This window comes from Acidisoma sp. L85 (assembly GCF_009765865.1).
GTDB lineage: Bacteria > Pseudomonadota > Alphaproteobacteria > Acetobacterales > Acetobacteraceae > Acidisoma.
The window spans coordinates 396,022-510,616 of record NZ_LMUQ01000061.1; the positions used below are offsets into that span (position 1 = coordinate 396,022).

The following is a 114,595-nucleotide window of genomic DNA, read 5'->3' on the forward strand; positions in this document are numbered from 1 at the left end:
CTGCCAGGGCGTCGCGCCCAGACTATGCGCATTCGCGACCGCCAGCTCATCCACGATCTCGCGACCGTCCCGCAGGCGGATAACCACGCGACCACCGAAAGCCTTCACGGCCGGGTCCTCGGAATGGTAGCGCCGCGTCCAGTCCGGATCCTCGATCGTGCTAATCTTGTGCCATAGACGCACGGTATCCGGTCGCTGCGCCCGCTCCGGTGCATAGGAGTTGACGTGATGCCAAGCGCCATCCTGCAAAGCCACAGCCACGATATACATGATCGAATGATCGAGTGTTTCGCGTGAGGCGGTGGGATCAAACTTCTGCGGATCGTTCGAGCCTGTGCCGATGACGTAATGCGTGTGATGGCTGGTGTGGATGACGATGCTCTCCACGTGCTCCCAATCCGTCACCTGGCGCCCCATGCGGAAAGCCAGGTCGATCAGCGCCTGGCTCTGATACTCCGCCGAGTGTTCCTTCGTGTAGGTATCGAGGATCGCGCGCTTTGCCTCGCCCGGCGCCGGCAGCGGCACGGCATATTGCGCCTTCGGACCGTCGAGCATCCAGGCGATCACGCTGTCCTCGCCTTCATAGATCGGGCTCGGCGCGCCCTCGCCGCGCATGGCGCGGTCCACCGCCTCGATCGCCAGCTTCCCGGCATGTGATGGCGCATAGGCCTTCCACGAACTGATTTCACCCTTGCGGCTTTGCCGCGTCGCGGTCGTCACGTGCAGCGCCTGCTGAACCGACTGGTAGATTTCCTCCGCGGGCAAATTGAGCAATGTGCCGATGCCAGCCGCGGCCGACGGTCCCAGATGCGCGACATGGTCGATCTTGTGCTTATGCAGGCAAATGGCCCGCACCAAATCCACCTGAATTTCGTAGCCGGTGGCGAGGCCGCGGATCAGCGAGCGTCCGTCTTTGCCGCATTGCTGCGCCACCGCCAGGATCGGCGGGATATTGTCGCCGGGGTGGCTGTATTCCGCCGCCAGAAAAGTGTCGTGATAGTCCAGCTCACGCACGGCCGTGCCATTGGCCCAGGCGGCCCATTCCGCATGCACCCGCAGCCTCGTATCGCAGCCAAACACCGTCGCCCCCCCTTGGCGCAGATGCGCGAGCGCCTGGGCACGCGCGGTCACCACCGGGTGGCGATTGATCGCGGCGATCGCCACAGCGGCATTGTCGATGATCCGGTTCACGATCATCTCGGCGACGACGGGCTCCACCTCCACCGGATCGGCGGCGACGGCGGCGATCTTCCAGGCGAGCTGATCTTCTCGTGCCAGGCGGTCTTTTTCCGGATGAACCCGAACCTCGTGAGTGATCATGCTGCGATCCCGCTTTCCATCTGTGGCGTCCGTGTTTCAGCATCGAGGCTGCCGAGAATGCCGCGCAGCGCCGCGGCGACGTGCCGGCGCATCAATCGCTCGGCGAAATCGCCGTCCCTCTCGGCCAACGCCTCGACCAATTGCTGGTGTTCCTGTAGCGCGCGGCGGGCACGCCCCGCGACCCGGCTGTGACGGCGCCGGACCATGCGGATAAGGTTGTAGTATTCGTCGCAGAGAATCTGCACCAGGGTCGCATTGCCGCTGCGCTGGATGATGAAGAAGTGGAAATCCTCATCCGCCGTGCCCTGCCGATAGACGTCATCCTCAGTCGCATTCAGGGCGGCTTCGTGCTGCCGCAGCAGATCCCGCAGGTGAGCGATGTCATCCGGCTGCATCCGCAAGGCCGCCTGCCGTGCCGCCATGCCCTCCAGCACCTCACGAATTTCATAGAGCTCGGTGATGCGAACCGGCGTTAATTCTGTGACGCGCGCGCTGAGCCTCGGCGTGCGAATGAGCAGCTTGCGCTCCTCAAGCCGGCGGATGGCTTCCCGTAAAGGCGCGCGGCTAACACCGAAACGTGAGGAAAGCGCGGATTCCTTGATCTTCGCGCCGGGCGCGAGTTCCCCACTGATGATTGCTTCACTGAGCAAATCGAAGACGCGGTGGGCCGCCGTGGCCCCATCCGCCTCGGCAGCCGGATCAGCTGGCGCAGTTGACACGGCTCGCTCCCCCGAAGCGCTTATCGCGCGGCCATGGCGTCAGGTCAATATTGTCGACCAGCGTTCCACACGCCTCACCGTCGCGATCACGACAGGTGGTAATCGCGCTGCTTTTGTCGACAAATTAATGACACGCGACGGCTTCGGATTGCCTTCCGAAGCTTTCGGGGTCACTTACCCCTGAACAGCGAGCCCAGATGGATCAGAATGGATTGGAACCTAACCGCGAGATGACTTTCCTCAAGGAGCCTGAACCACCTCGCGGCCTCGCGCTCGATGTCTTGCCCGGCGTCAAACGTGTGGTGGCGGGTAATGCGGCAAGCATGACCTATCACGGCACCAACACCTATCTGATCGACGACCCCGATGGTGGCCTGATCGTACTCGATCCCGGGCCCGACCTGCCCGGACATGTCGCCGCCATCGTCAAAGCCGGAGGCGGCCGGATACGCCGCATCCTTCTCAGCCACACCCATAGCGACCATGTCGGCGCCACGGCTGAGCTAAAAGCCGCAACGGGCGCGCCAACCTATGGCTGGAAGCGCAGTGCGACACCGAGCTTCGAACCGGATTTCGCGCTTGACGATGGCGACACGATTTCCGGGCTTACCGCGACCTTCACGCCGGGCCATGCAGCGGATCACCTCTGTTTCGCATGGCGCGACGGCATATTGTTCAGTGGCGATCACGTCATGGGTTGGTCCAGCAGCGTGGTCAGCCCACCGCTTGGTGATATGAAAGCTTATCTGGCGAGCCTCGAACTACTTCTGGACCGCCCCGACACGCTCTATCTTTGCGGCCATGGTCCCGCCTTGCCGAACCCCCAAGCCTATGTCCGTCTTCTCATCGCGCATCGCAGACGGCGGGAAGAGGCGATCAGCCGCGCCATCGCCGCGCGGCCCCAGACGACAGCCGAATTGGTATCGCGTCTCTACGCCAAAACCGATCCCATGCTCCGGCGCGCAGCCGAGCGAAACGTTCTCGCGCATCTCATCAAGCTCGATGCCGAGGGGAGGGTGACCCGCCAGGGAAACACCTGGCGTATAAACGCGCAGCGTGCAGAAAAGCAAAACGTTGAAGTTTGAAGTTTCTCGTTGACCTGCCACAGTTCGATTGCCCAGGAGTTCAGCATGGCCCGTCGCATTATCGACATTTCGATTCCACTCGCGAACGACATCCCGGCCGATCCGCCGATGATGATCCCGTCAATCACCTATACCGCGCACAAGGAATCGCTGCCGCAGATACTGGGCTTCTTCCCGGGCCTGCGCGGGGAAGATCTGCCGGATGGCGAGGGCTGGGCCATGGAGCAGGTGACGATTTCAACGCATAACGGCACGCATCTGGATGCGCCGTGGCACTACCACTCGACCATGAACCATGGCGAGAGGGCGATCACGATCGACGAAGTGCCGCTGGACTGGTGCTTCCAGCCCGGCGTGAAGCTCGATTTTCGCCACTTCCCTTCCGGATATGTCGCGACCGCCGCCGATGTCGAGGCAGAACTCGCGCGTATCGGCCACACCCTGAGTCCGCTCGAAATTGTTGTGGTCAACACCGCGGCAGGCCTGCGTTTCGGCGAGCCGGACTATCTCGCGAGCGGTTGTGGCGTGGGGTATGAGGCGACGATGTACCTCCTCGATCGCGGGATCCGGCTCACCGGCACGGACGGTTGGAGCTGGGACGCGCCCTTCGTACACACCGCCCGGAAATATGCCGAGACGAAAGACGCTTCACTGATCTGGGAGGGTCACAAAGCCGGACGGCACACCGGCTATTGCCACATCGAGAAGCTACACAATCTGGAGCAGCTGCCATCAACCGGTTTCCTGGTGAGTTGTTTCCCGGTGAAAATCGAACGAGCTTCCGCTGGCTGGACGAGAGCCGTCGCGATCATCGAAGAACCGTAGGTATTTGAGCGCCCGCCGCGTAAAGCGGGCAAGCTGAGACTGAAACCTCAACTCACGCTGACCCCTCGTCCAGCCACAGCGAAGGCTTCAGCGCGGCGTTGGCGAAAAACTGAGCGACCTCACCGTCGCTCATTTCTTCCAAATGGGCGGGAACCCAGTGCGGCTTGCGATCCTTATCGACAATCGCAGCCCGCACGCCCTCGACGAAATCGTGGCCACTTGTCCGGACCAACGCCATCCCGAACTCACGGTCCAGACAGGCTCTCAAACCACCAAGCGCGGGCGCCGTTCGTAAGGCCTGCAACGTGATCTTGAGACTGCTCGGGGAACGCAGCGCGACAGTCGCGGCTGCCTTTCGTGCGGGCGGCTCCTCCCGTGTCGCAAGCGCCGCGACAATCGCCTCAACACTGGCTCCCGCGTAGCAGGCTTCAATCCAGCCTCGACCTTCCTCGAGAACGCCGGGCGGCGGCGCCTCGGAATGAGCCTGAATGCAGTCTTCTAGACCCACCGCACCGCAGTTCAGCAGTGCCTCCAACAAAGCGGGCAGCCGGACGGATGGCACGTAAACATCCGCAAGCCCGCACAACAAGGCGTCGGCCGCCCCGATCGCATCGCCTGTGAGTGCGATATGCATGCAGATTTCGCGCGGCGCGCGGCTCAGCAACCAGGTCGCGCCGATATCCGGGAAGAAGCCAATCCCCGTCTCCGGCATGGCAACACGCGAGCGCTCCGTGACAATGCGGTGGCTGCCGTGAGCGGACAGACCAATTCCGCCGCCCATGACAATGCCTTCCATCAGCGCCACATAAGGCTTCGGGTATTCCGCGATGCGCGCGTTGAGCTGGTACTCGTTGCGAAAGAAGCTCGCATTCGCGCCAAAATCCGCAGCGAGTGTTGCCTCATACACCTCGCGAATATCGCCACCCGCACATAAGCCACGCTCGCCCGCGCCATCGATCAGCACGAACTCCACGCCGGAATCCGTTTCCCATGCGTCGAGCGCCACACGAATATGCTCGACCATCTCCAAGGTCAGCGCATTCAAGCGGGCCGGCCGGTTGAGTGTGATCCGGCCGACACGTCCCTCGACACGGATCAGGACATCGGACACGAAGCTCAGAATCCGACCTTATCTCCGCCCTTGAGCGCCAACATGGCCCGCGCCTCGTCCGGGCTTGCAAGTTCCAATCCCAGACCTTCGAGAATCTGCCGCACATTGCGCACCTGCTGCGCATTGCTTTCAGCGAATTTCCCTGGCCCGATCCAAAGACTGTCCTCCAGGCCCACCCGCACATGGGACCCCATGGCCGCCGCCATTGCCGCGATCGGCATTTGGTTGCGTCCCGCGCCGAGCACCGACCACTGATACCCATCGCCAAACAGCCGATCGGCCGTGCGCCGCATATGCATCACATCCTCAGGATGCGGCCCAATGCCGCCGAGAATGCCGAATACTGTCTGCACGAATAGCGGCGGTGTCACCAGCTTGCGGTCAAGAAAATGCGCGAGGTTGTATAAGTGGCTGACGTCATAGCACTCGAACTCAAACCGCGTCCCGTTCCCGCTCATCGCGTTCAGCGCGTATTCGATGTCCTTGAAGGTATTGCGGAAAATCAGGTCCCGGCTGCCCTCCAGGAATTCCCGTTCCCAGGGATGCTTGAACTCCTTGAACCGATCGAGCATCGGAAACAATCCGAAATTCATCGAACCCATATTCAGCGACGCCACTTCCGGCTTGTAGGTCGTCGAGGGCCGGATGCGCTCGTCGATCTTCATGAAAGGGCTGCCGCCGCTGGTCAGGTTCAGCACGGCATTGGTCGACTGCTTGATGCGCGAGAGAAATGGCGCGAATGCCTCCGGCCGCTGATCCGGCCTGCCCGTCTCGGGGTCTCGCGCGTGCAAATGCAGCACGGCGGCGCCAGCCTCCGCCGCGCCGATGGCCGCTTCGGCAATCTCGTCAGCCGTCACCGGCAGATGCGGCGACATCGATGGCGTGTGGATCGCACCGGTAACCGCACAGGTGACGATGACTTTTCTGGCCTTGGCCATGGTGCTTGCTCCTTAAACGATCTTCTTCGCCGCGTCGCGTTTATGCGCCAGCAACGCCATCAACCGACGATCCCGCCAACCAGCATGCTCCGCCAGCCGTTCCTTCGGCAGGGCTGCCCGTCGTTCCGCATCCACACGCTCGCTCGCCTCCGCCCAGCTCGCAATATGCTGCTGGCCCTTCCACAGGTTTTCATAGAGGCCCTCGTAGCGCGCGATATAGTCGGCCGCACCACCGGGCGCGTTCAGGTCGATGGTCTCGAAAGGTCCCATGAAAGCCCAGCGCAGCCCCAGACCATCGCGAATGCCGATATCGACATCCTCGACCCCGGCATAGCCTTCGGCAACGAGCCGAAAAGCCTCCTGTAGTAAAGCACCTTGCAGGCGGTTCATCACGAAGCCGTCAATCTCCCGCTTCATCATGATGGGCGCGTGCCCGGCAGCCCGCATGAAATTGCCAGACCGCTCCACCACCTCCGGCGCCGTCCATGGCGCGGGAACCACCTCGACAGCCGGGATAAGGTAGGGCGGATTGATCGGATGGATCACCAGACAGCGATGCCGCCCCGGCAAACTCTCCGTAAAAGCCGACGGCAAAAGCGCCGAGGTCGAACTGGCGAGGATCGTGTCTGGTCCCGCCGCGGCATCAAGCTCGCGAAACACAGCGATCTTGGTCTCGATCCGCTCGGGAGTATTCTCCTGCGCATGCACCGCGCCCTCAAGGGCCGCGGCGAGATTGCGCGCAGGTCTGATGCGGTTGCGCACCTGCTCGGGCGTATGGCCGCTGAGCAAGTCGTTGCGCGCGAGATCCTCCAACACCGAATCGACGTAGGCAACGGCTGCCTGCGCCGCGCCATCTTGAGCATCATGCAATGCCACCTCGTAGCCGGCACGTGCGAAGCTGATGGACCAGGCGCGCCCGATGAGCCCGCTACCAATCACCGCGACCTTTTCGACCATCTCACCGTTTCCTTATCGTCTCAACACGGTCGCCGCCGTCAACGTGTCTGCCGTTCGCGCAAAGCAAGAACCGCGCCCAAAACAACCAAGCCGAAGATGATGTCCCGGACGGCATGCGGCAAGTTCGTGCCGTCGAGCAGAGTCTGCAGAGCCGTCAGAAGTAGCGCGCCTCCCAACATGCCGAGATAGTGGCCACGACCGCCGGTGATAAGCGTCCCGCCCACTACCACCACGGCAATCGAGGGCAAAAGGTAATCATCTCCCATGCCGAGACTGGCTTGGCCGCTAAAGCCGGTCAGCAGTACACCGACGAGCGCCGAACAAACACCGCTCAGCACATAGACCAGAACCAACGTGCGCGGCACATTGACGCCCGACAGCCGCGCGACAGTCACGCTATTTCCAATCGCATAGACGCGCCGCCCGAAGACCGTGCCACCCAGCAGAAAGACCGCCCCGACGATGAACAACACGACGAAGACCACGACGGGCGCAATGCCAGTGATCTTGCCGGTCAGGAACCAATGCAGTCCGGATGAGGAAAACCCATCCGGCGTGCCATTGCTGTAGACCAGCGCCGCACCCTGCAGAATGCCGTTCATTGCAAGCGTAATTACGATTGGTGGGAGCCCCAGCACCACGATTCCGAGACCATTGACCGTGCCAATCAGCGCACCCAGCACCAGAACCGCCGGCACAACCCAGAGCGATGCCTCGTTCGAGCCGCGGATCATTCCGGCCGCCAGGATGCCGCAAAAGCCGATCACCCAGGGAACCGAAAGATCCAACCCGCCAGTCAGGATCACCGTGCCCTGCCCGAGCGCCAGAATGATGAGAAAAGAACTTAGCACGATAAGCGAATTGTAATACGACCAGTGCTCGACTGTGTCCGGCCGCACGATCGCCGTCGCGACCAGTACTCCGGCGACACAGACATAGGCCGGAAGCGCAAAGCGCAGGCGCTCCCGGTTGCGTTGCATCCAACTGACGTTTGGTGCTCGCAACGCCGCTGCCGAGCGTGAAAGCTCAACATGAACGGGCGCCCCGCCCCACTGGATCTGCGACGGCAGCAAGCCCGCTCGCCACCCCCGAAACCAGCGGCGCATGGAGCCGACGCCTTGCGCAAGTGGCGCGTCCTTGTGCAGGGCCGAGACCAGCACGGCAAGGATCAGTACAACGCCTTCGGCAACCGAGCTGTAATAGGCGGATACATTCAGGGCCAATAGGATATTGACCATCAGCATCAGGGTATAGGCGCCAAAAATCGCCCCAATCAGGCCACCCCGTCCGCCACCGAGAACCGTGCCACCGAGCACCACGGCGGCAAAAGTCTCGAGCACCAGAGGGTCCCCGATCAGGGGATCGCCAGCTCCGGTCTGAGCACTGATGAAGATACCCGCCCCACCATAGAACATCCCGGCCACGACATAAGTGAGGAATTTCGTCCGACGCACAGGGATGCCGGTAGAACGCGCGGACTCCTCCTCGCTGCCTATAGCGTAAATGCTGATACCGAAGCGCGTGCCCTTGATCGCCAGCCAGACCACAACCGCAAAGGCGATCACCAGCAGCGCAGCGGGTAAGAAATTAGGGATCGCGGCGCCGGTGAAGAAGTTCTTGAAGCCATCGGGAATCGATCCGCCCGGTGAATCCAGCACCAGGACGGTGACGCCCCGCACGAGGAACATCGAGGACAACGTGACAACGATCGGTTGCAATCCCAGAAAAGCCACGAAAAAGCCGTTGAAAGCGCCGACGGCCCCACCCACGGCGAGGCCAAGAACGCCGACCCCAACTTCCGAGCCGATCCCCGTGCCCATATGCGTCGCCAGCACAACATTGACGAGCGACACGACCGAGCCGACCGAAAGATCAAAGCCGCCTACAAGAATGACGAGCGCCTGCCCCATCGCTGCGAGCGCTAGCGTGGCACCGCCGCTCGCCATGAAACTCGCTTCGAAATAGCCGAAGGAACCGCCGCTGAAAATCGTCGAGACAAGGAAGAGCGCGGTGAATACCGCGACGATGATCAGCACGCCGCGATTTCGGCGCAGGAAGAGGACAGCGCTGGAACTTCGCGGCGCGACACCCGATGGCGGAGCGGATCGCACCACGGCGGAGGTCATGACGCCAATTCCATCACGGCGCGGTTCGGCTCGATTTCACCCAGCGCCGGCCGCATGATGGCCTCTTCGTCAATTTCATCTCCGACCAGCTCGCACACAACCTGGCCGCCATACATAACGAGCACGCGGTCACACAGATTTACTAACTCAGGGACCTCGCTGGAACAGAACAACACCGCACCTCCAGCCTTGGCGAAATCGCGAATCAGAACATAGATTTCGTGTTTGGTGCCGACATCGACGCCGCGCGTCGGATCGTACATCAGCATGACCCGGCTTTCCGCAAGCAACCACTTGGCGATCGCGATCTTTTGCTGATTACCTCCGCTGAACGCCGAGACACGCGTATAAAGCGCTCTTTCCTGCACCTGAACGACATCCAGCACACGCGCGACCGCGCTGGCCTCCGCTTTCTTGTCGATGAGGCCAAAACGACTCCGCCGCTCCAGTGTCGGAAGTGAAACGTTGCTCTGCCCGTCTAGCTTGAGAAGAAGCGCCTCGGTCTTGCGGTCTTCGGGAACCATGCTGATCCCGATCTGCGCGCACACCGCGTCGCCCGGGGAGGACAGCATCACTGGCTTTCCGGCTACCTCGATAACGCCGCCGGTTGGCTGCGCCGCGCCGAAACACGCCTGGAAAAGCTCCAATTGCCCCATTCCTTGCAGACCGGCAATTCCAAGCACCTCACCGGGCGCAAGCGAGAATGACACGTCACGCACCTTGCCCTCTACGCTCAGGCTCTTGGCCGCGAGCGCTGGCGTCGCGCCCAAGACGGCGGTAGAAATGCGCGGCGGAAAAGTTGCCGCAAGCGAGCGGCCGATAATCATCTGGATGAGTTCATCTTCCTTGACCTCATCGACGCGCCCGGCTCCGACATCTTTGCCGTTCCGCAGAACCGTGAGATGCTCGCAGAACAGCCGCACCTCCGGCATGCGATGCGAGATGAAGATGATCGTGATGCTTTGCGCCTTCAGCCGTGCGATTAGATCGCCTAACCAATCGATATCACGTCCTGACAAAGTGGACGTCGGCTCATCCAACAGCAGAATCCTCGGCCGCCGAAAGACGGCCCGCGCAATCTCCACCTTCTGCCGCGAGGAAAGGCTCAGCTCCGACATCTCCCTGCGCGGATCGATATCCTCGAGGCCCAAACTGGCCAGATGCTCGTTAACTAACCGAAGACCTTCCCGCTTGCGCACCTGACCGAGGGTCGAAACGGGTTCGTATAGCAGCAGCATATTCTCCGCGATTGTGAGGTCGCGGATTTGGGTCATTTCCTGGAACGCGGTCTGGATGCCGAGCGCGTGGGACTGGCGCGGCGAACGAAGCGCGCAACTCTCGCCGAATACCTTGAGAACGCCGGCATCCGGCTGGACCAGCCCACTCAGCATCTTGACCGTGGTCGATTTTCCCGCGCCGTTCTCGCCGAGCAGCGCATGCACTGTTCCCGCGCGCACCGAGAAAGACATGCCGTCGAGAGCGACCGTCGCGCCATAGACCTTCCGGATGTTCTCGGCGGAAATGGCGATATCGACCGTCATGCCCGTAGCCCTCTCAAGCAATTCGGCGAGGCCGACGTCTCACTCCTCCGGTTTGCCGGTGAGCGCGCCTTGCACGCCTACCTCAGGAACGTCGGGAGAATAGACAGAAGCGAACCAGCCGGGATTGGGGATCAGCGACGGCTTGAAGACGTTGCAACCCGCCCTCATTTCCGCCCAGCTTCCGGTCTCACAGAGTTTGATGTTGTCGTTAGTGACCAAATTCTGTTCGATCACCGTCAGCTTCGGAATATCTTTTCCCTCAAGCTTCTCGACGACGCGCTTGAGCGCGAGCGCACCGGAGAAGTTTTGTGAACCAGAAGACATGCGGTGTGCCCCCATCGGGCGGTAACTGCCATTTGCCCCATCGACCTGAGTGCCGGCGGGCAGCATCTGCAAACGGCCACCATTGGAGGCTTCGCCGCCGCAAGGCCTAAGCTTGTCGTCGGCGATACCGGCTTCCTTCTGCATGGCATTCGCCGTGTAGCATCCAGCTTGCATCAGCACGCCGTCGATGCTGGTCCAGGGATGCGTGGCGATGATTTTCGAAAGCTCCGTGCGAGCCACCGCCTGGCTCCACATGCCATTCGCCTGAGCGACGATGTGAATATCCGGGTAGTTCTTCAGCACCTCCAACTCGCCCTGCTTGCGCAAGAGGTCCACGGAGGTTCCGGGCACACCATTGATCAGAACGATATTGCCCTTGCCATTCAGCTGTTTGACGAGCCAGTTGGCCTGGTTCTTCCCCCATAGAAGCTGGTCGATGTGAAAGTTATAGGCGCATGGCTCCGAGATCACGGAATCATAGGCAGCGACAATGACGCCGCGCTGACAGGCGTTCTTGACAACCGCGTTCAGCGCCGTGGGGGAGATCGGGTAGACCAGAATGGCATTGGCGCCAGCCTGCACCATGCTGTTGATCTGCTGGATCTGGCGCTGGGCATTTGGCCCGGCAACCTGAATGCGGAGGTCAACCTTGTCACGCAAAGATTTCGACGCCGCCATCGCCCGGATTTCGTTCTCGGCCTCCGCCTGCCAGTCGTTGCCGATGTAGCTCATGCTCAAAAAGATTTTGAGCTTCTTGTCGGCTGCGTGGCTCGGCGCGGCTAACCCGGCGGTGATTGCCGCACTCATTGCGAGAGGCAAAAGGCCCCGAGCGATCATCTTGTGAAGACGCATCGTCTTTTTCTCCCCTGTCCCGGCGCCCGGGCTCTTGCAATTTTTCACAGTCGTCCGAGCAACGTCCGAAATTGCTATTCTCGCTAAAACACCATACATGATGGTTGTCGTCAACGTGGATCGATCTGTGATCACACGCAGCGGCAGAGACGCTTCGGCGACAGGGAGCAGAAAAGCGTGACGACCAGCATTACCGCTGTCGATGTCACCACGGTGCAGGAGCGTGTTTACCGCGAGTTGCGTGGCGCACTGCAGCAAGGGCGGCTGGTCTCAGGGCAATCGATGACCGTTCGCGCCCTCGCGCGCGCTGTCGGCACCAGCGAAATGCCTGTCCGCGAAGCGCTTCGCCGGCTCATCGCCGAAGGTGCGCTGATCCAGGCACCGAACCGCTCGTTTCAGGTCATTCCGATGACTCCCGACCGGCTGGTGGAACTCACCCGCGTACGTGTGGCGCTTGAGGGCATGGCGGCCCGCCTCGCGACAACGAATGTGGATCAAGAACTTATCGAAACCCTCACGCGACTGAATGCCGAGATGCGCGAGGCGATCGAGCCCACCCGCGCCGACGATGTTTTGCGCGCGAACCAGGAGTTTCATTTCACGATCTACCGCGCGGCGAAGTCGCCGCAGCTTCTCGAATTGATTGACATGCTTTGGCTCCGCAGTGGCCCTTATCTCGCCGATATGTTGCGGGGGCGCATGGACGCGCGGGAGATCTTTCGTCGGGGAACGGTTGTGCATGGCCGGCTAATCCGGGCGATGGCGCGACAGGACGCGGATGGCGTCGCCCGCGCGCTCACGCTGGACATGGAGCGCACGGCAGAATTCTCGATGAAGCACCTCACCGCAACGGCGACGCGGCCACGAAGAGCCGCGATTGCCGCTTAGGCATTGCTTCTCAGTTTTCCGGCGGCGAGCGATAGGTTTCGAAGTTGCCGCAGACCCCGACCGACTGGCCGGAAACATGCGGCGCCCGATCGGAGGCGAGGAAGATTGCCATATCCGCGATCTCGACCATCTCGACCATGCTGTGCATCGAAACATTGTGCAGCACCATCGGGAGATATCGCTCGTAGCTCACACCACGAGCCTTGGCTTGTTCCTCGAACACTCGCCTTGAGCGTGGCCCGTTGACGACGCCCGGCAGAATCGCGTTGACGCGAATATTGAACGCCCCGAGTTCGATCGCGAGCACATCTGTGAACCCGCGGACGGCGTATTTGCTGGTCGAATAGGCCGATCGCAGTGGCATGCCCATTCGCCCGGCGGTCGAGGACAGATTGAGGATAACGCCGCTATTCTGTTTCTTCATTAATGGAATCGCGCGCCGGGCCATGTAGAATCCGCCGGTGACATTGACGTCGATCGTCTGCGCCCATTCCGTGTCCGTGACATCCTCCACCATCTTCGTCGGACCTGAGACACCCGCATTATTGACCAGAATGTCGATGCCGCCGAGTTCGGTCTCGATGCGGTCGAACATCGCGCCTACCTGTTCGGACTTGGAGACATCGGCGCGCATCGCGGTCAGCGAGGGGTGGTGACCGTCCAGCTTCGCGAGCGCGGCCTCATCTACGTCACAGACGAAAACGCGCGCGCCCTCGTCGAGAAACCGCTCGGCGATTACGCGGCCGATACCCGCGGCGCCCGCACTGATAACGACACGTTTGCCCGTCAACCCGAGATCCATGAGATCCTCCCCTGACTTATCCGCCTTGCTGCACCGCAGCGCGGATGACGCCCGATTTCAGCCGGGACTTCGTGAATGCCATGCCACGCGGTGGCGATGAGCGTCAATGCTGCGCAATGGGAGATAGGCGATGTGTGATCACAGGGCTTGGAAATGCCCGGCTCCGCCGGTATCCTCGCTCCCAAGAAAACGTATGCAAGCGGCCTAAATCCGTGCGACGAGAAATAGGGAGCAGCGTCATGGTCGATATCCGCCTCTTGGTGGACTCACGCAACCATCTCGGCGAGGGTCCCTTATGGGACGTTGAGGAGCAGCGTCTATACTGGATCGATAGTTCAGCGGCTGAAATCTGGAGCTGCAAATCGGATGGCAGTGATGTGAAGCTTTTCTACGTTCCCTCCCATATCGGCTCTATGGCATTGCGTGAAAAGGGCGGCGCCGTGCTCGCTCTCGCTAATGGCTTCAGCCTGTACGATTTTGAAACGCAACGACTCACTCATATTGGCGACCCGGAAGCCGATGAGCCCGAGAACCGGCTGAATGACGGCAAGGTCGATCGTCGTGGGCGTTTTCTCGCGGGCTACATGTCCTATGACCACGATCGGCAAGATGCGAACCGAGGTCAGCGGCCCGTCAGAAACTCCGCGTTGTATCGTTTGGATCCCGACCTCTCCATCCACCGGCTCGATGGCGGCATTAAATGCTCGAACGGTCCCTGCTGGAGCCCTGACAACCGTACCTTCTATTTCTGCGATTCCTACGACAACGTCATGTACGCTTATGACTATGACATCGAGAGCGGCGAAGTAAGCAACCGGCGAGTCTTCGCCGATACCTTGAACTATCCTGGCACCTTCGACGGCTCGACAGTGGACTCGGAGGGCTATATCTGGAATGCGCATGTCTTCGGCGGCCGCATCATTCGCTATGCGCCTGATGGAAGCATCGATCGCATGGTTCCCTTCCCGCTCCGCAACCTGACGAGCGTCATGTTCGGCGGCCCCAATCTCGACATTCTCTACGTCACCAGCATGGGCCGACCCATTAAGGGCATTCCACAGCGAGAGCCGCATGCCGGCGGTGTCTATGCCGTGCACGGCCTCGGTGTGAAGGGCTTGCCCGAACCCCGTTTCGCCGGCTGATTGCAGGAAGCAGGAGAACACGATGAAGGTCACGAAACTCGCGGACGGTCTCGGCTGGCCCGAAGGTCCGTCGGAGCTCTCAGATGGTCGAATCATTTTCGTCGAGACCTATCGCAGCCAGGTCTCGGTTTGGGAAGAAGGCCGCGGCGTCTCGCGTTTCGCCTATGTGGGTGGCGGCCCCAACGCTGTACTCGCGGCGAGCGACGGCTGTTGCTACGTCACCCAGAATGGTGGCGTCATTGGGCCGTGGCGAGCCGTCGATCGGCGGCCGCCTTGCATCCAGCGCGTGACGCCAGAGGGCAAGGTCGAGATTCTCGCGACCCAGATCGATGGTCATGAGCTACGCGCACCAAATGATTTGGCTTTTGGACCGGACGGCACATTGTATTTCACCGATCCCGGTGGCCCGTTCGACCCAGTAAACCGGCCGGATCGCTCGCGCCTTTTCGCGATGAAGCCGGATGGAACGGGCCGACTTCTGGAGGAGTTGGAACCCGTCTATTCCAACGGCATCGTGGTCGAAGCCGACGGCAGCATCGTTTGGGTGGAGAGCTATACCGGCGCGGTGAAACGGCGTGGTACGGATGGCCGCATCACGCAACTCTGCATCCTGCCGGAGAAGGGCAAGCCTGATGGGCTGAAGGTTGCGGCCAACGGCGACCTCTACGTCACGGCACTTATCGCTGAGGGCATTGATGTCGTGGCGCCAGATGGCAGCTATCGCTATCTCCTCCCCGTCGGGCGCGTTCCAACCAACTGCCTCTTCGTCGGCCGCAAACTATACGTGACCGATGGCGGCCATCTAGGTCTGTCGCCGGATCCCGAAATGGCGGGCGCGCTGTGGCAGGTGGACCTCGGCGATGTCGAGGGCATGCCGCTTTTCCCAGGCGGGATCGCGCGGCACGTCATCGCTGGCTGAACACGAAACACGCGCCGCCACAAGGAAGACCGAATGTCTTACACAATAGAACGCGTTCTCGACTGTGAAAATCATCTTGGCGAGGGTCCGATCTGGGATGTCGAGGAGGGCAAGCTCTATTGGGTGGACGGCACAGGGCGGCGCGTGGGGAAGCCCGCGATCTGGCGTTACGATCCGCGCGACGGCAAGATTGAGAACTGGCGCCTGGATCGGGACGTCGGCGCGATGGTGCTTGGCCGCGATCGAAACGCGGTTCTCGCCCTTGATGACGGTTTCTATTTCTTCGACTTCACCACCGGGAAAACCGAGCTGATCGGGCTCGTGGATGAGGAACAGCCACGCACGCGCCTGAACGACGGAAAATGCGACCGGCGCGGCCGGTTCTTCGCCGGCGGGATGGACGACAAGGAGGAGCTGAAGATCTGCGGTCTTTGGCGCCTCGACCCCGATCTCTCCATCACGAAAGTAGATGGCGGCATCATCTGCTCGAACGGTCCTTGCTGGAGTCCGGACGACAAAACCTTCTACTTCGCGGATACCTTCCAAGAAGAAATCTGGGCCTACGATTACGACCTCGCAACAGGCGTGCCCTCGTCCCGGCGGCTTTTCGCCAGTACGAAGGATGATGCGGGCGTCGCTGATGGCTCGACGGTGGATGCCGAAGGCTATCTCTGGAATGCGCAGTTGATTTCCGGAGATCTCGTTCGCTATGCGCCCGACGGAACGGTGGACCGCCGCATTTCGATGCCGGTCAAGAATATAACCAGCGTCAACTTCGGCGGTCCCAACCTCGATGAGATCTACGTCACCTCCATGGCGCGCGTTAAACACCCGGCGGTGCACGATCACTTCGCGGTCGAGGCGAAGCCGCAATTCGGGGCCGGAAGCCTGTTCCGCATACGCGGGCTTGGGATTCGAGGCGTGCCGGAGCCCCGCTTCGCGATCTAATCCGTCGGGCGCGCTAGCCCTTCTTGCGAAGCGCCCGCACGAAACGTGACCCCGTCTCGGCAAATCCGGTGGCGAGGCAGAATGCCGATAACGTCGGCTCCTCGCCAGCCACCGCGAGTTCCAGCACATCGCATCCCGCGACCCTTGCCGCTTGAGATGCGGCTTTCAGCAATAGCCGGCCGATTCCACGGCGTCGCTCATCCGGGCCGACCAACAACGTGGTGATCTGCGCTGTTGGCTGCTCCGCGCCCAGCGTCCGGTATCAATGCACCACCACCAACCCGCTCGGCGGTCCCCATTCCAGCGCGACCAAGGCTGCCCCGGGCCATTGATGAAGCGCATCCAGCCGATCCGCCAATACACGCGTTTCGACAGGATGACCGGCCACACTCAGAAGCTCCGCAAGCCCCGGCGCCTCGGCGCCTGTGGCGGCGCGGATTTCCAATCCGTATCGAGTGGTCACCTCAGCCCTCCGCCATCGCCCGCGGCCAGCCTAGCCGCGGGCGATGAGCGGCGCCAAGCTCGGCGAATGCTCAGCCCCGCCAAGCCGAACCGCGAATCACACTGCAGAAGTTGCCCCGCGTGAAACTGGGGTCCTTATCCGCGAGAACATCCGCCTTCACATTGCCGAAGGTGGTGTCCGGCTTGTGCTTGATACCATCATAGAAGGTCTGGATGATTTCCTCCTTGAACTTCGTCTCGCGCGGATGGGCATGCACCACCGCCTCACGTTCTTCCGCCCTGTATTCGGGATAAGTCAGCCCAAGCACATCCATTTCGACGCCGGCGGTGACCAGCGCAACAACTGGATGCATATGCTGCGGAATGCCGGGCGTGGTGTGCAAGGCAATCGCCGTCCAAACCGTGTCGAGATCCTGCTGCGCGATACCATGCCCGCGCAGGAAATCCCGCGCAGCATTGGCACCGTCGACCTCGAAACGCTCATGCGCGCTACTGTGCTGATGCGTCAGCCCCATGTCGTGGAACATCGCACCCGCATAGAGCAGTTCGGGGTCGAAACGCAGCCCGCGATGCTTTCCGGCAAGCGCGCCAAAGTAATAGACCCGGCTCGAATGATGAAACAGCAGCGGCGTCTCCGTATCCTTCACTAGCTCAGTGATCTCGCGTGCCAGTTTGCTATCGGGGATGGTCACCCCTTCGATCGACAGGCTCATTGGATCTCTCCTTGAAAGCTGCCGCTACAATTACGCCGCTACTGACACGTCCGCAATTGACGTAAACAGTCATTCTCTGCCAGATAGCGGCGAAACCGGCCATGGCGATCGATATGACGAAGACGGTCATCCTTCTTGCAGTCCCGGGGGTGCAACTCCTCGACGTCTCCGGCCCGCTTGACGTCTTTGCCGAGGCGAATGTCCAGGCCGGACGCGCGGCCTATCGGACGTTCGTCGTCGCGACCGAGCCCGGGCCGATCCGCAGCGCCTCGGGGGTGCGCCTGCTGCCCGACCATGTCGTGGGCGAGGCGGCCAGCCGAAGCGCTGACACCCTACTCGTCGCGGGGTCTCCTCACATGCACGAAGTTGCACCCGATCCAGCCGTGCTCGCCTGGCTGCGTGAGGCCACCGCCGAGGCCCGCCGCTATGGCTCCGTTTGTAGCGGCGCTTTCCTCCTCGCGGCGGCAGGACTGCTCGAGGGCCGGCGCATCACCACCCATTGGGCAGTCGCCGAGCAGCTCGCGCTGGCCTATCCCGGCGTTATTGTCGATACCGATGCCATCCACCTGCGCGACGGCCGCCTCCGCACCGCCGCTGGTGTCACCGCCGGGCTCGATCTCGCGCTGTCGCTCGTGGAGGAGGATCTCGGCCGCGCCATCGCCATGAAAGTCGCGGCGCAGCTCGTTATGTTCTTCAAGCGCCCCGGCGGCCAGTTGCAATTCAGCCGGCGTGGCGAGGCCGCGCCTGCCGGCCGCTCGGTCTTGCAGGAGGTGCAACGCTGGGTCGCGGCCAATCCCGCCGCCGATCACACGGTCGCGCATCTCGCTGCCCGAACCGGCCTTAGTCCGCGCCATTTCGCGCGTCTCTTCCGCCAGGAAGTCGGCATGACGCCCGCCGCCTGGACCGAAGCCGCCCGCGTCGCCGCCGCGCGACGGCGCCTGGAAGACGGGCACGAACCGCCGAAGCAGGTCGCGGCCCTCTGCGGCTTCGCCGATGCCGACACGCTCCGCCGCGCCTTTGTCCGGCAGGTGGGAGTGACGCCTGCCGAATATCGGAAGCGCCATGGCGGGACGATAGCAGCCACAAGCGCTGCGCCCGGCTTTGGCAACCCCACCGAGAGGGTCTAATCTGCGCCCCAAGCCGGAGGAACCACCATGGACGACGTCCGCCCCACCAAGCCCGTATTCGACTGGGCCGATCCCTTTCTTCTCGATGACCAGCTGACGGAAGAAGAGCGCATGGTCCGTGACACCGCGCGGGACTTCGCGCAGGAACGGCTTCAGCCCGGTATCCTCCAGGCCTATCGCGACGAGGCTTTCGACCGCAATCTAATGGCGGAAATGGGTGCGCTCGGCCTGCTCGGCCCCACCATCCCGGTCGAATATGGCGGCGCCGGCCTCGGCTATGTCTCCTACGGCCTGGTGGCGCGCGAAGTTGAGCGCGTCGACAGCGGTTATCGCTCGGCGATGAGCGTGCAGTCCTCGCTCGTCATGTATCCGATCCACGCTTATGGCTCCCCGGCCCAGCGCGAGCGCTACCTGCCCCGGCTGGCCACCGGCGAATTGGTCGGCTGCTTTGGCCTGACCGAGCCGGATGCGGGGTCCGACCCCTCCGGCATGCGCACCCGCGCCGAGAAGGTCGCGGATGGCTATCGGCTGACCGGATCGAAGACCTGGATCAGCAACAGCCCCTTCGCCGATATCATGATCGTCTGGGCGAAATCGGCGGCGCATGACGGCGCCATCCGCGGCTTCATTCTCGAACGCGGCATGGCTGGCCTCACCACCCCCAAGATCGAGAACAAGCTCAGCCTGCGCGCCTCGGTCACTGGTGAGATCGTGATGGACGGCGTCGTGGTGCCCGAGGAAAACCTGCTGCCCGGCGTCTCGGGCATCAAAGGCCCCTTCGGCTGCCTCAACCGCGCGCGTTACGGCATTTCCTGGGGCGTGATGGGCGCCGCCGAATTCTGCTTTGCCGCGGCCCGGCAGTATACGCTCGACCGCAAGCAATTCGGCCGCCCGCTGGCGGCAACTCAGCTCGTGCAGAAAAAGCTCGCGGATATGGAAACCGAGATCGCGCTGGGTCTGCAAGCAGCGCTCCGCCTCGGCCGCTTGTTCGAGGAAGGCAAGCTGGCGCCCGAGGTCATCTCGCTCGTCAAGCGCAACAACTGCGGCAAGGCGCTGGATATCGCGCGGGTGGCGCGGGACATGCACGGCGGCAACGGCATTTCCGCCGAGTTCCACGTCATGCGGCACGCCATCAATCTCGAAACCACCAATACCTATGAGGGCACGCATGACATTCACGCCCTGATACTTGGCCGCGCCATTACAGGGATTGCAGCGTTCTGATGCGCGCCCTTGCATCACTGACCGCTCGCGACTGGAATCAGCGGCCCCGACAAACGCGATGACCGCTAAACCTCTCGCCGGGGTTCGCGTTCTCGAACTCGCCCGCATTCTCGCTGGACCTTGGGCGGGACAATTGCTCGCCGACCTCGGCGCCGAGGTCCTCAAGGTTGAGCGGCCGGGTGTCGGCGATGATACGCGCCACTGGGGCCCACCCTTCGTCACGGCCGGGGATGGCAGCGCCCTTGGCGCCGCCTATTTCCATGGTACCAATCGCGGCAAGCAAGGCATCGCGATTGATTACGAGACCGAAGAGGGACGGGCCGAGGTGCGCCGTCTCGTCGCGGAGTCCGATGTGCTGATCGAGAACTTCAAGGTCGGCGGCCTCGCGAAATACGGCCTCGACTATGCGTCGCTCAGCGCCGTGTATCCGCGCCTGATCTATTGCTCCATCACCGGCTTCGGCCAAACCGGTCCCTACGCGCCGCGCGCCGGCTACGACTTCATGATCCAGGGCCTCGGCGGAATCATGGATCTAACTGGTGAGCCTGACGGCGAGCCGCAGAAGATGGGCGTCGCCTTCGCGGATATCTTCACCGGCGTCTACAGCGTCGTCGGCATTCTTGCGGCCCTGCGCCAGCGGGATGTCACCGGGCGCGGCGCGCATCTCGACATGGCCTTGATGGATTGCATGGTCGGCGTGCTCGCCAACCAGGGCATGAATTATCTCGTGAGCGGCACGGCACCGAAGCGCATGGGCAACGCCCATCCCAATATCGCACCGTATCAGACGCTGCCGGTCTCGGATGGACATATCATCGTCGCTGTCGGCAATGACAGCCAGTTCCAGGCCTTCTGCCGCGTACTGAACGCGCCGGAGATTGGCGCAGATCCCTATTACGCCACCAATCCCCTGCGCGTCGGCCACCGCTCCGCGCTGACGGCCGCGCTGACAGCGCATACGCTACGGTTCGACCGAGACACCTTGCTCACGGCGTTGAGCGCGGTCGGTGTACCGGGCGGTCCCATCAACACGGTCGCGGATGTCTTCGCCGATCCCCAAGTCATCGCGCGCGGCATGCTGTTGTCGCTGACCGACGGCATTCCCGGCATCGCGAGCCCCATCGTGATGGATGGCGAGCGGTTGGTGTCGGATAGAGCGAGCCCCAGACTCGCATGATACAAATATCGATGCTCATGGCGCGCTAAGCACTCGCGAGCCTCAATGGCTTCTCAGCCCTGGGAAAGCATCAAGATGAAAGCCGCCACATTGTCGGGATTGTGCACCTCGTACCCCGGTGGCACGGGGTTGGTAAGATACCGCAGACCACCGCCAGCATGGAAGTATGGCCAGTCTATATATCCATACTCCCCAAACCCTGCGTATTGGTGACATGCCTCATGCACGATGGTGCGCATCGCATCATGGGGGAAGTCCCTGAGATATTCGCGCGAGAGACACATAGCACTGGTATGTTCTAGTCGTCCGGTCATCGGATTGACGATTGAGCTGTTTCCGTAGTGCTGGGGCGCATAGCCTGCCAACCCCGCAATGTCGTGCGACCTCACAAGGTTAATGCGATGCGGGCCTGTGAGGCCAGCAGCGATTGATCCGACGACTCCTGAGATGTGCGCGTATTCCGAAGGCGTCATGCCCATCGGGTGGGTGCCGAAGCACTGATTCGCGATGGCGTTTAGTCGGGGATGGGGATATCTTTGAAGTCTTTGCGAGGCGATCCCGCACCGTGTCCAGGCTTCGGCATCAAGATGCGCAAGGTTCATCACTTCAGCCTGAGAAACTGGCTCACCGCTCAAATCTTCACCGATCGACAGGTGTCCGTAGTTCAGGACGCGCCAAGGCTTCTGCGCAAGATGGTGGGTCACCGCTGGATTGCCGTCGGGAGGAGGAGTGTGCGTTAACGGCTTCGCACGTGGCGGCTTAGGCGACGCAGAGCGAATAGAGGGCGAATGCCGAGCGATAGCCTCGGCGAATGACTTGCCGCCACCCTGCGCTTGATCATTCTGAGAATGAGGTCGCGTTACCGCTGTTCGTTCCGTCGCACTCAAGACAGTCATAGCTTTTTCCCGGGATCTCTTTTTCTCAGTCTCAAGATAGCAATCGGCATCCCGAAGCCACAATGCACCCTACCGTTTGATACAAGACATCGCCGTTAAGTCCCGCGCCGATGCGGTCGGCAATGAGGCATGCGATGTTCCGCACGCTACGCACGCGTCCGATACCGCAACTCGATAGCCTGAAATTTCTCTTTTGCCGCTGTGAAGCTCCCTCCGGTCCGAGACCCGACGTCTCGACGCCGGCTTCAATCATTGCGGAGTCATGGACCCTCGACGCGAGGTGTGGCTTCAATAGCCCGACGTTGAGCTTCGGCCGCGTCGCGACGCACCGCCGACAGGTCCTGGCGAGTGATCGGATCGTCTTTAAGATTGCAGCGAATCGAAAGAGATCCACCCCTTGGAAACGGCCTCGGTGCAGAAGTTTCCACGGTTTTCGGCTGAGTGTGGAGCCTACTGATATTTCACCATCCACCGGCAGCAACACAGGCGCCAGCTGGTTCGGCGTCCGGAGCCGCCGCCCGACCTGCGGTGACATAGAGCTGTCGGCCGCTGTAAACCCTCTCTGCGCCGCGTTCCATTGATCACGCGGCTTTGCCACAACACGCTTGCCGAACGTGTGCGCTGCGTCTCTAGCACTCCCCGTTGTCGAAACTTGCATCGGCGGCCTCTTGTCGTGATCCAAGCGACACTAGGCAACACTTTTCGTTCCCAGCCGAGCCCATCATCCCCATACGACGATCGCTAATATAGGCTCCAATGCACTACGCAAGAAGGACCGCATAGGCCGAGCTGATATAAAGACGAAATCGCGCTTCCTTGAGGAAAGATCCTCCTCACGTAGCTTGAGTGAGGCATCTTCCGGTCAGTCGGCGCGGCGAGGTTTCGTTGATCCACAAATCAACGCGCGCCGCATGTTGCTGTCGCCGAACGGCGGCGTTCGGACATCGCCAGCCTCCTCGTGATCCCTGGCAACCGAATGATGTCGAACATAGCGAATCACGCCTTACCCTGACCGCGAGATAAGCGCTCATTGCTCGCATCCTAAGCCGGCACGCACACAATTCAAAGCTATAGGCTGCGGCCGCTCTCTATCCAATACGATGGGCGAAGGCAGCGATGCTGTCTGCATTGTTCGTAAATTTTTTTGTCTTTCCGAGATATTTCACGATGTCATGTTCAAGAAACTGCCTTAGGTCAAGATACGCCTTGTCTTCCGTTCCTATACAATGAGACGCCTCGTGAAGCAGCGCGAAGACCACCTTTTCCACCGAGCATGGCTCGCCTAAAAGCTCTCGCGCCAAGTATATTTCGCCTCGCCGCGCCATACCGAGCGCGTCGTCGATCTGGCTACTACTACAGAGCTTCACCGTGAAAGGCCCAAGCATACCCTCGGCAATGCTGTCATACTTACTAGCCAGATGCACCTTGTCCATCGCCGATGGACCCTTGGGCCCAAAACCGAAAATCTCCATGCCAGACTCAATCATTTCTTTGTTCCAAGGACCCATGATTCGCCTCGCGGTCTTCTCCGCGCGCTTCTGGGCATCGACCGTGGCTTTGTACGCGACCGCGCCTTCCTTTGGTGCAATTGGTCTCTCATCGGAATCATGGACGATCACGAGGGGGCCATTCGGAAGCTCGCCTCCATAGAGAGCTCGCCACCGATTGTGGATGTATTTATGCGCCGACGCAGCAGATGCCGGTGGTTGCAGCGGCGCCCCGATCCGTTGTCGGCTCGGTCCGCTACCCCTTGGTTCAACTCGCGGCGATACGGGGTCGCGAACGGTCGCGGACTTCCTCTCCGCCGCGTTCCATTCTCCCTCATGGTCTGCCGCACAAAGCCTGCCGGATGGGGACGCGACGCTGTCCCCACGAGCCGCTGTCCCAATCTGCATCACCGCTCTCTTCGTCATGACCGGTGCTGCAATTATCACTTTCAGATCGTGGCCGATCCCATCAACCGCACCCGGCCGCCTCTGATTTCATCGATCCGATGAAGCAATAATGCAGACCCGCACTGGCTGGCGCGATACACATACAAATTCACTCTCCCCTGAGGAAAGGGTCCTCGTCACGTGGCCAAAACGCGCCCTGCCGCTTGGTGTAGGGAAGCGTCGCAAAATCCTGCGTCAGCGCGCCGGGCGAGGACGCATACAGCACCTCCCGCGCGATCGGCGCGAACCCCGCGTGAAAATGCTGGATCGACTTCACCACGATGATGCGGGAACCTGCAGTATCAAGACCCAAGGCGCTCATGCCCATCGGATGAAAAGTCTGAGTCCGCAGACTAATCAACACCAGATCGACACCCTGGCCACGCACCCAGGCGCAAGCACCCAGCGCTACCGGAGCATCGCCGAATAACTGCGTTCCGGAATCCGCCAAGCCCATCACAGTCACGCGCAAATCCACCGGATCGCCGGAAGCCTTCCCGCATTTACCACCGATCCGCAGATCGAGCGTCGCGCCCACCCCGGCTTCCATGCAAAACCGCACCGCCATCGGGTCCCAGAAATAGCCGAGCGCCACCTCCGACAAGCCACGCTCCAGCACGCGGCGCAGGAAGAAGGTGCTGTCGCCTGCCGCACCGCCGCCTGGATTATCCGCCACATCGGCAATCACCACCGGCCGCGACGGCAAACTTGGGGGAATGTCCAACGCCAGATCAAGCGCCGCATCGATGGTGAGGAAAGCCGGCGTGGTCTCCTTGCGCAGCGCGAACAACGCCTCGCCGTACTGCCGCGCTGTTGCCACCGCCAGCTCGGCATCGCCATCCGCGATCGCGAGCATCCTCACGCCAACATCGGCCACATCCCCCCAAGGGAAGCCATGCATGAGCGAAAGCGACAGCACCCCATCGCGGCCCTCGTGCGCGATCATGCGATCGACGAAACCGCGCATCGGCTGCGCGGTCGGCCGGAAGGTGCCGATCATGCGGCAATCGAAAACCGCCATCACCGGCTTCGTGCGCCCCTCCGCCGCATCCGCGATCAGCGTGAACAGGTGCTCCGCGCGCTCGGCGATATCGGTGTGCGGATACTCCTTGTAAGCGACTAGCACGGTCGCCGCCCGCAGCATCGCTTTGGTGAGATGGCAGTGGAGATCGAGCTCGGCGCCGACAGGCACGTCCTGCCCGACGATCGCTCGCACCTCCGCAAGCAGATCGCCCTCGCAATCATCATATCCGACCGCGACCATCGCGCCATGCAGCGCGAGCATCACCGCGTCAACCGGCACGGCCGCACGAAGATCCGCCAGAATCTCGTCGCGAAACGCCTCGTAAACCGCGCGCGTCGTGACGCCGCCAGGCTCGGCGTAGGCACAGAGGCTTTCGGCGACATCCCAACCAAGCGCCGCTGCCCTGTGCCGCCAGGCGTAAAGCTGCACGGAGCTATAATTCGCCGGCCGCCGCGTCGCATCGCCATGAGCAACGAAGCCCTCAGCGAAGCTGAGGGCACCGGTCGGAACCGCAACAAATGTGTTGGTTTCGGTATCCAGGCCGGCGATGAAAATCTTCATGCCGAGCCGTAGTGACAAAAACGCGCCGCCGTCAAAGGCGGCGAGACCTACTTGCCATAGGTTACGGTGAAAGAGGCTTTAGCGATCGTCGCGAAATGCAGGTAGTAGCCCACCTGCGCGCTGGGCGTGTCCCCATTCAGCGGAAGGCTTGGTTCCTTCAAGGCGTGAATCGTGAAGATGTAGTGATGCGGCGCGTCGCCCTCCGGCGGGCAGGGACCGCCATAGCCGGCACTACCGAAATCCGTCCGCGCCTCCACCGACCCCGCGGGCAAGCCGCTCTTTACCGGGTGGCTCGCGCCCTCGGGGATCGACGTCGCGCTGGCGGGAATATTGACCACCGTCCAATGCCACCAGCCGCTGCCGGTCGGCGCATCGGGATCATAAACCGTCAGGGCGAAGCTCTTGGTGCCTTCAGGCGCGCCGGACCAGTGCAACTCAGGAGAGACATTGCCGCCGGTACAGCCAAAGCTCGAGAAGACATGCTTCATCGGGCACTCGGCGCCGTCGGACAAGCTGTTGCTGGCCAGGGTAAATGTCATGCATGGGCTCCGGTAGGTCTGCCCCTACCCTCACGCGGCAGCGCCGAGCCCGTCAAGAGAGCGCGGCGTCAAGGCGCTCGGTGTCGCACCCTTTTCATGTTCGAGCAGCCAGACCTTTCGGACGATGCCGCCGCCATAGCCGGTTGGTGACGCATCAGCGCCGATAACGCGGTGGCAGGGCACCACAATCCCCACGGGATTGGCTCCGTTGGCCATGCCCACGGCACGATAGGCGGAAGGGCGGCCGAGCGTCGCGGCGAGGCGGCCGTAGCTCGTCGTAACACCTGGTGGAATCGTCCGCAGCGCAGTCCAGACCGCGCGCTGAAACGCGGTGCCCGCGGTTTCCACGGCAATGGCATCCAGCGCTGCCAGATCGCCCGCGAAGTAAGCAGCCAGCGGCTCACGAATCGCGGCGGGAGCAACGGCCGTCTCCAGCACTACGGCGCCGTAGTGCTGACGGAGCAGCCTGTGCATCCGCGGCGCATAGTCCTCGAAATCGAGTGCCCGTAGCCGGTTCTCCTCGAACACCAGGAGGATCGTGCCGAGTGGCGAGGCGAAGCGGTCAAGCGACAGCGTCTTCATGAGAAATCCTTTCGGGCGCCGGCGAAAGTCCCAGCGCCACCATCCAGAGGTGTGTTGCGGCATAGGCTCGCCACGGCCGCCATTGCTCCGCGCGCGCCGCCAGAGCCGTCGCGGGCAACCCAATCGCTCGCTGCAAGCCGACATCGCCGACCGGAAAAGCATCGGTCTCGCGCAGAGCGAAAAGCGCGATGCATTGTGCCGTCCACGGGCCGATGCCAGGCACCGCGCAAAGCCGCCGCTGGGCAATGTCCAGCCCGTCCCCGCGCATTAACAAACCGGGCGTCTCGACCACGGCGCGCGCCAGGTTGACGATCGCCGCTCCCCGCGCGCGCGGCATGTTCAGTGCCAGGCTGATGGCATCCGGCGCCACGGCCGCCAGAACGACCGCTGGCGGGAACAGCGCGGTCAAGCCAGCGACCCGCGTTTCGACCAAAGTGCCGAACTCCGTCGCGAGCCACCCCGCCATCCGGCTACCTGCCGCGACACTGACCTGCTGGCCGAGGATCACCCGCACCGCCAGCTCGAAGGGGTCCCAGGCGCCCGGCACCCGCATGCCGGGTCGCAGCACTACCAAGCCCGCCAGCGCCGGGTCCTGCCCAAGCCAGGCATCAATCGGCACGGGGTCGGCACCGAGGTCGAAAATCCGCCGCAGCCGAGCGACAATACGAGGCAGCATCCGCAGCGCGGGAAAGTTGATCCGGGCGCGCAGGCTGGTCGCGTCCTCCTGCCAGACCTCGACCGTGCCGTATTGCCCTTCCACGGCAATTACCCGGGCGTAGCAAGCAGGCGATACCTGCTCGACACCCGGAATCGCATGGGCCGCGAGGAGCGACATCACCCCCGCCCACTCATAGGGCGGACGCAGTGGCAGGCTGAGCACGAGACCCGGCTCCGCCTGCCGTCCCTTGGCGCGGCGCATCTCACTCGGCGGCCGGCCGTAGAGATCGCGGAAGACGGTATTGAACCGGCGCAGACTCCCGAAACCGGCGGCAAGCGCCACCTCGGTGAGCGGCAGATCAGTCTCGGCCACCAATTGCCGTGCCAGCAGGTTTCGCCGCGTTTGCGCCAGCGCCTTCGGGCTCGCCCCAAGGTGGCTTTGAAACAGCCGCCGCAATTGCCGCTCGCCAATGCCGAGCCTGGCGGCCAGACCGGCTTCGTCATTTCCCTCGCCCGTCTCGCCTTCGGCGATCAACACCATTGCTTGCTCGACGAGACGGGCGGAACCGGTCGATAGGGTGGTTTCCGGTGCGCGCTCCGGCCGGCAGCGCAAGCAGGAGCGAAATCCCGCCGCCTCGGCTGCGGCGGCACTACGATAGAAGGTGACATGCGCGGGCTTCGGGGTCGGCGCCGGGCAAATGGGTCGGCAATAGATGCCCGTCGTCCGCACGGCGGTGAAGAACCGGCCATCGAAACGCGCATCGCGCGTGATCAGGGCACGGTAGCAAACCTCGGGATCGAGATGGAGCGCGATTGACATGGCCGGATCATGCCAGCACCCGCCGCCTCACGCTCGCCGTTTTCGGACATGAACGTCTCCGCCCGGCGCCGAGCCTCCGCGTCCTTACACGCCCGGAACTAACGCCCAGCGAGCTGAGCCCGCAACGTCACGACCTCTTCCCGAAGCAAATCCAGGCTGACGCGCTGATAGGTCACCGCCGCATGCCGAGCGAAGCGCGCAAGGATAATGCGCTGATCGTGATTTAGCTCGTTGCCCGCCTGCTGGGGACCATACAAGGCGAGCGCCACCCCATGACCGTCGGCCGCCAGCGGAACCGCCAGTGTCGGTGCCGCAAGTCCCTTTGGCAGTCCCTCGCGCGTATATTCGTCACGGCCGAGGCGCAGCGGTCCTTTCGCGTGCAGACAATCGAGCAGCGGAGAATGCGCGGCCGGATCCAGCTCGCGCAACAGCCCGTCGCTCCAACCATGGGAAGAGGCACGCCGAAACCCCTTTCCCGCCTCGCGGAATACCGCCGCCGAGACCAGCCCGAAGGCTTCCACCGGCACCTCGCTCACCAGCCGGTCTACCTCCTCCAGCGTTATCGCGGCGAGCAACTCGTCATTCGCGCGGCGAAAGCGGCGCTCCGCGAGGAAATAAGCGCGATGCAGCAGATGGTCGGTAATATGGACGATGAGTTCATGCGCCTTGCTCATCACCAGCAAAATTCCCGGCGCGGCGATAAATGCCCATAAAAGCTCGGGAATTTCCAAAACATGCTCGTAGCGAATGAGCGTGTCGTGGACATAGACGATCGGCACGGCGACGACCACGGTGACAGCGGCAAGCGTGGTGCCGCGCCGGATCGGTGTCCAAACGCTTTCGACCCGGCGACGCCAGATGGCGATGCCGACGAACCAGGCGAGCATGCAGTTGAACAGGAACAGCAAACCGATGACCTGGTCACTCGGCTGAGCCTCGCCCCAGATCAGGGTGAGCAAAGTCGTGCTCTCGCTGACCTTGGCGAAAATGAAGGCCGGCAGTCCCAGGGCGCAGCCGGCGGTAACCCAGCGTAGCCGCTGATATTCCGCCGGCGGCATTTCCCACCGCCGCGCGATCAGAATGCCGAGCGCGCCGATATCGATGGCAAGCAGAACAACAAACAACCCATCCGTCAGCCGTTCGGTCTGCAAGCCAAGCACATTGCTGAAGCTGACGAGTTGCCCAAGGGCCAGCGCAATGGCGATGAAAGGCAAGGCGCGTTCCAGCCCCCGCCAGCGAGACGCCGTCTCGTCATGCGGGAAACACAGGATGAGTAGCACGAAGCCGACCACCCCGGCAGCCTGGATCAGCGCGAAGATCACTTCGACGACAAGAACCGCCGGCGGCCAGGCCAGTAGCACCGACAGCAGCCCTACCGCCTGTCCCGGCTGAGACCACAAGGCAAACAGGAAAAATCCCCAGGCGGTGCGGCTCGGCCGCCGCCACACCAGGAAGGCCGCGCCCAGAACGAAAATGAGCGCCAAGATTTGGTCGGCGGCGAGCACGACCATCGCACCAACACCCCAGGGCGGATCAGTCGCCGCCACGGTGACCTCGCGGCTGGCACCATTGACGCCCTGCACCTCCAGGCGGCTCGTCATGCCCGGGGGCACGAAACTCAGACCACCGAGACCTGCCAAGACCGCGAGCGTGTCCCGGCAACGCAACGATCCCGGGTTCCAGCAATTCATGACGTTGAGATCCAGCCGGTCACCCGGTCGCAGCCCGGCGCGCCAGGCCGGCGAATGCTCCTCAGCCGTGAAAGGCGCCACGACATCCAAAACGATGCCGTTATTGTCGGTCGAGAAACCGTAGGAGGCGAGTGGCCAAACCAGCCGGCCGAGATCCGGCAGCAGCGTCAACACGCCCCAAAGGGTGAGAAGAACCAGCAGCACCCGTCCGACACTGCCATGCAGCCAGTTCCGCGCTCTACTCCCCTCGCCTAGGTCCGTCATCGCCCCTCCTTGAAAGGGAGGGGCCGGGGGTGGGTTGGAGGCCGCGTCTCCGCGTTCAAGCGCGCTTACGCAGCAGCAACCGCCCCTCCGCCGCCTGCCAGGCCAGCAGCGCAGGCAGCCCGATCGCCAAATCCCGTGCCCGCCGGGTCAGCGACAGAGCGAGACCGATATCCGCCGGGATGCCGAACACTCCGCAAAGCATGATGTAGCCACCCTCCTGCACGCCTAGCGCATTGGGAATGAAGAAGGCGAAGCTGCGCAAGGCCGCCAAGAGGCTATCAATGATGATGCCGTCCGTGAGGGTTGCATCGGTGCCCATCAGCCGCAGCATGATCCAAGTCTCCAGCCCGGTCACCGCCCAGCAGCCAAGATGCACGATCGCCGCCAGGGCAAGCCTTCCCGGAGCGCTAAAGATAATCCGCAGCTCCACCAGAAGCTCGCCCGCACGATCCGCGCGTCCGCCAAGGAAGGGCAGCCGCTGCACCACGCGCAGCAGCCGCGCCTCGGCCCATGCAGGCGCAGTGCCGAGCACCGCGAGTGCTACGACAACGATCGTACCCATTAGCGCGGCGCCACCCGCCAGCGGCAGGATAAGCCCCTGCCCGCGGTGGGACGCCGCGAGCAGGCCAAGTCCGATCGCCGCGTAGGCGATCTGCATCATCGCCTCGATGGTCACATCGACAATGGTCGAGACGCCGGCGAAAATACCGTCCGCTCCCGCCATCATCAAAGCCCTGGCGCCCAGCACCTGACCGCCGACCTGCGACAGCGGCAGAGCCTCGGAAGCAGCGTCGCGGATCAGCCGCCCCCAGCAGAAGGCCAGGTAGCGCAGCCGTTGCCCCGCACGGTCGAGCAGCCACCAGGCGAGTGCGAGACCCTCGTTGAGCGCCAGGTGGATCGCGAGGATCAGCGCGAACCCCGCCACGCCCAGGCGTTCGAGCCCATGCAGGATGCCGCCGATGCCGACATGGGCCATCAGCAGAGTCAGCAGGACGAGACCCGCGATCAAAGCAGGCAGCAGGAGACGCTTCATGACCCTCGAAGGCGATGCGGATGCCGCCGTCTATCCGGAGAAACGACGCATACCGCAATGCCTGTCTTGCCGATCCATCCCTTTTCGGCGGTGTCTCCTCAACGCACCGCACCCACCAAAGGGCAGCATCATCAAGTCTTTGCCTGTCCTCCATCCAGGGGATTGAGGATGACGCGCCTCAGCCACTCACCTCGCTCGTGTCTTCTGTCCGGCGGCACTTCAGGGCAAATGATTGCCGCCCGTCACGCCATAAACCTCGCCAGTCACGAAGCTCGATTCCTGAGACGCCAGAAGCACATAGACAGAGGCAAGCTCGGCCGGCTGCCCCGGCCGGCCGAGCGGCACCGTCGCCCCAAATTGCGGGATCTTATCCTGCGGCTGGCCGCCCGAAGGCTGTAGCGGCGTCCAGACCGGTCCCGGCGCCACCGCATTCACCCGGATACCCTTCTTGGCCACCTGCTTCGCCAGGGCATGGGTGAAGGCAACGATGGCCGCCTTCGTCGAGGCATAGTCGAGCAGCGACGCTGACGGCTGGTAAGATTGGATTGAGGCCGTGTTGATGATGGTGGCCCCCGGCGGCAGCAGCGGCAGTGCCGCCTTGCATAGCCAAAACATGCTGTAGACGTTGGTCTTAAAGGTCTCGTCGAACTGCTGCGTGGTCAGTTCCTCGATGTTCTCGCAAGCCTGCTGATGGCCGCCGACCAGAGCCAGGATATCGAGCCCGCCCAGCGCCTCATGGGCCTTCGACACCAGCGCCTTGCAGAAAGCTTCATCGGCGATGCTGCCTGGTAGGCACACTGCCTTGCGCCCTGCCGCCTCGATGAGGCCCACGACTTCCCGCGCATCCTCTTCCTCGGATGGAAGGTAGTTCAATACGATGTCCGCACCCTCCCGCGCGAAGGCGATGGCGGCAGCGCGACCGATGCCGGAATCGGCGCCCGTGATCAGTGCCTTACGGCCCGCCAGACGCCCGAACCCCTTGTAGCTGTCCTCGCCGTGGTCTGGCTTGGGGTCCATTTTCTGAGCAAGGCCCGGCACAGGTTGTGGCTGCTTCGGGAAGGGCGGCTGCGGATACTGCTTGGTCGGATCCTGCATCGCATATTGATTCTCGGTCGCCATCATCATCTCCGGTCGCGGTTGGCTTCCGGAAATCGGGCGTGCGATAGGCGAGGCAAGAGTCAGGCGCGGCGCGCCGCAGACAACTCCCCGTGTTGGCGCAAGCCGCTCGCCACCCTACCCCGCGCGGTTCTGCACCAGGTCATCCACCACGGCTGGATCGGCCAGGGTCGAGGTATCGCCCAGCGTCTCGATCTCATTGGCCGCGATCTTGCGGAGAATGCGGCGCATGATCTTGCCGCTGCGGGTCTTCGGCAATCCCGGTGCCCATTGGATGACATCCGGCACCGCAATCGGCCCGATCTGCTTGCGCACCAGCGCGAACAAATCCTTCCGAACGGCATCAGTCGGTTCAATGCCGCGCTTGAGCGTGACATAGGCATAGATGCCCTGCCCCTTCACCTCATGCGGGAATCCAACCACGGCCGATTCCGCCACCCGCTCGTCATTGTCGAGCGCGCTTTCGACCTCGGCCGTTCCCATGCGATGGCCGGAGACATTGATGACGTCATCCACCCGGCCGGTAATCCAGTAATACCCATCCGCATCGCAGCGCGCGCCGTCGCCGGTGAAGTAGAGGCCCTTGTAGGTGCTGAAATAGGTCTGGATGAAGCGCTGGTGGTCGCCATACAGCGTGCGCGCCTGGCCGGGCCAGCTATCGGCGATGCAGAGATAGCCTTCCGCCACCCCTTCCAGCACCTTGCCCTCGCTATCGACGATCACAGGGACAACCCCGGGCAACGGCAGGGTCGCCGAACCGGGTTTGAGCGGCATGCCCGGCACCGGACTGATCAGAATGCCGCCCGTCTCGGTCTGCCACCAGCTATCGACAATCGGGCAACGTTCCTCTCCGACAACGGTGTTGTACCAATGCCAGGCCTCGGGATTGATCGGCTCCCCCACGCTTCCCAGCAGCCACAAACTGCTCCGCGCGCTGCGCTTCACCGGCTCGTCCCCGTCGCGCATCAGTGCGCGGATGGCGGTCGGCGCGGTGTAGAAGATCTCGACCTTGTGGCGATCCACCACCTCCCACATTCGCCCGCTATCCGGATAGGTCGGGACGCCCTCGAACATGACGGTGGTGCCGCCATTCGCGAGCGGGCCGTAGACAATGTACGTGTGGCCGGTGACCCAGCCGACATCCGCGGTGCACCAAAAAATCTCGCCGGGCTTGTAGTCGAAGACGAGTTCATGGGTGAAACTCGCCCAGACCATATAGCCGCCGGTCGTATGCAGCACGCCCTTCGGCTTGCCGGTGCTGCCCGACGTGTAGAGGATGAACAACGGATCCTCGGCGCCCATCTCGACAGGCGCGCAATCGGTCGATGCCTCGGCGAGTGCTGCGGCGTAATCATGGTCCCGTCCTTCCGTCATCGGTACCGAGGCGCCGGTCACCGGCACCACCAGCACCGTCGTGACATCGGAGCAACTGGCGAGCGCCTGATCGACGTTGGCCTTTAGCGGCACGCGCCGCCCGCCGCGCCGGCCCTCATCGGCCGTGATCAACACCGTCGACTTACAGTCCTGAATGCGGCCCGCAAGACTGTCCGGCGAGAAGCCGCCAAAGACCACGGAATGCGCGGCACCAATACGCGCGCATGCCAACATGGACACTGCAGCTTCCACCACCATCGGCAAATAGATCGTGACGCGGTCACCCCGCTTCACGCCATGACCCTTCAAAACATTGGCGAGGCGACACACGCGCTCGTGCAGGTCGCGATAGGTGACACTCTCGGACGTGCCAGGCTCATCGCCTTCCCAGATGATGGCAACTTGATCGCCGCGCGTTGCCAGATGCCGGTCGAGACAGGAAACACTGGCATTCAGCGTCCCATCCTCGAACCACTTGATCGAGACATCGCCGGTGAAACTCGTATTCTTGATCTTGGTGGGCGGCCGCATCCAGGCGATGCGGTCAGTCGCCTCGCGCTTCCAGAAAGCCTCGGGATCAGCCGTCGCCGCCGCGCGCAGCGCCTCGATGCGTTGCGCGCTTTCGGCCAGCCGCGGATGGAGCGGCGTTTTTGGGGCGGTCAGATCGTTGGGCATGCCGTCTCTCCCGAACTAGCGGCCGCAAGGCCGCCGCTGGCCGGATCTCGCGCCCGGCTCGGGCCGGAGCCTCCGAGTCCAAAGCTGCAATGTCAAACGCTTTCGCCGCCCGGAAAGCCGCGAAAGGCGCGGCTCAGACCCGCCCGCTGTGAGCCAGTCGTTGCAGCGATGAGACGATCTCGGAAAATGCCGTCGCGATGCGTTCGCTGTTCGCCCGGCCGCGCAGATAAGCATGCACAAGGCCCTCGCCGGAATGCAGCGTCACATGGATGCCAGCCTCGCGCAGCGCCGCCGCATACTCCGCCGCGTCGTCGCAAAGTGGATCGTGCTGAGCGGGAAATAGTGCCGCCGGCGGAAATCCCGCCACGTCGAGCGAAGCGAGCGGCGCCAGTTCCGGATCGCGCGTCACACTGACATCGCCGCCTGTGTAAAAACCCCGGAAGGAAGAGAGCGCCGCCGCCGTCAGCATTGGCGCATTCTCGTTCGGGCCGCCCTTCGCGCGGCCTGGATCAGGATGCAGCATCGGATAGATCAGCACCTGCGCCCAGGGCATCGGCTTGCCGAGACGCCGCAGCCGATGGCAGAGCGCAACCGCAAGCGTGGCGCCCGCGCTATCCCCAACCAGGATCACCGCCTGGCCGGAATCGATCAAATCATCGTAGGCGGCCTCGGCATCATCGAGCGCCGCCGGATAGACATGCTCAGGGGAGAGCCGGTAGTCGAGCGCCACCACCGCCACCTCGGCGCCCGCGGCCAGATCGGCGCAGACGCTGTCATGGCTGTCGAGGCCGCCAAGCACGAAACCGCCGCCATGAAAGAACAGCGCGACCCGGCCGGGGATCGCATCGGGGGTCGCGTAGCACCGCACGCGCAACTCCCGCGCGGGATTTTGCGCGTGTAAGACCCCGTCCTTGGCTTGCAGCCCGGGCGGATAGGGCCGCGCGAAAGCCTCGGCCGTCCGATCATACCGCGCGCGGATCGTCTCCAGCGAATCGTCGGGCCGCGCATCTTTCGAGAAGCTTTCGCTGCGCTTGATGAAGGCTTGCATCTCCTGGTCCACATCGAATCCGCTCACCCTGCCTGTCCCCCCGCCTCAACTCGCGTCCGTGCTGCCAACCTGGATCTTATAGGCCATTCCCTTCTCAACCTCATCGATGGCTTGCTGGACCAGCTTGAGTGCGGCCTGGATATGGCCTGCCTTGTCCGGCGTCGCGAGGCCAAGCTGCTGGGCCGCGACATTGAGGGCGGTCAGCGCCTTGTCCATATGACCCTGATGGTGCAGCGCACAGCCGGCGAGCAAGGCCCCGGCAAGGCAGGCGCCCGCAAGTCCCGCCAAGCGACCATCAAACCCGGCCGTCCAAACGCGGCTCACTGGCTTACCGCCGAAAGCTCGGCCTTGGCGCTGGCAATTAGCGCGATCGCGGCAGCGGGGTGGCCGCCCTTATTGTCCCTCGTGGCCGCGAGAGCGTCATGGGCGTCATCCAGCGCCTCAAGCGCCTGGGCGACGTGGCTCTCCTCGGCAACCGCTGTCACCCCGAGGCCACCCAAGGTGAACGCCACGAGCATCGCCCCCGCCAGTCTCCACCCGCCCGCTGCCGCCATGCTCTCGACCCCGCCCGATTCCCGAAGCCCGCAGCATAGCGCGACGAACCAATGGCGCCAGCGTCGGATGGCAACGGGATCGAGCCGTTTCTTTACAACTCGGTCGTAATGTTTGTGCGATCTCGCAATGAGTTAAGCGTCTTTAGCCCTTGGAAGAAGCCCAGCCGCCATCATCGGCCGAAATCCTTTGGAACAAGCAACGCATATGACTATCTCAACGACGACAGGCGCTCCTCCGATTGCGAAGGCATCGCACCCGACGGCCGAGACCAAGGACTACAAGGCGGCCTTCTCGGAGATTCTGAAGAAGCACTCCCGCACGCTTTGCAAAGTGGGAGGCGAGCATAAGACGCTTGTTGAGAAGGAAGCCAAAGGCGGCATCTCGCGCTCCGATGCGATCGATGCGCAGTACGTGGTAATGAATGAGGAGCTTGCGCTCACCGACCGGCGTTAGAATCAGGTTAGAAAGCTTGGCAAGACCTACAACTTCTCGCTCGGCGAGCTGGGTCACCTGTTCTAAGGCATTCAACCACACGACACAGAAGATCTTGGACGAGCGCGGGAAGAACATGGCCGACGATTCAAATGCTTAAAAAATTGGCCGGCGGAACAGCGTATCGGGAACCGGCGGCTTAATGACCTCGAGGCCAAATACCTCGGGAGCGCGGGCACCAATGGTGGGGTCGGGCTGGCCAGCATAGCCGACATCGGCGATTTTCGGAGGAAACCCGAGCCGCGCTTCGATGATCCTGATAGCCCGCCACGCATACTTTGAGGCGAAGGGTTGCACTTCTCGGGCACCCGTAGACATGGAGATCTCGGCACGCTGTCGCGGCCGGATTAAACCGCCGCGGCGCGCTCCCGGATCGCCCGGGCCATAGCCGCGATGCCGTTGCCACGGTTGGTCGAAAGTGCCTCGATCAAACCGAGTTCTTTGAGGAACGCAGGATCCGTCGCCAGGATCTCGTCGCGCGGCCGTCCCGAGTAAACCCGCAGCAGCAGCGCGACGAGACCCGACACGATCGCCGCATCCGAAACGCCCGCGAGGAAGAGCGCGCCATCACGCTCCTCGGCTTCCATCCATACGCGGCTCTGGCAGCCTGGTACGCGATGCGCGTCGTTCAGCCATTCGGCAGGGAACGGCGCGAGCTTTTTCCCCAATCCGATGATGTAGCCGTAGCGATCCTCCCAATCGTCGAACAACGCCAACTCCTCGCCGATTTCGGCTATGGCTGCCGCCGCTGTCGGTTCGGAGGCTACGAAGAAAGGGGCATTCGTCATCAGCGAAGTCCCATCCCGTCATGGCACGCGAAGGCGGGGCGGCCACCCACGTGCCATCCACGCCTTGCCTTCGTGGAGTACGGAAGGCGTAGATGCTCGGCCTTCGCCGAGCATGACGGTGTCGTGTCAGCGATCCTCGCCACTACAGAATGAACCGGCTGAGGTCGCCCTTCGCGGCCAGCGGCGCCACGCGGTCGCGCACGTCGGAAGCATCTACCTTCACCGTCTCGCCGCCACGATCCGAGGCCGTGAAGCTGATCTCCTCGAACAGTTTCTCCAGCACAGTGGAAAGCCGGCGTGCGCCGATATTCTCCACCCGGTCGTTGATGTCCGCCGCCAAATCCGCCACCGCGTCAATCGCCGCTTCAGTAATGTCGAGCGTCAGCCGCTCGGTCTGCATCAGCGCGACGTACTGCTTCAGCAGCGAATGCTCCGGCTCGGTCAGGATACGCCGCAAATCACTCCGCGACAGCGGCGCCAGTTCCACGCGGATCGGCAAACGCCCCTGCAATTCCGGCAACAGGTCGGAGGGTTTCGCGACATGAAAGGCACCCGAGGCGATGAACAGGATGTGGTCGGTCTTCACCGGCCCGTATTTCGTCGCGACCGTCGTGCCCTCGATCAGCGGCAGCAGGTCGCGCTGCACACCCTCGCGGCTGACATCGGCCCCCCGGAAGCCGCCTTCCGATCGCGCGCAAATCTTGTCGATCTCGTCGAGGAAGACGATGCCGTTCTGCTCGGCATGGTTCACCGCATCCTTGGTGAGCTGCTCGCTATCCAGCAGCTTATCCGCTTCCTCACGCTCCAGCGCGCGGCGAGCCGCCTCCACCGTCATCTTCTTGGCCTGAGCCTGACGGCCGAACATGCCTTTCATCATCTCGCCGAGATTGATCACCTGGCCAGGTGGCATGCCGGGCATATCCATCTGCCCGATTGGCGCGCCGCCGGTATCGGTCACCGAAACCTCGACTTCCTTCTGCTCGAACTCACCGTTCCGCAGCATGCGGCGGAACTTCGAGCGGGTATCGGCCGCGGCACCCTCGCCGACCAGCGCCGTCACCAGCCGCTCCTCGGCGGCAAGCTCGGCCTTGGCCTGCACGCCCTTGCGGCTGGATTCGCGCAGCATCGTGATGCTGGCTTCCACTAGGTCACGCACGATGCTCTCCACGTCGCGGCCGACATAGCCGACCTCGGTGAATTTCGTGGCCTCGACCTTCAGGAAGGGCGCCTGGGCCAGCTTGGCCAGGCGGCGCGCGATCTCGGTCTTGCCGCAGCCGGTGGGGCCGATCATCAGGATATTCTTCGGCACCACCTCCTCGCGCATGCCCTCCGGCACCTGCTGGCGGCGCCAGCGGTTGCGCAGAGCAATGGCGACGGCGCGTTTCGCGTCATCCTGGCCGACGATATAGCGGTCGAGTTCCGAGACAATCTCCCGGGGAGAATAGGTCGGGGCTTCCATAGGCTAACTCCTAGCGCCGAGGCTGGTCCCGCTCAGCGGCGACCGGCGACGGCCCGAATGGCTTGGTTACTTAGATGGTCTCAACGACGAGGCTATGATTGGTATAGACGCAAATGTCGCCGGCGATCTTCATAGCTCTACGGGCGATCTCCTCGGCCGTAAGATCGGGCACGTCGATCAGTGCACGCGCCGCCGCCAGGGCGTAGTTGCCGCCCGAGCCGATGGCGATGATGCCGTCCTCCGGCTCCAGTACGTCGCCATTGCCGGTGAGGGTATAGGAATGATCGGCATCAGCCACTGTCATCATCGCCTCAAGCCGGCGCAGGTATCGGTCGGTCCGCCAATCCTTGGCAAGCTCCACGCAGGCGCGCTCAAGCTGGTTAGGGAAGCGTTCGAGCTTGGCCTCCAGCCGTTCGAGGAGGGTGAAGGCATCCGCCGTGGCACCGGCAAAGCCGGCAATCACGCTGCCGCCACCGATGCGGCGGACCTTGCGGGCATTGCCCTTGATAACGGTCTGGCCGAGCGTGACCTGGCCATCTCCGGCCATGGCCACCTGGGGGCCTTTCCGGACGCAGAGGATCGTCGTGCCATGCCAGCCGACGGGGTCGTAGGGGTTTTGCAGGGTCTGGGACATGCGAGGCAGATGGGGCCACTCACGTTTCCGTGCAAGACAGCGAGCGGGCAGCGGCCATGCAGCAGGCTGCGGTCGACAGTGCGCGACCGCGGGGACTCCACCTAGCCGCGACGGCCGAACAGCGTCTCGATCTCTCCGCGACTCAGCTTCAGAAAAGTCGGCCTTCCATGGCTACAGGTGGCGGCACGGGGGACCCGCTCCATCTCGCGGAGCAATGCATTCATCTCGGCCTGGTTCATCCGCCGGCCGGCACGGATGCTGCCATGGCAGGCCATACGCGCGATCACCGCATCCAGCCGCTGGTCCAGCGCCGTGCTCTCTTCGGTTTCCGCGAGCTCGTCGGCAATGTCGCGCAGCAGTGGCGTCGGATCGGCGGTGCCCAGAACGGCGGGCAAAGCCCGGACCATGATCGCGCCGGGACCAAACCCCTCGATCTCCAGGCCCAGCCGGGCGAGTGCCGTGGCTTCCGCCAGCAGCCGCGAGACATCGGGAGGCGGCAGATCGACCACGGCGGGAAGCAGCAGCGGCTGGGACGACGGACCGCCGCCCTCCATCACCGAGGCGCGCAACGCCTCATGCGTCAGCCGTTCATGCGCCGCGTGCTGATCTACCAGGATCAGCGTCCCATCCGTCGCAACGGCGATGACATAGGTATCGAGCACCTGAGCCACTGCCGCACCCAAGGGGTGCTCCGCGACAAAGCTCGGTTCCGTCGATGGCACTGCCCGGGCGTATGGCGCGGCTGCGAGCGGCAACTGCGCCTCGGCCAAGAACGAATCGAATGGGCGCGACGCAACTTGGGTCTCAGCCTGAACCGAAGCGGGGCCAAAATATGCCGGCGCTGGCACCACATTCGACCGGCGATAGGCCATGTGGATTCCGGCCCGCCGGGGCTGGGAAAAGACCGAGGCCGGCCGCGCCAGGGACTGTCGCAGCGCCGAGATCATCAGCCCGCGCACCGCCGCGCCATCCCGAAAGCGCAGTTCGGTCTTTGCCGGATGAACATTCACATCCACAGCCGCTGCCGGTAGATCGAGCCACAGCCCCGCCACCGGAAAGCGCCCGCGCGGAATCACTTCCTGATAGGCGACTCGCAAAGCCGTGCGGAGTAGCGGATCCGTCACAGGGCGCCCATTGACGACGAGGAACTGCGCTCCGCCTGTAGCCCGATGTGTCGCCGCAGCTCCGGCGAAACCCACCAGCGTTACCACGTCCCGTTCGCCATCGACGCTGACCAGCGTCTCGGCCTCCTCCTTCGCCAGCAGAGCCGCCAGCCGCCCGCGTCGATCGGATGCCGGCAAATCCAGCACCACCCGGCCTTCATTCTCCAACCGGAAAGCCACCGCGGGCGCCGCCAGCGCCAGCCGGCTGACCGCCGCCTGGACATGATCCATCTCGATTCGCGCCGAGCGCAGGAAGGCCCGCCGCGCCGGGGTGGCGAAGAACAGGTCGCTCACCACCACCCGCGTTCCCTGCGTGCCCGCCGCCGGCGCTACCTCCGCCACGGCACCGCCCTCGACCCGGATAGTGAAGGCGCTCTCCGCCCCCGCCACGCGGCTGGTGACGGCAAGCCGCGCCGCCGCCCCAATCGAGGGCAGCGCCTCGCCGCGAAAACCGAGCGTCGCGATATGCACCAGGTCACCTGCCTCAGTGAGCTTGCTCGTGGCGTGGCGCTGGATGGCGAGGGCCAGATCTCCCGCCGTCATGCCATGGCCGTCATCCGAAACCTCGATCCGCCGGATGCCGCCTTCCTCCAGCGCCACGGCGATCCGAGTCGCCCCGGCATCGAGCGCGTTTTCCACCAGCTCCTTCACCGCTGCGGCCGGCCGCTCAACCACCTCGCCAGCAGCGATGCGGTCGATGACGTGGTCAGGCAGAAGGCGAATCATGGCCATGAGCGCCTGAGTGGCGCTTTCACCGAGGCACCGCAAGCGTCACGATGCTCATTGCGTGGGGATGCGTTCTGCTAGGCGACGCGTCGTGACCGCCAAGACAAGATCTAGGGCGAGTCCAAGCCCAACAGCGATCGCGCCCAAGGCGAATAGCAGGCGGTAGTCCCCGCCGGTACGTGAGAAAAGAAACGAAAACCCATAGGCGGCCGCTGCCTGGCAGATCGCATAGCTCGTGGTAACCGTGCTCCAGGCGTGCTGTTGCCGGGCGAGCTCGTGCGGGAACAGCTCATGGACCCTTCCGAACACCAGCGGCACGATGCCCGGCGTCAAGGCGCCCATGGCGATGCAGGAGACGGCCAGGGGGATGGTGCCGCTGGTAAAGGCCGGCACGGCAATTGCTGCGCACTGAACAAAATAGGCGAGACGCAAAGCGGGGCCAAACCCTGTTCGATCCGCCAGATGACCGGTCAGGAGCGGTCCCGCCATTGCGCCGATGCCATATAGAACCCAGTAGCGCGCCCCGGAATCCAATCCCCGATGCAGGCCGCGCACGATGAAATCCACCAGGAAGATCATCGGCGGCACGAGCGCCACGGCGTTCAGCCCGTATTCGACCACCAGACCACGGATTAGTAACGGCGAAACCGCACGCCCTTCACGGCTAACGAGATGAAGCGCCCGCGTCGTCCCCGTCGGCGGCCAGCTATGCCAACTCATGAGGGTAAGCAGGCCCGACAACACTCCAAGCCCGCACCACGTCTCCGTCAGCCCGCCTCTCAGCAATAGCGGCACAAGCGTGCCGGACGCCGCGATGCCGAGCCCGACACCTGTGAATATCGTTCCACTCACGAGCCCCCGCTTCCCCGGGGGCGTATGAGGAAGAATGGCCGAGGCGGCCAGAACCATGATCACGCCGCCAGTCAATCCCGCGACCAATCGCCAGCAGAAATACCAGGCGAGCGACAGCGGCAACGCGCAGGCGAAGAAAGCGAGAGTCGCGAAGACCATCGCCGCGCGCAGCAGCATTGTCACGGGAAGCCGCGCGGCCAATCGCCTCGCCAGCAGGGCACCGGCCAAATAGCCAGCGAGATTTGCCGCGCCGAGATAGAGAACGTCGGAAGGCGCGAACCAGTGTGCCTCGATCAACGGCGGGATTAGCGGGGTATAAGCGAAGCGACCCAGACCGATGCCAACAAGGCATGCGCAAAGCCCCGCCATTGTCGCACGCCAGGCGCTCACGCTGGATCCGGACACCGCGCGATTCACCACGAGGCGCGGCAGATCACCCGGCCCCAAGCCGCCATCGCGCAAATCACCTTCGGCTGCGGATCACCAATGCCCCGCATTCTGCCCGCCATCGACATGGATGGTCTCACCTGTCACGAAAAGCGCGGATTCGAGGTAAAGCACGGCATCGACCACCTCGCTGATCTCGGCCATCCTGTGCATCGGATGCAGCTTCGCCAGCGCCTCATAGGTTTCAGCGGAATGCATAGGCGTCTTGGTGATCCCCGGTGCAACCGCATTCACACGCACACCGCGATCCGCAAATTCGATCGCGAGTCCACGCGTGACAGTCGCGAGCCCGCCTTTCGTCAGAGACGCCAGCGCCCCCGGCACCTCCTTGAGCGGCTGGCCGACCATGCTGGCCGTAATCTGTACGATATGCCCGGACTTCTGCTTCAGCATCTGCGCCGCCGCGCGCTGCGTGATATGAAAGAACCCGGCGACATTCACCGCGATCGCCGCGACAAAATCGGTTTCCGTATATTCAATGAATGGTTTGCTGAGGAAGATGCCAGCATTGTTGATCAAGCTATCGATGCGTCCGAATCGCTCCAAAGCCGCCGCGGCAACACGATCCGCCGTCGCGGAACTCCCGATATCGCCGTCAACGGTCACGATGCCCGCATCACCTGCGGCAAATGCGGGCGTAATCGCACGCGAATTCGCGACAACGCCATACCCTCGCGCTCGATAAGCCGCCACTAAACCAGCGCCAATACCCTGCGACGCACCCGTAACGATGACAACCTTCTGTTCTGCTTGCATGACGCCACTTCCACCAATATGATTTCGGAAAGACTCGAAGTTCCTAGAGAGACCAGAGGAGGCGGAAAGCTGGCCCGCTTATACCGGCTAGCTCAGCCATGTTCAATCTCACCACGCGCTGCGATATTGTAACGACTGAGTTGCGGTCCCCCTGTCTCATGGCAAATCACCATGTTTGATTTCGGACGGCGAAGCGCGCTCGCCGCGGGAGCGAGCATGATGCTCCTACTCTCAACCAAGGCTCGGAGCGAAATGAAATCCGCCGCTGCCGCGTTCACCGGCATCACATACAAAAGCCGGATCATCGACGGCCACTCGATCTTCTATCGAGAGGCAGGAAACCCCGGCGCACCGGCGATCATTCTCCTGCACGGCTTCCCATCGTCTTCCCGTATGTGGGAGCGGCTCATGCCATCCCTCGCCCAGCGTTACCACGTGATCGCGCCCGACTATATCGGCTTCGGCTGGAGCGACGCACCAGCGCCGGTGAAGTTCGACTATACCTTCGATAATCTTGCCAAGATCGTTGGTGGACTCACGGAGGAACTCAACCTCGGCCGCTACGTGCTTGTGTTGCAAGACTATGGCGGTCCGGTTGGTTTCCGCTTGGCACTTGCCCATCCGGAGCGGGTGAGAGCGCTCATCGTGCAGAATGCCGCCTCCTATGACGAGGCGCTCGGCCCGCTTTGGGACGCGCGCAAAGCTTATTGGGCCGATCCCGCGGCGCATGTCGAGAAGCTGAAGGCCAATTTCCTCTCCCTCGACGCAACGCGATTTAGGCATATTGGAAAGTCGCCTCATCCGGAGCGTTATGATCCGGACACCTGGGCGGATGAATTCGCCTTTCTTTCCCGGCCGGGCCAGGCGGATATCCAGGTGGCCTTGTTCTACGATTACAGAACGAACGTGGCAGCCTATCCGGCTTGGCAAGCGTGGCTGCGCGAATATAAGCCGCCTCTGCTGGTCACCTGGGGCCGCTACGATCCGTCATTCGAACTTGCGGGCGCCGGTGCCTTCAAACGCGATGTTCCGGAGGCTGAGATAAACATTCTCGAAGCCGGCCATTTCCCCATGGATGAAGCACCCGCCGAAGTAACAAGGCTCACAGGCGCGTTCCTGGATAAGCTTAAAACCGATTAGCGTCTCAAGCGCGTTTTGAGGTGCGGCGCGCGCGAAGTTCAGGAACGTCCCGCGCAATACCCATCTCGGAAACCTGCAACCAGTCGCGGGCCAGGTGTTCGCCCTCCGATTTCCAGAAGTCCCGGTCGGCCTTCAGCAATCGCTGCGCCGCACCCTCCAGATGCACCTTCACCGCAGCGCGCGCTTCGTCCGGCGACGCCGCCTCGATCGCCTCGTAGATTTGCCGGTGCTCCTTCACCACTGACGCAGCGAAATCCTCACGCCGAGCCTCATTCGCGCGTGTCACCCGAATAGCTGACCGCATAGGCCCGGCGAACATCTGCACAAATTGTCCCCAATAGGCATTCGACGTTGCACGGCCGATGGCGAGGTGAAATTCCAGATCCTCCTGCACCCCATCGCCCCCTTCGCGCATCCGGTCCTCGATCGCGAACAACGCTTTCCTGATCGCGCGGCACTGCGAGGCAGTACGGCGCTCCGCCGCGAGTCCCGCCATCTCGGCCTCTATCGCGCGCCGCACCTCGAGGAAACCGAGCAGCCCCTTGATTGACTGCGGCACCGAAAGCGACCGGTCGCTGCCCAATGTAACCGCGAGCACGGTAGCGGCGCGGCCCTGGCTCGTACGAAGCAAACCCTCCGACTTCAACCGGGCCACCGCCTCCCGCACAACCGTGCGGCTGACCTGGTATTGCGTCGCGATCATCTGCTCCGAGGGCAGCTGTGCGCCGACCTGCAGTTCGCCCCCCAGGATCCGCGCCCGCAGCGCCTCGGCCAGCTGATCGGAGCGACTTTGGTGCAACATGCGGCAACTCCGCCCTGCCGGTGAGTGTAACCTGAAAGGGCTTGCATCGCCCTGTGGAGGCGGTAGCTTATCATACAACTTAAGGCCGATCCGGTACAAAAACCAGCCCCGGCAGCGCTCGCCTGGCTTAATTCCGGCGGATGCAGCGAAGGTGCCGGCGGCGACGATGAATGCTAATGACATTGCCAAAGGGAGAAACAAAAAATGTCCAAGATCACTGACCTCACCATGAACCGTCGCGGTCTGCTCAAGCTCACCGCACCCGCCATGCTCGCCGCTATGGCGCCTGCCGCCTGGGCCGCCGGAGGAAAGCGTTTCGCCTATCTGACGCCTGGCCTCGATCTCCCTTTCTGGCGCTATCTCGCCAAAGGCGTTGACGACACCGTAAAGGCGGCGGGCGGCACGAACACGACCTATGACAGCCATAACAGCGCGCAGACGCAGTTGCAGAACGCCCAGGATGTCATCTCGCGCGGCGTGGACGGCATCATCATCTCGCCCACCGACAGCTCCACCGCCCCCGCCGTTATCGCCGCCGCCGAGCGCGCGAAGATCCCGGTTGTGATCGCCGATATCGGCACAACCAGCGGCGACTATGTTTCCTTCGTCACCTCCAATAACGGGCAAGGCGCTTACGAAACGGGCCAGGCGCTCGCCAAGGCGATCAAGGCGAAGGGCTGGCAAAACGGCACCTTCGGGCTGGTCACCATCTCGCTCGCCCGCAAGAACGGCCAGCTCCGCACCGCAGGCTTCCGCCGCGCCATGGCGGAGATCGGCATGAAGGAAGCGCAGCTTTCGCAAATGCAGACCTACACCGCGGACGAGACCTTCCGTTTCACGCAGGATATGCTGACAGCCCATCCCGACATGCGCGCGCTTTTTGTCGAAACGGATGACCCCGCGCTCGGCGCCGCGCGCGCAATCAAGGCTGGCCGCCGTGAAGGCGAAATCCTGCTCGCCGCTTTCGATGGTGTGCCCGCCTTCGTGCCAATGTTGGAGAGTGGTGAGATCACTGTCGCCGGAATGCAGCAGCCTTATCTGATAGGCGTTACCTGTTGCCAGGCGATGCTCGACCATCTCGCCGGCAAGACGCCCGAGAAGAATGTTCTTTTGCCGGTGGAAATCGTGACCTCGCAAAACGTCAAGCAACTGCTGCCGGAAATCACCCGCACCGTCTTCGCGAACAACATGGGTTGAGCGAGCGACGCGGAGAAACCAATGGCGCTTCTTGAATTGTCTGGCGTCAGCAAGCGCTTTGGCTCGACCCAAGCGCTATCGGATGCGAGCTTCAGCCTGGCGGCAGGAGAAGTGCATGGCTTGTGCGGCGCCAATGGCGCCGGCAAGTCAACTTTGTCGCGCGTCATCTCAGGTCACGTCCAGCCCGATCAGAGCCGGTTCGTGCTGGATGGTCAGGAGCGTCACTTCACCAGTTCGCGCGATGCGCTGCGTGCTGGCATCTGCATGGTCACGCAGGAAACCACGCTGGCGCCCGATCTTTCGGTTCTCGAGAACATCATGCTACCACGCCTCGGCATGCCCGGGGCGCTCAACTGGCGTCGTCTGCGAGAAGAAGCGGCGCAGCTTGTCGCCGGGCTCGGCGGCGACATTCAACTAACCCTGGATGAAACCGTCGGCACGCTCAGCATCGGCCAGCGGCAGATGGTCGAGATCCTGAAGGCTTTGGCGCTCGATAGCCGCATCATCATCTTCGACGAGCCCACCGCCTCGCTCTCGCCATTCGAAAGCGAAATCCTGTTCGGCATCATGCGTGACCTTACCGCGCGCGGACATGGCCTCATCTTCGTCTCCCATCGGCTGGAGGAGATCTTCGGCGTCTGTGATCGCATCACCGTGTTGCGCGAGGGACGGCTCGTCGCCTCCGGCGCTACCACCGCCAGCATGACCGGCGGCGAATTGGTTCGCTTGATGATCGGCCGCGAACTGGCTGATGTCTTCGCGCGTGGCGATGATCCGCCCGCTGAGCCGTTGCGAACCGGCAAACCCGTGTTGCGCGTCCGCAATCTCGCATCTTCGCCGCTCGTGCGCGATGTTTCCTTTGAACTCCATGCGGGCGAAATCCTCGGTCTTGCCGGGCTCATCGGCGCCGGCCGGTCGGAAACACTCGAAACCATCTTCGGCCTCCGCAAAGCGACGGGTGGAAAAGTCGAACTCGAGGGCGACGCGTTCTCTCCCCGTCGTCCAGTGGACGCGATCCGCGCGGGTGTCGCTCTGGTGCCGGAAGATCGTCGCCACCAAAGCATCGTTCCCGATCTTTCGGTGCGTGAGAATCTGCTGCTGGCCCATCTCGGTGACCATCGCGGTTTCGGCCGCGGCTATGCGGCGCGCAAAACGGAGGCGGAGCGGCTGCTGGATCTTCTCGGGCTGCCGCCTGATCGCCTTTGGGATCCGGATCTGCTGAATTTCAGCGGCGGCATGCAGCAGAAAATCATTCTCGCGCGCTGGCTGCTTCTCAAGCCGCGCGTTCTCATGCTGGACGAGCCGACGCGCGGCGTGGATATCGGCACGCGCAGCAGCATCTACGCGCTGCTGCGGCGGATCGCGGCGGAAGGCGTCGCCGTTCTCGTCGTGTCGTCGGATTTTGAGGAAGTGATCGGCATTTCGGATCGCATCGTGGTGATGAGCGACGGCGTGTCTGTGGCCGAATTCCCGAGCCGTCTCGTCAGCATCGAGAGTCTGGCGATGTTCGCCGCCCCGCGCAGCTCTGCAAAACGAACCCACGCGGTTCTGGAAGAACTCGTTGCGGCTCATGGCGGTGTCGCCTGCTGGGTCGGCATAGAGCAGGACCGCCTGTTTTGTTTCGATCGTGCCGGAAGCGAGACCCGCGCCGACCCCGGCATCGCCGCCGGGCAGATCCATGACGTCTCCACTCTCGCCATGGCGCTGGCCCTCACGGCGCGCGCCCCAGGCTTCGTCACCGACACGGACGCCAAGCAGACGCTGGCAATCGCGATCATGGGCCGCCGCGGCCACGAACTTGGTCTCGTTAGCCTGACGCTGCCCGCCGGAAACCCTTTGCCGGACGCCGAAACCCTGACGCGGCAGGTACAGGATAGGCTTGCCGCCAAGGGCTCGCTCGCTTTGGGGAAGGCTGCATGACGGAGGAGATCGTGCCTGCCGCCCCGCCACGCCACGGAGTGCTGAAACTCTTCGCGACCCAGATCGAGCTTCGCATGCTGCTGCTGACCCTCGCGGTCATGCTCGTTCTGGCCATAAGCTCGCCCTACTTCCGCACGCTCAACAATCTCCTCAACGCGATGGACCAATCCGTCGTCGTCGGGCTCGTAGCGCTGGGGCAGACCCTGGTGATTCTGATCGGCGGCATCGATCTCGCGGTCGGCTCGCTGGTTGGCGTGACCGGTATCGTTCTCGGCCTCTGCTTCCCGAGCCTGGGCCTCTATGGCGCTGTGGCCGCCTGCCTCGTGACCGGCGCGGTGGCCGGCACGATCAGCGGCGCCATCACAACCTTCGGCCGCGTCGCACCTTTCGTCGTCACGCTAGGGATGATGTCGATCGGCCGCAGCCTCGCTTACGTCCTCAGTGGCGCCACCTCGATCAGCGCCATCCCGCCTGCGCTGGGCGACCTGTCGAGCCTCACCATCTTCGGTGTGCCGCTTAACTTCACCCTGCTCATCATCGTCTATCTGCTGGCCTGGTGGTTCCTCAGCCGCGCCAAGGGCGGCCGAACACTCTATGCCATCGGTTCAAACAACGCCGCCGCGCGGGTCGCCGGCCTCTCCATCTCGATCTGGAGTGTGCTGGCCTATACGATATCGGGCCTGATGGCGGCGGTCTCGGCGATCTTTCTGACCTCGCGTGTGCTGTCGATCGACCCGCTCGCCGGAACCGGCCTCGAACTCGATTCCATCGCTGCCGTGGTGATCGGCGGCGCCAGCCTGTTCGGCGGGCGCGGCTCCATCATCGGCACGCTGTTCGGCGTGTTCATCATGGTGTTCATCCGTAACGGCCTCAACCTCCTTGGCGTCTCGCCCTATTGGCAGGGCACCGCGATCGGCTCGATCATCATCGCCGCCGTGCTGCTAGAGCGGATCGTAAGCAGCCGTGCGCGCCGTTGAGCTTTGCACGTCGGAGCAATCGGCATTCATCCAAGGTCGCGGTTGCGGCTGTTGGAGCCTTGCCACAATACTGCCACCCCAAACGTCAGATGGGATTGCAGAACTAGCCTGGACCGGCTGACGGACGACCGAGGCCGTTACGCTTCGGAAAACAACAGGAGGAACGACACGTGAAGACCATCATGACGACGACCGCCATCGCCCTGGTCCTGGCTTTCGCAGCGGGCTCCGCTTTAGCCGATACCTCAGGCAAGAAAGTGGCGCTCTCGAACAACTACGCGGGCAATTCCTGGCGGCAGGCCATGCTCCATAGCTGGGACAAGGTCGCCAAGGCCGCCGTGGCCGACCACATGGTCGCTTCCGCCGATTCCTTCACCACAGCCGACAAGGAAGTGCCGACCCAGGCGGCCCAGCTCCAGAACCTCATCCTGCAAGGTTACGACGCCATCGTCATCGACGCCGCCTCGCCCGAGGCGCTCAATGGCGCGGTCAAGGCCGCCTGCGATGCCGGCATCACCGTCGTTTCCTATGACGGCACGGTCAGCGAGCCCTGCGCCTATCGCGTCGGCATCGATTACGTGGGCATGGGCAAGGAGCAGGTCGACTACCTCGCGAAGCGCCTCCCGGATGGCGGCAACCTCCTGGAAATTCGCGGTCTTGCCGGAACCTCAATCGACGACCTGATCCACCAGGGCATCGCGGCGGGGGTCAAGGCGCATCCGAACTTCAAGATCGTCGGATCGGTCACCGGCAACTGGGACGAAGCCACGGCGCAAAAAGCGGTCGCGACCGTCTTGCCGTCGATGCCCGATATCGTCGGCGTGGTCGACCAGGGCGGAGACGGCTACGGCGCCGCGCAGGCTTTCACCGCGGCGGGCAAGAAAGAGCCGATCATCATCATGGGCAACCGCCAGGACGAACTCGCCTGGTGGAAGCAGCAGCATGACGCGAACGGCTACACCACCTGGTCCGCCACCATCCCGCCGGGCGGCGTAACGCTGGCCTTCTGGGTCGCGCAGCAGATCCTCGACGGCAAGAAGGTGCCGCATGATGTCGTCTTCCCGGCGCTCGAGGTCGATCAGGCCGGTCTCGACGCCGCTCTGAAAGCCGCACCGGTCGGTGGCGTCTACAACACCGAATACAGTCAGGCCGATGCCATCAAGGCGATTGCCGCGAGCGCGAAATAAGCTCATTGCGATGACAAGCGTGACCGCCGCGAATCCCGAAGTCGTCCGTCTAGCGGCGGTCACTAAAAACTTTGGCGCCGTCCGCGCCCTCGCCGGCGTCGATCTCATGGTCGATTCCGGCGCCTGCCTGGGCCTCGTCGGCCATAACGGCGCCGGCAAATCGACGCTCATGCATGTCCTCGCCGGCACGCTTCTCCCCTCGAGCGGCGAGATCGCGATCGGCGGCGCGCGCCAGGACAGCTACTCGGTGACGCTCGCGCAGCAACTCGGCATCCGCTGCGTGTTTCAGGAGCTGTCGCTCTGTCCCAACCTGACGGTCGCCGAGAATACCCGCATCCTCCACCCGTCGATCCGTGGCATAGGCTGGCGCCGCCGGGCCGGGCGCCTCATCATTGACCGCCTCGACGCGATCTTCCCCGGCCACGGCATCGCGGCCGAGACCATCGTCGCGGATCTCTCCATCAGCCGCCGCCAGATGGTCGAGATCGCCCGCGCCTTCAGCGTCACCGACGCGCCGCTGAAACTGGTGATCCTCGACGAACCCACCTCCTCGCTGGATGCGGACACCGCTGGCCAGCTCCTCAGTTTCGTCCGCCGCTTCGTCGCTGAGGGCGGCAGCGTCATCCTCATCTCCCACATCCTCGGCGAGATCCTCGGCAATTCGGACCGCATCGTCGTCATGCGGGACGGCCAGGTGGTCGCCAGCGAGCAGGCCAAAGCCTTCGACCGCGCCCGCCTGGTCGAGACCATGGGCAGCACCCACGCCACCGACCAGCCGCCGCCCGCCACCCTCGCCCAGAACCGGGGCCAGACGCCGATCATGGTCCGCGCCCGCCCGAAATCCCAGGCCGACAGGACCGATCTCGTCGCGCATCAGGGCGAGATCATCGGACTCGCCGGCTTCTCGGGCCATGGCCAGACCGAGCTTCTCATCGAGGTCTTCGACGCCGCGTCCCGCAACACCACCCGCACCACCGTCGCCGCCCCGGTCGCCCTGGTGGCCGGGGACCGCCAGACCGACGGCGTCTTTCCCCTGTGGTCGATCGCCGAGAACATCACCATCCGCTCGCTCGCCGCACTACGGCGCGGCATGCTCATTTCGCCCACGCGCGAGGCCGCAATGGCGGAGGACTGGAAGCAGCGTATCGGCATCCGCAGCCCCAACCTGGGCAACCCCATCCTCTCGCTCTCCGGAGGCAACCAGCAGAAGGCGCTCTTCGCTCGCGCGCTCGGCTCGGATGCGCGCATCGTGGTGATGGACGACCCGATGCGCGGCGTCGATATCGGCACGAAGCTCGATGTCTATGACCTCATCCGTGGCGAGGCAGCGGCCGGCCGCACCTTCCTCTGGTACACCACCGAGCTGGAGGAGCTGCAGAATTGCGACCACGTCTATGTCTTCCGCCACGGCCGCATCGTCGCCGATCTCGGCCGCGCTGATCTCACCGAGCAACAGCTCATCCGTGCCTCCTTCCAGGACGTCGCATGACCACGAACGCTGCCGCGTCCACCCGCCGCCCCATCTTGTTCGGCACGACGCCAGGCCGGCTTCTGCGCGGCCTGCTGCCGGCGATTTCCTTCGCGCTGGTGGTTCTCGCGATCTCGTACTTCAACCCGCGGGCGATCAGCTATTTCGGCTTCACGCTGATGCTGAACCTCGCGGTGCCAGTCGCCCTCGCGACCATCGCGCAAATGTTGATCATCACCGTCAATGACCTCGATCTTTCGATCGGCGCCTTCGTCGGCTTCACGGGCTGCGTCGTCGCGACCTGGCTGCCGACCAACCCGCTGCTCGGCTGGGCCATCCTCGCCGCATCCGTCGCCGTCTACGCGGCACTCGGCGCGCTGGTCTATCTGCGTCAACTGCCCTCGATCGTCGTCACGCTTGGCATGAGCTTCGTCTGGCTCGGCCTAGCCATCCTCATCCGCCCGACCCCCGGCGGCACCGCGCCCGGCTGGCTGCATGCCTTCGTCAGCCAGCGCATCCCGGGCATCCCCTTCCCGATCGTCGCGGCGGTGGTGATCGCCGTCGTCGTCCATATCGGCCTGATGCGAACCTCCTACGGCGCCATCCTGCGCGGCGTGGGCGGCAATCCGAGCGCCATCGAGCGGGCCGGATGGTCGCTCCTCAAGGCGAAGATGGCTGTCTATGCCTTGGCTGGCGTCTTCGGCGTGCTAGCGGGCCTGTCGCTGGTCGGTGTCTCGACCTCCGCCGATGCCAATATGGCGAATGGCTATACGCTGCTCTCCATCGCCGGCGCGATCCTGGGCGGCGCGGAGTTCGTCGGCGGCCGTGTGTCACCCATCGGCGCGGTGATCGGAGCGCTCACCTTGCAGCTCGCGGCGGTGGCGCTGAACTTCTTCCACCTGCCCGCCTTCCCGTCCTTCCGCATTCCGCAGGAGTGGCAGGTCGGCGCGCAGGGCATCATCCTCATCATCATCCTGGCGGCCCGCACGCTGATCAACCGGAGCGACCGATGAGCGACGCCGCCGCCCCCGCTTTCATCAAGCGCCTCGGCGCTCGGCCCTGGATCTGGTCCTTCCTGGCCGCCGCCGTCGTCTGGGTGCTGGCGATCGCCGTTGCCCATGGCGAGGGCGCCTCGGGCATGCTCTCGACCGCGCTCTCCTTCTCGGTCTTCACCGTGGTGGTGGGTATGGGCCAGATGTTCGTCATCACCCTTGGTCCCGGCAATATCGACCTGTCGCTGCCGGCCAATATCGGCCTGTCCGGCGCGGTCGCGATGCAGGTCATGAATGGTTCGGACGACCGCATCGCGCTCGGCATCCTCGCCGCCCTCGTGACCGGACTGCTGATCGGCCTGTTCAATTACCTGCTGATCCGGCTGCTGCGAATCCCACCGATCATCGCGACGCTCGCGGCGAGTTTCGTATTGGTCTCGGTCGGCATCAGCTATGGCCGCGGCCTGCAGATCAAACCGCCGCCTGCCTTCGCCGATTTCACCTTCTGGCGCATCGCCACGATTCCCGCGCTCGCCTTGGCGGCGCTGTTGCTCACGATCCTCGCCGCCATCCTCCTCCATCGCACGATCTTTGGCCGGTCCGTGCTCGCGATCGGCCAGAACATGCGCGCGGCGCGCCTCTCCGGCATCCGCGTGGAGCGCGTGCGGCTACTCACCTACGTCCTCTGCGCGGCGCTCGCGAGCCTCTGCGGCGCGCTCCTCGCCGGCTTCACCGGCGGCTCCTCACTCGACATGGGCGCCGAGTATTTGTTGAGTTCGATCGCCGTCGTCGTCATCGGCGGCACCTCAGTTGCCGGAGGCTCGGCGAACCTGCCGGGCATCTGGGGCGCCTCGCTCTTCCTGTTCATGGTGGTGACGCTGCTGAACACGTCGGGATTCGGCGCGGGTGTGCGTGACGTCATGACCGGCGTGATTATCATCGCGGTCATCACGATCGCGGGGGGTAAGCGCAAGCTGCGATAGTGTTTCTGCCCGCCACGAGCTTCCGCCAATGTATCGACGACACCATCGTCCGATAGCGATCAGCCGGGTCTCCGCCTAAACTATGATGGCGATACCGGCCCGCGGCATTACGCGGGCAATGTCCGATGGGGAGAGGCAATGCCCGGAGAAATCGACCAATATCGCCGCCGTTTCCTGGGCGCCGCGGCCGTGACCATCGCCGCCTCTCAACTCGGTACCGCAGGCTCCGCGTCGGCGCAATCCGGCAGCGCAAAACCGGACGTGCCCAAGATCAAGCCCGGAACGAACACGGCCTTCGCTCCATTGAAGCAGATCGATGCCGGCGAGCTGAGCATCGGCTACGCCGAAGCCGGTCCCGCCGATGGTCCCGTCGTCATCCTCCTGCACGGCTGGCCCTATGACATTTACAGCTACGTTGATGTCGCGCCTTTGCTGGCGGCAACGGGTTACCGGGTAATCGTGCCGTATTTGCGCGGCTACGGCACGACGCGCTTTCTGTCGGACACCACCTTCCGGAATGGCCAGCAGGCGGTGGTCGCCGTCGATACCATCGCCTTGATGGACACCCTCAAGATCAAAACCGCGATCCTCGCAGGCTATGACTGGGGTGCGCGAACGGCCGACGTCATCGCGGCACTCTGGCCGGAGCGCTGCAAGGCCCTGGTCTCCGTCAGCGGCTATCTGATCGGCAGCCAAAAGGCCAACGAGAAGCCGCTGCCGCCAAAGGCCGAGCTGCAATGGTGGTATCAATACTATTTCGCCACGGAACGCGGAGAGGCGGGCTACGGCGAATACCGGCACGATTTCGCGAAGCTGATCTGGCAGATCGCCTCGCCGAAATGGAACTTCGATGATGCCACATTCGACCGCACCGCAACGGCGTTCGACAACCCGGATCACGTTGCAATTGTGATTCACAACTACAGGTGGCGGCTTAGCTTGGCTAAAGGCGATCCAAAATATGACGGTCTCGAGCGGCGTCTCGCCGCGAGTCCCGTCATCACCGTGCCCACAATTACCCTGGAAGGTGATGCGAATGGCGCGCCGCACCCGCCTGCCGCAGCATATCGCACGAGATTCTCGGGCAGATATCAACACCGGATCATCGACGGCGGCATCGGTCACAACCTGCCTCAGGAGGCACCGCAAGCCTTTGCTCAAGCTGTGGTCGACGTCGCTAACTGATTTTTCGAGCATCGCACACCAGGGGAAGGCGTTCCCGATGAAAGCAAACCGACTCTTGTTGGCCGCGATACTCGCTAGCGTAATCGGCGCACCGCTTGAAGCCTCAGCCGAGGACAAAGCCGTGACGCAGCAGACGACACCCGCGACGGTTCAACTGCGTGTGGAAGGTGAGATGCCTTCTCTCCACGGCGCTGTGACGTGGCTCAACTCGCCACCTTTGACAGCAGCGGAACTGCGCGGAAAGGTCGTCCTTATCGACTTCTGGACCTACACCTGCATCAACTGGCTGCGCACGCTCCCCCATATCCAAGCCTGGGCCACGAAATATAGGGATCAAGGACTGGTGGTCATCGGCGTGCACACGCCCGAATTTGGCTTCGAGAAAAACATCGACAATGTTCGTCGGGCCATTAAAGAGATGGGGATCGACTATCCGGTCGCGGTCGATAGCAACTACGTGCTGTGGCAGGACTTTAACAACGAATATTGGCCGGCGCTTTATATTGTCGATGCACAGGGGCGCATCCGGCACCATGAGTTCGGCGAAGGCGGATACAAAAAGTCCGAAATGACTATCCAACAGCTCCTGACCGAGGCAGGGGCGAGCAACGTCAGCCACGATCTTGTCTCAGTCGATGCTCAGGGCAGGGAAAAACCCGCCGACTGGAGCAATCTGCAATCTTCAGAGAGTTATGTCGGCTACGGAAAAACCGAGAAGTTCGTGTCGCCTAGTGGTGAGATCCGAGATAAGCTGCATATCTACACGGCACCCGCGCGATTGAGGCTCAATCACTGGGCGCTCGAGGGTGACTGGACGATGGAGAAACACTTCGTCGCACTGAACCAGCCCGAGGGGCGGATCGTGTATCGCTTCCACGCGCGAGACCTTCATCTCGTAATGGGACCGGCGACGCCAGGAACATCGGTGCGGTTCCGTGTGCTCATCGATGGGCAGGAACCGGGGGCCGCTCATGGAATCGACGCGGACAGCCAAGGCAACGGCACGGTCACCGAACAGCGGCTCTATCAGCTTATCCGTCAACCGGAGCCCATCAGTGATCGGACGTTTGAGATCGAGTTTCTCGATCCGGGGGTCCAGGCTTTCGTGTTCACGTTTGGCTAAGCCAAAGCAACGCCTTCCAGCACAGCACGCAACCGAGCCTTCACTTTCGTCCTGTCGCGCGACGGCAGCCGCCCGATGCGCTGCGCCCGGGCAATCTCGATCGTCGCGACCTTCGCAGTTCGGACAACGGAGGGCGCGAAGAGCCCGGCCGCCATCAAGTCGGATAGCGCGACATCACCCTGCCACGGCCGATTGGCGGCACTGGTGATCATCAACACCCAGATCATGAAGGGCGTGTCGTCCGGCAGTCCGCCAGAGATAACGAGCGCCGGACGAAATTGCTGCACGGGATGGCTCGTGTATGGAAACGGCACCTTCACGATATCCCAGATACCGACGCGGGAATCAGAGTCCGGCATAAGCGCGTGTATCTTCCTCGCCACTCCATTCGCCGAAAGCCGCGAATGGATCTTCCTTCGCCTCGAGGGTGCGCCGCGTCAGGATAACGCGGCCATCCTCGATCACGTAGGCAAGCTCGTCACCCTCCCGCAGATGCAGCGCAACCCGCACGGCTTGCGGAATGGTGGTCTGAGCCTTGGAGGTGAGACGGCTGGTGATCATGAGAGCGCGGTAAGGAATTTCCTTTCCGGCGTCAAGAACACCGGAAAGGATGCATCAGAAAGATTACCCCTCCCCCCGCAACGCCTTAAACCGCGCCATCAGCGCCGCCGTCGAGCCGTCATGCTTGCCCACCTTCGCCCCAGGCTCCAGCTGCGGAATAATCGACTGCGCGAGCTTCTTGCCCAGTTCCACACCCCACTGGTCGAAACTATTGATCCCCCAGATGGCGCCCTGCACTGCCACGCAATGCTCGTACAGCACGATCAGACGGCCCAGGCTGTAGGGGTCGAGCTTTTTGTAGAGGATCGTCGTGCTTGGGCGCTCGCCGGTGAAGACGCGGTGGGGGGCGACGCGCTCGATAGTTCTGACGTCAGAACCGGCGGCCTTCATCTCCTCGGTGACCTCGGCGAGGGTCTTGCCGGCCAGCAGCGCCTCGGCCTGGGCGAAGACGTTGGCGGCGAGGATGCGATGCGCCTCGGGCCGGTTGTGGTCGGGCTCGGCGGCGAGGATGAAGTCGACCGGGACGTGCGCCGGCCCCTGATGCACTAGCTGCATGAAGCTGTGCTGCGCATCGGTGCCGGGCTCGCCGAAGACCACCGGGCAGGTCTGATGCGCCACCTGGTCGCCCGCGAGACGGACGGACTTGCCGTTGCTCTCCATCTCCAACTGCTGGAGATACGCCGGGAAGCGGGCCAGCCGCGCGTCATAGGCCAGGATGCAGAGCGTCGCCGAGCCCAGCACGTCGGTATTCCAAATCCCAGTCAGCGCCATCAACGCCGGCAGATTGGACTCGAGCGGCGTGTCGCGGAAATGGAAGTCCATTGCCCGCGCGCCGTCGAGAAAGGATTGGAACGCGTCCCACCCCGCCGCCAGCGCCACCGACAGGCCAATCGCCGACCACACCGAATAGCGGCCGCCAACCCAATCGCGAAAGCCGAAAACGCGGTCCTCGGAAATTCCGAACTTCCCGGTTTCCTTCAGATTCGTCGAGAGCGCGACGAGATGTTTGCCGACTCCCTCCTCACCTACCGCCGCCACCAGCCAATCGCGCGCGGCATGGCCATTGGTCATGGTCTCGAGCGTCGTGAAAGTCTTGCTCGCGACGAGAACGAGCGTGCGCCTGGGATCGAGGATGCGGGCGAATTGCGCGAAGGCATGGCCATCGACGTTCGAGAGGAAATGCGCCTCGACCTTGGCGCCATGCACGAAGGTCAGCGCCTGACTGACCATGCGCGGACCGAGATCCGAACCGCCTATGCCGATATTGAGCACATCGGTGAAGGGCTTGCCGTCCGCCGCGACAATCGAGCCGTCATGCACGGCGCGGACGAATTTCTCCATCCGGTCGCGGTCACTCGCCGCGACCTTCGAGGCATCTTCCCAGCCGCCATCCGGCGTCACCGCACGCATCCCGGCATCAGGCTTGCTGCGCAGCGCCATGTGCATCGCGGAACGATGTTCGGTCATATTCACCGGCTCGCCGGCAAACAACCGGCCGATGAATTCCTCGACCTTTGCGGCGCGGGCGAGTTCCAGCAGGAGCGTGCGCGCCTCCGGGCTCATCGAGGTCTTCGAATAGTCGAGCGACAGATCCTCGAAGGTAGCGGAAAAGGATTCGGCACGCTTGGGATCGGCTTTGAAGAGCGGCGAAATCAGCTTCCCGCCGGGCTTGGCGGCGAGGGCCGCGAGCTTGTCCCAGACGGGCTTGGTGGCGCTGGCGGGCAGGGCTTCATCGGACATGGGAGTTCTCCTCGGAAACGCGTTCAGCCGGCCATGAGGCCTTGAACATGGGCGGCGGCCGAAGCCGCCAAGGCGTCGAGATCATAGCCGCCTTCGAGCAGCGAGACGATGCGCCCCCCGGTATGGCGACGGGCGGACTCGACAATGCGGGCGGTGATCCAGGCGAAGTCGGCCTCGTCCAGCTCCAGGCCGCCGAGTGGATCGTCCCGATGCGCGTCGAAGCCGGCCGAGATGATGAGGCAGTCGGGCGCGAAGGCGTCCAGCGCGGGCAGGATGCGGTCGGACCAGGCGGCGCGGAAGGCGGCGGAGCCGGAGCCGGCGGCGAGGGCCGCGTTGACGATCTGGCCATGAGCACCGGTTTCCCCAATGCTGCCGGTGCCGGGGTAGAAGGGGAATTGGTGGCTCGAACCGAAGAAGAAGTCGGCGTCGTCCCAGGCGACGGCTTGCGTGCCGTTGCCGTGATGGACGTCGAAATCCACCACCGCCACGCGCTGCTTGCCCCAGGCGGCCCGCGCATGATGCGCGGCGATCGCGGCGTTGGAGAAGAGGCAAAAGCCCATGGCGCGTTCGGGCTCCGCATGATGCCCAGGCGGCCGGGTGGCGACGAAGGCGGCGCGCGCACGGTCGGTCATCACTGCATCCACCGCCGCCACCGCGCCACCAGCCGCCCGCAGCGCCGCCTCGGCACTGCCCGCGCTCATCACCGTGTCCGGGTCGAGCCGCTCCAGCTTTCCCGGCCCAGGGTGGGTGCTGAGGATGTGGTCGATGTATCGCGCGGAATGGACGCGGCCGAGTTGGTCAGGCGTCGCTTGCGGCGCTTCCTCATGCATCAGGTCGCCGAATTCGGGCTCGCCGAGCGCCCGCCAGACTGCGCGCAGGCGACCCACACGTTCGGGGTGGCCGGGGCCGGTGTCGTGGTCGAGGCCGGCCGGATGGGTGATGAGCAGGACGTCGCCGGCGGAGGAGCTCATATGCACATATCTTTATGTGTCTTTGGTGGCATCGGGCAAAGCGGGGCGGCGTTTAAGCGTGAAGCTGTAGATACCGGCATCCTCGCTCCAGGCGACCAGAGTATGGCCGGTCTCCTGGCAGTAGCTTTTGAAGTCGGCGACGGCGGCCGCGTCGGTGGCGAGTACGCGCAGGCGCTCACCCGGCGCCATGCCGCGCAGCTCGCGGTTGGCGCGCAGCACGGGAAGCGGACAGGCGAGGTCCCGCAGGTCGAGCAGCGTTTCGCTCATGGCGCTTATCCTGGCTCCGGCATGATCGCGCCGCAAGCCGCGCCGAGGGATCTCGGGCAAGTGCCGCAGGACCGTCACTTTACCGGAGCCGCTGAGGGCAAGGTCGCGTCTAGTCACCCCAGGTCGCGAACATGCCGACCGCCGCGAGGGCCATGACCGCCGTTGCAAGCCAGCCCATGGTGGCGAGACCGCGGCCGAGCACGAAACGGCCCATGACGTCGCTCCGCACCGCCATGAGCAGCATCATGACCATGACCGGGACGGCGACGATGCCGTTCAGCACCGCGCTCCAGAACAGAGCCTTGACCGGATCGAGCGGGCTGAAGTTGAGCAGCGCGCCGATCACGGTGGCCGCCGCGATGGTGCCGTAGAAGGCGCGCGCCTTCAGCGGCTTGCGAGCGAGACCGACGGGCCATTGTAGCGCCTCCCCAAGCGCGAAGGCGGCCGAGCCCGCCAGAACCGGCAGCGCCAATAGTCCCGTGCCGATGATGCCGAGCGCGAAGAGGGTGAACGCGAAAGGCCCCGCGAGCGGCCGCAGCGCCTCCGCCGCTTGAGATGAGGTCTGGATATTCGTCATGCCATGCGCGTTCAGCGTCGCAGCGGCGGTCAGCATGATGAACAGAGCCACAATGTTCGAAATGCCCATGCCGACATAGGTATCGATGCGAATACGCCGCATCTCCCGCGGAGCCTGGCCCGGCGCATCCAACAGCGAGCGCGAGTCGTTGCGCTCCGAGAGATCCTCGACCTCCTCACCAGCCTGCCAGAAGAACAGATAAGGGCTGATCGTGGTGCCAAAGACAGCGACAACGGCGGTGAGGTAGGCGCCGCTCATGCTGATATGCGGCCAGACGAGGTTGAGGAGGACCTTGCCCCAGGGAACCCCGACCACGAAGACCGTCGCGACATAAGCAAATAGCGACAGAGTAAGCCACTTCAGAACCGAGACGTAGCGCGCATAGCGCAGAAACACCTCCAGGCCGACCGAGAGCAGCGCGAAGCCGGCGACATAGACCAGCAGAGGGCCTTTCACGAGGAGCTTCAGTGCCGCCGCCATGGCACCGAGATCAGCGCCGATATTGATGGTATTGGCGATGATCAGCAGGCCGACGATGCCGTGCAGTAACCAAGTGGGATAATACCGTCGCAAGTTGCCCGCGAGACCACGGCCGGTGACGCGACCGATCTCCGCGCTGATCTGTTGGATGGCGCACATCAGCGGATAGGTCAGCAGCAGGGTCCAGCCGAGCGAATAGCCGAATTGGGCGCCGACCTGTGAATAGGTCGCGATACCGCTGGGGTCATCGTCCGAGGCACCCGTGATAAGGCCGGGCCCCATGATCGCCATGAGAGGCGGCCGCTCGGGCTGCTTGGGCAATTCGTCTGGCGGCAGAATGGCGGGGTTAGCGTCGCTCATCGCGGCGGGCGCCGGTGGGTCATGGTGGTCTCCTCGCCCGGCGTTTGTCTGGAAGCGACGCTGGCTACGCCTCATTGCACAGTTTGATTGATGTTGTGATTTGATTTTGAACTCGCGCGGACAAGGGCCGCCCATGATTTGGGCAAGAACTTTCACGGCGGAGCGCAGGGGCGTTTGGCAAGGTCGTGGAGAATGATCTAGAAACTGATCTGCTCTCTCATCCTATGGAACCTGTTATGGCCGAAAACCTCAGCGCCCTCAGCACCTTGCCATCCGGCATCCGCTATCGCGACGAGGTGGTCGGCGACGGCCCCAGCCCGGTTAAGGGCCAAACCGTTTCCGTGCATTACACGGGATGGCTGGATGATGACGGCAAGCCTGGGCGCAAGTTCGATAGCTCACGCGATCGCGGTGCGCCGTTCCAATTCACGCTCGGCGTTCAGCAGGTGATTTCCGGCTGGGATATCGGCGTCGCTTCGATGCAGGTTGGCGGCCGCCGGACCCTCGTTCTGCCGCCCGAACATGGTTACGGAGCTCGTGGCGCGGGCGGTGTGATTCCGCCCAATGCCACGCTGATCTTCGATGTCGAACTGCTCGGCATTGGCTGACCGCGGCTCAGGGCGCGACGGATCGAGGCTCGTTCAGGTATAAAGGCGCTCCACGGAGCGACGATTTCAATGACTGAGCGCCTGTTTCTTGCTGAATCGAATCTCGCATCGGCCCCGGCAACGGTTCAGGCGGCCGGTGCTGAGGGCATCGCTCTCGACCGCAGTATCTTCTACGCGCGTTCCGGCGGGCAGCCGGGCGATGTCGGCACGCTGCGCTGGGAAGGCGGCGAGGTCGCGATCGTCGATACGCTGAAGGGTGACGGCGAGACCATCCTGCTTGTCCCCGCGACGGATGGCGCATTACCGGCCGTGGGCGCCGCGGTCGAGATGGTGCTCGATTGGCCGCGGCGACATGCCCTGATGCGGATGCACACGACGTTGCATTTGCTCTGCGCGGCGCTTCCAGGTGCAGCCGTTACAGGCGGCCAGATCGGCGCCGATCGCTCGCGATTAGATTTCGACTTGCCGGAAGCTCCCGATCGCGTGGCATTGGAGGCGCGGCTGAATGCCCTCATCGCTGAGGATCATGCGTTGAAGGCTCATTGGGTGGACGAATCTGTGCTCGACGAAAATCCCGCGCTGGTGCGGACGCTTTCGGTAAAGCCGCCGCGCGGCACCGGACGGCTGCGATTGGTGCAGATCGGTGCCGACGACGCCATCGTGGATCTGCAGCCCTGCGGCGGCACGCATGTATCGCGAACGAGCGAGATTGGCGCGGTAAAGATCGCGAAAGTAGAAAACAAGGGACGACAGAACCGGCGCATCGTCGTCGTTCTGGCGTGAGTTCCTCATTGCAATCCCCAGCGCAGCTTCCCGATCGAGCGGCTATCCGGATCCGCACGTTGTCGGGCGCGGAGGCCATGCAGCGGATCTCTTCACTCTCCGACATACTGATCGATTGTGTGGAGAGCGGTGCCTCGGTCAGCTTCATGGCGCCTCTGGCTCGCGCGAAAGCTGACGCGTTTTGGTCCCAGGCAGCGGCGGCGGTGGCGGAAGGCGAGCGCATTTTGCTCGTGGCCGAGAGCGAGGGGCGGCTCCTCGGGACAGTGCAAATTGTCTCGGCGCAGTCAGAAAACCAGCCGCATCGCGCGGATATCTCGAAGATGCTTGTCCTCCGCGCGGCTCGCAGGAATGGAGTTGGCCAAGCCCTCATGCAGGCGGCCGAGGAGGCCGCGCGCGCGGCGGGCAAGACACTTCTGGTTCTGGACACCGGGGCGGATGACGCCGAGCGGCTCTATGCGCGGCTGAATTGGATCGCCATCGGGGAAATCCCCGGCTACGCGCTGTATCCCGATGGCCGACCCTGCGCTACGCGGATTTTCTATAAGGTGCTGTGAGCGCGGCGCCACGCAGCGCGGCGCTCCGCCAGAATCCCTGCTGAAAGCACCCTGCCATGCCTTCGATCAGCATTAGGATTGACCTCGATCCGAAAGGCCGGATCGGACCGGGGAAAATCGAACTCCTCGAAAAGATCGCCAGCCTCGGGTCAATCTCGGCCGCCGGGCGCGCGATGAGCATGTCGTATCGGCGAGCCTGGGAACTGGTCGAGGAAACCAACACAATATTCGGCAGTCCGGTTGCCTCGGCTCAGGTTGGCGGCAGACAAGGCGGCGGCGCGACCCTCACGCCGCTCGGTGTCGAACTCGTCACCCGCTTTCGCGCGATCGAGCGGGCGCTTTCCGAGGTGGCGCGGGAGCACGTCGCCGCCTTGCAGGCCGAAGTCACTGTCAGCCAAAGGTGAAGGCGAAAGCCTGGGCGCCGGGATCGAGGAATTCGATCTCGAAGTTCCGGTCAGCCACCGGTCCTGATTGGCGGACCAGCTGGTAGAGGCGCTGGCCGTCAATCGTGCCATTGCCCTGAGCATCCACATCGGCGCCGTGATCAGCAAGCGGCGGCTTGCCGTCGATCAGCACCCTGAACCGCACGGGCTTGCCATCGCTGCTCGGCCCCAAAACGAGATGGAGGTCGCGGGCATGGAAGCGATAGGCGATGCGGCCCTCGCCGGCGTTGGAGGTGGCGTTCTCGCCTTTGACGGTCCAGTCACCGCCCAGCGCCCATTGGTTCAGGGTGAGTTGCGGCGCGGTGGCGTAGACGTGGCTCGCATCCGGCACGGCTCCGCCGGGTGAGGCGAAGTTTTCGGCGCGCTGGTAGCCGATATAGGTCTCGGGTGAAGCGATGTCGCTGACGTCGGCGGCGGCTTCAGCACCGCTGCCATCGACCGCCACGATGTCATGCGGCACGGCACCCTTCCCCGCCTCGGCGAGGAGCTGCTGGATGACTTTTTCCGACTGGTCGTATTCGCCTTCGCCGAAGTGGTGGTAGCGAATCTGGCCCTTCGCATCGATGAAGTAGTGGGCGGGCCAGTATTGATTATTGAAGGCGCGCCAGATCGCGTAGTTGTTGTCGATGGCGATCGGGTAGTCGAGCTTGAGGTCCTTCACGGCCTGGCGGACATTGTCGATGTTCCGCTCGAAGGCGAATTCCGGCGCGTGCACGCCAATGACCACCAGGCCCTGGCTGCGATATTTCTGCGCCCAGGCCTCGATATAGGGGAGGCTACGCAAGCAGTTGATACAGGAATAGGTCCAGAAATCGACCAGGACGACTTTGCCGCGCAGACCCTCGGCGGTGAGCGGCGGCGAGTTGAGCCACTGGACGGCGCCTGCCAGGGAGGGGATCTGGCCCTCAACGGGTAGCGTGCCCGCGGCGGCGACTGTCGCCGACTTCGGATGCACTTTGTCGAGCAGCGTTTGCTCGACGCCGGCAGTGCTGGCGAGCGACACACGGGTCAGGAGGCCGGTGTCGAGGCCTAGGCTGATCGCGACGACACCGGCAAGAACGGCGACGCCGAGGCCGCGCCTGATCCATTCGCCCGCGCCGAGCGAGCGCTTCATCGCGACGAAGACCCGCCCGCCGATCAGCAGGGCGACGGCGAGCGAGGTCGCGGCGCCGGCGGCATAGGCCAGGAGGAGAAAGGAAGTCTGGACATTGGCGCCTTGCAGCGCGGCGCCGGTGAGGAGCAGTCCCAGGATCGGGCCGGCGCAGGGCGCCCAGAGCAGGCCCGTCGCGATGCCGAGCAGGAAGGATGGACCGAAGGAGGAACCGGCGCGCGTGCCATCCGATGCCGATTGGGAGAGGCGAGAGCCCAGGGCGACAAGCGGCCGCGTCAGCCGGTCCGCCATCGAGGGGAACAGCAGCGTGACGCCGAAGAAGGCCAGCAGGAGGATCGCGGCGAGACGGCCCCAGTGGTTCGCCTGCACCGCCCAGCCGCCGCCGACTGCCGCGAGGGTCGCAACGGCGGCGAAGGTGATCGCCATGCCGAGCAACAGTGGCAGGCCACTTTTGACGAAGGGCTGGTCGGCTCGGGCGAAGACGAAGGGGAGCACTGGCAATATGCACGGACTCAGGATCGTCAGAACGCCGCCGAGATAGGCAACAACGAAGAGCAACATTGGTTTGACCTGGCGCTTTCAATGTTCAGGCAATGGTGCCGGGACTGAATGTCGTCGCCCGGCTTCACTCTAGATGCGTTACGTGGCGGCCCGCTATATAGTTACGGGAATAGCGTGGGATGACGGGGATTTAATGGCGTGCCGAGACGACGACCCGGCTGGTCAACCCGCCCCTCCCCGGCCGAGAATTCCGCAAACGATCCTAGGAGAGCCCCAGTGCTGCGACGATATCTGATTGCGGCGGCTGCCATTCTTGCCGCGACGCCTGGCTTTGCCATGGCTCAGGACAAGGTCGGCACCGTCAATGTGCTCTATGCCGGCTCCCTGGTGAACCTGATGGAGCGCGGGATCAGCCCGGCTTTCGAGAAGGTCGATGGTGGGCGGTTCCGGGGATATGCCGGCGGCTCGAACAAGCTCGCCAATGAGATCAAGGGCAAGCTGCGGCAAGGGGATGTGTTCATCAGCGCGAATCCCAAGGTCAATAACGACCTGGAGGGCACCGCGAATGGCGGTTGGGTGAGTTGGTATGTGTCCTTCGCGCAGTCGCCTCTCGTGCTGGGCTATAACCCATCGAGCAAATTTGCGGCCGAGCTGAAGACCAAGCCGTGGTACAAGGTGCTCGAGGAGCCGGGCATCCGGATTGGACGGACGGATCCAAAACTCGATCCCAAGGGTAAGCTGACCGTCGATCTGCTGAAGAAAGCCTCGGAGGTCTACAAGTTGCCGGATCTGTCGGCAAAGGTTCTTGGTGCGCCCGAAAATCCGAGCCAGGTTTTGCCGGAGGAGAATTTGGTCGGGCGGCTGCAATCCGGGCAGTTGGACGTCGGGTTTTTCTATTCGACGGAAACGACGGATCTGAAGATCGCGGCGATTCCCTTCCCCGCGAATATCTCGCTCAGCGCGCACTACACGATCACGGTGCTCAACCACTCGCCGAATTCGGCGGGGGCGGAGCATTTCGTCGCGTTTCTTCTGGGGCCGCAGGGACACGACATCATGGGTGAGCACGGGCTTGACCTCGTGAAGCCGAAGATCAGCGGTGACGCGCGGTTGGTGCCGGTTGCGGTGAGCGCGGTGATCAACGCCGCGCAGTGAGGCGTTCCTCCTGGCCGCTGCTGCCGTGGCTGGGCGGCCTGCTTGCTGTCTATCTCGTCGCGCCGCTGGTCGCGGGTCTCGCGCATCTCGGTGGCGCGGATTGGCGCGGCGCCGACTGGGCGACGCTTGGCGATGCCTGTGCGGTCTCGCTGCTCAGCGCGACCGTGGCGACGTTGCTGGTGGCGGCGGGCGGGATTCCGCTGGGCTACCTGCTGGCGCGAAGGCCGGGACGGTGGTTGGCAATGCTTGGTTTCTTGGTGCAACTTCCGCTCGCTTTGCCGCCTTTGGCGAGCGGCATTCTGCTGCTGTTTCTACTCGGTTATGCGAGCCCGCTTGGTGCGCTCACGGGTGGCGCCCTGACGGATTCCTTTGTCGGCATCGTGCTGGCGGAGGCCTTTGTCGCGGCGCCGTTCCTGATCATCGCAGCGCGATCGGCTTTCGCGGGACTGGATCCGGTGCTGGAGGATGTCGCGGCCACGCTCGGCCACCGACCTTGGAGCATTTTCCTTCGCGCTAGCCTGCCGCTTGCCTGGCGCGCGATTCTTGCCGGCATGCTGCTGGCCTGGCTGCGGGCTTTCGGCGAGTTCGGGGCGACGATGATGGTGGCGTATCACCCCTATTCGCTGCCGGTTTACACGTATGTCGCGTTTGGCGGCCAGGGTTTGCCAGCCATGCTACCGGTGCTGGCACCTACGTTAGTGGCTGCGGTTGGCGTTATGGCCTTCGCCGCGATTTTCGGTGCGGATCGCGTGAGGCGCGTGGGGTTCGCGGATGGTCACACGGGGGTTGTGCCATTGCCGGTAGCACCGCTGCTCGATGAGCCGCGGCCCAGCTCCGCGATGTCGCCGCAGCCGCTGAGCTTTGCTTTCCGCCGCAAGCTGAGTGGTTTCGATCTCGACGTCGCGTGGCGGACGAGCGCACGTAGGCTCGCGATCCTGGGTTCATCGGGTTCGGGAAAGTCGATGACATTGCGCGCCATTGCGGGTCTCGATGGCGATGTTGCGGGGTCGTTGATGTTGGGCGCGAGAGATCTCAGCGAAACGCCGACCGAGCGGCGCGGCATTGCTTTCGTGCCGCAGAATTACGGCTTGTTCCCTCATCTGACCGTGGCGCGGCAGATAGCCTTTGCGGTCGGCGCGGATCGCGATTTGGCGGAGCATTGGTCGAAGCGTCTTGGACTTGCCAGTCTGAAACAGCGGCTTCCGGATGCGCTTTCCTTGGGTCAGCAGCAGCGGGTTGCCGTGGCACGCGCGTTTAGCCGGCCGGCTGGCTTGTTGTTACTCGACGAGCCGTTTTCAGCGCTCGATACGCCTTTACGCGCGCAATTGCGGCGGGAATTGCTGGCGCTGCAGGCGGAGATCGATGCGACGACGATCCTCGTCACGCATGATCCGGAGGAGGCTTTTCTGCTCGCCGATGAGCTTCTTATTCTTGATGCGGGCCGGGTATTGCAGGTCGGCACTGTCAACGAAGTATTCGCGCGTCCCGTTAGTGAGGCGGTTGCGCGGTTGCTCGGGGCGGAGAACATCGCGTTCGGCCGTGCTGTCGGGGCGAATGCAATTGATGTCGGAGGGGGCGTTCAGATTAAGGTGGTCGGGCCGCCGATGCAGACGAGCGCGCGCGTTGGCTGGTCGGTTCGGTCGGAGAGCATCACGATCACGGCGGCAGGTGACTATCCCGGATTTGTCGTCGATGTTGGAGCGCCTGTCGCGGGGCGATTCGAGGTCGTGCTACGGATTGGCGATGCGCTGCTTCGGGCGAACCAGGAGATCGGCGCACCGGCCAATCTTGGTCCATGTCGACTGTTTTTGCGGCCGGCGGCGGTGCAGGTTTGGGTCATGTCTGCGGAGGGCGGCGCGGCGGCCGACACGGATTGCGAATTCCGAAGCACACGGGATGAGTCGCAGATCAGCCCGCGTCTGAGTTAACCGACCTGGCGGCGACTCGTCATGCTCGGCGAAGGCCGAGCATCCACGCCTTCGACTTCGCCGGCGCAAGCAAGGCGTGGGTGCTCGGCCTTCGCCGAGCATGACGTGCGAGAACTGTCGCCAACATTCGTTGAGGTCACTCCAGAGACTCGAAAATCGGTGCCATGCGTCGCTGTGAAAACAAGACGTGTCGCTCCATGGCGACATGCGCGGCATCCGGGTCGCCAGCATTCAACGCCACGATGATATCGGCATGCTCCCGAATGGCCTCCTCCGTCACCCGCGAGTGGAAGAGAAGGCGGAACAGATGCATGTGCGTGTGCAGGCGGTTGAGCGCCTCGGCGATCAGGTCGCTGCCGCCGGCCATGGCGATCCGCGTGTGAAAAGCCGCGTCCCAGGTGGCGAATTTGCCATAGGCGAGGCGTACATCCTCCGACGAGGGCGCGGCCATGGCGGCGTGCAGTTCGCCCAAAGCGGCACGATCCCGTCCCCCGAGATTGCGCGCCGCCTTGGCCGCCGCCAGCGGCTCCAGCACCAGGCGCAACTCATAGATTTGCTCAAACCGGCGGCGGCTCGGAAGCGGGGCGGCGCTGTAGCCCACCAGATGGGTCTTGACCACCAGCCCCTCCGCCTCGAGGCGCACCAAAGCGGCGCGGATCGGAGTTTGGGAGACGCCGAGATCCTTGACCAAGCCATCTACAGTAATCCGCGCGCCCGGCGCGATCTTCAGCGAGATCAGCCGCGTGAGCAGCGCATCATAAACATCGTCGCCTAAGGAGGCACGGCGCAAGGGCGGCTCCGGCGTGATCGCCGTGCCGTCACCGATCGCCTCTTTCCCGGGGTCTGGGCTCTGCGCCGTCATCACCATAACCTAGCAGGAGATCACGCTTGACCGTGTTAGCAGCGCCTCCCTATGGTGGGCAAGATCGGATCTGATATCAGATTGGATTCCAATGGCGGTTAACGTCACCTATGCAGAAGCCTGCGAAACGGCCATGCGCGCCCTCACCCTTGCGGGTGTGCCTTCCGACAACGCGCGGACTCAAAGCGACCTGCTGGTGGAAGCAGAGCTTTTCGATCGCCCCTCCCACGGGCTGTTGCGATTACCGCGCATCGTCGCGCGCATCCGCAATGGCGTGGCTGATCCTGTGACAACAGGTGTGGCCGCCTGGCGCTCGGCGGCGTTTCTGCAGGTTGATGGGCTTGGCGGCCTGGGGCCGGTGGTCGCCGGGGCCGCGGTGAAAGAGGTCTGCGCGAGGGCAAGAGAAGCCGGGATCGCGGTCGCCGCCATCGCCAACAACAATCACCTCGGTATGCTGAGTTGGTATGTGGAGCGCGTGGCGCGTGGTGGGCAGACGGCTATCGCGCTATCGACGAGCGAGGCGCTGGTGCATCCCTGGGGCGGTCGCCGCGCCATGCTGGGCACCAATCCCATCGCGATCGGCGTGCCGGCCGAGCCGGATCCTTTCGTGCTCGACATGGCGACAAGCATTGTCTCGATGGGCAAGATTCACGACCACGCCCATCGCCGTGAGCCGATACCGGCGGATTGGGCGCTCGATGCTGCGGGCGAACCCACGACCGATCCGGACGCCGCGAAACTCGGCGCGATCGCACCATTCGGCGGCGCCAAGGGCTACGCGCTGGGGCTGGCGATCGAGGTTTTGGTCAGCAGCCTGACAAGTGCAGCGCTCGGCACCGATGTTGTGGGCACATTGGATGCGGAAAAGCCCTGCAATAAGGGCGACGTCTTCATCATCATCGATCCGGTGTCGGATGCGGTGACCGGCAGCATTTCCGCCTATCTCGATGCGATTCGCGCCTGCGCGCCGAGCGATCCAGACAGGCCCGTCATGGTGCCGGGCGACGGTTCACGCAGTCGCCGAGCCGAGCGAATGGCGAAGGGCATCCCGATCGCGGAGGATGTCTGGGTGGCGATCCGCGCGCTGGCCGGCGACGAAATTTCCACGACGCAGGAGCACAGCGGTGGCCGATGATTTCGGCGTGATGCGCGCGCCGCGCGCAATTCTGTTCGGCGTAGGCGAAAGGCGCAGTGTTGGGCGGGTGGCTCGGCCGTTGGGGAAACGTGCCCTCATCTGCACCGATCTTCGTTTCGGCGCGGATGCCGAGATGGCAACGCTTCGCGCCGCCCTGGACGAGGAAGGTGTGACAATCGAGATTTTCGACGGCACCGAGGCTGAGCTTCCGCTTGCGGGCGTTCTCGCTTGCCTTGAGGTCGCGCGGGATTTCGCGCCGGACATGGTGATCGGCGTCGGTGGCGGAAGCTGCCTCGACATGGCGAAGGTGGTCAGCTTGATGCTGAGCCATGGAGGGCCCGCCGAGAGTTTCTACGGCGAAAACCGAGTGCCCGGGCCGGTGCTTCCGGTCATCGCGATTCCGACTACCTCCGGCACCGGATCCGAGGTAACGCCGGTGGCCGTGTTGGGGGATTCCAGCCGCGCGCTGAAGGTTGGGATTTCGAGTCCATATCTTATTCCGCATACCGCGATTTGCGATCCCGAGTTGACTCTGTCGTGTCCGCCTGGACTGACGGCCATTGCCGGGGCGGATGCGATGACGCATGCCATCGAGTCATTCACGGCTATCCGACGGGAGTTTGAGCCGGGCCTTGCTATGGCGCGAGTGTTCGTCGGCAAGAATAGGTTGAGCGATCTGCACGCGCTGGCGGCGATTTCGGCGCTGTCGATCCATCTGCCTCGTGCGGTGGCGAATGGCGCTGATCTCGAGGCTCGGTCGGCGGTGATGTATGCGGCGATGCTGGCAGGGCTTGCCTTTGGAAATGCCGGAACGGCGGCAGCGCATGCGATTCAATATCCAGTGGGCGCTTTGACCCATACCGCGCATGGGCTCGGTGTCGCTACTCTGATGCCCTATGTGATGGTCTTCAACCGGTCGGAGTGTGTGGCGGATTATGCCGAGATCGCCCGGGCGATGGGCGTTGTCGGCGATGATCCGGACACGCTCGCGGATGCCGCCGTGGTTGCGGTTTCGGATCTGTTCGACGGGATCCGCATTCCTAAGACGCTCGCGGAGCTTGGCGTGAAAACTGATCAACTCGATTGGATCGCGAGCCAATCGCTGCTCGCCGCGCGGCTTGTCACCAACAATCCGCGCCCGCTCGATCTAGAGGGTGTGCAATCCATCGTGCAAGCGTCCTTCGCCGGTGATCGGCCTTGGGCGAGTGCGTAGTTAAACTAGCTGAAACAGGGAGGGACACATGAAGAAGACCGAAGTTTTCCAGTCCGCGGAGACAGTGCCGAATAGCGATGGCCGCAGGGCATTCTTGCAGAAGGGCGGACTGGCTAGCCTGGCTGTGGGCGGCTCAATGCTGGGATTGCTCGACGTGCCCCGGGCCTTTGCGGATACCGCCGATGCCACTTCGGTGGTTCCAAGCCTGCCGCCCGAGGTGCAGAAATATTACGAGATGGTCACCACCACGCCGCTCGGGCCGAGCATTTACCGTGACTTCAAACCGAAGAAGTCGGCGCCCTGGCTGATTGGCTATGCGAGTTCCTTTGGCGGCAATACCTGGCGCATCGGGGCGAGAACGGAACTGCAGGAGGTTCTGCTCCCCAAATACAAGGCGGCCGGGCTGGTCAAGGATGTCATCACGACGGAGGCCAATCTGGATCTGTCGAAACAGATCCAACAGATCCGGCAGCTCGTCGACCAAGGCTGCGACGCTATCATCACGATCGGTGCAGCCCATACCGCGCTGAATGGCGCCATCAAATATGCCTATGACCATGGCGTGCTCTTTGTGGCTCTCCAGGGTGGCGTGTCATCGCCTTACGCGCTGCAGGTCAGCGGCAATTATGCGCTCTGCGGAAAGTTGCAGGCTCAGGCGCTGGGTAAGCGGATGGGTGGCAAGGGCAAGGTGCTGATCGTTCAGGGCATTCCGCAGGCACAGGCGAGCAACGATTTCCAAAAGGGTCACGAGGCAGGCTTGAAGGAATATCCGGACATCAAAATCGCCGGAACAGTTGCGGGCAACTGGGTGGACTCGGTGGCCAAGACCGCGGTGTTGCAGTTCCTCGCGACGCATCCGGCGGCGATCGGCGGGATCGCCGCGCAATCTCCGGGCGATCTCGGCGCGATGAGCGCATTGCAGCAGGCGGGACGGCCGATCGTGCCGATTACGGCCGGCGGAGAAATGGGTCCGCTCGCTTATTGGCGTGACAATCCTGAATGGATCGACCTGACCTATCAGGGCTGGCCGCCCGGCAACGAAATGCAGGAGGGATGGGAGGTGATGCTGCGAACGCTGCAAGGCCAGGGGCCGAAGATCGCAAGCATCATGATCGGGCCGGGACCGATCACGCATGGCGACCTCGCCACTTTCCTGCCCCCCGGCACGACCACTTCCTCCAATGAATGGGTCTCGCCGCCGTACCAATCCTGGTTCCCGACCAAGACGATGGATATGTATTTCGAGCGGCCGGCTGATCCGTTGCAGGGAAAGGGCTGATCCTGAGCGAGGATGTGACCACAATTGCCAAGCCGGGCGTCTCCCAGACGCCCGGTGCCGAGGTTGTGACGGTGCGTGCGGTCAGCAAGTCTTTCGGTGAGGCGCGCGCGCTGCGATCCTGCTCCTTCTCCGCCCGGGCCGGCGAGGTTCATGCGCTTGTCGGCGAGAATGGCAGCGGCAAGAGCACCATGGCGAAGCTTCTCGCGGGGGTACTGCATCCGGACACGGGCAGCGTGACGGTGAATGGCGAACAGCCGATTAGTCCACACGTGGCGAAGGCCATGGGAATTGCCGTGGTTTTCCAGGAGATCCTTGTCGCCGAGGGCAGCACTGTGCTGGATAACCTGTTTCTCGGCGATGACGGGTTTTTCCGCGCGCGGCTGCCGCAGCGGGAGAAGCGCAAGCGGGCGCAGGATTTGCTGAACCGGCTCGTCGGGTCGGAAGTCGATCTCGACGCGAATGTGGATGAGCTGTCGCTCAATACGCGACAATGGATCGTCATCGCGCGGGCATTGCTTGGCACGCCGCGCGTAGTCGTCTTTGACGAATCCACCGCGGCGCTAGATCATTCGAGTGTGGAGCGGTTTTTCGAGGTAGTGCGGGGTTTGAAGGACTCTGGCGTTTGCGTGCTGATCGTCACTCATCGCATCCATGAACTGACCGCCATTTGTGACCGTGCCACGGTGCTGAGCGACGGGGCCGATGTTGGCACGCTGGTGGGAGGGGAGATCACGGAGGCGAAGCTGTTGGAGATGATGCGCGGTAGGACGCAATCCGACGCGCCTTTGCGGCCCTCGCATCAGCTTGCGGCGCGCGGCACAAAGGTACACAAAGAAGAAGCGCTGGTGGCTGTCGGGGTTAGACTGACGCCCGACGCCGCTCCGATCGATTTTGCCATTCGCGCAGGCGAGATCGTTGGCTTGGCTGGGCTTGAGGGCCATGGACAGGTCGAGTTTATTCAGGTCCTCACCGGCTTCAAGCGGCCTGTCGCGGGACAGATCCATGCCATTGCCGGTGGCGAAAGACACCCGATTGACTCCGCCAAATCAGCCGATCGCGCGAGGGTTGCCTATATTCCGGGGGACCGGAAGGCGGAGGGCTTGTTCCCCAATCTGTCGGTGTTCGAGAATTTTGGAATTTCCCGTTACCGCCCGACAGCACGGGCGGGTTTCATCGACCGAGGCAAGGTCCAACGGATGTTTCTCGAGCAGGTCAAGGACCTCTCGATCCGCCTAGGCCGGTCCAATGCACCGATCAATTCGCTCAGCGGCGGCAACCAGCAGAAAGTCGTTATCGGCCGGTCATTGGCGGCGGCGCCCTTGGTGATCGCGCTGAACGATCCGACTCGCGGAGTCGATATCGGCGCGAAAAACGACCTCTACGTTCTGCTGCGCAGTCTCGCAGAGGAGGGCAAAGCCGTATTGTTTCTCTCCAACGAAATCGAGGAGTTCGTAGGACTCTGCGACAGGGTGGTGGTGTTCCGGCTGCAGAGCGTTTTCGGCACGCTCGAGGACGGGGCGGTCACGAGTGATGGAGTGCTGGCGGCGATGTTCGGGTATAGCGATACTGAAGGACTAGATGGTGGCCGACGCTAAATGGTCTGCCGGGCGACTTATCCGGCAAAGGTCGCTGAGAACGCCGGTTATACTTCTTGTCATTCTGCTGGTCATCGCGGCATTTCACGGGCCGCACCTCTTCACATCGGATGGACTTGCAGGCGGCCTTGTCGGCGCCGCCCCGCTGATGCTCGCAACCCTGGCGATGACCCCTATTGCCATCGCCGGACCAGCGGGTGTGGATCTCTCGATCGGCCCGGCGATGACGCTGATAAATATCGCGATCGTGATGGGCCTGCCGGAAATCGGATTGTCGAGCCCGCTGGCCGTTTTTGCCTGCGCGATCGGGCTCGGCGTTCTGCTGCAAGTGGTGATGGGAACGCTGATCGCGGTGCTTCGGGTGAGCACGGTGGTCGTGACGCTCGCAGTCTATCTTGTGCTCGACGGCATGAACAGCGTGATCCTGCCACAGTCCGGCGGAACGGCTCCCGACTGGTTGGCGAGCTGGGGCTCGGCATCCACGATATTCTCGCTCGTTCTCTACGTGCCGCTCGCCGCTTTTGTCTTGTGGGCGCTGGTGTCTCGGACGACGTTTTTCCGCAATATTCGGCTGATGGGTGCAAATGACCGCACCGCCTTCGTCAGCGGTATCCCGCTGATCCCGACGCGGATCGGCGCGCATGTCGTCGCCGGTGTTTTCGTCGGCATCGCCAGCGTTATGTACACGGGGCTCATCGGCTCCGCCGATCCCACCGCCGGCACGCCTTATACTTTGAGCGCAGTTACGGCGCTTATCATTGGTGGCGCGAGCCTCGGCGGCGGCCATGCGAAGGGTTTGGGTTCCGTGCTTGGCGCGATCGACATCTGGCTTATTTCCTATGTGCTTTCGACGTTTAATTTCGGGCTCGATGCAAGCTACTGGGTTCAGTTCACGACGGGAGCCGTGCTGGTCGCGTCTTTGATCGCGGGCGGACTCCTGACCGGCAGCTCCCGACCGCGGTTGGCTAGGTGGAGAAAGCGTCGGGGCGGCCAGGCCGAGCCAGGAGTTTCGTGATGAGAGCGATAGTGGGGCAGCACGGTAGTAGTGTGATGGCGAGTGTCGTTCTCCTGGCACTCGTGGTGTTCGGTGCGGTTTCGATCGATGGATTCTGGTCGCTCATCAATCTGCGCTCCAGCCTGGTCTTCGCCTCGTTTCTTGGCGTGGCGACGGTCGGCCAGACACTTTGCGCATTGATCGGCGGCCTCGACTTGTCCATCCCGTTTGTTGTCGGCGCCGCGAATGTCGGCTTGGTGAAGTTACTGAATGATGGCCTACCCTCCCCTGTCGGGATTGTGGTGGTCTTTGTTCTTGGGGCGTTGATCGGTGCCTTTAACGGCGTCCTGAGCCATCGTCTGCGCGGGCAATCGTTGGTGGTGACCTTGGGCGTCGGCAATGCGGTGTTGGGTCTGATACAGATTCTCGTGAGCAGCGGCGGAAATTCCGGCATCTCGGGTGGTACGATTCAGGGCGCGGTGCCTCAATGGCTGCAGAGTTTCGCGACGGCCAATCACACAGTCGGCATCGCGCCTGCGGTTATCCTTTGGGCAGCGCTTGCGGCGCTGAACATTGTTCTGCTGCGTCGCACCTGGCTTGGTAGAAGCCTGTATGCTCTAGGTGGCAATCGAGTGGCAGCTGATCGCGTGCAGATATCGGGTCCATGGACCTGGACACTTGTTTTCGCCGCAAGTGGCGTGACCGCGGCGATGACCGGAGTTTTGCTGCTTGGTTATACCGGGAGCGGCTACGCGGGAGTTGGCGATCCTTATCTGTTCACCACCATCGCGGCCGTGCTGATCGGCGGAACCTCGCTGGTGGGTGGCCGCGGCGGCTACGGTCTGACTGTTCTCGGCGTGCTTATCCTGACGGTTCTGCAAACGATCCTGTCGGGCTACAGTCTCTCGTCATCTGCGCAAGAGGCGATCCTCGGGCTGCTGATCATTCCGGCTGTCGCGCTCTACGCCCGAAGCCCACATCCGCGCATGCAGATTTAGCACGGCGTCTCGTGCGTTGCGGCTGACGTTAAGCCGAACCCACTCGCAATTTCACCAGTCTTAGTCTGGAACTCCTGCTTTGTGGCTTGGATAGTCTTGACAATCTTCGAGCGTTGTCCCATAAGAGTTCGCTGCATTTGTTGCGAGAAAACATCAAAAATAAGTTCGGGGAGAATGGGAAGGTGACCGCCATCACGAACAGCGAGCGCTTTTACGAACTTGTGCCAAAAGGCGCGAAGGTCGAGCGTCTCGGCACAGGATTCACTTTCACCGAGGGGCCGGTCTGGAACCGCGCCGGCAAATTCCTCTTATTCAGCGATATGCCGGGCGACACTCGGCGGCGCTGGGATGCCGCGAAGGGGGTGACTGAGGTGGCGCGGCCCTCGAATAAGGGTAACGGCATGACCTATGAAGTCAGCGGTGATCTGCTGATTTGCGAGCATGCGACCAGTAGCCTGATCAGACAGCGGACCGATGGGAGCCGTCAAACGGTCGCTTCCCATTTCGAGGGTAAGGAACTGAACAGCCCGAACGACGTTGTGGTCGCGTCGGATAAGAGTGTCTATTTCAGCGATCCGACATACGGGCGGATGCCGGTCTTCGGTGTTGAGCGCAAACAGGATCTTTCGTTCCAGGGTGTCTATCGCGTGCAACCCTCCGGCGAGAAACTCCAGCTGCTTGTCAATGACTTCAGCCAGCCGAATGGGCTTTGCTTCTCGCCGGACGAATCGCTTTTGTATATCAATGACAGCACACACGCGCATATTCGGGTCTTCAAGGTCGCTGCTGACGGAACCATTGATAGTGGCGCGATCTTTGTGGACAAGGTTGGATCTGGAGCACTCGACGAGGGTATTCCCGACGGGATGAAGTGTGACGCCAACGGGAACGTCTACGTCACAGGGCCGGGTGGCGTTTGGGTTATTAGTCCGCAAGCAGAAGTGCTCGGCCGGATCGAGGTTCCGGAGAATGTCGGAAACCTCAACTGGGGCGGCGATGAATGGAATACACTGTTCATTTGCGCATCGACGTCTCTCTACAAGATCGATCTGAACGTGAGCGGCAACCGCCTTCCCTATATGACCTAGGAGGAAGTGACGATGGCGACAGAAGAAGCACTCCGGATCAAACCATCTTCCGCGGCCCTGATCATCCAGGACATGCAGAATGACGTGATCGGCGAAGGAGGCGCATTCGCGGGCTCCGGCTCGCCAGCGCATGCGAAGAGCCAGAATGCGGTGGCCAATGTCGCGCGACTTGCGAAAGAGGCTCGCGCGCTCAACATCCCCGTCTTCCATATCCACTATATTGTCGAGGCCGGGGCGAAGGGGCTCAAACTCAATGCTCCGCTCTACAAGGGGATCAAAGAGGCGAATGCCGTCGTGCGCGGTAGCTGGGGTGCAGCGGCTGTTCCCGGGCTCGAACCCCAGGAAGGCGACTTCATTGTCGAAAAAATGCGGATGAACGGCTTCTGCGGAACGAAGCTGGAAAGCCTGCTGCAAGGCTTCGGCGTTGAGACCGTCATCATCACAGGCGCTTGGACCAATATGTCGATCGAGCACACCGCGAGGCATGCCGCGGATCTCGGCTACGAGGTCGTTGTCGCGAGCGACGGCACCTCGACGGTCAATGACGAATGGCAGCGTGCCGGGCTCAACTACGCCCTGACGAATGTCGGCCGGACGCCGACTTGTGCGGAGATCATCTCGGCGCTACGGGGATAAGGACGAGGCGGAAGCAGAGTCTTGGCCTGAGCCGGAGCGCAGAGCATGACAACGACTACACCGGATCTCCTCCGGCTCTATGCGGAAAGCGATGCGCTCCGGCTAGCTGAACTGGTCAAGACACGACAAGTTTCCTCGTCGGAACTTGTCGAGGCCGCCATCAGCACGATCGATTCACTCAATCCGAAATTGAATGCGGTGGTGATCGAGACTTTCGATCTCGCGCGTCAGATGGCGACGCAAGCCAGCGGCGGACCCTTCGCCGGTGTGCCGTTTCTGCTGAAAGATATCGGTTCGATGTGGGAGGGCACGCGGCTCACCGCCGGGCTCGCTTATCGCAAGGATTTTGTTTGCGGCTTCGACTCCGAAATGGTGCGGCGCATAAAAGCAGCTGGGTTTATTCTCCTCGGCCGAACCAACGTTCCCGAGAATGGCTGGTGCATCGCTACCGAGCCAAGGCTCTATGGGCCAACGCTCAATCCTTGGAACACTGCGGTGACGCCCGGCGGGTCCAGCGGCGGCTCTGCGGCAGCCGTTGCGTCGCGCATGGTTCCCATTGCCGAGGGGACGGATGGCGGCGGGTCGATCCGCGTTCCCGCGTCCTGTTGCGGTCTGGTGGGCCTCAAGCCGTCGCGCGGGCGGATCACCTATGGACCGGCCGATGTCGAGATTTGGTTTGGCAGTGTGTTTTTCTTCGCGCTCACCCGCACCGTTCGCGACACCGCCGCGTATCTCGATGCGACTGCCGGTACGCTGCCGGGCGATCCCTATACCCCTCCACTGCCGGCCAAATCCTGGCTCGACGGTATCGGAGACCGCCCAAGGCGCCTCCGAATCGGGTTTACGCTGACGACGCCTTGGGGTCCCGAATTCGCACCGGAAGTGGCACGCGCGGTCAAGGAGACCGCCGTGCTGCTCGAAAGTTTAGGGCATAACGTCGAGGAATATGATCTTACGACCGATCTCGGATCGGCTTGGCTCGACTACAACCGGATGAATTCGGTGCAAACCGTACTGGAATTCGACGAACTCGCGAAAACCACCGGACGGCAGGTCGAAGAGTCGGATCTCGTGCCCTTGAATTGGTCAATGCTGGAGCGAGGGCGATCACTCTCCGCATCGGAATACGCGGCCAGCGTATCGGCCATTCGTAAGGCCAATCAGCGGATTCAGATGGAACTCCACCCCTATGACGTCTTCCTGACGCCGACGCTCACGCAGCTTCCGCGCCCCGTCGGCTATTGGGACATGAACGAAGCCGATTTCGATCGTTATAATGCCAAATGGACTGATGCCGCCTTCATGTTCGCCTTCAACCTGTCGGGCCTACCGGCAATGTCGGTGCCCGCGACCTGGACGGAGGAGCAAATTCCCGTCGGGGTGCAGTTTGTCGGCCGCTATGGCGATGAGGCCACGATCCTTGGCCTTGCCGCACAGGTCGAGGAGGCGCGGCCCTGGCTGACACGGCGCCCCAGGGTCTGCGCCAACTTCTAGGAGGCTTCGCCCCCGTCAGCAGATAGGCTATAGCGGTGCTCCGCGACGGGCGCGCCAGGGACAGAGCCACTTGTCTCCCGGCTTGAACCCTGCCGCCAGAACCAAGGAGGATGGTGATGATATCCCGTCGGACTCATTTGACACTCGCAGCAGCACTTGCAGCCTCGATGATTCTAGCGGCCGATCCGGCGGCCCGCGCGGCCAGTGATGAGCAGTCGACCGTTAACCACGCGCTGGGCACGTTGCAGGATCTCGAGGGCGACAAAGAATTCGGAAACGCGAAGCAGCTGCTGCGCCGGGCGCGCGCCGTGCTTATCGCTCCACGGATATTCAAGGCCGGTTTCTTCTTCGGCGGCGAGGGCGGACAGGCGGTGCTGATGACGCGCGGCGCGCACGGCTGGAGCGACCCCGCCTTCTATACTGTCGCCTCCGCGAGCTTCGGCTTGCAGATCGGGGCCCAGCAATCCGAGATGATTATGTTCATCATGAGCGAGAAGGCATTGCGGGCGCTCATGCGGGACAAATTCAAGATCGGCGCGAATGCGGGAATTGCAGTGGCAACGCTCGGTTCGACCGTTGAGGGCGCGACCACCGCCAATGTCGGCGCCGATATTGTTGTGTGGGCGTCTTCGTCCGGCGCCTATGCCGGTGTCAGCCTGAACGGCACGCTGGTGAAGCCAAACCGGGATGACAATGCCAGTTACTATGGCCGGCCCGTGACCGTAACCGACATCGTTGTCTCGCGCAGGGTGCGCAACCCCGCGGCCGCCCCGCTAGTGCGGACGCTGAACGCGCTGTAAGGCGCTCCGCGCGACGTTATCGGTGCGGCTTGGCGATCGGTTCCAGGCCGCACCAATTGGCGATGGCTAGTGCCAGGGTGCGGGTGACGCGGTGCAGAGAGGCTAGGCTCACACTCTCGTCGATACCGTGCGCGCCGTCGCCGTCCGGCCCGTAGCAGGTCACCTGCGTGTCGCTGTAAAGCGCGTAGAAGCGTGCGTCGGTCAAGGCGAGAGCGCAGTAAGGGCGAACCGGCTCGTCGTTGAGGCTGAGGTGAACCTCCTGCACCAGACGGGCGATCGGCTGTTCGGGCGGCAGCAGGCAGGCATCCGCCGTGAAGCCACGGAACACAAGATCCAAGGTGATTCCGGTAAGTCTTGGATCCGCGCCAGCCGAGGCTACGACCTCGCGGATATCCTGCTGCACCTGACGGCAGGACCGTCCGAGCATAACTCCGACACGCAGGCCGATCTTCGCGCGTGTCGGCACGGAGCTGTTCCACTCGCCGCCCTCGATCGTGCCGAAATTGACGTTGACGGGATGCGCCTCGCCGGCGAAGGCCGGATGGATCATGCCCTTCTCGTTCATGCGCGCTTCGTAGCGGCGGAAATGCTCGACCACGACATAGGCGGCGTCGATCGCGTTGATGCCGCGCTGCATCTGGCGGACATGGACCGGGCGGCCGGTGACCGTGACCCAAGCCCAAACCACTCCGACTTCCGATACCCACAGCGCGTCCCAGCCGGGCCCTGGCTCCGGGATGATGCAGCCCTCAGGCTTCGGCAACGCCAGCATGGTGGCGAGGGCGCCGTTGCCGGTGCATTCCTCCTCGATCACGGCGGCAAGTTGCAGTTCGGCGGCCGGCTGCATCCCGGCTCGACGGAGCGCTGCCACGGCGGTGAGAATTGCGGCGTGGCCGGCCTTCATGTCTCCCGACCCACGGCCATAGAGCCTACCGTCGCGGATTGCGGGGTCGTAGGGCGGGCTTGCCCAAAGATCGGCCGCACCCTCATGCACGACATCGAGATGGCCTTGCAGCAGCAGGCTGCGGCCGGTCACGTTACGCGGGCGATGAACCGCCGCGACATTGGTGCGACCGGCGTACGACATCATGGGCGGCGAGAAGCCCGGATGATCGGTGAGTTTTTCTTCCTCAATCGGGATGAAATGCGGCGCGAGGCCGAGCGCCTCGTACATCGACGCCATTTCCTCGATGCAGGGCTGCTCGTTTCCGAGAATGCTGCGATGCCTCACAAGCCGTTTCAGCAGATCGGCCGAATGGTCCTGAAGAGAATCGACGGCGTCGAGGATATCTTTCTGTACGACGGTGTCGATCGGTGCTGCGGTGCTCAAGGTGATGCGGTTCTCCAGTGTCTCGGGGCTCGGCGCGTTGTTCAATGCATCCGTGGCGTCTTTAGAAGTGAACGCCGATCTATCGTCGCGACGGGCACATTCAGCCTTCGCTCGCCCCGCTGGACCGTGAGCGTCACCCGCGCGCCTGCTGGGCCGCAGGCCCATACGCCGCGCCATAGGGCGGCCAGGTCGGTGATCTCCTTGCCCTCAACCGCCAGAACGCGGTCGCCGGTATGGAGCCCGGCACGATCGCCCGGTCCGCCGTCGGCGAGGCCCCCGATCATCACCGTGTCGTCATCCTCCATGGCGTAAATGCCGAGCCAAGGGCGCGCGGGCCGGAGGACCTGACCGTAGCGGCGCAAATCATCGAGGATCGGGTGCAATTCGCCGATCGGCACGATCATATTCATGTCAAGGCGGCGACCCTCGGCGTCACCCTGCTGGAGAATGAGCGAGCCGACGCCCAAGAGTTCGGCATCCTTGCCGATCAGCGCGCCGCCTCCCCAGAAGGGATGCGCGGGCGCGGTGAAGATCGCGTCATCCAGCAGGTATTCCCAGTAGCCCGCGAATTCCTGGCGGCCAACGACTCTGGTCTCGATCGCCCGGCGCCGGCCGCCTGCTGAGGCGAAGAGGACGGCCTCGCCCAGGGCGGCTTCGCCGCTGTCGCCGAGTTCGAGCTTGGGTAGCCCCAGCTTGCCCAACGGCTGCACGAGGCCGAACCCGGTCTCCCCGTCGAAGGCCAAGGCATGCCCCGGCACCGCGCGGCCATCCGCGGAGGTGATCCAGATCGTTTCCGCCTCCATGATGAGGTAGCCCATGGTGAGCAACAGACCATCATCGCCGATGACGATGCCCGAGCCCTCTCGCTCGGTTCCCAGGGCCGAGGCGGTAAAGGCGTCCGAGGGCGCGGTGGAGCGTAGCCCGACCACGGCGCTCAATACGCCATCGAGGTCGAAGGCATAGTCCGCCGGGTTCGGTTGAAGGTCTGTGGGGATATCCCTGTTCTTGGCCATGAGCGGGTTTTGGCATACCGCCGGTCCCCTCGACCAGGGGCTTTGGACATAGGAGCAGGTGCCATTCGCGAGAGCACCTAGCGCCAAAGTTCGGGACGAGCGTTTGGTCGCCTCGATGGGCGGCTAAGACATCAGCCGTCGATCGGCTCGCCACTGCCAGGTAGCTGAGACTTAGACCTTCAGTTTGCCGTGGCGGGGCCAGGGACGGCTCCCGCGCCCGCCGTGACCGTGCCATTGGATTGAGGGATCGCGACAGGTGCGACGACGACAGGCACTATTCCCTGCCGCTTGGTGATTCCAAGCTGCCGGGCGGTCGCGCTTGTCACATCGACGGCCCGGCCGTTGACGTATGGCCCGTGGTCTTCGACCGTCACCACGGCTGTGCGGCCGTTCTGGAGGTTGGTCACCTTGGCAACCGTTCCGAGCGGGAGGGATTTGCTGGCCGCCGCGTGGCCCTTCTGGTCGAACGCTCGTCCGTTCGCCATTTTGTGGCCCTGAAAGCGTGGTGCATAGACTGAGGCTTTGCCTAGTTGCTTGCGACCGGAATGGTCCTCGACGATGCGATGGCCGCCCGGCGGTCGTACCGCGGGCTCTCGCGCGAGTTTGCGCGCCTTCCGCTGCACTTCCGGGTTGCTGGTATCGAGAGCTGCCGTATTTGCGAGCGTCGTCGTCACTGATTTTGAACTACCACTGGTTGTATTCGAGTTTCGAGCACAAGCAGCGGAAGCTGCCAATCCACAAACGATCACCGTGATGCCGATATAAATAGACGATCTGTGCAAAAACCTCGTGACCTTCGGGTGATCTTCCATCGGCGAGTCCTCATCGTTTGCAGCGATCCCACGGATCCCGACTTGCCAACAACACGAACATCTATGGGGAGACGATCTTACTATTCAACCGATTACACTGAAGGATTTCGATGCCGCGGTGCTATGGTGCTCGCCCTTACATCGAGGCAGCCGTGGCTGACACCACATCGATCATCGCCTTGCTCGAGGGCGTCTGCGACGCTTTCAACGCGCACGACCTCGACCAAGTAATGAAGTTTTTCGCCGAAGACTGCATTCTGCTGATGCCTCGCGGCCCCGACCCTCATGGGCGCCGCTATGAGGGCAAAGCCGCCGTCCGCGAGGGGCTTGCCACGCGCTTCGCCGGCCTGCCCGATGTCCACTTCGGCCAGGCTACCCACTATGCCTGCGGCGACACCGGTATCTCAAAATGGACCATCACTGGCACCACGCCCTCCGGTGAGCAGATCGAGGCACTCGGTTGCGACTTCTACACATTTCGTGAAGGTGCTGTGATCGCAAAGGACTCCTACTGGAAACGCGTCGAACCAGCGTAACAATCTGACTGCGTCGCCGCCACGACGTGCAGCAAGCGATCTTGAGCCTTATTCGGGTCGTGGTCGTCGGGCCCGCAAGTAGCGACCAAATACTGCGTCGTGACTGCCGTCCGGCGATATCGACGCCTTCAACAACAAGATGGAGGGGCCGGTGTGCTCGGCGAACGAACACAGCCGGGTTAGGCAATCTGAGCGCGCCAGTGATCCCGATGGGCGCGCAATACTTTAGCCATCGAAAGAGGCGGCAGGGCCGCGGCTGGCGCTTCGGGCGGCACCGGTTCTCCCGCAAGCCACAGCACCGCCGCTCCGATGCCGTGTCGGGTACCGCCAAGCGAGACAAGATCAGCCGGCCGCAGGGCCTGAAGAAGGCGGCCAAAAAGCGGGTTCTCCGCGAAGGGGCCGTCCACCAGGATCGCGCCGGTGGTGCACAGACGGTCGAGGATGAGGTCGGCCATAAGCGCGCAGTAGAGGGTAGCCAGCGCCGCGCGGGCCGGTGCCTCCAGCGCTTCCGCAGCCTCGAGCTGCCCGGTGCGGCCCTGGAATGGGCCGCCCAAGGCAAAGCTCGGCAGCGCCTCGGCGCCGGCCGCCACTACCGCCGCCAAGCCGGCCTCGGTCGGTGGCACGCCACGCGCAGCCTCTCCGGCAATCACCGCGTATTCGCGGCCGCCCATGAAGCGCGCGGTGGCGGTGGGTTCGCCCAGTGCATCGACATTGGCAAGCATGTCGTCGCTTTCGCGCAGCCGGGAAAGATCGGCGCCCTTGGCCAGCACGATGCACCAGGTTCCGCTGGAGACGACCGTGAAGGCGTCGCCATCCGGCCGCGCCACGCGATGCGCGAGATAGGAGGCATTCGAGTCATGAATGCCGCAGATCACGGCGCAATCCTTCGGCAGCCCGGTCGCCTCCGCGATCTCCTGCCGCAGCGGGCCGAGCGCGGCGCGCGCGGGGCGCAGCGGCGGCATCAGCGCCGCCCAGCCCTGGCGGAGCACGAGATCCGAGAAGGTCGCGGCAGTCGGGTTCCATAGATCGCTGTGACAGCCGAGTGATGTCACCTCGCTCGCCGTGACGCCCGAAAGGCGCCACGACCAGTATTGCGGATAGGTGAGCACGTAGCGGGCGCGCAGGAACAGCGCGGAAGCCTCGTTCTGCAGATGGTAGAGCTGCGTTCCGAGGTTGAGGCCGGCGGGTAGTGCCGGCGACAGCGTTTGGGCGAAGGGATCGCGCAGGCGGGTGTATTCGCCGCGCAGACGGTCGAAGCTGGTATCCTCGTAATCCGGCGCCGCAAGCACCTCGCCCTCGCCGTCCACCAAGACCAGTGCCGCGCCATGGGCGATGGGGAGGATCGCGGAGACGCGCCCCCGTTCCGGCAAGTCGCGGAGTTGGGCGAGCAGCCAGTTCTCGATCCCGAAAATATCGAGTTCCGTCTTCAGCACCGGCGCATTACGGCTCAGAATGGCGGCCGAGGCGCGTTCCGCCGACCAGACCGTGCGGCCGGACGGCGCCTCCACCAGCATGAGCTTAGTGTTGGTCTTGCCGATATCCAGAACCGCGACGAGCGACGTCATGAACTCAATCGAGATGGAACATGGGATCGAGCGGCGTCGCGACCGGCGAGCCGTCCTCGTTGGTCTCCATGATATCGCGCATATGCGCCCACCAGCGCCGCATCACGGGATGCGCCGGCAAAGCCTCCATGTGGTGATCGGGCGTGTGCCGCAGCACGGCGAAAAGCGCGTTGCTCTCCTCGTCGAGAAAGATGCTGTAGTCGCGGATGCCGCTTTCGTGCAGCAGCGCCGCGAGTTCGGGCCAAATCTCCTCGTGGCGGCGGCGATATTCCTCGGCATTGCCGGGAAGGAGTCGCATGCGGAAAGCGATCTGGTTCATGGAACCTCTCAGCGCGAGCGTCTTCGGCCGGAATAGCCGAGCACCGAGGAGAGAGCCACCACCGCGATGAGCAGCCCGCCAGTGACGATGGACAGCACGATGCCCGGCACATTGAGCAGCGACAAGCCGAAGGTCACCAGCCCGATCAGCAGCGCCGCCAGCACGACGCCCATGATCGAGCCCTGGCCGCCGTCGATCGAGATGCCGCCGAGGATCACCATCGTAATGATGTCAAGTTCCCAGCCCATCGCGATCGAGGGCCGCGTGGAGCCGAGGCGCGAGGTCAGCAGGACGGAGGCGAGACCGGCGAAGAGGCCGAGTGTCGCGAAGATCCAGAACTTGTATTGATCCACGCGAATGCCGGCGACGCGGGAGGCGATGGGATTGGCGCCAATCGCGAAGATTCGCCGGCCGATGATGGTGCCATGCAGCAGCACCGCGAACAGGATCGCGAGCCCGCCGAACAGCACCAGCTCAAAGGAGATCGGCCCCACGACATAGCCTTGGCCGAAATAGGCGAAGTTCGGTTTGTAGGCCTTCAGCACGCCGTCCCCTACGATGGCATAGGCAATGCCGCGATAGAGGCTGAGCGTGCCGATGGTCGCGACAATGGATGGCACGCGGAAGAACGTGACGAGCACCGCGTTGAAGCAGCCTGCCAGAAAGCCGATCACGATGCCGGTCAGTACAACGAGAGGTGTGCCGTGGCCTGCCGCCGCGACCTCGCCCATCACCACCGAACACAGCGCCATGGTGCTGCCGACGGAGATGTCGATTTCGCCGGCGATGATGAGCAACGCCATGGGGAGTGCCACGATCGCGCGCTCGGTGAAGTTGAAGCTGGCGTCGGAGAGCGTCCAGGGATCGAGGAAGTATTTCGAGATCCGCGCGTTGAACAAGAAATCCGCCAGCACGACGAGCGCCAGCAGCACTTCCCAGCGCAGCAGCTTGCGCCAGGCGGGATTGCGGCGCGGCGCCGTCTCCGTGGCCACGGGCAGGACGCTGCTCATGCCCCGGCCTCCGACTCTTCGAGAATTCGGCGGCCCTCATGCCGCCGGGCACCGGCATTGAGAACGACGGCGACAGTGATGACGAGGCCGCTCACCGCCATCTGCCAGAAGGGCGAAATGCCGACCACGGGCAGCGCGTTCTTGATGATGCCGAGGAACAAACCGCCAAGCACCACGCCAACCACGCCGCCGACCCCACCGGTGATCGAGACGCCGCCGATGACGCAGGCGGCGATGACCTGAAGCTCGAAGCCCGAGGCGACATCGGTATAGGCCACCGCGAAACGCGCGACCCAGAGATAGCCGGCGAGGCCCGCGATGGCACCGGAGAGGACGAAGGCGAGGAATTGCATGCGGCCGACATCGATGCCGGCATAGGCGGCAGCATTCGGGTTGTTGCCGGCGGCGTAGAGGTTGCGGCCGGACACGCTGAAACGGAGGAACAGAAAAGCCGCGACCGCGACCAGAAAGCCGATCCAGCTCAGCACGCTGACGCCCAGGATCGGCACGCGCACCAGCCCGAGGAACATCGGCGACATCTGGCCGCTATTCACCCAGGCGCCGCCCGAAACGATATAGACGAGGCCGCGATAGGCCGAGAGCGTGCCGAGCGTCACCACGATCGATGGGATGCGCAGCTTCCACACAAGAATGCCATTGAAGGCGCCCAGCACTGCGCCCATCACGATGGCGATCACGATCACCGGCAGCATGCCCGCGCCGGGATGCGCCGCATTGAACAGCGCCACCACCATGCCGGTAAGCGCCGCATTGGCGGCCACGGAGAGATCGACGCTGCGGGTGAGCAGCACGAACATCTCGCCGACCGCCAGCATGATGAGCAGCGCCGTGTCGTCCAGCAGGGACTTCACGTTATCGACTTCGAGGAAGGGCGGAAAGGCGAAGGACACGGCGGCGAGCAGCAGCAGCGTCAGCAGGCCGAGACCAACGACATGCGGCAGGCGGCCGATCCTCGTGCCAAGTCCTACGCGGGCGCTGTGGGTCTCACGCATCGGTCGCGGCCCGGACGATGGCCTCGGCGGTGGCTTCCACGCGATCGAAGAGTGCGGCGACACGACCGCGACGCATGACCAGCACGCGATCCGCCATGCCCAGCGCCTCCGGCAATTCCGATGTGACCATGATGATGCCGAGACCCTGCGCCACCATTTCCCCCATTAGCCGATAGACGGCGGTCTTGGCGCCGACATCGATGCCCTTGGTCGGCTCGTCCATGATGAGCACGCGGGGATGCGTCGCCAGCCATTTGGCGATCACGACCTTCTGCTGATTGCCGCCGGACAATTCTTCCAACCGCTGCGCGATGCCGGAGGTTTTGATCTGCAACTGCGAGACATATTCGTCCGCGAGTTTGCGTTCCTCGCCGCGTCGCGTGAAGCCGAAACCGGCGAGACGGGAGAGGCTGGGCAGCGCGATGTTGTCGTTGATCGAGAAACGCAGAATGCCACCGGAAATCTGCCGATCCTCCGGCACGAAACCGAGACCTTGGTCGATCGCGTCCTCGGGCGAACGGATGACGAGCTTGCGGCCCTCCAGCGTAACAGTGCCCGCATCGGCGCGGTTGAGGCCGAAGATGGTTTGCATGACCTCGCTGCGGCCAGCGCCGACGAGGCCGTAGACGCCGAGGATTTCGCCCCGTCTCAGCCCGAAGCTGACATCGGCGAATTCACGGCCGCGCGACAAACCTTCGACGCGGAAAAGCTCCTCGCCGATCGGCACGACGGCTTTGGGGAAAACCTGGTCAACCGAACGCCCGACCATCAGTGTGATAAGCTCGTCACGCCCGACATCGCTGACGAGGCCCTGCCCCACTGCCGCGCCGTCGCGGAAGACGGCGTAGCGGTCGGCGATTTCGAAGACCTCATCGAATTTGTGGCTGATGAAGAGGATCGCGCGGCCCTCCGCCTTCAGCCGGTGCACGATGGTGAAGAGTTCCGCGACCTCGCGATGCGAGAGCGCTGCCGTGGGCTCGTCCATGATCACAACACGCGCTTCGTGGGACAGCGCGCGGGCGATCTGCACGAGGTGTTTCTGCGCGACGCTGAGCTGGCGCATCGGCATGGCGGGATCGATGCGCGGGTCCAGCTCGGCGAGCAGTTTGCTCGTCTGCCGCCGCATCTCCGCCCAATCGACCATGCCGTGGCGGCGCGGGCGTTCGGTGATGAAGATATTCTCGGCGACCGAGAGATCGTCGAAGACCACCGCTTCCTGGTGGATGGCGCTGATGCCGAGTCGATTGGCGGCATCGGCGGAGGGGATGCGCACCACCTCGCCGCCGAGGGTGATGCTGCCCTCGTCGGCGTGATGCACACCGGTGAGGATTTTCACCAGCGTCGATTTGCCCGCACCGTTCTCGCCGATGAGCGCCGTCACCTCACCCGGATAGAGCGTGAGTTCGCCCTTCACCAGCGCACGCACGCCAGCGAAATGCTTGGTCACACCCGTCATGGTGAGGATCGGAGCGGTCATCGTTGTGGCACCCCGTCATGCTCGGCGAAGGCCGGGCATCCATGCCTTTGTTGTGACGAAGAAGGCGTGGATGGCACGCCTTCGCGTGCCATGACGATTTGCATTGGCGAGGCTAAATTCACGAACGCGACTTCCTCAAAAAACCTTCGCGAACTGCTCGACGTTGGACTTGTCGTAGGTGAAGGGGACGGCCATCGCGCCGACACCCTTATCGTCGAAAGCGATGCTGCCCATGCGGCCGGCAGGCAGGCTGGAGCCCGGACCCTTGGCGCCGCGCACCAAATCCACGGCGACCTCGATCGTCGCGTAGCCCAGATCGATCGGGTTCCAAATCGCGAAGCTTTTGATGGAACCCGCCATCACATGGCCCGCGCATTCGGACGGCAGCCCAAGGCCAGTGACATAGACCTGGCCAACTTTCTTCGCATCCTCGACCGCCTTGGCGCTGGCGACGATGCCGACGGAGCTCGGCGAGACGATGACCTTGAGATCGGGGTATTTCTGCAGCAGCGCGGTGGCCTCGCGATAAGAATCATCGGCGAGGTCGTTGCCATAGGTGATGGAGACGAGATCGAGGCCGGGGTAATTCGGCAAATCGCCCTTCATTACCGCGATCCAGGCATTCTGGTTGGTCGAAGTGGGCGTCGCGGAAACCAGCGCGATCTTGCCCTTGCCATCCGGCAGCGCCGCCGCCGCGAGCTTGTTGAGCGCCTTGCCGATCAGCTCATCCGAGGACGGCGCGAGATGGACAATGCGACCCTCGGGGCTCACCGCGGAATCATAGGAGATCACCTTGATCCCCCGTGCGAGCGCGCGCTTGCACACCGGCACCAGCGCATCGGGGTCATTGGCGGAAATGGCGATCGCATCGACATGCTGCGCGATGAGCGCCTGAATGACCTCGATCTGGCCCTCTGCCGTGGTCGTGGTGGGACCGGTGAAGATCACCTGCACGTCGCCCAGCGCCTTGGCGGCTTCGTTGGCACCCTTGTCGACGGCGACAAAAAAGCCATTGCCGAGCGATTTCGCGACGAGGCCGACACGGATTGTGCCGGCGGCGCGGGCGCGGCTCGATATCGCGGCAGGTAGCGTCGCGGCGGCCGCCATCATGGCACCAGTCTTCAAAAGCGTTCTGCGATCCATGTCGTTTCCCCTGAGTTTCTTGAAGTCACGCGGTTCTTGCAGGCACGTTCTCTCAGATGCACGCGCCGTCAGGCAACATGCAGCAACTCTCCGCCCGCTGCGCCCTCGGCCGAGACGGTGATGACCGTCACGCCGGCATCGCGCAGCATCTGCAATTCCTCCTCGGCGGCGCCGGCATCGGTGATGACCGTCGCGATACGCGCCAGCGGCACCACGACCATGGCGGAACGCTGCCGCAATTTGCGGCTATCCGCCATGATCACCAGCCGCTCGGCGCATTCCAGCAGCTTCATCTCCGCCTGAACAATGAGCGGATCGGTTTCCATCATCCCGAAACTATTGAGGCCGAAGCAGCCGGTGAACAGCATGCTGCCCCAAAAATGCTTGGTGGTGTCATTGGCGAAAGGGCTCAGCACAACGCCCTGCTCGGGATAGATCGTGCCGCCGGGAATGGTGATGCGGTTGCGGCTCCGGCGCATGAGTTCGGTGGCGATCGGAAAGGAATTGGTCAGGATGTCCAGCGTGCGGTCCGCGAGAAACTCCACCATGCGATAGGTGGTGGTGCCGCCATTGATCACCACGCTGTCGCCATCACCGATCAGCGCCGCCGCCGCGCGGGCAATGGCGCGCTTTTCAGCGAAGCAGACCGCCTCCTCCACCGCAAAGTGCCGGGCGCCTAAGTGAGTCTGGTGGCGCGGGTGGATCGCCTCGGCGCCACCGCGCACGCGCCGCACCTCGCCGCGATCGGCCATGGCGGCGATATCGCGGCGGATCGTGGCTTCCGAGGCCTCAAGCAAATCCACCAGCTCGGCGATCGCTACCACGGAGCGATCCTCGACCAGCCCACGGATTATACGATGGCGCTCAGTTTCGAGCATCCCAGACGTGTTCCCTCTCGAATTACTCCCAGGAAGCGGGAAGTCCTTCCGAAGGTCAAGCGAAAATGACGGAAAATGACGGAAAATGATTGAAGCCTGTTACGGGCGGGGGTAGGAATGGCGCGCCGTAGGGAGCAATCCTGGCGGCCACATGCGGGAGGATACAAGAATGGACGTCGCGGAGCGCGGCTTGCTGCTCGAGAATCGCTGGGACGATGCCGTCGCGGCCTCGCTGAGCCCGGAGGCGCTTCTGGTCTATCGCTCGAACCTGCTCGGCTCGGATAAGCGCATCACCAATTACGGCGGCGGCAATACCTCGTCCAAGCTCGACGAGCGTGATCCGCTGACCGGCGAGACGGTCAAAGTGCTCTGGGTCAAGGGCTCGGGCGGCGATATCGGCAGCATGAGGCTGGATGGTTTCGCGACGCTCTACATGGACAAGCTTATCTCCCTGCAAGCAATTTATAAGAGCGACGCGCAGGAAGACGAGATGGTGGGGCTTTATAACCACTGCACCTTCAATCTCAATCCACGCGCCACCAGCATCGACACGGCGCTGCACGGCTTCATCGATCGCCCGCATGTCGATCACGTGCATCCAGACGCTATCATCGCCATTGCCGCTTCCGCCGATAGCCGCAAGCTCACGCAAGAAATCTACGGCGATACCGTGGGCTGGGTGCCCTGGCGCCGGCCGGGTTTCGAGCTTGGGCTTTGGCTGAAGAAGTTCACCGAGGAAAATCCCAAGGCGCGCGGCCTCGTTCTCGAAGCGCATGGGCTTTTCACTTGGGGCGATACGCAGAAGGAATGCTACGAGACCACGCTCGACGTCATCAATCGCGCGACCGAATTTCTGACGAAACACAGCGCCGGCAAATCAGCCTTCGGCGGCGAGCGGATCAAATCCGCCATGCCGGAGAAGCGGCGTGCGGTGGCGGCGGGGCTGATGCCGGTGATCCGTGGCCTTATCAGCAAGAACGGTCCATTCAAGCTCGGCCATTTCGACGACTCGCCGGAGGTTCTGGAATTCGTCGGCAGCCGGGATCTGGCTACACTGGCGCCGCTCGGTACTTCCTGCCCCGACCATTTCCTGCGCACCAAGATCGCACCGCTTGTGCTCGATTTCGACCCCGGGACGCAGGAGGTCGCCGATCTGCTGCCGGGCCTGCCCGAGGCGCTGGAAACCTATCGCGAGGGCTATGCCGCTTATTACAATCGCTGCAAGCGGGCCAATAGCCCGGCCATGCGTGACCCCAATGCGGTGGTCTACCTCATTCCCGGCATCGGCATGCTGACCTTTGCCGCCGACAAGGCGACGGCGCGGATCGCCGGCGAGTTCTACCGCAACGCCATCAATGTGATGCGTGGCGCCACCACGGTCTCCGTCTATCGCGGCCTGCCGGAGCAGGAGGCTTTCGACATCGAATATTGGCTGCTGGAGGAAGCGAAGCTTCAGCGCATGCCGAAACCCCGAGCCCTGGCCGGCAAGGTCGCCTTCATTACCGGCGGCGCCGGTGGCATCGGCATGGCTTCGGCGCGGCGGCTGATGCAGGATGGCGCCTGCGTCGTGCTCTGCGATATCGATCGCGGGGTATTGGAAACCTCGCGCGGCGAATTGGCGAAAAGCTTTGGCGCCGATGCGGTCAGCACCGTTTGGGCCGATGTCACGAAGGAGGATGCGCTGGTCGCCGCCTTCCATGAAGCGGCGGCGGCTTTCGGCGGCCTCGATATTTGCGTCTGCAATGCCGGCATCGCATCGGCCTCGCCTTTGGAGGACACAACGCTCGCGATCTGGCAGAAGAATATCGACATCCTCGCGACCGGCTATTTCCTGACCTCGCGCGAGGCCTTCCGCACGATGAAGGAGCAGGGTCTCGGCGGCTCCATCATCATGATCGCCAGTAAGAACGCGCTCGTCGCGTCGCCCGGCGCCGCCGCCTATTGCACCGCCAAGGCCTCGGAACTGCATCTCTCCCGCTGCGTCGCGCTGGAAGGCGCGCCCTTCGGCATCCGCTCCAATGTCGTCAATCCGGACGCCGTGCTGCGTGGGTCGCGCATTTGGAAAGGCGAATGGGGCGAGCAGCGGGCGGCCAGCTACAAGACGGAATCCTTCGACGATCTGGAAGCGGTGTATCGCGAGCGGTCCCTGCTCAAACGCAGCGTCTATCCCGAGGATATCGCCGAGGGCGTTGCTTTCTTCGCCTCCGAGATTTCCTCCAAATCCACCGGCAACATCATCAATGTCGATGCCGGCAATGCCAACGCCTTTACCCGGTGAGCATCATGGATCAGGTCACAACCCCCGCACTCGACCAGGATTTTTTGGCCCAGCAGAATGCGCCGCTGACGGCAGCGCTTGACGACGAATACGACGCGCTCGGCCGCGCGCTGCAGCGCCGCGGCATCGATATCGAGCGCATCACCGATACCGTCTCGGCTTTCGCCGTCGCGGTGCCGAGCTGGGGCGTGGGTTCCGGCGGCACACGTTTCGCGCGCTTTCCGATGGGCGGCGAGCCGCGCGGCATCTTCGACAAGCTGGAGGATTGCGCTGTCGTGAACCGCATGACGGGTGCCACCCCCACCGTGTCGCCGCATTTCCCCTGGGACGAAACCACGGATATGGCGGCGGTGCGGGAGGCGGCGTCCTCGCTCGGTCTCGGCTTTGATGCCGTCAATTCCAATACTTTCCAGGATCATCCCGGGAATACGCTGCATCCGCTGTCGTATAAATACGGCAGTCTTAGCCACACGGATCCGGCGGTGCGGGCGCAGGCCGTGGCGCATAACATCCGCTGCGCCGAATTGGGTGAGGTGCTTGGCTCCAAGTCGCTCACGGTATGGATTGGCGATGGCGCCAACTTCCCCGGCCAGCAGCATTTCGGCCGCGCCTTCGAGCGTTATATCGAGAGCGCCAAGGCGATCTATGCGGGCATCCCCGGCGACTGGAAGCTGTTCCTGGAACATAAGATGTTCGAGCCGGCTTTCTACGCGACCGTGATCCAAGATTGGGGTTCTTCGTTGCTGGCGGCCCAGGCGATAGGCGAGCGGGCGCTGTGCTTGGTCGATCTCGGGCATCATGCGCCGAATGTGAATATTGAGATGATCGTTTCCCGGCTTATCCATGCGGGGAAGCTTGCCGGCTTCCACTTCAACGATTCGAAATATGGTGATGACGATCTGGATGCGGGGGCGATTGAGCCTTACCGGCTGTTCCTGGTCTTCAACGAGTTGGTTGAGGCGGCGCGCGCCGATGCCGGTTTCGCGCCCTCCTATATGCTCGACCAGTCGCATAACGTGACCGATCCGATCGAGAGCCTGATGACCAGCGCGGTCGAGGTGCAGCGCGCCTTCGCTCAGGCGCTGCTGGTGGATCGCGGCGCGCTGGACGGCTTCCAGGACGCCAACGACCCGATGATGGCGAGCCAGACGCTCAAGCGCGCTTTCACGACCGACGTACAGCCGATCCTGGCGATGGCGCGGTCCCGCAAGGGCAGCGCCATCGACCCGGTGGCCGCTTACCGCGCGAGCGGGTATCGCGCGGCGGTGACGCGGATCCGGCCGGCGAAGAGCGGGGGGTCGGGGGGGATCGTGTAGGGAGAGCTACGAGCTATAAAAGCCAAGTAGCATTCGGCAAGCTTTTGTTAGGAATGAGAAGCTAATTTGACCATTGTCATGGGAGTGGGCGCGGTTGGCCGGGTACAGAGTGGATAACGCTGCCGACCGCTATTTGCTGATTAATATTCCCTCCCCCTATTTCAACCCATATGGAGAAAAGGAACTCGACCTCTTTAAGACCTATATTGTTCCTAATCCGGCTTTTGTGGGTTTGCCGCCTCCCCCACCGCCAAGGATCAATTTCTCTCAAAGCCCCGCCTCTCCGCATTCTTTGCCCTGCAGTCCAATCAACAACGGCTACCCCTTCATCGATCGGCCGAGCACTTTTATCTACGAGAGCATCGGGAGCATGTACAATGTCCTTCCGACGGAGCAGCCAACCTCATCTATCAATTGGCGGAAGACTTCTCACGTCCGGTTTCACGATAGGGTTTGGGCTCTCTGGCACAATATGCGTATCCGCTGGGGTCGGTAGCGCCGCGTTGAAGCGCCGTTTCCCGACCTTGCCCTTCAGCCGCGAGGCGCCGATATTCCCCAGAGAACGGGTGCCCGACGGGGCCCCGGGGCATGTCACCAGGGAACGCCAGACCATGAAACTGCTGCGATACGGCCCGATCGGGGCGGAGATGCCCGGCCTGCTGGATGCCGAGGGTCAGATCCGTGATCTCTCCCTCCACGTGTCCGATATCGGGCCGGTGCAGCTTTCGCCTGCCTCGCTCGACCGGCTGCGGGCGATCGACCCCAAAAGCCTGCCGCTGGTGCATGGTTCGCCACGCATTGGCGTGCCGGTTTCGGGCATCGGCAAGTTCATCGCGATCGGTCTCAACTTCGCCGACCACGCCGCGGAATCCAACGCGCCGATCCCCAAGGAGCCGATCGTCTTCACGAAGGCGATCACCTCCCTCACCGGCCCGAATGACGAGGTCATCATCCCCAAGGATTCCGTGAAATCGGATTGGGAAGTCGAACTCGGCATCATCATCGGCAGCAAGTGCCAGCATGTGCCGGAGGCCGAGGCCCTGAAGCACGTCGCGGGCTTCTGCGTCGTCAATGACGTCTCGGAGCGCGAGTGGCAGATCGAGCGTGGCGGCACCTGGGACAAGGGCAAGGGCGCCGATACCTTCGGGCCCACCGGCCCCTGGCTCGTCACCCCCGATGAGGTGGGCGATGTACAGGCGCTCGATATGTGGCTCGACCTCAACGGCAAGCGCCGGCAAACGGGCAATACGCGGACGATGATTTTCGGCGCGGCCCATCTGGTCAGCTATGTGAGCCGCTTCATCACGCTGCTGCCCGGCGACCTCATCACGACGGGCACCCCGCCCGGCGTCGGCATGGGTGTGAAGCCCGAGCCGGTCTATCTCAAGCCCGGCGATGTGATGACTCTCGGCGTCTCGAAGCTGGGCGAGCAGCGCCAGGTGGTTCGGGCCTGGACGCCAGCGGATATCGCCTGAAGACCTGAGCATGAAGGTCGGCCTCGCCGTTCCCTGCTTCATCGATTCCTTCTTCCCCGAAGTTGGAATAGCGACATTGGAGCTGCTGGAACGGCTGGGCGTCGATGTGACCTACCCGGCAGGTCAGACCTGTTGCGGGCAACCGATGGCCAATAGCGGCTTTAACGGTGCCTCGCGCGGGACGGAGGCGAATTTCGCGCGGCTCTTTGCGGGATTCGACGCGGTTGTCATGCCCTCGGCGAGCTGCGTCAATCATATCCGCAAGCATCTCGATGCGATCCCGCAGGACGAGGGCGTGCGCCAGTTGCGCGCGAATACGTACGAGCTCGTTGAGTTCCTACATGACGTGCTGTGCGTACGGGAATTTCCCTGGGCCGAGTTTCCGCATCGCGTGGGACTGCATAATAGCTGTACGGCACTGCGCTCGCTACATCATGCGAACACGTCGGAGATCGAGGAGAAGCCCTTCTCCAAACCGCTCGATCTGCTTGCCGGTGTGCGTGGCATTCGTTTCGTCGAGCCATTGCGGGCGGATGAATGCTGCGGCTTTGGCGGAACCTTCTCGGTGAACGAGGATGCGGTGTCGGGCCGCATGGGGCTGGACAAAGTGCGAGACCATGCCGCCGCCGGGGCCGACTACATCGTCTCAGCGGATACGTCCTGCCTGATGCACCAGCAGGGCTGTGCGCGTCGTGCTGGAATGCCGCTGCGCTTCATTCATATCGCGCAGATCCTCAACGGCGCCTCAGCCTGAGCGATGCGATGAGCCCGGAAACTCACGAGCCGGTGGATCACGCCGCCGCCGCCGCGCGGTTTATCGCCGATGCGCCGCATCTGGCTTTCCATGACACGCGGCTTTGGGAGCTGCGGCAGAAGCGCGACGGGCAGATGCATGGCGTCCCCGAATGGGAGACGCTGCGCGATCTCGCTTCCGCCATCAAGGAACACACACTGAGCCGGCTGGCGGAATACCTCGAACAGTTCGAGGCGCAGGCGATCGCAAATGGCGTGCAAGTGCATTGGGCGCGGGACGGCGCCGAACATAATGCAATCGTGCTCCGTATACTGCGCGAGAATAACGCCAAGACGCTCGTCAAGTCGAAGTCGATGCTGACCGAGGAATGCGAAATGTCGCCCTTCCTGGCGCAGCATGGCATCACCATCACGGAGACCGATCTCGGCGAACGCATCCAGCAACTCGATGACGAACCGCCGAGCCATATCGTGGTGCCCGCCGTGCATAAGCTGCGGACGGATGTGGCGCGCGTCTTCGCGCGGCGGATCGGCGGAGATCCGGAGAATACCGATGCGCATTATCTCGCCGAACATTGTCGCGTGACGACGCGGCCACTGATGCTGGATGCCGATGCCGGGCTGACGGGGGCGAACTTCCTGGTCGCGGAAACCGGCGCGATGGTGGTTTGCACCAATGAGGGCAATGCGGATCTCAGTGCCAATCTGCCGCCGCTGCATATCGTTTCGGTCGGGATCGAGAAGCTGATTCCGCGTCAGGCGGATCTGGGCGTTTTCGTGCGGCTGCTGTCGCGCAGTGCCTTGGGTTCGCCGATCACGCAATATACCTCGCATTTCCGCGGAGCGCGGGACGGCGGGCGGATGCATATCGTGCTGGTGGATAACGGCCGCTCGAAGCGGCTGGGGCAGGCCGAGTTCTGGACGTCGCTCAAATGCATTCGCTGCGGCGCCTGCATGAATACTTGCCCGGTATACCGCCGCTCGGGCGGGTTGAGTTATGGCGCGGTTTATTCCGGGCCGATCGGGGCGATCATCAACCCGGCCTATGATCCCGCGCGCTATGCCGCCCTGCCCTTTGCCTCGACGCTGAATGGCAGTTGCACGCAGGTTTGCCCGGTGAGGATCAATATCCACGAGCAGCTTTATGCGTGGCGGCGGATCATCGCGGCGGGTGGATTGCTGCCCGGCAAGAAGCGTCTCGTGATGCGGCTGGCCGGCGTGGTTCTGGGGTCGCCCGCGCTGTATCGCCTCTCCACCGCCTTGGCGCGTACGGCTGTGCGCATCCTTCCGCGCGGGCTGCTCTACACGCGGCTCAATGGCTGGGGCCGCGATCGGGAATTGCCGACACCGCCGTCCGAGAGTTTCGCTTCGTGGCACGCGCGGCGGAAGAAAGCTGGATGAGCGCGCGAGACGATATCCTGGCCGCCTGCCGTGCGGCGCGACCGCCGGGTGATCACCCTTTGCCCAACCTCCCGGCTTTCGCTCCGGCCTCAAGTGATCTGCGTGCTGGTTTCGAGCAGGGACTCGCGCTGATGGGTGGGCGGTCTTTCGACCTGCCGGCCGGGACGGCGCTTGGTGCATTCATCGCGGCGCAGTTCCCAGGTGAGCGCCTTATCCGGGATGCCAGCGGGGAATTGCCGGAGTTTCCGCGCGTCGATGCCGTGAACCGGCCGCGCGATCTTGAGAATGTCGATGTCGCTGTGGTGCGCGCGCGTTTTGGCGTGGCCGAGACTGGTTCTGTTTTCCTCAGCGAAAGCGAGCTGCAGGTGAATACTGTTGGTTATCTCTCGCAGCATTTAGTGGTTCTGCTCGATCCCGTGGCGCTCGTCGCGGGGATCGCGGATGCCTATCAGCGGCGGGATTTCGGCGAGGTCCGCTATGCCTCGCTGATGACAGGGCCTTCCGCCACTGCCGATATCGAGGGCGTGCTTATTCGCGGCGCCCAGGGCGTGCGCAGCCTCACGGTGATTTTCTGCCCGAGGACAATCGAGGACGCCGCCGCTCGCTCGGCCGGATGACGGGGATTGTGTTGCCGGAAGGTAACTCGCCACGCAAATTCCGCGCCCGACTTACGTCTCGTTAACAAATCCTCGGTAGTTTTGGGCGCTCGATGATCGTCATCGTCTAGCGCTGGAGCGATTCGTGGGTGGAACCAATGGTGTTGGGAACTTTCAGGGTACAAATTCCACACACTCGAACAACGCTCCAAACTATTACTTGCCACCATCTCCATTTACACCCGGAGTCGGTGCCCGGCAGATCGATCCAGCACTCGAACAAGCCCTCGTAAACAACGGTATACTCTCTCGGCTACCCCGGATTGTCCGACGCGCGCCGTCTGGCCACCAGAAATATCCCCCGCTCGCGCCGCGGATCATGGAGCCCAGCCCGCTTTCCGAAAGGAGCACGGCTGATCTCGGCCAAAGCTCGGCCGCAGAGCAGGCCGAGGCTATTCGTATCTTCGGTGCCCTGAGCGGACCGCAGATTCTCGGTCTGCCCCGTGACAAAGTCGCCGACGTCTATTTCCTGCACGCCTTGCAGAATAATAGCCTCGGTCCCTTCGCGGCCCGGCAGGCTTTCGATGAGCGTGTGCTGAGCGCCTACACCGCGTCGGCGCTTACGGATGAAGCGCCGAGCGTTGCGACCATGCTGTCGCAGTTCCAGAACCTGAATGCAGCCATCCAGACCAGCGCCGTCGACTACCGGCAGGCTTACCCTGGTGCCTCGGAGGAGTTTCTGCGCCACGCCCTGTGGCAGTCCTGGCGCCCGACCTGGCAGGGCGTCGCCGCTGGCGCGCAAAGTTACACGGCGAACGTCACGAGCTCCCAGCTTCACGAAGCGGCACAGTCAGCGCAGCAGGCTCAGCAGATACTTTACAACTACGCGACGTTCGGCCCGCTGCATCTTGCCGGAATTGGTGATGTAACGGGCCGTGAGCATCGTCTCTGCATCTCTGGTGGCGTGTTCGACTGGCCCAGTGAGGAAATGATGGAGGCACACGCCGTCCGCGGAGCTGAGGAGGACTACTGGCCCTGGAACTGGCCCTTCACCACCTACACCCACAGGGTGCCATGGGTGAACCTCCAACATAATCTGGCGGGAATACCCACCCTCGTTACCGAGAACTTCCTCAGAGGTCAGCGTGTCCTAGTCGGGCCGACTGGTTTCAGAGACCCTTCGGGCCGGGTCTTTCGGACTTGGCGTCCCGTTAATAAAATCATCAGTGCTGCTCAGGTCAACGGAGCTAATGAATTGATCAGGCGCGAATACAATCGGAGAAGAGGAGGGCGGTGCTGAGTTCGCGCCATTCATGCCTGCTGAGTTGATCGGTTGGAACCCGGCATAGGCTGATTTTGGTAGGCCCCTGCCATTGAGTTACGGGGCTGCGCCTCCCGGGACTATACCCAGGCATCTTTTAAGTCCCAAATTTGTGTGATGTCTTTGCGATCAGTCCGACCGTGGGGTCGCCTCCCTCCCATTTGACGGTGAGCCTGCACTGGTTGATATCAGAGACGTTAGGCGGCAATCGTGTGTTATTGGCCATCAGGAAGATCTCGTTTCGCATCGTCTTCGTGAACAAATCGTACGCCCACCCTGGATCGTGAGGGAAAGTTTTCTTCGCTTTAGCGGCAGCGGTTTTGACCTCGTCTTCGATGCGGTCGGCGGCCGCGTCGTAGCCAGGCCTCAAGCTTGAAATCAGCGCCGCGCGTATCTCGTCGTTGAAGCTGACGACTGTTCCTTTTTTCGCTAGCCATTCCTTCTTGAGCTCTTCCACATTGGGCTTGGCAGAATAGGCAACATCCGACTGGCTCGACCCTTGGTGGCGAACGGCGGCCGCGACACCTTCGTTGGCGCCGTAGGTATAAATAATGGTCGCGAGAGTCGTCGCATAACGCTGCCTCGAGTTCAGCGGCCCAAGATCGAGCCTCTTGATCAGTACCTCTCGGCTGATCAGCGGTGTATTTTGCGATGGCTGAAACACACCGGCGTGATCGCTAGGCAGCGCCGGATGGATAGACGCTTGATTAATGCCAACGGAATAGAGACCGCTCATGCTGCGTCTTTCTGGGAAGTTAGGAGTTTGAGTCGTCGAGTTGCAGCGGATATTGATAAATAGCGGATGCCGGCAGTCACGGAGACGCGAAAACGGGAAACACGTTCCGCCCTACGCTTGTTCGGCGCGGTCACGCACTTCGACGAGCGGCTCGCGCGCTACCAGCCGTTATGAACATAGAGTGCGTTCTCGGCATCCTTTGAGATGTCGGACTTCAAGGGAATCGGACCAGGCCCCGCGCCGCCCGTTGCTTTCGGAACAAGGCCGACCACGCGTTCGTTGACCCTGCCATGTTTGTCTGCGGATCGCTGGATGATCGCGTTGCAGTCGTTCACGGTGCAAATGCCTGGCGGCAGTTCTAGCCTGGGATTCAGCATGAAGAACAGACCGTTCACCATCGCCGCCGAAGCCGCGGCGGCAGCCCGCTTGGGATCGTTTGGAAAAGCCGCGCGCGCCGCCGCAAAGGTTTCGTCTCGAAGCGTTTCATATCTCGCAGCGATCACCCCTCCGTTCGAAAAGGATCGGATCTTGGCGAGAAGTGCCTGCTCGAAAGCGGCATTGAAGCCTTTGCCACTGCTTTTGTTCAAATCGAAGTAGCGGGACTCCAGTTCTCTCATCTGCGAACGCGGCAATCCAGTGGCCAGGCGATCCGGCTCGCCAGGTCTCTCGAGCGTGCAGACCTGGTTTAGCCCACCATTAGGTTTGAGCAGCGAGGCCTGAAGATTTCTAAGCGCCTGATCCGCGGGCACACCAGGCTGCTCAAGCACGTCCAGCAGCGCGCGCAAGATTTTGTCATTCGACGCCGGCCCTGGGGGCGACTTCTCTCCGACTGCGATGGGCACCGGGCTTGGCTGCTTGACGTGATTGGCAAATGGCGACCCGCGCTCGTCGGCTGGCTGAAACCTCTGCAGTGCAAGACTCGTATCGACCTTCATGGCACCACCCGTAACAACTTCTGTGAGCCACCTAACGCCGTTCTAATTAACCGATGGTGTCGAAGATCCTTGCCGCGTAAGTCGATCGGAACGGCTCATTGCCATACCGCCTCAAACCTTTACGACCCCGCAATCTAGCTTGACCGAGAGGAATCGCCTTCGCCACCCGCCGACGGACGCGGACTGCCTAGGAAGCGCCGCTGCTCAAAGCGTGGTCGAGAGCGGACAAGGTTCCCATCATCCAATCCTGATAGGTCTTGCCGCGCGGGCGGGTCTCTCGCACCGTCACCACAGGAATGCCCGCCGTCCTGGCCACGTCCAGCAGATGCTGGGACGCGGCATCTGTGACTTGCGGATTGTAGATCAGCGCGCGCACCTGATGCTGGCGCAGTTCCGTCTCCAGAGTTGCGGCATCAGCGGCGTTGGGCGGCGTGCCGGCCATAACGGCGGCCTGGAATGAGGCGCCGTGCATCGACAGGCCAAGCGCATCGGCCATCGGGCCGAAGACCGGCTCGGTCGCCGCGACTGGTGTGCCCGTCCATTTCGAGCGCATCGCACTCACCTTGGCCTGCAGCGGTTTCAGCGAGGCCAAAAACAGGCGCAGCCGGTTGCGGAGGGCTTTGTCGTCGTCCGGATCATGGGTTTTCAGTTCGTCTGCGATCGCCTGGGCCAGCAGCGCGACGGCAGCGGGATCATACCAGAGATGCGGATTGTCGCCGGGTTTGCGATGCAGCAGCGAGGCGACCGTGATGACACGGCGATCGGCATCGCCGGAACCAGCCAGCAGCGTGGTCATCCACGGATCATAGCCAAGTCCGTTCTGGATCACGAGATCAGCGGAAGCGACCTGCTTCGCCAGCGCCGGATCGGCGATGAAGCGATGCGGATTAGCATTGGGGTCGCGCATGATTTGCGTCAGGTCGGCCTGAGGGCCAGCGATCTGCAGCGCGATGTCGCCATAGGCGGCCTCGGCGGCGATAATGCTGAAGTCGTCCGCATGCGCGACCGGGGCCATCACGCACAACGCAAGCATAAGCCAGGCAAGCAATCGCATCACGTCAGCCCGTGTCTCGACGCAAGCCGCAGCGGCGCCTCGCCATCCCGGGCCGGGGATGGCGAGGCGACCGCGACGTCAGCGCGCCGGGTCTTAGCCGTTGACTTCGGCCAGGGTCTCCCGCGCGGCGCGCACCACCGCATCGGTCGTGATATCGAACTTCGCATAGACCTCGGCGATCTTGCCGGACTCGCCGAAGCCATGCATGCCGACGAAGCGGCCCTGGAAGCCGATATAGCGATCCCAGCCCAGCTCCACCGCCGCTTCCACGGCAACGCGGGCATGGGTCTGGCCCATCACCGACTTCTTGTAGGCGGCGTCCTGCTCCTCGAAGAGCAGGCGGCAGGGCATCGAGACCACGGCAGTCGGGATGCCTTCCTTCTGAAGGATCGCCCGCGCCTCGACAGCGAGGTGCAGCTCGGAGCCCGTGGACATGATGGTGAGCTTGCGCGGCCCGCCCTCGGCTTCCAGCAGGATATAGGCGCCCCGGGCGGATTTGTTCTCGGTGCCGGGTTCCTTGCGCAGCAGCGGCATCGGCTGGCGCGACAGGGCTATCAGCGCCGCGCGGCGCGGCTGGTCAAGGATCAGCTCCCAGCATTCCGCCGTCTCGACCGGGTCGCCGGGACGATAGACCGCGAGATGCGGAATGGCCCGCAGCGCGGCGAGATGTTCGACCGGCTGATGCGTCGGGCCGTCCTCGCCGAGACCAATCGAGTCATGCGTCATCACGAAGGTCGTGCGGATCTGCATCATCGACGCCAGACGGATGGCCGGGCGGCAATAATCCGAGAAGCACATGAATGTGCCGCCATAGGGGATCAGGCCGCCATGTAGCGCGATGCCGTTCATCGCCGCCGCCATGCCGTGCTCCCGCACGCCGTAATGGACGTAGGAGCCGTTATACTCGCCGGGCTTGATCTCGACCTGGCCGACCGCCTTGGTGTTGTTGGAAGGCGTGAGATCGGCCGAGCCGCCGAGCAGTTCCGGGATGGCCGCGAAGAGGTGGTTGAGCACCGCACCGCTCGCCGAACGGGTCGCCATATCCTTGCCGCTGTCGATAAATTCCTTGCGGGCGGCGGCGATAGCCTGCTTCCAGTCGGCGGGCAGCTTACCCTCGTTGCGGCGCTCGAAGTCTTGGCGCAACCCATCGGGCGCTGCCTTGACCCGCTTTGCCCAGGCCTCGCGCGCCGCGGCACCTTTGGAGCCGATTTCGCGCCACTGGCTGAGCAGCTTCTCGGGGATGACGAAGGGCGGCGAATCCCAGCCGAGGATCTTGCGGGCACCGGCGATCTCCTCCTCGCCCGGCGCGTCGCTATGCGCCTTCTGGGTGCCGGCTTTGGTAGGGAAGCCGAAGCCGATGATCGTCTTGCAGGCGATCATCGAGGGCTGGTCGGTGACCGAGCGGGCGATGGTGATGGCCTCGCGGATCGCATCGGTGTCGTGGCCGTCGATCTCCTGGACATGCCAGCCGGAGGCGCGGAAACGCTGGGGCTCGTTGTCGGATTCCGAGAGCGTCGTCGCGCCATCGATGGTGATCGAGTTGTTGTCCCAGAACGCGATGAGGTGGCCGAGCTTGAGATGGCCGGCGAGCGAAATGGCTTCCTGGCTGATCCCTTCCATCAGGCAGCCGTCGCCCATGAAGACGTAGGTGAAATGATTCACCAGATCGTCACCGAACTTGGCATTCATGATGCGCTCGGCGAGCGTCATACCGACCGAGGTGGCGATGCCCTGGCCGAGTGGGCCGGTGGTGGTTTCGATGCCCTCGGCATGGCGGTATTCGGGATGGCCCGCGGTCTTGCTGCCGACCTGGCGGAAGCGCTCGATCTGGTCGATCGTGATGTCCTTGTACCCAAGGAGGTACATCAGGCTGTAGAGCAGCATCGAGCCGTGGCCGTTCGACAGGATGAAGCGGTCGCGGTCGATCCAATGTGGGTCGGCGGCGTCGAACTTCATGAAGTCCTTGAACAGGACGGTGGCGATATCGGCCATGCCCATCGGCGCGCCGGGATGGCCGCTTTTCGCCTTCTGCACGGCATCCATGGAGAGGAAGCGGATACAGTCGGCCAGATCGCGCAGGTTCTGGTCGCGCGGCTTGGGGACGGTCTTGATCGCGGGCGTCGAAGTCGTCGAGGTCGGGTCAGCCATAGGGCCGCTTCCTTCTGCGCGAGGTCATTCTGCTAACAGCTATGCCACGACTCCTGCTCCACCGAAACCGGGGGTAGCGCGCGATAGCGTGCGAACGGTATCGCGATCACCGTCGCATGGGGTGACGCAGCGGGCGCAGCGGGTCATGACAATGCAAATAAATCCGCAACGCTGTGTTTAGAGTTTGGTCATATCGGATGAGCAAGTGTCTCGGGTATCGAGGCATATGCTTCGATGCTGAATAATAAGTCTAAATTGGAGTATTTGTGGATGTCCGGTGGTATTTCCCGTCCGAACTTCGATCCGCCGTCGGGCGTGATTGAATACGATGTGCCAAATGGGACGCAGCGGTTCGAAATTCCTGGAAGCGGCCGGTTGCCCTTACCAAATGTGAATTTGGGCGCATTCTTTACGGCCGTGCGAGCGGCTGCACCAACCGTCTCGCCCAGGATCGGCACTTACCTCACCACCCCGCCAGGCGCACCGCATGCCGATATACACGCGGTGCTCAGACAAATGGCGGCCACGCCGTAACGGCCAAGACTTCGACGCGGCTAAGCGGCGCCCGGCAGGAGCCGGGCGCCGCTTAGCCGCACGGCGGGGCTCGAAGCGCGATCAGCTCGCGGGCATCAGCATCACCATCGCCGTTCCGGCGCGGATGATGCCGAGGCGGGAGGCGGCGCCTTCCGACAGGTCGATGATGCGGTGACGGTTGAAGAGACGGTCGGTGATGGTCACGACGATCGACCGGTCGGTTCCCGCGACCTCGACCCGGACGCGGGTTCCGAAGGGCAGGAAGGGGTGGGCGGCGGTCATCTTGCGATCGTCGAAGATATCCCCGCTGGCTGTGCGGCGACCTTGATGCCAGGAGCCATAGTAAGAAGCGACGCCGGTCTGGATCGGACGCACATAGGATGAGTCGGCGACGCGGTCCGAGTCGTCCGACTGGTCCGGCGCCGAAGTCTCGAAACTGGCAAGCTGAACGGGGGCCGAGATTCCGGCCTCGATCGGGTTCCAACCATCCGAGTCAGTCATCCGCGCCAGGTAGCTGCTGGAGTGGTGATGGTTGTTAGCCTGGCGCGCCCAGTGGTGGTGGCTGCCTCTTATCCCCGCAGCGTCAGCGCTGTGACCGAGCACGAGCGCGAGAAGCGGGATGATGGGGAGGACGAGCCAGGGCCGCATGCCGGGATACTCCTTTTGCCGGGCGAAACAGGGGTTTCGCCACGTCTGCCCGATGGAGCGCCGAAACTTCCCCGGCACAGGCAGATACAATCGTTACGCAACTTGACACGATGGGGGCGGGCCCCCGTCTACCATCCTGAAGACAATAGGGTTCGGAAAGTGAACAGAATGTGTGTTTCGCTCACCACATTTTTGGTAAACCGCATCCGGCAGATAGATGCAAGCATTAGTTGCTGTGCGCGTGGTCTCTTTGTTGCCGGGATTCGGTCTTCTTAACGCATCCTGATCTTATTGGAATTAAGTCGTGACTGGTCACAATTTTGCCTTGATTGGGCAATTGCGGCGAAGTGTCGCCAAGCTATTCATTGGAACTCAATGCGTTGCCACGCTCAACCATCAATCACGGGCACGCGTGACTGTCTAAATTACCGCCTAAATCGTTCTGGCGCGCACACGATACGTGGTTTCGGCTTCCCATCATCGCCACTAACCTCCCTTGACTTAGCGACACCGGGCCTTCCCTTGATCGGCATGCTTCCTCCCTGTTCCGCCTTCTCATGACCGCCATCCTCGACGCCGTCCTGCCCATCTTCACGTTGATCCTGGCTGGGTATCTCTGTGGCAAGGGCGGCCTCCTCGGAGTCGGGGCGACAGCCATCCTCAATCGTTTCGTGGTCTGGCTGGCATTGCCGGCGACGCTCTTTATGTCGCTCGCCACCTCGCGCTGGGCGCAGATCGCCAATGGGCATTTCATCCTCGCCTTCGGCGGCGGCATGCTTTGCATCTTCCTGATCTCGCTCTGGCGCGACCTGCATCGCGGCATGCCGCTCGCGGATGCGGCACTGGTGGCGCTCTCGGCCGGCTATCCGAATACCGGCTTCATGGGGATACCCCTGAGCCTGCTCGTCCTAGGACCGCGCGCCGTACCGCCCGCCATCGTCGCGGCCGTGCTGACGGTTTGCGCGCTGTTCGCGCTCGCCATTGTCCTTGTCGAGGCCGGGCTGCAGCGCCGCCGTAGCCTGCTGGCGACGATCGGCGGCGTCTCCCTCACCCTGATCCGCAACCCAATCGTGGCGTCGGCGATCCTCGGCCTTGCCTACCAGCGCACCGGATGGTCCCTTTCGCCCGGAGTCCACACTTTTCTCGCGATGCTGGGCGATGCCTCGGCTCCCTGCGCCCTCGTGACGATCGGGCTCTTCCTCAGTGAGAGCAAAGGTGGCGGCGGCGTGCCCCTGCTCGCGCGCACGCTCATGCTAAAGCTGGTGGCGCAGCCGGCGCTGACGGCGGTGCTCGCCTTCTGGGTCTTCCCGATGCCAGCGCCCTTGCCCGAAGCGGCGGTGCTGCTGGCCGCGCTGCCGACCGGCACCGGTCCCTTCATTTTGGCCGAGCTATATGAGCGCGAGGCCGCCGTCGCCTCGCGCGTCATCCTGCTCTCCACGCTGCTCGCCGTCGTCACCGTCACCTGGCTCGGTCTGCGGCTGAGCGCTCATTGAGGGGCGGACCTGAGCGGAGAGTGGTTGCCTTGGACGAAGCGCGCGGGCAGAGAATGACAACAACAAAGGGAAACGGTTCCCCGGATCGCGCCATGAATATCGATGTCCATCCTGCGGCGGCCGTGCTGCGCACCGCAGCCCTCGCCGCGCGTGAGGCGACCGCCGTGCTCGCCCGGTCGAGCGGCGCGCAACGCAACCTCGCTCTAACCGCCGCCGCGACCGCTTTGCGTGAGCGGGCCGGCCCCATCCTTGCCGCGAATGCTCGGGATGTCGCGCGCTTCACCGGCTCCGACGCGATGCGGGATCGCCTTGCCCTCACTCCGGAGCGGGTCGAGGCGATGGCGCGTGGCATGGAGGAGGTGGCCGCGCTGCCGGATCCGCTCGGCCGCGTGCTCGGCGACTGGACCCAGCCGAACGGGCTGAACTTCCGCCGGGTGGCGACACCGATCGGCGTCATCGGCATGATTTACGAGAGTCGCCCCAATGTCGGCGCCGACGCTGCCGCGATCTGCCTGAAGTCGGGCAATGCCGTCATCCTGCGCGGCGGCTCGGATAGCTTCGAGAGCGCTGGCGCGATCCACGCGGCAGTGGCCGAGGGGTTGCGCGCCGCCGGGCTGCCCGAGGCCAGCGTGCAGACGGCGCCAGGCACCGACCGCAGCTTCGTCGCCGCCATGCTCGGAGCCTCCGGCCTCATAGACCTCATCATTCCGCGCGGCGGCAAAAGCCTGGTGACGCGTGTGCAGGCCGAGGCGCGAGTGCCGGTGCTGGCCCATGCCGAGGGGCTGAACCACACCTATATCCATGCCGCCGCCGATTTCGCCATGGCGCGGACGATCCTCGCCAATGCCAAGATGCGCCGCGTCACCGTCTGCGGCGCCACCGAGACGCTGCTGATCGACGCCGCCATTGCGTCGCACCTTCTGCCGCTGCTGGTGGACGACCTACGCGCCTTCGGCTGCGACTTCCGGGCCGATGCCGCCGCCCGCGCCATTGTCGGCGACTTGCCGGCGGCCACCGAGGCCGATTTCCACACCGAATGGCTCGAGGCGATACTCGCCATCCGCGTCGTGCAGGGCGTGGACGAGGCGATCGAGCATATCCGGACCCATGGCAGCGCGCATACCGATGCCATCGTGACGGAAGACGCGGCGACGGCCGAGCGGTTTCTGAACTCCGTGGACAGCGCGGTCACGCTATGGAATGCCTCCACCCAGTTCTGCGACGGCGGCGAGTTCGGCTTCGGGGCGGAGATCGGCATCGCGACCGGCCGCATCCATGCGCGCGGCCCCGTCGGCGTCGAGCAGCTCACTACCTTCCGCTATCAGGTCAGAGGCACCGGCCAGGTGCGGCCCTGACCCAATCCGATCCCCTGCCGCGTCGCGGGGACCGGCGGCGCATGCGGATCGGCTTGCTCGGCGGCTCTTTCAATCCCGCACATGCGGGGCATCGCCACGTCGCGCAAACGGCGCTGCGGCGGTTTGGGCTGGACCAGGTCTGGCTGATGGTCTCGCCCGGCAATCCGCTCAAACCCGCCGCTGGGATGGCGCCCTTCGCCGAGCGCCTGGAGTCGGCAACAGAGATTGCCGATGGCCGCCGCATTCTGGCGACCGGCATCGAGGCGACAATCGGCACTCGGTTCACGCATGACACGCTGGCCCGGCTGCGGCGGCTGTTTCCTTGCGCGCATTTCGTCTGGCTGATGGGCGCCGATAATCTCGGCGGCTTCGCCCGGTGGCAGCGCTGGTCCGAGATCGCGGGGAGTGTCGCGATCGGGGTTTTGCCGCGACCCGCTCATAATTCACGCGCCCTTGCCAGCAGCGCCGCGCATCGTCTGCGGTCGGCTCGGCTGCCAGCGCGACAGGCGCCGATGCTGGGGCTGACACCGGCCCCCGCCTGGATTTTCTTGCCTGCGGCGCAGAATCCGCTATCGGCTTCTGCGCTGCGCGCCGCCAAGAACGGAGACACGTCATAGCCCGCAAGCCGCCAGCCGAACCCGCCGCGCCCCGCCGACGCGCGCCCGCCACACGCACTACCTCCGTCGCGCCGTCGCCGGTGCCGACGACGCCAGCGGTGCCCCGAACGCTGCGCAAAAAGGCGGTGATCGCGGGACCGCGCGCGAAGAGCCGTCAGGCCGTCGCGAAGACGCCCGACCTCGACCGGCTGCAATCCGTCATCGTCACTAGCCTCGAGGACGACAAGGCGGAGGACATCCTCACTCTCGACCTCGCGGGCAAGGCGAGTTTCGCGGATCGCATGATCATCGCGACGGGCCTCGCCGATCGCCAGATCTCGGCGATGGCGACGCATCTCCAGGTCAAGCTCCGCGAGGGCGGCTTCGGCCGCGTGCGGATCGAGGGCGAAGGCGGGTCGGACTGGGTGCTGATCGATGCCGGCGACATCGTGGTCCACCTGTTCAAGCCGGATTCGCGTGGGCTTTACGCGCTGGAGAAGATGTGGGGCCCGGATCTGGACGAGGTGGGCTGAGGTTCAGGCGCGGCTCCCTCATCGGGTAAGCCGGTGCGTGTGATCGCTGTCGGGCGGCTGCGAAAGGCGCCGGAGGCGGAACTTTTCGCGCGCTACGCCGAGCGGATGCGTCCCGCGCTCGACCTGACGGAACTTGCCGAGGGCCGCGGGGCTCCGATCGAAATTCGCCGCCGCGAAGCCACCGCGATGCTTGCCGCTTTGCCCGCGAATGCCTTCGCCGTCGCGCTCGACCAGGATGGCGTGGCGCCTGACAGCGCCGCTCTCGCCAAGCTTCTCGACCAATGGCGTGGCCTGGCACGGCCGATCTGCTTCCTGATCGGCGGCACCGAGGGGCTGGATCCGTCTGTTCTGGATCGAGCGGAGGCGAGGCTTTCGCTTGGCCGACTGACCTGGCCGCATTACCTCGCGCGGGCGATGCTCGCCGAGCAGCTTTACCGCGCGCAGAGCATCCTGAGCGGCCACCCCTACCATCGCGAGGCGCGGCCGTGATAGCAGCGAGGCGCGCAGGGAACGGGAGTCGCGACAGATGACGGAGCAGGCGCGGCGGCCGGTGATGCTGGTGATCCTCGATGGCTGGGGCTGGCGCGAGGAGAACAAGGACAATGCCGTTAGGCTCGCCCATACGCCGACCTTCGACCGCCTCTGGGGCAATGGACCGCACGCCTTCCTGACCACCGGCGGCGAGGATGTCGGCCTGCCCGAGGGGCAGTTCGGCAATTCCGAGGTCGGCCATCTCAATATCGGCGCCGGCCGGGTCGTGATGCAGGATCTGCCGCGCATCACCCGCGCGGCGCGTAACGGTTCGCTCGCCACCCTGCCGCCGCTCCTCGCTCTTGTCGGCGCCGCTAAGGCGGCAACCGGGCGGGTCCATCTCATGGGTCTGATTTCGCCGGGCGGGGTGCATTCGCATCAGGATCATGCGGTAGCGCTGGCGAGGATCCTGACCGCAGCCGGCCTCACCGTTCTTATCCACGCCTTCACCGATGGCCGCGACACGCCGCCGCGCTCGGGTGAAGGATTCATGGCGCAGTTCGAGGCGGCGCTGCCCCTTGGCGCCCATATCGCCACGGTCAGCGGCCGGTACTACGCGATGGATCGCGACAACCGCTGGGAACGCGTCACCCGCGCCTATAACGCCATCGTCAGCGCCGATGCGCCACGACTCCCCTCCGCCGATGCCGCCATCGCCGCCGCCTATGCCGCGGACCAGGGCGACGAGTTCATCGCGCCCGCGGTCGTCGGCGACTACGCCGGAGTGCGAGACGGCGACGCGCTTCTCTGCTTCAACTTCCGCGCTGACCGCACCCGCCAGCTCATGAACGCGCTGCTCGACCCCGGCTTCACCGGCTTCGAGCGCACTGGGCGGCCGCTTTTCTCGGCGGCTGCCGGGATTACCCAGTACAGCACCGCCCTCGACGTCTTCATGACGACGCTGTTTCCGCCGCAGCCGATGACCAATTTGCTGGGCCAGGTCGTAGCCGCCGCCGGGCGGCGCCAGCTTCGCATGGCGGAGACGGAGAAATATCCGCACGTCACCTATTTCCTGAACGGCGGCGTCGAGACGCCCAATCCCGGCGAGGAGCGGATCATGGTCCCCTCGCCCAAGGTCGCGACCTATGACCTGCAGCCGGAAATGTCGGCGCCGGAACTCACCGCCAAGGCCGTGGCGCAGATCGACAGCGGCGCGTTCGACCTCATCATCCTGAACTTCGCCAATCCCGATATGGTCGGTCATACCGGCATCCTCTCCGCCGCCATCACGGCGGTCGAGACCGTCGATACGGGGCTCGGCGCCATCGTCGATGCGGTGCGGCGGGCTGACGGCGCGCTGTTCGTGACCGCCGATCACGGCAATTGCGAGCTCATGCGCGACCCCATCACGCGCGAGCCGCACACGGCGCATACGCTCAACCCGGTGCCCGCGATCCTGGTCGGCGGCCCGGCTGGGGCGACGCTTGCCAATGGGCGGCTCGGCGATATCGCGCCGACGCTGCTGGCGCTGATGGACCTGCCGCAGCCGGCGGAAATGACCGGGCGAAGCCTGCTGCGGCGCGATGGTCCTGCCCCGCCGTCCTGACCTCCGGCGTGTCGCGCTCGCGCTCTGCCTGATCGCCGTAACGACAGCGGCGCAGGCCGCGCCTCCATCCGATCCGCAGGCCGCGCTGGAGGCGCTGGAGCATCAGCGTCAGTTGCATGAGAGCCAGGCCGCCGCCGCCCGGGCAAGCGCCGCCGCCACCGCGACCATGCAGGCCGCCCTCACCCAGCAGCGCGTCGAAACCGCCGCCAAGCTGCGCGACGCGGAGAACGCCACCGCCGCCGCCGCCGAGCAACTCGCGGCACTCGCCGCCAAGAAGAAGGCGGTGACGGCGGGCCTGGTTGCTCGCGCCGCGGCCTTCGCGCCGCTGCTGCCGCTCATCGAACGACTGGCGCTTTTCCCATCTGAGACGCTGCTCGCGGTGCCCGCCCCGCCCCGGGATACGCTGCGAGGGCTTCTCGTGCTGCAAGGGCTGTCGCAGGAGATCGAGCGGCAGTCGGCCGAGCTGAAGGCGCAGCGCGAGGCGCTCGACCAGATCAGCGCACAGATGGAGGCGGCGGCACCGGCTTTGGCCGAGGCGGAGGCAGTGCAGGCCCGGCAGGGTGCGGTGCTGGAGGCTCAGATAGCGAGCGCCCAGGCGAGCCAGCAGGCGGCGCTCGATGCGGCCGACCTCGCCGCCAAGGCGGCGGCGCAGGACGCGGCGCAAGCCCAGGACCTGCGTGCGGTGCTGGCCCGCATCGCCGCGGCACATCAGGCGGCACTGGCGAAGGCGGCACGGGCCGCGCGACTCGCCGAGCGCCGGAAGAAGACAAATGCCGCCGCCGCCCAGCAGCGCGAGGCGGAACTGGCGGCACCGGCCGGCCCCGGCCTCGGCGCGCCCTCCGGGCAGCTTCGCCAGCCGGTGGCCGGAAGGCTCACGCGCAAGTGGGGCGATCGTACCCTCGCGGGTCCTGCCACAGGCCTGTCCTTCGCGACGCCGCCGGGCGCACGTGTGATTTCACCCTGCGGCGGTAGCGTGGTATTCGGGAGTCCATTCCGCAGTTACGGGCTTCTGCTCATCGTCGATTGTGGCGGCGGCTATGATTTCGTGCTGGCGGGGCTGGATCGGCTCGATATCGCGGTGGGACAGAAAGTGGGGGCCGGGGAACCCGTGGGCGTGATGGCGGGATGGGACCCTGGCAAGCCCGATCAGCGTCCGCAGCTCTATCTAGAGTTACGGAAGGATGGGACTGCGGTGAATCCTGCTCCATGGCTGCAGGGTCGGGGCTGACAGGCCTTGATCGGCGACTGCATTCCTTCCCACAATGGCTCAGAATGGCAACGTCTCTGACGTTCGGGTACCGCCCCGGCTGCGCGGCACGAGGAAAGATCGGATGAAGTTTCGCTCAGGCTTGCTGCTTGGTGCCACTTTCGCGGCAGGGCTCGCCCTGACCCCAGTGTCGGACGTGCTTCTGCATCGCTATGGCGGCGACCTCTGGATCACCCATGCCCGGGCGGCCGAGGAAAGCGGCAGCGGCACCTACCAGCTGCTTAGCCTGTTCGGTGACGTCTTCGAGCGGGTGAAGGCCGATTACGTCGAGCCGGTGAAGGACAAGTCACTGGTCGAGAACGCCATCAACGGCATGCTTGCCGGCCTCGACCCGCATAGCGCCTACATGGACGCCCAGCAGTATCGGGACATGCAGGCGCAGACCGATGGCCAGTTCGGCGGCCTCGGGCTTGAGGTCACGCAGGATAACGGCGTCATCAAGGTCATCAGCCCGATCGACGGCACGCCCGCCGCCCGCGCCAACGTCAAGCCGAATGACTACATCATCGAGATCAACGGCAAGTCGGTGCAGGGCCTGGCGCTGGACGATGCCGTCGACATGATGCGTGGCCCGCCGGGGACGAAGATTT

109 protein-coding genes (1 of these 109 cut by a window edge) are annotated in these 114,595 nt (G+C 63.5%); 53 read left to right on the forward strand and 56 right to left on the reverse strand.

The annotated features are described in order from the left end of the window. The coding region (locus GSQ83_RS20265; protein ID WP_158804674.1) for an MmgE/PrpD family protein at nt 1–1,320 on the reverse strand (1,320 nt) is incomplete at its 3' end. Continuing rightward, the gene (locus GSQ83_RS20270; protein ID WP_216850380.1) at nt 1,317–2,039 is read right to left on the reverse strand and encodes a GntR family transcriptional regulator; all 723 of its coding nucleotides are present in this window, start codon (nt 2,037–2,039) and stop codon (nt 1,317–1,319) included. The genes GSQ83_RS20265 and GSQ83_RS20270, both read right to left, overlap by 4 nt. 197 nt (nt 2,040–2,236) lie before the next feature. Here GSQ83_RS20270 and GSQ83_RS20275 point away from each other — a divergent pair, with 197 nt between their 5' ends. Then, entirely contained in the window at nt 2,237–3,124 is an 888-nt protein-coding gene (locus GSQ83_RS20275; protein WP_254065805.1) for an MBL fold metallo-hydrolase, read from the forward strand. A gap of 45 nt (nt 3,125–3,169) precedes the next feature. Continuing rightward, a complete protein-coding gene (locus GSQ83_RS20280) occupies nt 3,170–3,949 on the forward strand; it encodes a cyclase family protein (protein ID WP_158804675.1) in 780 nt (259 codons plus the stop codon). 52 nt (nt 3,950–4,001) lie between these two features. On the opposite strand, the gene GSQ83_RS20285 is transcribed toward GSQ83_RS20280, so the two are convergent. Genes GSQ83_RS20285 through GSQ83_RS20310 form a run of 6 tightly spaced genes read right to left on the reverse strand, consistent with a single transcriptional unit; the run spans nt 4,002 to nt 11,912 of the window. After that, a complete protein-coding gene (locus tag GSQ83_RS20285; protein ID WP_174246697.1) occupies nt 4,002–5,060 on the reverse strand; it encodes an enoyl-CoA hydratase/isomerase family protein in 1,059 nt (352 codons plus the stop codon). Between the two features lie 5 nt (nt 5,061–5,065). After that, on the reverse strand, nt 5,066–5,998 hold the full coding sequence (locus tag GSQ83_RS20290; RefSeq protein ID WP_158804676.1) for a 3-keto-5-aminohexanoate cleavage protein: 933 nt from the start codon (nt 5,996–5,998) through the stop codon (nt 5,066–5,068). A 12-nt stretch (nt 5,999–6,010) separates the two neighbouring features. Further along, nucleotides 6,011–6,955: a 3-hydroxyacyl-CoA dehydrogenase gene (locus tag GSQ83_RS20295; RefSeq protein ID WP_158804677.1), complete on the reverse strand. Its 945-nt coding sequence runs from the start codon at nt 6,953–6,955 to the stop codon at nt 6,011–6,013. Nucleotides 6,956–6,993: 38 nt separating this feature from the next. Beyond that, nucleotides 6,994–9,081, reverse strand: coding sequence for an ABC transporter permease (locus GSQ83_RS20300; protein ID WP_158804678.1), 2,088 nt, complete (start codon nt 9,079–9,081; stop codon nt 6,994–6,996). Then, nucleotides 9,078–10,622 (reverse strand): sugar ABC transporter ATP-binding protein, encoded by a 1,545-nt coding sequence (locus GSQ83_RS20305; RefSeq protein WP_158804679.1) that lies wholly within the window; start codon nt 10,620–10,622, stop codon nt 9,078–9,080. Before GSQ83_RS20305 ends, GSQ83_RS20300 begins: the two co-directional genes overlap by 4 nt. A 39-nt stretch (nt 10,623–10,661) precedes the next feature. Beyond that, entirely contained in the window at nt 10,662–11,912 is a 1,251-nt protein-coding gene (locus tag GSQ83_RS20310; RefSeq protein ID WP_216850381.1) for a sugar ABC transporter substrate-binding protein, read from the reverse strand. A gap of 63 nt (nt 11,913–11,975) precedes the next feature. Here GSQ83_RS20310 and GSQ83_RS20315 point away from each other — a divergent pair, with 63 nt between their 5' ends. After that, nucleotides 11,976–12,686 carry a GntR family transcriptional regulator gene (locus GSQ83_RS20315; protein WP_158804680.1) on the forward strand — a complete coding sequence of 237 codons (711 nt, stop codon included), beginning with the start codon at nt 11,976–11,978 and terminating at the stop codon, nt 12,684–12,686. 10 nt (nt 12,687–12,696) lie between these two features. Here GSQ83_RS20315 and GSQ83_RS20320 read toward each other — a convergent pair whose 3' ends face one another. Then, nucleotides 12,697–13,488 carry an SDR family oxidoreductase gene (locus GSQ83_RS20320; RefSeq protein WP_158804681.1) on the reverse strand — a complete coding sequence of 264 codons (792 nt, stop codon included), beginning with the start codon at nt 13,486–13,488 and terminating at the stop codon, nt 12,697–12,699. Between the two features lie 239 nt (nt 13,489–13,727). Here GSQ83_RS20320 and GSQ83_RS20325 point away from each other — a divergent pair, with 239 nt between their 5' ends. From GSQ83_RS20325 to GSQ83_RS20335, 3 genes are read left to right on the forward strand one after another with little or no spacing between them, the layout of a single operon-like run. Further along, on the forward strand, nt 13,728–14,630 hold the full coding sequence (locus GSQ83_RS20325) for an SMP-30/gluconolactonase/LRE family protein (RefSeq protein ID WP_158804682.1): 903 nt from the start codon (nt 13,728–13,730) through the stop codon (nt 14,628–14,630). A gap of 22 nt (nt 14,631–14,652) precedes the next feature. Then, nucleotides 14,653–15,549, forward strand: a complete 897-nt coding sequence (locus GSQ83_RS20330) for an SMP-30/gluconolactonase/LRE family protein (protein WP_158804683.1) — start codon at nt 14,653–14,655, stop codon at nt 15,547–15,549. A 33-nt stretch (nt 15,550–15,582) separates the two neighbouring features. Beyond that, a complete protein-coding gene (locus GSQ83_RS20335; RefSeq protein WP_158804684.1) occupies nt 15,583–16,497 on the forward strand; it encodes an SMP-30/gluconolactonase/LRE family protein in 915 nt (304 codons plus the stop codon). Nucleotides 16,498–16,510: 13 nt separating this feature from the next. Here the strand turns inward: GSQ83_RS20335 and GSQ83_RS30040 are convergent, their stop codons facing one another. The 3 genes from GSQ83_RS30040 to GSQ83_RS20345 all read right to left on the reverse strand — a co-directional run bounded on the left by GSQ83_RS30040 (nt 16,511) and on the right by GSQ83_RS20345 (nt 17,672). Further along, nucleotides 16,511–16,750: an N-acetyltransferase gene (locus GSQ83_RS30040; protein WP_256367251.1), complete on the reverse strand. Its 240-nt coding sequence runs from the start codon at nt 16,748–16,750 to the stop codon at nt 16,511–16,513. 9 nt (nt 16,751–16,759) lie between these two features. Next, entirely contained in the window at nt 16,760–16,960 is a 201-nt protein-coding gene (locus GSQ83_RS30045; protein ID WP_216850383.1) for a hypothetical protein, read from the reverse strand. Between the two features lie 70 nt (nt 16,961–17,030). After that, a complete protein-coding gene (locus GSQ83_RS20345) occupies nt 17,031–17,672 on the reverse strand; it encodes an HD domain-containing protein (protein WP_158804685.1) in 642 nt (213 codons plus the stop codon). Between the two features lie 113 nt (nt 17,673–17,785). Here GSQ83_RS20345 and GSQ83_RS20350 point away from each other — a divergent pair, with 113 nt between their 5' ends. The 3 genes from GSQ83_RS20350 to GSQ83_RS20360 are packed head-to-tail and all read left to right on the forward strand — an operon-like array spanning nt 17,786 to nt 21,200. Next, nucleotides 17,786–18,799, forward strand: a complete 1,014-nt coding sequence (locus GSQ83_RS20350) for a GlxA family transcriptional regulator (RefSeq protein ID WP_158804686.1) — start codon at nt 17,786–17,788, stop codon at nt 18,797–18,799. A gap of 27 nt (nt 18,800–18,826) precedes the next feature. After that, nucleotides 18,827–20,023 (forward strand): acyl-CoA dehydrogenase, encoded by a 1,197-nt coding sequence (locus GSQ83_RS20355; protein WP_158804687.1) that lies wholly within the window; start codon nt 18,827–18,829, stop codon nt 20,021–20,023. A 58-nt stretch (nt 20,024–20,081) separates the two neighbouring features. After that, on the forward strand, nt 20,082–21,200 hold the full coding sequence (locus GSQ83_RS20360; RefSeq protein WP_158804688.1) for a CaiB/BaiF CoA-transferase family protein: 1,119 nt from the start codon (nt 20,082–20,084) through the stop codon (nt 21,198–21,200). Nucleotides 21,201–21,253: 53 nt separating this feature from the next. Here GSQ83_RS20360 and GSQ83_RS20365 read toward each other — a convergent pair whose 3' ends face one another. From GSQ83_RS20365 to GSQ83_RS20425, 13 genes are all read right to left on the reverse strand, one after another. Further along, nucleotides 21,254–21,904 carry a hypothetical protein gene (locus GSQ83_RS20365; RefSeq protein WP_158804689.1) on the reverse strand — a complete coding sequence of 217 codons (651 nt, stop codon included), beginning with the start codon at nt 21,902–21,904 and terminating at the stop codon, nt 21,254–21,256. A gap of 1,280 nt (nt 21,905–23,184) precedes the next feature. Beyond that, on the reverse strand, nt 23,185–23,715 hold the full coding sequence (locus GSQ83_RS20370; RefSeq protein ID WP_158804690.1) for a hypothetical protein: 531 nt from the start codon (nt 23,713–23,715) through the stop codon (nt 23,185–23,187). A gap of 424 nt (nt 23,716–24,139) precedes the next feature. Next, a complete protein-coding gene (locus GSQ83_RS20375) occupies nt 24,140–25,615 on the reverse strand; it encodes a M81 family metallopeptidase (protein WP_158804691.1) in 1,476 nt (491 codons plus the stop codon). A 47-nt stretch (nt 25,616–25,662) separates the two neighbouring features. Further along, the gene (locus GSQ83_RS20380; RefSeq protein WP_158804692.1) at nt 25,663–26,154 is read right to left on the reverse strand and encodes a YbhB/YbcL family Raf kinase inhibitor-like protein; all 492 of its coding nucleotides are present in this window, start codon (nt 26,152–26,154) and stop codon (nt 25,663–25,665) included. A 30-nt stretch (nt 26,155–26,184) separates the two neighbouring features. Beyond that, nucleotides 26,185–26,736: a methylated-DNA--[protein]-cysteine S-methyltransferase gene (locus GSQ83_RS20385; protein ID WP_158804693.1), complete on the reverse strand. Its 552-nt coding sequence runs from the start codon at nt 26,734–26,736 to the stop codon at nt 26,185–26,187. Beyond that, the gene (locus GSQ83_RS20390; protein ID WP_158804694.1) at nt 26,717–28,213 is read right to left on the reverse strand and encodes a DNA-3-methyladenine glycosylase 2 family protein; all 1,497 of its coding nucleotides are present in this window, start codon (nt 28,211–28,213) and stop codon (nt 26,717–26,719) included. Before GSQ83_RS20390 ends, GSQ83_RS20385 begins: the two co-directional genes overlap by 20 nt. Nucleotides 28,214–28,311: 98 nt before the next feature. After that, nucleotides 28,312–30,168, reverse strand: a complete 1,857-nt coding sequence (locus GSQ83_RS20395) for a hypothetical protein (RefSeq protein WP_158804695.1) — start codon at nt 30,166–30,168, stop codon at nt 28,312–28,314. Nucleotides 30,169–30,223: 55 nt separating this feature from the next. Further along, nucleotides 30,224–31,201, reverse strand: coding sequence for a lysylphosphatidylglycerol synthase domain-containing protein (locus GSQ83_RS20400; RefSeq protein WP_158804696.1), 978 nt, complete (start codon nt 31,199–31,201; stop codon nt 30,224–30,226). Nucleotides 31,202–31,420: 219 nt separating this feature from the next. Further along, complete coding sequence (locus GSQ83_RS20405; RefSeq protein WP_216850421.1) at nt 31,421–32,323, reverse strand: SDR family oxidoreductase; 903 nt, start codon at nt 32,321–32,323, stop codon at nt 31,421–31,423. 111 nt (nt 32,324–32,434) lie between these two features. Beyond that, nucleotides 32,435–34,366 carry an acetate--CoA ligase gene (gene acs / locus GSQ83_RS20410; protein WP_174246698.1) on the reverse strand — a complete coding sequence of 644 codons (1,932 nt, stop codon included), beginning with the start codon at nt 34,364–34,366 and terminating at the stop codon, nt 32,435–32,437. Nucleotides 34,367–34,499: 133 nt separating this feature from the next. Further along, a complete protein-coding gene (locus GSQ83_RS20415) occupies nt 34,500–35,441 on the reverse strand; it encodes an alpha/beta hydrolase (RefSeq protein WP_158804697.1) in 942 nt (313 codons plus the stop codon). An 18-nt stretch (nt 35,442–35,459) separates the two neighbouring features. Next, nucleotides 35,460–35,738, reverse strand: a complete 279-nt coding sequence (locus GSQ83_RS20420) for a hypothetical protein (RefSeq protein ID WP_158804698.1) — start codon at nt 35,736–35,738, stop codon at nt 35,460–35,462. Continuing rightward, nucleotides 35,735–35,968, reverse strand: a complete 234-nt coding sequence (locus GSQ83_RS20425) for a hypothetical protein (protein WP_158804699.1) — start codon at nt 35,966–35,968, stop codon at nt 35,735–35,737. Before GSQ83_RS20425 ends, GSQ83_RS20420 begins: the two co-directional genes overlap by 4 nt. A gap of 205 nt (nt 35,969–36,173) precedes the next feature. Here GSQ83_RS20425 and GSQ83_RS20430 point away from each other — a divergent pair, with 205 nt between their 5' ends. Next, nucleotides 36,174–36,422 (forward strand): hypothetical protein, encoded by a 249-nt coding sequence (locus GSQ83_RS20430; RefSeq protein ID WP_158804700.1) that lies wholly within the window; start codon nt 36,174–36,176, stop codon nt 36,420–36,422. A gap of 135 nt (nt 36,423–36,557) precedes the next feature. Here the strand turns inward: GSQ83_RS20430 and GSQ83_RS20435 are convergent, their stop codons facing one another. The 7 genes from GSQ83_RS20435 to GSQ83_RS20465 all read right to left on the reverse strand — a co-directional run bounded on the left by GSQ83_RS20435 (nt 36,558) and on the right by GSQ83_RS20465 (nt 43,286). Continuing rightward, nucleotides 36,558–36,779, reverse strand: a complete 222-nt coding sequence (locus GSQ83_RS20435) for a hypothetical protein (protein ID WP_158804701.1) — start codon at nt 36,777–36,779, stop codon at nt 36,558–36,560. A 29-nt stretch (nt 36,780–36,808) separates the two neighbouring features. Further along, nucleotides 36,809–37,249, reverse strand: coding sequence for a SufE family protein (locus GSQ83_RS20440; RefSeq protein WP_158804702.1), 441 nt, complete (start codon nt 37,247–37,249; stop codon nt 36,809–36,811). Nucleotides 37,250–37,391: 142 nt separating this feature from the next. Beyond that, the gene (hslU, locus tag GSQ83_RS20445; protein WP_158804703.1) at nt 37,392–38,708 is read right to left on the reverse strand and encodes an ATP-dependent protease ATPase subunit HslU; all 1,317 of its coding nucleotides are present in this window, start codon (nt 38,706–38,708) and stop codon (nt 37,392–37,394) included. 70 nt (nt 38,709–38,778) lie between these two features. Beyond that, nucleotides 38,779–39,342, reverse strand: coding sequence for an ATP-dependent protease subunit HslV (hslV, locus tag GSQ83_RS20450; RefSeq protein WP_174246699.1), 564 nt, complete (start codon nt 39,340–39,342; stop codon nt 38,779–38,781). Nucleotides 39,343–39,443: 101 nt separating this feature from the next. Continuing rightward, nucleotides 39,444–41,231 carry a DNA mismatch repair endonuclease MutL gene (gene mutL / locus GSQ83_RS20455; RefSeq protein WP_158804704.1) on the reverse strand — a complete coding sequence of 596 codons (1,788 nt, stop codon included), beginning with the start codon at nt 41,229–41,231 and terminating at the stop codon, nt 39,444–39,446. A gap of 54 nt (nt 41,232–41,285) precedes the next feature. Then, nucleotides 41,286–42,473 (reverse strand): YbfB/YjiJ family MFS transporter, encoded by a 1,188-nt coding sequence (locus tag GSQ83_RS20460; protein WP_254065806.1) that lies wholly within the window; start codon nt 42,471–42,473, stop codon nt 41,286–41,288. A gap of 90 nt (nt 42,474–42,563) precedes the next feature. Then, nucleotides 42,564–43,286 carry an SDR family NAD(P)-dependent oxidoreductase gene (locus GSQ83_RS20465; protein ID WP_158804705.1) on the reverse strand — a complete coding sequence of 241 codons (723 nt, stop codon included), beginning with the start codon at nt 43,284–43,286 and terminating at the stop codon, nt 42,564–42,566. Between the two features lie 252 nt (nt 43,287–43,538). On the opposite strand from GSQ83_RS20465, the gene GSQ83_RS20470 reads away from it, so the two are divergent. After that, nucleotides 43,539–44,426: an alpha/beta fold hydrolase gene (locus GSQ83_RS20470; protein WP_158804706.1), complete on the forward strand. Its 888-nt coding sequence runs from the start codon at nt 43,539–43,541 to the stop codon at nt 44,424–44,426. A 4-nt stretch (nt 44,427–44,430) separates the two neighbouring features. Here the strand turns inward: GSQ83_RS20470 and GSQ83_RS20475 are convergent, their stop codons facing one another. Continuing rightward, nucleotides 44,431–45,228, reverse strand: a complete 798-nt coding sequence (locus tag GSQ83_RS20475) for a FadR/GntR family transcriptional regulator (protein WP_158804707.1) — start codon at nt 45,226–45,228, stop codon at nt 44,431–44,433. A 204-nt stretch (nt 45,229–45,432) separates the two neighbouring features. On the opposite strand from GSQ83_RS20475, the gene GSQ83_RS20480 reads away from it, so the two are divergent. The 9 genes from GSQ83_RS20480 (at nt 45,433) to GSQ83_RS20520 (ending at nt 56,260) form a co-directional block, all read left to right on the forward strand. Further along, entirely contained in the window at nt 45,433–46,425 is a 993-nt protein-coding gene (locus GSQ83_RS20480; protein WP_216850384.1) for a substrate-binding domain-containing protein, read from the forward strand. A gap of 21 nt (nt 46,426–46,446) precedes the next feature. After that, nucleotides 46,447–48,345, forward strand: coding sequence for a sugar ABC transporter ATP-binding protein (locus GSQ83_RS20485; RefSeq protein ID WP_158804708.1), 1,899 nt, complete (start codon nt 46,447–46,449; stop codon nt 48,343–48,345). After that, a complete protein-coding gene (locus GSQ83_RS20490) occupies nt 48,342–49,322 on the forward strand; it encodes an ABC transporter permease (RefSeq protein ID WP_158804709.1) in 981 nt (326 codons plus the stop codon). The genes GSQ83_RS20485 and GSQ83_RS20490 overlap by 4 nt, the downstream gene beginning before the upstream one ends. A gap of 170 nt (nt 49,323–49,492) precedes the next feature. Beyond that, complete coding sequence (locus tag GSQ83_RS20495; protein ID WP_216850385.1) at nt 49,493–50,509, forward strand: ABC transporter substrate-binding protein; 1,017 nt, start codon at nt 49,493–49,495, stop codon at nt 50,507–50,509. Nucleotides 50,510–50,519: 10 nt separating this feature from the next. Next, on the forward strand, nt 50,520–51,998 hold the full coding sequence (locus GSQ83_RS20500; RefSeq protein WP_254065807.1) for a sugar ABC transporter ATP-binding protein: 1,479 nt from the start codon (nt 50,520–50,522) through the stop codon (nt 51,996–51,998). Continuing rightward, nucleotides 51,995–52,990, forward strand: a complete 996-nt coding sequence (locus tag GSQ83_RS20505; protein ID WP_158804710.1) for an ABC transporter permease — start codon at nt 51,995–51,997, stop codon at nt 52,988–52,990. Before GSQ83_RS20500 ends, GSQ83_RS20505 begins: the two co-directional genes overlap by 4 nt. Further along, nucleotides 52,987–53,952 (forward strand): ABC transporter permease, encoded by a 966-nt coding sequence (locus tag GSQ83_RS20510; protein ID WP_158804711.1) that lies wholly within the window; start codon nt 52,987–52,989, stop codon nt 53,950–53,952. Before GSQ83_RS20505 ends, GSQ83_RS20510 begins: the two co-directional genes overlap by 4 nt. Nucleotides 53,953–54,090: 138 nt before the next feature. Further along, nucleotides 54,091–55,137, forward strand: coding sequence for an alpha/beta fold hydrolase (locus GSQ83_RS20515; RefSeq protein WP_158804712.1), 1,047 nt, complete (start codon nt 54,091–54,093; stop codon nt 55,135–55,137). Nucleotides 55,138–55,174: 37 nt separating this feature from the next. Further along, entirely contained in the window at nt 55,175–56,260 is a 1,086-nt protein-coding gene (locus GSQ83_RS20520; RefSeq protein WP_158804713.1) for a thioredoxin family protein, read from the forward strand. Here the strand turns inward: GSQ83_RS20520 and GSQ83_RS20525 are convergent. From GSQ83_RS20525 to GSQ83_RS20550, 6 genes are all read right to left on the reverse strand, one after another. Then, nucleotides 56,257–56,619 (reverse strand): type II toxin-antitoxin system PemK/MazF family toxin, encoded by a 363-nt coding sequence (locus GSQ83_RS20525; protein WP_158804714.1) that lies wholly within the window; start codon nt 56,617–56,619, stop codon nt 56,257–56,259. The genes GSQ83_RS20520 and GSQ83_RS20525 overlap by 4 nt on opposite strands. Continuing rightward, on the reverse strand, nt 56,606–56,821 hold the full coding sequence (locus GSQ83_RS20530) for a type II toxin-antitoxin system PrlF family antitoxin (protein WP_158804715.1): 216 nt from the start codon (nt 56,819–56,821) through the stop codon (nt 56,606–56,608). Before GSQ83_RS20530 ends, GSQ83_RS20525 begins: the two co-directional genes overlap by 14 nt. 63 nt (nt 56,822–56,884) lie before the next feature. After that, entirely contained in the window at nt 56,885–58,561 is a 1,677-nt protein-coding gene (pgi, locus tag GSQ83_RS20535) for a glucose-6-phosphate isomerase (RefSeq protein WP_158804716.1), read from the reverse strand. A gap of 23 nt (nt 58,562–58,584) precedes the next feature. Beyond that, nucleotides 58,585–59,532 (reverse strand): histone deacetylase family protein, encoded by a 948-nt coding sequence (locus GSQ83_RS20540; protein WP_158804717.1) that lies wholly within the window; start codon nt 59,530–59,532, stop codon nt 58,585–58,587. Nucleotides 59,533–59,544: 12 nt separating this feature from the next. Next, nucleotides 59,545–59,799, reverse strand: a complete 255-nt coding sequence (locus GSQ83_RS20545) for a sulfurtransferase TusA family protein (protein ID WP_158804718.1) — start codon at nt 59,797–59,799, stop codon at nt 59,545–59,547. Nucleotides 59,800–59,908: 109 nt separating this feature from the next. Then, nucleotides 59,909–61,216: an NRAMP family divalent metal transporter gene (locus GSQ83_RS20550; protein ID WP_158804719.1), complete on the reverse strand. Its 1,308-nt coding sequence runs from the start codon at nt 61,214–61,216 to the stop codon at nt 59,909–59,911. A gap of 236 nt (nt 61,217–61,452) precedes the next feature. Between GSQ83_RS20550 and GSQ83_RS20555 the strand changes: the two genes are divergently transcribed. From GSQ83_RS20555 to GSQ83_RS20570, 4 genes are all read left to right on the forward strand, one after another. After that, entirely contained in the window at nt 61,453–61,824 is a 372-nt protein-coding gene (locus tag GSQ83_RS20555; RefSeq protein WP_174246700.1) for an FKBP-type peptidyl-prolyl cis-trans isomerase, read from the forward strand. A 69-nt stretch (nt 61,825–61,893) separates the two neighbouring features. Continuing rightward, on the forward strand, nt 61,894–62,607 hold the full coding sequence (locus tag GSQ83_RS20560) for an alanyl-tRNA editing protein (protein ID WP_158804720.1): 714 nt from the start codon (nt 61,894–61,896) through the stop codon (nt 62,605–62,607). Between the two features lie 77 nt (nt 62,608–62,684). After that, a complete protein-coding gene (locus tag GSQ83_RS20565) occupies nt 62,685–63,161 on the forward strand; it encodes a GNAT family N-acetyltransferase (RefSeq protein ID WP_158804721.1) in 477 nt (158 codons plus the stop codon). A 56-nt stretch (nt 63,162–63,217) separates the two neighbouring features. Beyond that, nucleotides 63,218–63,565: a winged helix-turn-helix domain-containing protein gene (locus GSQ83_RS20570; RefSeq protein WP_158804722.1), complete on the forward strand. Its 348-nt coding sequence runs from the start codon at nt 63,218–63,220 to the stop codon at nt 63,563–63,565. Here GSQ83_RS20570 and GSQ83_RS20575 read toward each other — a convergent pair. Beyond that, nucleotides 63,552–65,276 carry a cytochrome c biogenesis protein DipZ gene (locus GSQ83_RS20575; protein ID WP_158804723.1) on the reverse strand — a complete coding sequence of 575 codons (1,725 nt, stop codon included), beginning with the start codon at nt 65,274–65,276 and terminating at the stop codon, nt 63,552–63,554. The genes GSQ83_RS20570 and GSQ83_RS20575 overlap by 14 nt on opposite strands. 216 nt (nt 65,277–65,492) lie before the next feature. Here GSQ83_RS20575 and GSQ83_RS20580 point away from each other — a divergent pair, with 216 nt between their 5' ends. Both GSQ83_RS20580 and GSQ83_RS20585 read left to right on the forward strand, forming a co-directional pair. Then, nucleotides 65,493–66,371, forward strand: a complete 879-nt coding sequence (locus GSQ83_RS20580; RefSeq protein ID WP_216850386.1) for an extracellular solute-binding protein — start codon at nt 65,493–65,495, stop codon at nt 66,369–66,371. Beyond that, nucleotides 66,368–68,299, forward strand: coding sequence for an ATP-binding cassette domain-containing protein (locus GSQ83_RS20585; RefSeq protein WP_158804724.1), 1,932 nt, complete (start codon nt 66,368–66,370; stop codon nt 68,297–68,299). The genes GSQ83_RS20580 and GSQ83_RS20585 overlap by 4 nt, the downstream gene beginning before the upstream one ends. Before the next feature lie 136 nt (nt 68,300–68,435). Here GSQ83_RS20585 and GSQ83_RS20590 read toward each other — a convergent pair whose 3' ends face one another. Beyond that, complete coding sequence (locus GSQ83_RS20590) at nt 68,436–69,161, reverse strand: GntR family transcriptional regulator (RefSeq protein WP_216850387.1); 726 nt, start codon at nt 69,159–69,161, stop codon at nt 68,436–68,438. Between the two features lie 91 nt (nt 69,162–69,252). On the opposite strand from GSQ83_RS20590, the gene GSQ83_RS20595 reads away from it, so the two are divergent. From GSQ83_RS20595 to GSQ83_RS20635, 10 genes are all read left to right on the forward strand, one after another. Further along, complete coding sequence (locus tag GSQ83_RS20595; protein ID WP_158804726.1) at nt 69,253–70,296, forward strand: Ldh family oxidoreductase; 1,044 nt, start codon at nt 69,253–69,255, stop codon at nt 70,294–70,296. Further along, nucleotides 70,286–71,509, forward strand: a complete 1,224-nt coding sequence (locus tag GSQ83_RS20600) for an iron-containing alcohol dehydrogenase (protein ID WP_216850388.1) — start codon at nt 70,286–70,288, stop codon at nt 71,507–71,509. The genes GSQ83_RS20595 and GSQ83_RS20600 overlap by 11 nt, the downstream gene beginning before the upstream one ends. 28 nt (nt 71,510–71,537) lie before the next feature. Then, entirely contained in the window at nt 71,538–72,788 is a 1,251-nt protein-coding gene (locus GSQ83_RS20605) for a substrate-binding domain-containing protein (RefSeq protein WP_158804728.1), read from the forward strand. Nucleotides 72,789–72,802: 14 nt separating this feature from the next. Then, the gene (locus GSQ83_RS20610; RefSeq protein WP_216850389.1) at nt 72,803–74,383 is read left to right on the forward strand and encodes a sugar ABC transporter ATP-binding protein; all 1,581 of its coding nucleotides are present in this window, start codon (nt 72,803–72,805) and stop codon (nt 74,381–74,383) included. Beyond that, nucleotides 74,367–75,398, forward strand: a complete 1,032-nt coding sequence (locus GSQ83_RS20615; protein WP_158804729.1) for an ABC transporter permease — start codon at nt 74,367–74,369, stop codon at nt 75,396–75,398. Before GSQ83_RS20610 ends, GSQ83_RS20615 begins: the two co-directional genes overlap by 17 nt. Beyond that, on the forward strand, nt 75,398–76,375 hold the full coding sequence (locus GSQ83_RS20620; protein ID WP_158804730.1) for an ABC transporter permease: 978 nt from the start codon (nt 75,398–75,400) through the stop codon (nt 76,373–76,375). Before GSQ83_RS20615 ends, GSQ83_RS20620 begins: the two co-directional genes overlap by 1 nt. A gap of 182 nt (nt 76,376–76,557) precedes the next feature. Further along, nucleotides 76,558–77,463: an SMP-30/gluconolactonase/LRE family protein gene (locus GSQ83_RS30050; RefSeq protein WP_216850390.1), complete on the forward strand. Its 906-nt coding sequence runs from the start codon at nt 76,558–76,560 to the stop codon at nt 77,461–77,463. 12 nt (nt 77,464–77,475) lie between these two features. Then, entirely contained in the window at nt 77,476–78,099 is a 624-nt protein-coding gene (locus tag GSQ83_RS30055; protein ID WP_216850392.1) for a cysteine hydrolase, read from the forward strand. Nucleotides 78,100–78,144: 45 nt separating this feature from the next. Then, entirely contained in the window at nt 78,145–79,593 is a 1,449-nt protein-coding gene (locus tag GSQ83_RS20630) for an amidase (protein ID WP_158804731.1), read from the forward strand. A gap of 116 nt (nt 79,594–79,709) precedes the next feature. Further along, complete coding sequence (locus GSQ83_RS20635; RefSeq protein WP_158804732.1) at nt 79,710–80,393, forward strand: lipid-binding SYLF domain-containing protein; 684 nt, start codon at nt 79,710–79,712, stop codon at nt 80,391–80,393. A 16-nt stretch (nt 80,394–80,409) separates the two neighbouring features. Here the strand turns inward: GSQ83_RS20635 and GSQ83_RS20640 are convergent, their stop codons facing one another. From GSQ83_RS20640 to GSQ83_RS20650, 3 genes are all read right to left on the reverse strand, one after another. Continuing rightward, nucleotides 80,410–81,768 carry an ArgE/DapE family deacylase gene (locus tag GSQ83_RS20640; protein WP_174246685.1) on the reverse strand — a complete coding sequence of 453 codons (1,359 nt, stop codon included), beginning with the start codon at nt 81,766–81,768 and terminating at the stop codon, nt 80,410–80,412. Continuing rightward, complete coding sequence (locus GSQ83_RS20645; protein WP_158804734.1) at nt 81,765–82,736, reverse strand: S1C family serine protease; 972 nt, start codon at nt 82,734–82,736, stop codon at nt 81,765–81,767. Before GSQ83_RS20645 ends, GSQ83_RS20640 begins: the two co-directional genes overlap by 4 nt. Before the next feature lie 179 nt (nt 82,737–82,915). Further along, a complete protein-coding gene (locus GSQ83_RS20650) occupies nt 82,916–83,410 on the reverse strand; it encodes a septal ring lytic transglycosylase RlpA family protein (protein WP_254065808.1) in 495 nt (164 codons plus the stop codon). A gap of 290 nt (nt 83,411–83,700) precedes the next feature. On the opposite strand from GSQ83_RS20650, the gene GSQ83_RS20655 reads away from it, so the two are divergent. After that, nucleotides 83,701–84,084: a nuclear transport factor 2 family protein gene (locus tag GSQ83_RS20655; RefSeq protein WP_216850393.1), complete on the forward strand. Its 384-nt coding sequence runs from the start codon at nt 83,701–83,703 to the stop codon at nt 84,082–84,084. Between the two features lie 179 nt (nt 84,085–84,263). Here GSQ83_RS20655 and GSQ83_RS20660 read toward each other — a convergent pair whose 3' ends face one another. The 7 genes from GSQ83_RS20660 to GSQ83_RS20690 all read right to left on the reverse strand — a co-directional run bounded on the left by GSQ83_RS20660 (nt 84,264) and on the right by GSQ83_RS20690 (nt 91,489). After that, nucleotides 84,264–85,649, reverse strand: a complete 1,386-nt coding sequence (locus GSQ83_RS20660; RefSeq protein WP_158804737.1) for an FGGY-family carbohydrate kinase — start codon at nt 85,647–85,649, stop codon at nt 84,264–84,266. A gap of 4 nt (nt 85,650–85,653) precedes the next feature. Next, a complete protein-coding gene (gene rhaM / locus GSQ83_RS20665) occupies nt 85,654–85,968 on the reverse strand; it encodes an L-rhamnose mutarotase (RefSeq protein WP_158804738.1) in 315 nt (104 codons plus the stop codon). An 8-nt stretch (nt 85,969–85,976) separates the two neighbouring features. Further along, nucleotides 85,977–86,978 carry an ABC transporter permease gene (locus GSQ83_RS20670; protein ID WP_158804739.1) on the reverse strand — a complete coding sequence of 334 codons (1,002 nt, stop codon included), beginning with the start codon at nt 86,976–86,978 and terminating at the stop codon, nt 85,977–85,979. Further along, entirely contained in the window at nt 86,975–87,991 is a 1,017-nt protein-coding gene (locus GSQ83_RS20675) for an ABC transporter permease (protein WP_158804740.1), read from the reverse strand. Before GSQ83_RS20675 ends, GSQ83_RS20670 begins: the two co-directional genes overlap by 4 nt. Further along, nucleotides 87,984–89,468, reverse strand: coding sequence for a sugar ABC transporter ATP-binding protein (locus tag GSQ83_RS20680; RefSeq protein WP_158804741.1), 1,485 nt, complete (start codon nt 89,466–89,468; stop codon nt 87,984–87,986). Before GSQ83_RS20680 ends, GSQ83_RS20675 begins: the two co-directional genes overlap by 8 nt. Nucleotides 89,469–89,603: 135 nt before the next feature. Then, on the reverse strand, nt 89,604–90,611 hold the full coding sequence (gene rhaS, locus GSQ83_RS20685; protein ID WP_158804742.1) for a rhamnose ABC transporter substrate-binding protein: 1,008 nt from the start codon (nt 90,609–90,611) through the stop codon (nt 89,604–89,606). Between the two features lie 68 nt (nt 90,612–90,679). Further along, on the reverse strand, nt 90,680–91,489 hold the full coding sequence (locus GSQ83_RS20690) for a DeoR/GlpR family DNA-binding transcription regulator (protein WP_158804743.1): 810 nt from the start codon (nt 91,487–91,489) through the stop codon (nt 90,680–90,682). A 169-nt stretch (nt 91,490–91,658) separates the two neighbouring features. Here GSQ83_RS20690 and GSQ83_RS20695 point away from each other — a divergent pair, with 169 nt between their 5' ends. From GSQ83_RS20695 to GSQ83_RS20725, 7 genes are all read left to right on the forward strand, one after another. Then, complete coding sequence (locus GSQ83_RS20695; RefSeq protein ID WP_158804744.1) at nt 91,659–93,767, forward strand: bifunctional rhamnulose-1-phosphate aldolase/short-chain dehydrogenase; 2,109 nt, start codon at nt 91,659–91,661, stop codon at nt 93,765–93,767. A gap of 5 nt (nt 93,768–93,772) precedes the next feature. Further along, entirely contained in the window at nt 93,773–95,083 is a 1,311-nt protein-coding gene (rhaI, locus tag GSQ83_RS20700; RefSeq protein WP_158804745.1) for an L-rhamnose catabolism isomerase, read from the forward strand. A 611-nt stretch (nt 95,084–95,694) separates the two neighbouring features. Further along, entirely contained in the window at nt 95,695–96,558 is an 864-nt protein-coding gene (locus tag GSQ83_RS20705; protein WP_158804746.1) for a fumarylacetoacetate hydrolase family protein, read from the forward strand. A gap of 10 nt (nt 96,559–96,568) precedes the next feature. Next, nucleotides 96,569–97,312: a (Fe-S)-binding protein gene (locus GSQ83_RS20710; protein WP_158804747.1), complete on the forward strand. Its 744-nt coding sequence runs from the start codon at nt 96,569–96,571 to the stop codon at nt 97,310–97,312. A gap of 8 nt (nt 97,313–97,320) precedes the next feature. Then, entirely contained in the window at nt 97,321–98,712 is a 1,392-nt protein-coding gene (locus GSQ83_RS20715; RefSeq protein WP_158804748.1) for a lactate utilization protein B, read from the forward strand. Further along, nucleotides 98,709–99,329 carry an LUD domain-containing protein gene (locus tag GSQ83_RS20720; RefSeq protein WP_158804749.1) on the forward strand — a complete coding sequence of 207 codons (621 nt, stop codon included), beginning with the start codon at nt 98,709–98,711 and terminating at the stop codon, nt 99,327–99,329. Before GSQ83_RS20715 ends, GSQ83_RS20720 begins: the two co-directional genes overlap by 4 nt. 358 nt (nt 99,330–99,687) lie before the next feature. Beyond that, on the forward strand, nt 99,688–100,608 hold the full coding sequence (locus tag GSQ83_RS20725; protein ID WP_158804750.1) for a hypothetical protein: 921 nt from the start codon (nt 99,688–99,690) through the stop codon (nt 100,606–100,608). A 118-nt stretch (nt 100,609–100,726) separates the two neighbouring features. Here GSQ83_RS20725 and GSQ83_RS20730 read toward each other — a convergent pair whose 3' ends face one another. The 4 genes from GSQ83_RS20730 to tkt all read right to left on the reverse strand — a co-directional run bounded on the left by GSQ83_RS20730 (nt 100,727) and on the right by tkt (nt 105,502). After that, complete coding sequence (locus GSQ83_RS20730) at nt 100,727–101,365, reverse strand: hypothetical protein (protein WP_158804751.1); 639 nt, start codon at nt 101,363–101,365, stop codon at nt 100,727–100,729. Nucleotides 101,366–101,523: 158 nt separating this feature from the next. Then, nucleotides 101,524–102,150: a hypothetical protein gene (locus tag GSQ83_RS20735; RefSeq protein ID WP_158804752.1), complete on the reverse strand. Its 627-nt coding sequence runs from the start codon at nt 102,148–102,150 to the stop codon at nt 101,524–101,526. A 337-nt stretch (nt 102,151–102,487) separates the two neighbouring features. Further along, nucleotides 102,488–103,354 (reverse strand): metal ABC transporter solute-binding protein, Zn/Mn family, encoded by an 867-nt coding sequence (locus tag GSQ83_RS20740; RefSeq protein ID WP_216850395.1) that lies wholly within the window; start codon nt 103,352–103,354, stop codon nt 102,488–102,490. A 93-nt stretch (nt 103,355–103,447) separates the two neighbouring features. Next, nucleotides 103,448–105,502, reverse strand: a complete 2,055-nt coding sequence (gene tkt / locus GSQ83_RS20745; RefSeq protein ID WP_158804754.1) for a transketolase — start codon at nt 105,500–105,502, stop codon at nt 103,448–103,450. Between the two features lie 234 nt (nt 105,503–105,736). Here tkt and GSQ83_RS20750 point away from each other — a divergent pair, with 234 nt between their 5' ends. Then, a complete protein-coding gene (locus GSQ83_RS20750; protein ID WP_158804755.1) occupies nt 105,737–106,036 on the forward strand; it encodes a hypothetical protein in 300 nt (99 codons plus the stop codon). Between the two features lie 81 nt (nt 106,037–106,117). On the opposite strand, the gene GSQ83_RS20755 is transcribed toward GSQ83_RS20750, so the two are convergent. Further along, on the reverse strand, nt 106,118–106,684 hold the full coding sequence (locus tag GSQ83_RS20755) for a septal ring lytic transglycosylase RlpA family protein (protein WP_158804756.1): 567 nt from the start codon (nt 106,682–106,684) through the stop codon (nt 106,118–106,120). Nucleotides 106,685–107,241: 557 nt separating this feature from the next. On the opposite strand from GSQ83_RS20755, the gene GSQ83_RS20760 reads away from it, so the two are divergent. From GSQ83_RS20760 to GSQ83_RS20795, 8 genes are all read left to right on the forward strand, one after another. After that, nucleotides 107,242–108,177: an AEC family transporter gene (locus GSQ83_RS20760; RefSeq protein WP_158804757.1), complete on the forward strand. Its 936-nt coding sequence runs from the start codon at nt 107,242–107,244 to the stop codon at nt 108,175–108,177. A 92-nt stretch (nt 108,178–108,269) separates the two neighbouring features. Continuing rightward, entirely contained in the window at nt 108,270–109,532 is a 1,263-nt protein-coding gene (locus GSQ83_RS20765; RefSeq protein ID WP_158804758.1) for a glutamate-5-semialdehyde dehydrogenase, read from the forward strand. 41 nt (nt 109,533–109,573) lie between these two features. After that, the gene (locus tag GSQ83_RS20770) at nt 109,574–110,149 is read left to right on the forward strand and encodes a nicotinate-nucleotide adenylyltransferase (protein WP_158804759.1); all 576 of its coding nucleotides are present in this window, start codon (nt 109,574–109,576) and stop codon (nt 110,147–110,149) included. 98 nt (nt 110,150–110,247) lie between these two features. After that, entirely contained in the window at nt 110,248–110,661 is a 414-nt protein-coding gene (rsfS, locus tag GSQ83_RS20775) for a ribosome silencing factor (protein WP_158804760.1), read from the forward strand. Between the two features lie 33 nt (nt 110,662–110,694). After that, nucleotides 110,695–111,150, forward strand: coding sequence for a 23S rRNA (pseudouridine(1915)-N(3))-methyltransferase RlmH (locus tag GSQ83_RS20780; RefSeq protein ID WP_158804761.1), 456 nt, complete (start codon nt 110,695–110,697; stop codon nt 111,148–111,150). A gap of 37 nt (nt 111,151–111,187) precedes the next feature. After that, on the forward strand, nt 111,188–112,738 hold the full coding sequence (gene gpmI / locus GSQ83_RS20785; protein ID WP_158804762.1) for a 2,3-bisphosphoglycerate-independent phosphoglycerate mutase: 1,551 nt from the start codon (nt 111,188–111,190) through the stop codon (nt 112,736–112,738). Beyond that, nucleotides 112,716–113,966, forward strand: coding sequence for a murein hydrolase activator EnvC (locus tag GSQ83_RS20790; protein WP_158804763.1), 1,251 nt, complete (start codon nt 112,716–112,718; stop codon nt 113,964–113,966). Before gpmI ends, GSQ83_RS20790 begins: the two co-directional genes overlap by 23 nt. A gap of 103 nt (nt 113,967–114,069) precedes the next feature. Then, nucleotides 114,070–114,595, forward strand: the 5' portion of a protein-coding gene (locus GSQ83_RS20795) for a S41 family peptidase (RefSeq protein ID WP_158804764.1). 863 nt of this gene lie beyond the right edge of the window; only the first 526 of its 1,389 coding nucleotides appear in the window; it begins with the start codon at nt 114,070–114,072; its stop codon lies beyond the right edge, outside the window.

Bases quoted from the DNA above. Each gene is read 5' to 3' on its own strand.
- GSQ83_RS20275 (WP_254065805.1), top strand. From the start codon at position 2,237: ATGGATCAGAATGGATTGGAACCTAACCGCGAGATGACTTTCCTCAAG.
- GSQ83_RS20280 (WP_158804675.1), top strand. From the start codon at position 3,170: ATGGCCCGTCGCATTATCGACATTTCGATTCCACTCGCGAACGACATC.
- GSQ83_RS20290 (WP_158804676.1), bottom strand. From the start codon at position 5,998: ATGGCCAAGGCCAGAAAAGTCATCGTCACCTGTGCGGTTACCGGTGCG.
- GSQ83_RS20295 (WP_158804677.1), bottom strand. From the start codon at position 6,955: ATGGTCGAAAAGGTCGCGGTGATTGGTAGCGGGCTCATCGGGCGCGCC.
- GSQ83_RS20300 (WP_158804678.1), bottom strand. From the start codon at position 9,081: ATGACCTCCGCCGTGGTGCGATCCGCTCCGCCATCGGGTGTCGCGCCG.
- GSQ83_RS20305 (WP_158804679.1), bottom strand. From the start codon at position 10,622: ATGACGGTCGATATCGCCATTTCCGCCGAGAACATCCGGAAGGTCTAT.
- GSQ83_RS20320 (WP_158804681.1), bottom strand. From the start codon at position 13,488: ATGGATCTCGGGTTGACGGGCAAACGTGTCGTTATCAGTGCGGGCGCC.
- GSQ83_RS20325 (WP_158804682.1), top strand. From the start codon at position 13,728: ATGGTCGATATCCGCCTCTTGGTGGACTCACGCAACCATCTCGGCGAG.
- GSQ83_RS20330 (WP_158804683.1), top strand. From the start codon at position 14,653: ATGAAGGTCACGAAACTCGCGGACGGTCTCGGCTGGCCCGAAGGTCCG.
- GSQ83_RS20335 (WP_158804684.1), top strand. From the start codon at position 15,583: ATGTCTTACACAATAGAACGCGTTCTCGACTGTGAAAATCATCTTGGC.
- GSQ83_RS20345 (WP_158804685.1), bottom strand. From the start codon at position 17,672: ATGAGCCTGTCGATCGAAGGGGTGACCATCCCCGATAGCAAACTGGCA.
- GSQ83_RS20350 (WP_158804686.1), top strand. From the start codon at position 17,786: ATGACGAAGACGGTCATCCTTCTTGCAGTCCCGGGGGTGCAACTCCTC.
- GSQ83_RS20355 (WP_158804687.1), top strand. From the start codon at position 18,827: ATGGACGACGTCCGCCCCACCAAGCCCGTATTCGACTGGGCCGATCCC.
- GSQ83_RS20360 (WP_158804688.1), top strand. From the start codon at position 20,082: ATGACCGCTAAACCTCTCGCCGGGGTTCGCGTTCTCGAACTCGCCCGC.
- GSQ83_RS20375 (WP_158804691.1), bottom strand. From the start codon at position 25,615: ATGAAGATTTTCATCGCCGGCCTGGATACCGAAACCAACACATTTGTT.
- GSQ83_RS20380 (WP_158804692.1), bottom strand. From the start codon at position 26,154: ATGACATTTACCCTGGCCAGCAACAGCTTGTCCGACGGCGCCGAGTGC.
- GSQ83_RS20385 (WP_158804693.1), bottom strand. From the start codon at position 26,736: ATGAAGACGCTGTCGCTTGACCGCTTCGCCTCGCCACTCGGCACGATC.
- GSQ83_RS20390 (WP_158804694.1), bottom strand. From the start codon at position 28,213: ATGTCAATCGCGCTCCATCTCGATCCCGAGGTTTGCTACCGTGCCCTG.
- GSQ83_RS20395 (WP_158804695.1), bottom strand. From the start codon at position 30,168: ATGACGGACCTAGGCGAGGGGAGTAGAGCGCGGAACTGGCTGCATGGC.
- GSQ83_RS20400 (WP_158804696.1), bottom strand. From the start codon at position 31,201: ATGAAGCGTCTCCTGCTGCCTGCTTTGATCGCGGGTCTCGTCCTGCTG.
- GSQ83_RS20405 (WP_216850421.1), bottom strand. From the start codon at position 32,323: ATGATGGCGACCGAGAATCAATATGCGATGCAGGATCCGACCAAGCAG.
- acs (WP_174246698.1), bottom strand. From the start codon at position 34,366: ATGCCCAACGATCTGACCGCCCCAAAAACGCCGCTCCATCCGCGGCTG.
- GSQ83_RS20425 (WP_158804699.1), bottom strand. From the start codon at position 35,968: ATGGCGGCAGCGGGCGGGTGGAGACTGGCGGGGGCGATGCTCGTGGCG.
- GSQ83_RS20430 (WP_158804700.1), top strand. From the start codon at position 36,174: ATGACTATCTCAACGACGACAGGCGCTCCTCCGATTGCGAAGGCATCG.
- GSQ83_RS20435 (WP_158804701.1), bottom strand. From the start codon at position 36,779: ATGTCTACGGGTGCCCGAGAAGTGCAACCCTTCGCCTCAAAGTATGCG.
- GSQ83_RS20440 (WP_158804702.1), bottom strand. From the start codon at position 37,249: ATGACGAATGCCCCTTTCTTCGTAGCCTCCGAACCGACAGCGGCGGCA.
- hslU (WP_158804703.1), bottom strand. From the start codon at position 38,708: ATGGAAGCCCCGACCTATTCTCCCCGGGAGATTGTCTCGGAACTCGAC.
- hslV (WP_174246699.1), bottom strand. From the start codon at position 39,342: ATGTCCCAGACCCTGCAAAACCCCTACGACCCCGTCGGCTGGCATGGC.
- mutL (WP_158804704.1), bottom strand. From the start codon at position 41,231: ATGATTCGCCTTCTGCCTGACCACGTCATCGACCGCATCGCTGCTGGC.
- GSQ83_RS20465 (WP_158804705.1), bottom strand. From the start codon at position 43,286: ATGCAAGCAGAACAGAAGGTTGTCATCGTTACGGGTGCGTCGCAGGGT.
- GSQ83_RS20470 (WP_158804706.1), top strand. From the start codon at position 43,539: ATGAAATCCGCCGCTGCCGCGTTCACCGGCATCACATACAAAAGCCGG.
- GSQ83_RS20475 (WP_158804707.1), bottom strand. From the start codon at position 45,228: ATGTTGCACCAAAGTCGCTCCGATCAGCTGGCCGAGGCGCTGCGGGCG.
- GSQ83_RS20480 (WP_216850384.1), top strand. From the start codon at position 45,433: ATGTCCAAGATCACTGACCTCACCATGAACCGTCGCGGTCTGCTCAAG.
- GSQ83_RS20485 (WP_158804708.1), top strand. From the start codon at position 46,447: ATGGCGCTTCTTGAATTGTCTGGCGTCAGCAAGCGCTTTGGCTCGACC.
- GSQ83_RS20490 (WP_158804709.1), top strand. From the start codon at position 48,342: ATGACGGAGGAGATCGTGCCTGCCGCCCCGCCACGCCACGGAGTGCTG.
- GSQ83_RS20500 (WP_254065807.1), top strand. From the start codon at position 50,520: ATGACAAGCGTGACCGCCGCGAATCCCGAAGTCGTCCGTCTAGCGGCG.
- GSQ83_RS20505 (WP_158804710.1), top strand. From the start codon at position 51,995: ATGACCACGAACGCTGCCGCGTCCACCCGCCGCCCCATCTTGTTCGGC.
- GSQ83_RS20510 (WP_158804711.1), top strand. From the start codon at position 52,987: ATGAGCGACGCCGCCGCCCCCGCTTTCATCAAGCGCCTCGGCGCTCGG.
- GSQ83_RS20515 (WP_158804712.1), top strand. From the start codon at position 54,091: ATGCCCGGAGAAATCGACCAATATCGCCGCCGTTTCCTGGGCGCCGCG.
- GSQ83_RS20520 (WP_158804713.1), top strand. From the start codon at position 55,175: ATGAAAGCAAACCGACTCTTGTTGGCCGCGATACTCGCTAGCGTAATC.
- GSQ83_RS20525 (WP_158804714.1), bottom strand. From the start codon at position 56,619: ATGCCGGACTCTGATTCCCGCGTCGGTATCTGGGATATCGTGAAGGTG.
- GSQ83_RS20530 (WP_158804715.1), bottom strand. From the start codon at position 56,821: ATGATCACCAGCCGTCTCACCTCCAAGGCTCAGACCACCATTCCGCAA.
- pgi (WP_158804716.1), bottom strand. From the start codon at position 58,561: ATGTCCGATGAAGCCCTGCCCGCCAGCGCCACCAAGCCCGTCTGGGAC.
- GSQ83_RS20540 (WP_158804717.1), bottom strand. From the start codon at position 59,532: ATGAGCTCCTCCGCCGGCGACGTCCTGCTCATCACCCATCCGGCCGGC.
- GSQ83_RS20545 (WP_158804718.1), bottom strand. From the start codon at position 59,799: ATGAGCGAAACGCTGCTCGACCTGCGGGACCTCGCCTGTCCGCTTCCC.
- GSQ83_RS20550 (WP_158804719.1), bottom strand. From the start codon at position 61,216: ATGAGCGACGCTAACCCCGCCATTCTGCCGCCAGACGAATTGCCCAAG.
- GSQ83_RS20555 (WP_174246700.1), top strand. From the start codon at position 61,453: ATGGCCGAAAACCTCAGCGCCCTCAGCACCTTGCCATCCGGCATCCGC.
- GSQ83_RS20560 (WP_158804720.1), top strand. From the start codon at position 61,894: ATGACTGAGCGCCTGTTTCTTGCTGAATCGAATCTCGCATCGGCCCCG.
- GSQ83_RS20565 (WP_158804721.1), top strand. From the start codon at position 62,685: ATGCAGCGGATCTCTTCACTCTCCGACATACTGATCGATTGTGTGGAG.
- GSQ83_RS20570 (WP_158804722.1), top strand. From the start codon at position 63,218: ATGCCTTCGATCAGCATTAGGATTGACCTCGATCCGAAAGGCCGGATC.
- GSQ83_RS20575 (WP_158804723.1), bottom strand. From the start codon at position 65,276: ATGTTGCTCTTCGTTGTTGCCTATCTCGGCGGCGTTCTGACGATCCTG.
- GSQ83_RS20590 (WP_216850387.1), bottom strand. From the start codon at position 69,161: ATGACGGCGCAGAGCCCAGACCCCGGGAAAGAGGCGATCGGTGACGGC.
- GSQ83_RS20595 (WP_158804726.1), top strand. From the start codon at position 69,253: ATGGCGGTTAACGTCACCTATGCAGAAGCCTGCGAAACGGCCATGCGC.
- GSQ83_RS20605 (WP_158804728.1), top strand. From the start codon at position 71,538: ATGAAGAAGACCGAAGTTTTCCAGTCCGCGGAGACAGTGCCGAATAGC.
- GSQ83_RS20615 (WP_158804729.1), top strand. From the start codon at position 74,367: ATGGTGGCCGACGCTAAATGGTCTGCCGGGCGACTTATCCGGCAAAGG.
- GSQ83_RS20620 (WP_158804730.1), top strand. From the start codon at position 75,398: ATGAGAGCGATAGTGGGGCAGCACGGTAGTAGTGTGATGGCGAGTGTC.
- GSQ83_RS30055 (WP_216850392.1), top strand. From the start codon at position 77,476: ATGGCGACAGAAGAAGCACTCCGGATCAAACCATCTTCCGCGGCCCTG.
- GSQ83_RS20630 (WP_158804731.1), top strand. From the start codon at position 78,145: ATGACAACGACTACACCGGATCTCCTCCGGCTCTATGCGGAAAGCGAT.
- GSQ83_RS20635 (WP_158804732.1), top strand. From the start codon at position 79,710: ATGATATCCCGTCGGACTCATTTGACACTCGCAGCAGCACTTGCAGCC.
- GSQ83_RS20645 (WP_158804734.1), bottom strand. From the start codon at position 82,736: ATGGCCAAGAACAGGGATATCCCCACAGACCTTCAACCGAACCCGGCG.
- GSQ83_RS20660 (WP_158804737.1), bottom strand. From the start codon at position 85,649: ATGACGTCGCTCGTCGCGGTTCTGGATATCGGCAAGACCAACACTAAG.
- rhaM (WP_158804738.1), bottom strand. From the start codon at position 85,968: ATGAACCAGATCGCTTTCCGCATGCGACTCCTTCCCGGCAATGCCGAG.
- GSQ83_RS20670 (WP_158804739.1), bottom strand. From the start codon at position 86,978: ATGAGCAGCGTCCTGCCCGTGGCCACGGAGACGGCGCCGCGCCGCAAT.
- GSQ83_RS20675 (WP_158804740.1), bottom strand. From the start codon at position 87,991: ATGCGTGAGACCCACAGCGCCCGCGTAGGACTTGGCACGAGGATCGGC.
- GSQ83_RS20680 (WP_158804741.1), bottom strand. From the start codon at position 89,468: ATGACCGCTCCGATCCTCACCATGACGGGTGTGACCAAGCATTTCGCT.
- rhaS (WP_158804742.1), bottom strand. From the start codon at position 90,611: ATGGATCGCAGAACGCTTTTGAAGACTGGTGCCATGATGGCGGCCGCC.
- GSQ83_RS20690 (WP_158804743.1), bottom strand. From the start codon at position 91,489: ATGCTCGAAACTGAGCGCCATCGTATAATCCGTGGGCTGGTCGAGGAT.
- GSQ83_RS20695 (WP_158804744.1), top strand. From the start codon at position 91,659: ATGGACGTCGCGGAGCGCGGCTTGCTGCTCGAGAATCGCTGGGACGAT.
- rhaI (WP_158804745.1), top strand. From the start codon at position 93,773: ATGGATCAGGTCACAACCCCCGCACTCGACCAGGATTTTTTGGCCCAG.
- GSQ83_RS20705 (WP_158804746.1), top strand. From the start codon at position 95,695: ATGAAACTGCTGCGATACGGCCCGATCGGGGCGGAGATGCCCGGCCTG.
- GSQ83_RS20710 (WP_158804747.1), top strand. From the start codon at position 96,569: ATGAAGGTCGGCCTCGCCGTTCCCTGCTTCATCGATTCCTTCTTCCCC.
- GSQ83_RS20715 (WP_158804748.1), top strand. From the start codon at position 97,321: ATGAGCCCGGAAACTCACGAGCCGGTGGATCACGCCGCCGCCGCCGCG.
- GSQ83_RS20720 (WP_158804749.1), top strand. From the start codon at position 98,709: ATGAGCGCGCGAGACGATATCCTGGCCGCCTGCCGTGCGGCGCGACCG.
- GSQ83_RS20725 (WP_158804750.1), top strand. From the start codon at position 99,688: ATGGAGCCCAGCCCGCTTTCCGAAAGGAGCACGGCTGATCTCGGCCAA.
- GSQ83_RS20730 (WP_158804751.1), bottom strand. From the start codon at position 101,365: ATGAGCGGTCTCTATTCCGTTGGCATTAATCAAGCGTCTATCCATCCG.
- GSQ83_RS20740 (WP_216850395.1), bottom strand. From the start codon at position 103,354: ATGCGATTGCTTGCCTGGCTTATGCTTGCGTTGTGCGTGATGGCCCCG.
- tkt (WP_158804754.1), bottom strand. From the start codon at position 105,502: ATGGCTGACCCGACCTCGACGACTTCGACGCCCGCGATCAAGACCGTC.
- GSQ83_RS20750 (WP_158804755.1), top strand. From the start codon at position 105,737: ATGCTGAATAATAAGTCTAAATTGGAGTATTTGTGGATGTCCGGTGGT.
- GSQ83_RS20755 (WP_158804756.1), bottom strand. From the start codon at position 106,684: ATGCGGCCCTGGCTCGTCCTCCCCATCATCCCGCTTCTCGCGCTCGTG.
- GSQ83_RS20760 (WP_158804757.1), top strand. From the start codon at position 107,242: ATGACCGCCATCCTCGACGCCGTCCTGCCCATCTTCACGTTGATCCTG.
- GSQ83_RS20765 (WP_158804758.1), top strand. From the start codon at position 108,270: ATGAATATCGATGTCCATCCTGCGGCGGCCGTGCTGCGCACCGCAGCC.
- GSQ83_RS20770 (WP_158804759.1), top strand. From the start codon at position 109,574: ATGCGGATCGGCTTGCTCGGCGGCTCTTTCAATCCCGCACATGCGGGG.
- gpmI (WP_158804762.1), top strand. From the start codon at position 111,188: ATGACGGAGCAGGCGCGGCGGCCGGTGATGCTGGTGATCCTCGATGGC.
- GSQ83_RS20790 (WP_158804763.1), top strand. From the start codon at position 112,716: ATGGTCCTGCCCCGCCGTCCTGACCTCCGGCGTGTCGCGCTCGCGCTC.